General features: G+C 41.9%; 108 protein-coding genes, 5 tRNA genes and 1 riboswitch (2 of these 114 only partly in view). Of the genes, 24 read left to right on the top strand and 89 right to left on the bottom strand.

Annotated elements, in window-relative coordinates; translation table 11 throughout:
• Nucleotides 1-265: the final stretch of a bacillithiol biosynthesis deacetylase BshB2 gene (bshB2, locus tag ACIQXR_RS05975; RefSeq protein ID WP_402870183.1), read on the top strand. The gene continues 401 nt to the left of window position 1, outside the view; 265 of the gene's 666 nt are visible here — the last part of the coding sequence; its start codon lies off the left edge, out of view; its stop codon occupies nt 263-265.
• Nucleotides 266-409: 144 nt separating this feature from the next.
• Here bshB2 and ACIQXR_RS05980 read toward each other — a convergent pair whose 3' ends face one another.
• The 24 genes from ACIQXR_RS05980 to ACIQXR_RS06095 all read right to left on the bottom strand — a co-directional run bounded on the left by ACIQXR_RS05980 (nt 410) and on the right by ACIQXR_RS06095 (nt 22,403).
• Entirely contained in the window at nt 410-1,618 is a 1,209-nt protein-coding gene (locus tag ACIQXR_RS05980) for an MFS transporter (RefSeq protein WP_402870180.1), read from the bottom strand.
• Between the two features lie 15 nt (nt 1,619-1,633).
• Nucleotides 1,634-2,059, bottom strand: a complete 426-nt coding sequence (locus ACIQXR_RS05985) for a MarR family winged helix-turn-helix transcriptional regulator (protein WP_402870177.1) — start codon at nt 2,057-2,059, stop codon at nt 1,634-1,636.
• Nucleotides 2,060-2,219: 160 nt separating this feature from the next.
• Nucleotides 2,220-3,296, bottom strand: coding sequence for a PQQ-dependent sugar dehydrogenase (locus ACIQXR_RS05990; RefSeq protein WP_402870175.1), 1,077 nt, complete (start codon nt 3,294-3,296; stop codon nt 2,220-2,222).
• A 27-nt stretch (nt 3,297-3,323) separates the two neighbouring features.
• Entirely contained in the window at nt 3,324-4,193 is an 870-nt protein-coding gene (locus ACIQXR_RS05995) for a Cof-type HAD-IIB family hydrolase (protein WP_402870173.1), read from the bottom strand.
• A gap of 138 nt (nt 4,194-4,331) precedes the next feature.
• Nucleotides 4,332-5,450, bottom strand: coding sequence for a PRK06851 family protein (locus tag ACIQXR_RS06000; protein ID WP_402870170.1), 1,119 nt, complete (start codon nt 5,448-5,450; stop codon nt 4,332-4,334).
• A 118-nt stretch (nt 5,451-5,568) separates the two neighbouring features.
• Nucleotides 5,569-6,045 carry a Cys-tRNA(Pro) deacylase gene (gene ybaK / locus ACIQXR_RS06005; protein ID WP_402870167.1) on the bottom strand — a complete coding sequence of 159 codons (477 nt, stop codon included), beginning with the start codon at nt 6,043-6,045 and terminating at the stop codon, nt 5,569-5,571.
• A gap of 95 nt (nt 6,046-6,140) precedes the next feature.
• On the bottom strand, nt 6,141-7,685 hold the full coding sequence (gene gntK / locus ACIQXR_RS06010; RefSeq protein WP_402870165.1) for a gluconokinase: 1,545 nt from the start codon (nt 7,683-7,685) through the stop codon (nt 6,141-6,143).
• Between the two features lie 487 nt (nt 7,686-8,172).
• Complete coding sequence (locus ACIQXR_RS06015) at nt 8,173-8,865, bottom strand: AIR synthase related protein (RefSeq protein ID WP_403079736.1); 693 nt, start codon at nt 8,863-8,865, stop codon at nt 8,173-8,175.
• Nucleotides 8,862-9,356 (bottom strand): ECF transporter S component, encoded by a 495-nt coding sequence (locus tag ACIQXR_RS06020; RefSeq protein ID WP_402870162.1) that lies wholly within the window; start codon nt 9,354-9,356, stop codon nt 8,862-8,864. Before ACIQXR_RS06020 ends, ACIQXR_RS06015 begins: the two co-directional genes overlap by 4 nt.
• A 2-nt stretch (nt 9,357-9,358) precedes the next feature.
• Nucleotides 9,359-9,943, bottom strand: a complete 585-nt coding sequence (locus ACIQXR_RS06025; protein ID WP_402870160.1) for a cob(I)yrinic acid a,c-diamide adenosyltransferase — start codon at nt 9,941-9,943, stop codon at nt 9,359-9,361.
• Nucleotides 9,944-9,956: 13 nt separating this feature from the next.
• Complete coding sequence (locus tag ACIQXR_RS06030) at nt 9,957-10,385, bottom strand: bifunctional adenosylcobinamide kinase/adenosylcobinamide-phosphate guanylyltransferase (protein ID WP_402870157.1); 429 nt, start codon at nt 10,383-10,385, stop codon at nt 9,957-9,959.
• The gene (locus ACIQXR_RS06035) at nt 10,319-10,957 is read right to left on the bottom strand and encodes a histidine phosphatase family protein (RefSeq protein WP_402870154.1); all 639 of its coding nucleotides are present in this window, start codon (nt 10,955-10,957) and stop codon (nt 10,319-10,321) included. The genes ACIQXR_RS06030 and ACIQXR_RS06035 overlap by 67 nt, the downstream gene beginning before the upstream one ends.
• A complete protein-coding gene (gene cobS, locus ACIQXR_RS06040) occupies nt 10,915-11,706 on the bottom strand; it encodes an adenosylcobinamide-GDP ribazoletransferase (RefSeq protein ID WP_402870151.1) in 792 nt (263 codons plus the stop codon). The genes ACIQXR_RS06035 and cobS overlap by 43 nt, the downstream gene beginning before the upstream one ends.
• Nucleotides 11,703-12,278 (bottom strand): bifunctional adenosylcobinamide kinase/adenosylcobinamide-phosphate guanylyltransferase, encoded by a 576-nt coding sequence (locus tag ACIQXR_RS06045; RefSeq protein ID WP_402870148.1) that lies wholly within the window; start codon nt 12,276-12,278, stop codon nt 11,703-11,705. Before ACIQXR_RS06045 ends, cobS begins: the two co-directional genes overlap by 4 nt.
• A complete protein-coding gene (gene cobD, locus ACIQXR_RS06050; protein ID WP_402870145.1) occupies nt 12,251-13,324 on the bottom strand; it encodes a threonine-phosphate decarboxylase CobD in 1,074 nt (357 codons plus the stop codon). The genes ACIQXR_RS06045 and cobD overlap by 28 nt, the downstream gene beginning before the upstream one ends.
• Entirely contained in the window at nt 13,299-14,264 is a 966-nt protein-coding gene (gene cbiB / locus ACIQXR_RS06055; protein WP_402870140.1) for an adenosylcobinamide-phosphate synthase CbiB, read from the bottom strand. Before cbiB ends, cobD begins: the two co-directional genes overlap by 26 nt.
• A complete protein-coding gene (locus ACIQXR_RS06060) occupies nt 14,261-15,733 on the bottom strand; it encodes a heme ABC transporter ATP-binding protein (RefSeq protein ID WP_402870137.1) in 1,473 nt (490 codons plus the stop codon). The genes cbiB and ACIQXR_RS06060 overlap by 4 nt, the downstream gene beginning before the upstream one ends.
• 6 nt (nt 15,734-15,739) lie before the next feature.
• Nucleotides 15,740-16,795, bottom strand: coding sequence for a FecCD family ABC transporter permease (locus tag ACIQXR_RS06065; RefSeq protein WP_402870134.1), 1,056 nt, complete (start codon nt 16,793-16,795; stop codon nt 15,740-15,742).
• Nucleotides 16,758-17,723, bottom strand: coding sequence for a helical backbone metal receptor (locus ACIQXR_RS06070; protein WP_402870132.1), 966 nt, complete (start codon nt 17,721-17,723; stop codon nt 16,758-16,760). Before ACIQXR_RS06070 ends, ACIQXR_RS06065 begins: the two co-directional genes overlap by 38 nt.
• A gap of 166 nt (nt 17,724-17,889) precedes the next feature.
• Nucleotides 17,890-18,067, bottom strand: a riboswitch (cobalamin riboswitch).
• Nucleotides 18,068-18,188: 121 nt separating this feature from the next.
• A complete protein-coding gene (locus ACIQXR_RS06075) occupies nt 18,189-19,037 on the bottom strand; it encodes an ABC transporter ATP-binding protein (RefSeq protein ID WP_402870129.1) in 849 nt (282 codons plus the stop codon).
• Complete coding sequence (locus ACIQXR_RS06080) at nt 19,034-20,032, bottom strand: FecCD family ABC transporter permease (RefSeq protein WP_402870125.1); 999 nt, start codon at nt 20,030-20,032, stop codon at nt 19,034-19,036. The genes ACIQXR_RS06075 and ACIQXR_RS06080 overlap by 4 nt, the downstream gene beginning before the upstream one ends.
• A gap of 14 nt (nt 20,033-20,046) precedes the next feature.
• Entirely contained in the window at nt 20,047-21,177 is a 1,131-nt protein-coding gene (locus tag ACIQXR_RS06085; protein WP_402870123.1) for an ABC transporter substrate-binding protein, read from the bottom strand.
• Between the two features lie 12 nt (nt 21,178-21,189).
• Complete coding sequence (locus ACIQXR_RS06090) at nt 21,190-21,786, bottom strand: hypothetical protein (RefSeq protein WP_402870120.1); 597 nt, start codon at nt 21,784-21,786, stop codon at nt 21,190-21,192.
• The gene (locus ACIQXR_RS06095; RefSeq protein ID WP_402870117.1) at nt 21,783-22,403 is read right to left on the bottom strand and encodes a hypothetical protein; all 621 of its coding nucleotides are present in this window, start codon (nt 22,401-22,403) and stop codon (nt 21,783-21,785) included. The genes ACIQXR_RS06090 and ACIQXR_RS06095 overlap by 4 nt, the downstream gene beginning before the upstream one ends.
• A 406-nt stretch (nt 22,404-22,809) precedes the next feature.
• Between ACIQXR_RS06095 and ACIQXR_RS06100 the strand changes: the two genes are divergently transcribed.
• Nucleotides 22,810-22,883, top strand: a tRNA-Arg gene (locus ACIQXR_RS06100).
• Between the two features lie 144 nt (nt 22,884-23,027).
• Here ACIQXR_RS06100 and ACIQXR_RS06105 read toward each other — a convergent pair.
• Complete coding sequence (locus tag ACIQXR_RS06105; protein ID WP_403079755.1) at nt 23,028-23,717, bottom strand: YetF domain-containing protein; 690 nt, start codon at nt 23,715-23,717, stop codon at nt 23,028-23,030.
• Between the two features lie 497 nt (nt 23,718-24,214).
• Between ACIQXR_RS06105 and ACIQXR_RS06110 the strand changes: the two genes are divergently transcribed.
• Complete coding sequence (locus ACIQXR_RS06110) at nt 24,215-24,376, top strand: hypothetical protein (protein ID WP_402870111.1); 162 nt, start codon at nt 24,215-24,217, stop codon at nt 24,374-24,376.
• A gap of 60 nt (nt 24,377-24,436) precedes the next feature.
• On the opposite strand, the gene ACIQXR_RS06115 is transcribed toward ACIQXR_RS06110, so the two are convergent.
• The gene (locus tag ACIQXR_RS06115) at nt 24,437-24,721 is read right to left on the bottom strand and encodes a nitroreductase family protein (protein WP_402871297.1); all 285 of its coding nucleotides are present in this window, start codon (nt 24,719-24,721) and stop codon (nt 24,437-24,439) included.
• Nucleotides 24,714-26,906 (bottom strand): DNA topoisomerase III, encoded by a 2,193-nt coding sequence (locus ACIQXR_RS06120; RefSeq protein WP_402870108.1) that lies wholly within the window; start codon nt 26,904-26,906, stop codon nt 24,714-24,716. Before ACIQXR_RS06120 ends, ACIQXR_RS06115 begins: the two co-directional genes overlap by 8 nt.
• 256 nt (nt 26,907-27,162) lie before the next feature.
• Here ACIQXR_RS06120 and abc-f point away from each other — a divergent pair, with 256 nt between their 5' ends.
• Entirely contained in the window at nt 27,163-28,713 is a 1,551-nt protein-coding gene (abc-f, locus tag ACIQXR_RS06125) for a ribosomal protection-like ABC-F family protein (RefSeq protein ID WP_402870105.1), read from the top strand.
• A 79-nt stretch (nt 28,714-28,792) separates the two neighbouring features.
• On the opposite strand, the gene ACIQXR_RS06130 is transcribed toward abc-f, so the two are convergent.
• From ACIQXR_RS06130 to ACIQXR_RS06140, 3 genes are read right to left on the bottom strand one after another with little or no spacing between them, the layout of a single operon-like run.
• Nucleotides 28,793-29,992, bottom strand: a complete 1,200-nt coding sequence (locus ACIQXR_RS06130) for a class I SAM-dependent methyltransferase (RefSeq protein WP_403079738.1) — start codon at nt 29,990-29,992, stop codon at nt 28,793-28,795.
• A gap of 33 nt (nt 29,993-30,025) precedes the next feature.
• A complete protein-coding gene (locus tag ACIQXR_RS06135) occupies nt 30,026-30,934 on the bottom strand; it encodes a phosphotransferase (protein ID WP_403079739.1) in 909 nt (302 codons plus the stop codon).
• A gap of 14 nt (nt 30,935-30,948) precedes the next feature.
• Nucleotides 30,949-32,460: a DEAD/DEAH box helicase gene (locus ACIQXR_RS06140; RefSeq protein ID WP_403079741.1), complete on the bottom strand. Its 1,512-nt coding sequence runs from the start codon at nt 32,458-32,460 to the stop codon at nt 30,949-30,951.
• A 306-nt stretch (nt 32,461-32,766) separates the two neighbouring features.
• Between ACIQXR_RS06140 and ACIQXR_RS06145 the strand changes: the two genes are divergently transcribed.
• A complete protein-coding gene (locus ACIQXR_RS06145) occupies nt 32,767-34,059 on the top strand; it encodes an NCS2 family permease (RefSeq protein WP_402870094.1) in 1,293 nt (430 codons plus the stop codon).
• A 117-nt stretch (nt 34,060-34,176) separates the two neighbouring features.
• On the opposite strand, the gene ACIQXR_RS06150 is transcribed toward ACIQXR_RS06145, so the two are convergent.
• Together ACIQXR_RS06150 and ACIQXR_RS06155 are read right to left on the bottom strand one after the other, a co-directional pair.
• Nucleotides 34,177-34,725, bottom strand: a complete 549-nt coding sequence (locus tag ACIQXR_RS06150; RefSeq protein ID WP_402870092.1) for a hypothetical protein — start codon at nt 34,723-34,725, stop codon at nt 34,177-34,179.
• A gap of 8 nt (nt 34,726-34,733) precedes the next feature.
• Nucleotides 34,734-35,927: an Alp7A family actin-like protein gene (locus ACIQXR_RS06155; RefSeq protein WP_402870090.1), complete on the bottom strand. Its 1,194-nt coding sequence runs from the start codon at nt 35,925-35,927 to the stop codon at nt 34,734-34,736.
• A 360-nt stretch (nt 35,928-36,287) separates the two neighbouring features.
• On the opposite strand from ACIQXR_RS06155, the gene ACIQXR_RS06160 reads away from it, so the two are divergent.
• The 3 genes from ACIQXR_RS06160 (at nt 36,288) to ACIQXR_RS06170 (ending at nt 38,907) form a co-directional block, all read left to right on the top strand.
• The gene (locus ACIQXR_RS06160) at nt 36,288-37,808 is read left to right on the top strand and encodes an FAD-dependent oxidoreductase (RefSeq protein WP_402870087.1); all 1,521 of its coding nucleotides are present in this window, start codon (nt 36,288-36,290) and stop codon (nt 37,806-37,808) included.
• A 112-nt stretch (nt 37,809-37,920) separates the two neighbouring features.
• Entirely contained in the window at nt 37,921-38,115 is a 195-nt protein-coding gene (locus tag ACIQXR_RS06165) for a YwbE family protein (protein ID WP_057914066.1), read from the top strand.
• A gap of 135 nt (nt 38,116-38,250) precedes the next feature.
• On the top strand, nt 38,251-38,907 hold the full coding sequence (locus ACIQXR_RS06170; RefSeq protein WP_402870085.1) for an SIMPL domain-containing protein: 657 nt from the start codon (nt 38,251-38,253) through the stop codon (nt 38,905-38,907).
• 65 nt (nt 38,908-38,972) lie between these two features.
• On the opposite strand, the gene purU is transcribed toward ACIQXR_RS06170, so the two are convergent.
• Nucleotides 38,973-39,875 carry a formyltetrahydrofolate deformylase gene (purU, locus tag ACIQXR_RS06175; protein WP_402870082.1) on the bottom strand — a complete coding sequence of 301 codons (903 nt, stop codon included), beginning with the start codon at nt 39,873-39,875 and terminating at the stop codon, nt 38,973-38,975.
• A 492-nt stretch (nt 39,876-40,367) separates the two neighbouring features.
• On the opposite strand from purU, the gene ACIQXR_RS06180 reads away from it, so the two are divergent.
• The 4 genes from ACIQXR_RS06180 to ACIQXR_RS06195 all read left to right on the top strand — a co-directional run bounded on the left by ACIQXR_RS06180 (nt 40,368) and on the right by ACIQXR_RS06195 (nt 44,504).
• The gene (locus tag ACIQXR_RS06180) at nt 40,368-41,147 is read left to right on the top strand and encodes a transporter substrate-binding domain-containing protein (protein ID WP_402870080.1); all 780 of its coding nucleotides are present in this window, start codon (nt 40,368-40,370) and stop codon (nt 41,145-41,147) included.
• Between the two features lie 26 nt (nt 41,148-41,173).
• Nucleotides 41,174-41,839 (top strand): amino acid ABC transporter permease, encoded by a 666-nt coding sequence (locus ACIQXR_RS06185; protein WP_402870078.1) that lies wholly within the window; start codon nt 41,174-41,176, stop codon nt 41,837-41,839.
• Nucleotides 41,840-41,851: 12 nt separating this feature from the next.
• Nucleotides 41,852-42,592 carry an amino acid ABC transporter ATP-binding protein gene (locus ACIQXR_RS06190; RefSeq protein WP_402870075.1) on the top strand — a complete coding sequence of 247 codons (741 nt, stop codon included), beginning with the start codon at nt 41,852-41,854 and terminating at the stop codon, nt 42,590-42,592.
• A 259-nt stretch (nt 42,593-42,851) separates the two neighbouring features.
• Entirely contained in the window at nt 42,852-44,504 is a 1,653-nt protein-coding gene (locus tag ACIQXR_RS06195; RefSeq protein WP_402870072.1) for a glutamine--tRNA ligase/YqeY domain fusion protein, read from the top strand.
• Between the two features lie 78 nt (nt 44,505-44,582).
• On the opposite strand, the gene msrB is transcribed toward ACIQXR_RS06195, so the two are convergent.
• The 4 genes from msrB to ACIQXR_RS06215 all read right to left on the bottom strand — a co-directional run bounded on the left by msrB (nt 44,583) and on the right by ACIQXR_RS06215 (nt 49,117).
• Nucleotides 44,583-45,542, bottom strand: a complete 960-nt coding sequence (gene msrB / locus ACIQXR_RS06200; RefSeq protein WP_402870070.1) for a peptide-methionine (R)-S-oxide reductase MsrB — start codon at nt 45,540-45,542, stop codon at nt 44,583-44,585.
• A 156-nt stretch (nt 45,543-45,698) separates the two neighbouring features.
• A complete protein-coding gene (locus ACIQXR_RS06205) occupies nt 45,699-46,877 on the bottom strand; it encodes a NupC/NupG family nucleoside CNT transporter (protein ID WP_402870067.1) in 1,179 nt (392 codons plus the stop codon).
• Between the two features lie 330 nt (nt 46,878-47,207).
• Nucleotides 47,208-48,434 carry a sensor histidine kinase gene (locus ACIQXR_RS06210; RefSeq protein ID WP_402870064.1) on the bottom strand — a complete coding sequence of 409 codons (1,227 nt, stop codon included), beginning with the start codon at nt 48,432-48,434 and terminating at the stop codon, nt 47,208-47,210.
• Nucleotides 48,435-48,445: 11 nt separating this feature from the next.
• The gene (locus ACIQXR_RS06215) at nt 48,446-49,117 is read right to left on the bottom strand and encodes a response regulator transcription factor (RefSeq protein WP_402870061.1); all 672 of its coding nucleotides are present in this window, start codon (nt 49,115-49,117) and stop codon (nt 48,446-48,448) included.
• Between the two features lie 356 nt (nt 49,118-49,473).
• Between ACIQXR_RS06215 and ACIQXR_RS06220 the strand changes: the two genes are divergently transcribed.
• Entirely contained in the window at nt 49,474-49,800 is a 327-nt protein-coding gene (locus tag ACIQXR_RS06220) for a DUF485 domain-containing protein (protein WP_402871295.1), read from the top strand.
• A gap of 7 nt (nt 49,801-49,807) precedes the next feature.
• Nucleotides 49,808-51,343, top strand: a complete 1,536-nt coding sequence (locus ACIQXR_RS06225) for a solute symporter family protein (protein WP_402870058.1) — start codon at nt 49,808-49,810, stop codon at nt 51,341-51,343.
• A 66-nt stretch (nt 51,344-51,409) separates the two neighbouring features.
• Here ACIQXR_RS06225 and ACIQXR_RS06230 read toward each other — a convergent pair whose 3' ends face one another.
• Together ACIQXR_RS06230 and ACIQXR_RS06235 are read right to left on the bottom strand one after the other, a co-directional pair.
• Complete coding sequence (locus ACIQXR_RS06230) at nt 51,410-51,862, bottom strand: threonine/serine exporter family protein (protein WP_402870056.1); 453 nt, start codon at nt 51,860-51,862, stop codon at nt 51,410-51,412.
• Between the two features lie 18 nt (nt 51,863-51,880).
• Complete coding sequence (locus tag ACIQXR_RS06235) at nt 51,881-52,636, bottom strand: threonine/serine exporter family protein (protein ID WP_402870054.1); 756 nt, start codon at nt 52,634-52,636, stop codon at nt 51,881-51,883.
• 617 nt (nt 52,637-53,253) lie between these two features.
• Between ACIQXR_RS06235 and ACIQXR_RS06240 the strand changes: the two genes are divergently transcribed.
• Both ACIQXR_RS06240 and ACIQXR_RS06245 read left to right on the top strand, forming a co-directional pair.
• Complete coding sequence (locus tag ACIQXR_RS06240) at nt 53,254-54,522, top strand: dicarboxylate/amino acid:cation symporter (protein WP_402870052.1); 1,269 nt, start codon at nt 53,254-53,256, stop codon at nt 54,520-54,522.
• A 140-nt stretch (nt 54,523-54,662) separates the two neighbouring features.
• On the top strand, nt 54,663-55,340 hold the full coding sequence (locus tag ACIQXR_RS06245) for a lysoplasmalogenase (protein WP_402870050.1): 678 nt from the start codon (nt 54,663-54,665) through the stop codon (nt 55,338-55,340).
• Nucleotides 55,341-55,414: 74 nt separating this feature from the next.
• On the opposite strand, the gene ACIQXR_RS06250 is transcribed toward ACIQXR_RS06245, so the two are convergent.
• From ACIQXR_RS06250 to gltC, 3 genes are all read right to left on the bottom strand, one after another.
• On the bottom strand, nt 55,415-56,614 hold the full coding sequence (locus tag ACIQXR_RS06250) for a class I SAM-dependent rRNA methyltransferase (RefSeq protein ID WP_402955030.1): 1,200 nt from the start codon (nt 56,612-56,614) through the stop codon (nt 55,415-55,417).
• A 111-nt stretch (nt 56,615-56,725) separates the two neighbouring features.
• Complete coding sequence (locus ACIQXR_RS06255) at nt 56,726-57,718, bottom strand: PTS sugar transporter subunit IIC (RefSeq protein WP_402871292.1); 993 nt, start codon at nt 57,716-57,718, stop codon at nt 56,726-56,728.
• 482 nt (nt 57,719-58,200) lie between these two features.
• Nucleotides 58,201-59,103, bottom strand: a complete 903-nt coding sequence (gltC, locus tag ACIQXR_RS06260; RefSeq protein WP_402870044.1) for a glutamate biosynthesis transcriptional regulator GltC — start codon at nt 59,101-59,103, stop codon at nt 58,201-58,203.
• Nucleotides 59,104-59,266: 163 nt separating this feature from the next.
• Here gltC and gdhA point away from each other — a divergent pair, with 163 nt between their 5' ends.
• The gene (gene gdhA, locus ACIQXR_RS06265) at nt 59,267-60,649 is read left to right on the top strand and encodes an NADP-specific glutamate dehydrogenase (RefSeq protein WP_402870042.1); all 1,383 of its coding nucleotides are present in this window, start codon (nt 59,267-59,269) and stop codon (nt 60,647-60,649) included.
• 111 nt (nt 60,650-60,760) lie between these two features.
• On the opposite strand, the gene rbsB is transcribed toward gdhA, so the two are convergent.
• From rbsB to ACIQXR_RS06295, 6 genes are read right to left on the bottom strand one after another with little or no spacing between them, the layout of a single operon-like run.
• The gene (rbsB, locus tag ACIQXR_RS06270) at nt 60,761-61,681 is read right to left on the bottom strand and encodes a ribose ABC transporter substrate-binding protein RbsB (protein WP_402870039.1); all 921 of its coding nucleotides are present in this window, start codon (nt 61,679-61,681) and stop codon (nt 60,761-60,763) included.
• Nucleotides 61,682-61,697: 16 nt separating this feature from the next.
• On the bottom strand, nt 61,698-62,642 hold the full coding sequence (locus tag ACIQXR_RS06275; RefSeq protein WP_402870036.1) for an ABC transporter permease: 945 nt from the start codon (nt 62,640-62,642) through the stop codon (nt 61,698-61,700).
• A 1-nt stretch (nt 62,643) separates the two neighbouring features.
• Complete coding sequence (locus tag ACIQXR_RS06280) at nt 62,644-64,125, bottom strand: sugar ABC transporter ATP-binding protein (RefSeq protein WP_402870033.1); 1,482 nt, start codon at nt 64,123-64,125, stop codon at nt 62,644-62,646.
• An 18-nt stretch (nt 64,126-64,143) separates the two neighbouring features.
• Nucleotides 64,144-64,536 (bottom strand): D-ribose pyranase, encoded by a 393-nt coding sequence (gene rbsD, locus ACIQXR_RS06285; RefSeq protein ID WP_402870030.1) that lies wholly within the window; start codon nt 64,534-64,536, stop codon nt 64,144-64,146.
• On the bottom strand, nt 64,533-65,417 hold the full coding sequence (rbsK, locus tag ACIQXR_RS06290) for a ribokinase (protein WP_402870027.1): 885 nt from the start codon (nt 65,415-65,417) through the stop codon (nt 64,533-64,535). Before rbsK ends, rbsD begins: the two co-directional genes overlap by 4 nt.
• Entirely contained in the window at nt 65,414-66,397 is a 984-nt protein-coding gene (locus ACIQXR_RS06295; RefSeq protein WP_402870025.1) for a LacI family DNA-binding transcriptional regulator, read from the bottom strand. Before ACIQXR_RS06295 ends, rbsK begins: the two co-directional genes overlap by 4 nt.
• Before the next feature lie 299 nt (nt 66,398-66,696).
• On the opposite strand from ACIQXR_RS06295, the gene ACIQXR_RS06300 reads away from it, so the two are divergent.
• The 3 genes from ACIQXR_RS06300 (at nt 66,697) to pepT (ending at nt 70,050) form a co-directional block, all read left to right on the top strand.
• Entirely contained in the window at nt 66,697-66,882 is a 186-nt protein-coding gene (locus ACIQXR_RS06300; RefSeq protein WP_403079744.1) for a hypothetical protein, read from the top strand.
• A 306-nt stretch (nt 66,883-67,188) separates the two neighbouring features.
• On the top strand, nt 67,189-68,646 hold the full coding sequence (locus tag ACIQXR_RS06305) for an alpha-amylase (protein ID WP_402870020.1): 1,458 nt from the start codon (nt 67,189-67,191) through the stop codon (nt 68,644-68,646).
• Nucleotides 68,647-68,814: 168 nt separating this feature from the next.
• Nucleotides 68,815-70,050: a peptidase T gene (gene pepT, locus ACIQXR_RS06310; RefSeq protein WP_402870017.1), complete on the top strand. Its 1,236-nt coding sequence runs from the start codon at nt 68,815-68,817 to the stop codon at nt 70,048-70,050.
• Between the two features lie 65 nt (nt 70,051-70,115).
• On the opposite strand, the gene ACIQXR_RS06315 is transcribed toward pepT, so the two are convergent.
• From ACIQXR_RS06315 to ACIQXR_RS06340, 6 genes are all read right to left on the bottom strand, one after another.
• Nucleotides 70,116-72,179: a catalase gene (locus ACIQXR_RS06315; protein ID WP_402870014.1), complete on the bottom strand. Its 2,064-nt coding sequence runs from the start codon at nt 72,177-72,179 to the stop codon at nt 70,116-70,118.
• Between the two features lie 272 nt (nt 72,180-72,451).
• Entirely contained in the window at nt 72,452-73,060 is a 609-nt protein-coding gene (locus ACIQXR_RS06320; protein ID WP_402870012.1) for a hypothetical protein, read from the bottom strand.
• Complete coding sequence (locus ACIQXR_RS06325) at nt 73,057-73,698, bottom strand: phosphate starvation-inducible protein PhoH (RefSeq protein WP_402870009.1); 642 nt, start codon at nt 73,696-73,698, stop codon at nt 73,057-73,059. The genes ACIQXR_RS06320 and ACIQXR_RS06325 overlap by 4 nt, the downstream gene beginning before the upstream one ends.
• 434 nt (nt 73,699-74,132) lie before the next feature.
• A complete protein-coding gene (locus ACIQXR_RS06330) occupies nt 74,133-75,269 on the bottom strand; it encodes a TcaA second domain-containing protein (RefSeq protein ID WP_402870006.1) in 1,137 nt (378 codons plus the stop codon).
• 14 nt (nt 75,270-75,283) lie between these two features.
• Nucleotides 75,284-76,354: a DUF5105 domain-containing protein gene (locus ACIQXR_RS06335; protein WP_402870003.1), complete on the bottom strand. Its 1,071-nt coding sequence runs from the start codon at nt 76,352-76,354 to the stop codon at nt 75,284-75,286.
• A 606-nt stretch (nt 76,355-76,960) separates the two neighbouring features.
• On the bottom strand, nt 76,961-78,406 hold the full coding sequence (locus tag ACIQXR_RS06340) for a DEAD/DEAH box helicase (RefSeq protein WP_402870001.1): 1,446 nt from the start codon (nt 78,404-78,406) through the stop codon (nt 76,961-76,963).
• A gap of 333 nt (nt 78,407-78,739) precedes the next feature.
• Between ACIQXR_RS06340 and ACIQXR_RS06345 the strand changes: the two genes are divergently transcribed.
• Nucleotides 78,740-79,072 (top strand): heme oxygenase, encoded by a 333-nt coding sequence (locus ACIQXR_RS06345; protein WP_402869999.1) that lies wholly within the window; start codon nt 78,740-78,742, stop codon nt 79,070-79,072.
• A 138-nt stretch (nt 79,073-79,210) separates the two neighbouring features.
• On the opposite strand, the gene rlmN is transcribed toward ACIQXR_RS06345, so the two are convergent.
• The 25 genes from rlmN to ACIQXR_RS06470 form a co-directional block, all read right to left on the bottom strand.
• A complete protein-coding gene (rlmN, locus tag ACIQXR_RS06350; RefSeq protein WP_402869997.1) occupies nt 79,211-80,278 on the bottom strand; it encodes a dual-specificity RNA methyltransferase RlmN in 1,068 nt (355 codons plus the stop codon).
• A 77-nt stretch (nt 80,279-80,355) separates the two neighbouring features.
• Complete coding sequence (rlmH, locus tag ACIQXR_RS06355) at nt 80,356-80,835, bottom strand: 23S rRNA (pseudouridine(1915)-N(3))-methyltransferase RlmH (RefSeq protein WP_402869994.1); 480 nt, start codon at nt 80,833-80,835, stop codon at nt 80,356-80,358.
• A 322-nt stretch (nt 80,836-81,157) separates the two neighbouring features.
• Entirely contained in the window at nt 81,158-81,319 is a 162-nt protein-coding gene (locus ACIQXR_RS06360; protein WP_402869992.1) for a CxxH/CxxC protein, read from the bottom strand.
• Nucleotides 81,320-81,488: 169 nt separating this feature from the next.
• Nucleotides 81,489-82,697 (bottom strand): S1C family serine protease, encoded by a 1,209-nt coding sequence (locus tag ACIQXR_RS06365; protein WP_402869987.1) that lies wholly within the window; start codon nt 82,695-82,697, stop codon nt 81,489-81,491.
• 255 nt (nt 82,698-82,952) lie between these two features.
• Nucleotides 82,953-83,747 (bottom strand): MBL fold metallo-hydrolase, encoded by a 795-nt coding sequence (locus tag ACIQXR_RS06370; protein WP_402869984.1) that lies wholly within the window; start codon nt 83,745-83,747, stop codon nt 82,953-82,955.
• Between the two features lie 6 nt (nt 83,748-83,753).
• Entirely contained in the window at nt 83,754-84,548 is a 795-nt protein-coding gene (locus ACIQXR_RS06375) for a two-component system regulatory protein YycI (protein WP_402869982.1), read from the bottom strand.
• Nucleotides 84,535-85,860, bottom strand: a complete 1,326-nt coding sequence (locus ACIQXR_RS06380) for a YycH family regulatory protein (protein WP_402869980.1) — start codon at nt 85,858-85,860, stop codon at nt 84,535-84,537. The genes ACIQXR_RS06375 and ACIQXR_RS06380 overlap by 14 nt, the downstream gene beginning before the upstream one ends.
• On the bottom strand, nt 85,857-87,689 hold the full coding sequence (gene walK, locus ACIQXR_RS06385) for a cell wall metabolism sensor histidine kinase WalK (protein WP_402869978.1): 1,833 nt from the start codon (nt 87,687-87,689) through the stop codon (nt 85,857-85,859). Before walK ends, ACIQXR_RS06380 begins: the two co-directional genes overlap by 4 nt.
• Before the next feature lie 5 nt (nt 87,690-87,694).
• A complete protein-coding gene (gene yycF, locus ACIQXR_RS06390) occupies nt 87,695-88,402 on the bottom strand; it encodes a response regulator YycF (RefSeq protein ID WP_402869975.1) in 708 nt (235 codons plus the stop codon).
• A 274-nt stretch (nt 88,403-88,676) separates the two neighbouring features.
• Nucleotides 88,677-90,098 (bottom strand): peptidoglycan DD-metalloendopeptidase family protein, encoded by a 1,422-nt coding sequence (locus ACIQXR_RS06395; RefSeq protein WP_402869973.1) that lies wholly within the window; start codon nt 90,096-90,098, stop codon nt 88,677-88,679.
• Nucleotides 90,099-90,519: 421 nt separating this feature from the next.
• A tRNA-Phe gene (locus tag ACIQXR_RS06400) sits at nt 90,520-90,592 on the bottom strand.
• A 45-nt stretch (nt 90,593-90,637) separates the two neighbouring features.
• Nucleotides 90,638-90,713, bottom strand: a tRNA-Asp gene (locus ACIQXR_RS06405).
• Nucleotides 90,714-90,739: 26 nt separating this feature from the next.
• Nucleotides 90,740-90,811 (bottom strand) — tRNA-Glu (locus ACIQXR_RS06410).
• A gap of 8 nt (nt 90,812-90,819) precedes the next feature.
• Nucleotides 90,820-90,895, bottom strand: a tRNA-Lys gene (locus ACIQXR_RS06415).
• Nucleotides 90,896-91,126: 231 nt separating this feature from the next.
• Complete coding sequence (locus tag ACIQXR_RS06420; RefSeq protein ID WP_402869971.1) at nt 91,127-92,419, bottom strand: adenylosuccinate synthase; 1,293 nt, start codon at nt 92,417-92,419, stop codon at nt 91,127-91,129.
• Between the two features lie 335 nt (nt 92,420-92,754).
• Nucleotides 92,755-94,119 carry a replicative DNA helicase gene (gene dnaB, locus ACIQXR_RS06425; RefSeq protein WP_402869969.1) on the bottom strand — a complete coding sequence of 455 codons (1,365 nt, stop codon included), beginning with the start codon at nt 94,117-94,119 and terminating at the stop codon, nt 92,755-92,757.
• A gap of 156 nt (nt 94,120-94,275) precedes the next feature.
• Nucleotides 94,276-94,725 (bottom strand): 50S ribosomal protein L9, encoded by a 450-nt coding sequence (rplI, locus tag ACIQXR_RS06430; RefSeq protein ID WP_402869967.1) that lies wholly within the window; start codon nt 94,723-94,725, stop codon nt 94,276-94,278.
• Nucleotides 94,722-96,692: a DHH family phosphoesterase gene (locus ACIQXR_RS06435; RefSeq protein ID WP_402869965.1), complete on the bottom strand. Its 1,971-nt coding sequence runs from the start codon at nt 96,690-96,692 to the stop codon at nt 94,722-94,724. Before ACIQXR_RS06435 ends, rplI begins: the two co-directional genes overlap by 4 nt.
• Before the next feature lie 33 nt (nt 96,693-96,725).
• Complete coding sequence (locus ACIQXR_RS06440) at nt 96,726-97,667, bottom strand: YybS family protein (RefSeq protein WP_402869963.1); 942 nt, start codon at nt 97,665-97,667, stop codon at nt 96,726-96,728.
• A gap of 335 nt (nt 97,668-98,002) precedes the next feature.
• On the bottom strand, nt 98,003-98,242 hold the full coding sequence (rpsR, locus tag ACIQXR_RS06445; RefSeq protein ID WP_053348323.1) for a 30S ribosomal protein S18: 240 nt from the start codon (nt 98,240-98,242) through the stop codon (nt 98,003-98,005).
• Nucleotides 98,243-98,287: 45 nt separating this feature from the next.
• Nucleotides 98,288-98,818 (bottom strand): single-stranded DNA-binding protein, encoded by a 531-nt coding sequence (gene ssb, locus ACIQXR_RS06450; RefSeq protein WP_402869961.1) that lies wholly within the window; start codon nt 98,816-98,818, stop codon nt 98,288-98,290.
• A gap of 68 nt (nt 98,819-98,886) precedes the next feature.
• Nucleotides 98,887-99,171, bottom strand: a complete 285-nt coding sequence (rpsF, locus tag ACIQXR_RS06455; RefSeq protein ID WP_402869958.1) for a 30S ribosomal protein S6 — start codon at nt 99,169-99,171, stop codon at nt 98,887-98,889.
• 172 nt (nt 99,172-99,343) lie between these two features.
• Nucleotides 99,344-100,444 (bottom strand): redox-regulated ATPase YchF, encoded by a 1,101-nt coding sequence (gene ychF / locus ACIQXR_RS06460; RefSeq protein ID WP_402869955.1) that lies wholly within the window; start codon nt 100,442-100,444, stop codon nt 99,344-99,346.
• Nucleotides 100,445-100,610: 166 nt separating this feature from the next.
• The gene (locus tag ACIQXR_RS06465; protein WP_402869952.1) at nt 100,611-100,808 is read right to left on the bottom strand and encodes a DUF951 domain-containing protein; all 198 of its coding nucleotides are present in this window, start codon (nt 100,806-100,808) and stop codon (nt 100,611-100,613) included.
• Between the two features lie 22 nt (nt 100,809-100,830).
• The gene (locus ACIQXR_RS06470; RefSeq protein ID WP_402869949.1) at nt 100,831-101,670 is read right to left on the bottom strand and encodes a mechanosensitive ion channel family protein; all 840 of its coding nucleotides are present in this window, start codon (nt 101,668-101,670) and stop codon (nt 100,831-100,833) included.
• Nucleotides 101,671-102,062: 392 nt separating this feature from the next.
• On the opposite strand from ACIQXR_RS06470, the gene yyaC reads away from it, so the two are divergent.
• Nucleotides 102,063-102,695, top strand: a complete 633-nt coding sequence (gene yyaC / locus ACIQXR_RS06475; protein ID WP_402869946.1) for a spore protease YyaC — start codon at nt 102,063-102,065, stop codon at nt 102,693-102,695.
• Nucleotides 102,696-102,788: 93 nt separating this feature from the next.
• Here the strand turns inward: yyaC and ACIQXR_RS06480 are convergent, their stop codons facing one another.
• From ACIQXR_RS06480 to rpmH, 10 genes are all read right to left on the bottom strand, one after another.
• Nucleotides 102,789-103,649 (bottom strand): ParB/RepB/Spo0J family partition protein, encoded by an 861-nt coding sequence (locus tag ACIQXR_RS06480; protein WP_402869943.1) that lies wholly within the window; start codon nt 103,647-103,649, stop codon nt 102,789-102,791.
• Nucleotides 103,642-104,403, bottom strand: a complete 762-nt coding sequence (locus ACIQXR_RS06485; RefSeq protein ID WP_402871289.1) for a ParA family protein — start codon at nt 104,401-104,403, stop codon at nt 103,642-103,644. Before ACIQXR_RS06485 ends, ACIQXR_RS06480 begins: the two co-directional genes overlap by 8 nt.
• A gap of 232 nt (nt 104,404-104,635) precedes the next feature.
• Nucleotides 104,636-105,502 (bottom strand): nucleoid occlusion protein, encoded by an 867-nt coding sequence (noc, locus tag ACIQXR_RS06490; RefSeq protein WP_402869940.1) that lies wholly within the window; start codon nt 105,500-105,502, stop codon nt 104,636-104,638.
• A gap of 351 nt (nt 105,503-105,853) precedes the next feature.
• Complete coding sequence (rsmG, locus tag ACIQXR_RS06495) at nt 105,854-106,570, bottom strand: 16S rRNA (guanine(527)-N(7))-methyltransferase RsmG (RefSeq protein WP_402869937.1); 717 nt, start codon at nt 106,568-106,570, stop codon at nt 105,854-105,856.
• Nucleotides 106,571-106,601: 31 nt separating this feature from the next.
• On the bottom strand, nt 106,602-108,488 hold the full coding sequence (mnmG, locus tag ACIQXR_RS06500) for a tRNA uridine-5-carboxymethylaminomethyl(34) synthesis enzyme MnmG (RefSeq protein ID WP_402869934.1): 1,887 nt from the start codon (nt 108,486-108,488) through the stop codon (nt 106,602-106,604).
• Between the two features lie 21 nt (nt 108,489-108,509).
• A complete protein-coding gene (gene mnmE / locus ACIQXR_RS06505; RefSeq protein ID WP_402869932.1) occupies nt 108,510-109,895 on the bottom strand; it encodes a tRNA uridine-5-carboxymethylaminomethyl(34) synthesis GTPase MnmE in 1,386 nt (461 codons plus the stop codon).
• A gap of 375 nt (nt 109,896-110,270) precedes the next feature.
• Nucleotides 110,271-110,891 carry an RNA-binding cell elongation regulator Jag/EloR gene (gene jag, locus ACIQXR_RS06510; RefSeq protein WP_402869928.1) on the bottom strand — a complete coding sequence of 207 codons (621 nt, stop codon included), beginning with the start codon at nt 110,889-110,891 and terminating at the stop codon, nt 110,271-110,273.
• The gene (spoIIIJ, locus tag ACIQXR_RS06515) at nt 110,888-111,676 is read right to left on the bottom strand and encodes a YidC family membrane integrase SpoIIIJ (protein ID WP_402869925.1); all 789 of its coding nucleotides are present in this window, start codon (nt 111,674-111,676) and stop codon (nt 110,888-110,890) included. The genes jag and spoIIIJ overlap by 4 nt, the downstream gene beginning before the upstream one ends.
• 161 nt (nt 111,677-111,837) lie before the next feature.
• Nucleotides 111,838-112,191 carry a ribonuclease P protein component gene (gene rnpA / locus ACIQXR_RS06520; RefSeq protein ID WP_402869922.1) on the bottom strand — a complete coding sequence of 118 codons (354 nt, stop codon included), beginning with the start codon at nt 112,189-112,191 and terminating at the stop codon, nt 111,838-111,840.
• A gap of 81 nt (nt 112,192-112,272) precedes the next feature.
• Nucleotides 112,273-112,407 carry a 50S ribosomal protein L34 gene (gene rpmH / locus ACIQXR_RS06525; protein WP_402869919.1) on the bottom strand — a complete coding sequence of 45 codons (135 nt, stop codon included), beginning with the start codon at nt 112,405-112,407 and terminating at the stop codon, nt 112,273-112,275.
• Nucleotides 112,408-113,370: 963 nt separating this feature from the next.
• On the opposite strand from rpmH, the gene dnaA reads away from it, so the two are divergent.
• Both dnaA and dnaN read left to right on the top strand, forming a co-directional pair.
• On the top strand, nt 113,371-114,720 hold the full coding sequence (gene dnaA, locus ACIQXR_RS06530; RefSeq protein WP_402869917.1) for a chromosomal replication initiator protein DnaA: 1,350 nt from the start codon (nt 113,371-113,373) through the stop codon (nt 114,718-114,720).
• Between the two features lie 191 nt (nt 114,721-114,911).
• Nucleotides 114,912-115,343: the beginning of a DNA polymerase III subunit beta gene (gene dnaN, locus ACIQXR_RS06535; protein WP_402869915.1), read on the top strand. The gene runs 705 nt beyond the window's last position; only the first 432 of its 1,137 coding nucleotides appear in the window; it begins with the start codon at nt 114,912-114,914; the stop codon falls past the right edge of the window.

Consider the following 115,343-nt stretch of genomic DNA (forward strand, 5'->3'; position numbering starts at 1 on the left):
CGTTCGCGCTGTAGAAAGAATCGAAGAAAAAGACCGTCCAAAGCTCCATTGTGTCGCCTTTTCCAATAATTGCATCGATGAATTGGGACAACCCGATATCATCCATGACATCACCGCAGCTGAAGATAAAAAGGTAGCGGCCATAACCGCGCACCGATCGCAAACACAAGCAATGGTGGTTGATTGGAAGGAAAAATTCGAAAACCAAGATGCTGATTTCCTCGACTGGATTCGAAAAGAGCGATTATGGACCTACAAATTTTAAAAACCGCCATTTGGCGGTTTTTTTATTTATTTCCATAAAAAAACGCCTGTTTGTAACAGACGTAGAAAAAGGGGGATTACTTAGAAAAGTAAATCATACAATAAGTATCCCCATTTTCCATATTTTTAAACAAATAAGGGATAATCAAGAAATCATTTGATCGCCCGTATTCTGCCTGGATGCCCTTGCTGATGCCTTTTTACCATGAACAAAATAGTAAATGACTATCAACAAGACTGACAGAACAGCCATGCAGATAAACAACCCTTTAAAACCAGTATAAGGAACGAGGAACCCTAGCATAAACGGTCCTAAACCAATTCCAAAGTCATAAAAGGTAAAGAATGTGGAGGTTGCCAATCCCATACGATTTGATGGAGATTCCTTGATGGATATAGCCTGTGCGCTTGACTGAAACGTACCATATCCTACACCGATGAAAGCACCTGCAATCAAGAGCGTCAAGGCATGTTGCGATTGACTTAGTACGACCATCCCAATTACAAATAAGACAAGGGAAGGGTAAATTACAGCATTTTCACCTTTCACATCGAACATACGCCCTGTAAATGGACGGGTAACTAAAAGGAATATAGCGAACACGACAAAGAAAAAGCTCGCGGCATCCAGTAGGTTTATTTCCTTTGCAAAAGAAGTTAAATAGGACAAGATGCTCGAATAGGCTAAACCAGCAAACATCACAAGTATGGATATCGGTAAAGCACGTTTTTCAAAGTAGTCTTTGATGTTGAACCCCCGTGGTCGAGGCGCTTGATCTTTTGTTGCCTCAGGTACAAATAAAAATAAAGAAGCCGCTAAAGAGAATGCAGCGAATAGTGACGCGGCATAGAAAATAAAGGAGTAGCTAAAATGCTGGGTAATGAACAATCCGATAAATGGACCAAATGCCATGGCCAGGTTTGTACTCATGGCAAAGTATCCCGTACCTTCACCACGTCTTTCATTCGGTATGATATCAGCAACAATTGTTCCAGTGGCCGTTGTAGCGAGACCAAATGAGATACCATGAACCAACCGATCAATAAATAAAAGCGGCAAACTATCCACTTGCAGATAGAAAACGGAGGCTATAAAAAATAATACCAACGAACCAATAAGCATTTTCTTCCGACCTAATTGATCAATCTTTTTTCCGGCGATTGGTCGTACAAGTACTGCTCCCAAGACAAAAATACTCGACGCCAGTCCGGCTTGAGCTTGAGAAGAATGGAAATTATCCATCGTATAAAGGGTCAAAGTGACCATCAAGACATAAAACGTTAAAAAGAGAAAAAAGTTTGCGGACGAAACAATAATAAAGTCTTTCGTCCACAATTTTGTTTTTTGATTCATTTCAATCCTTCTTCCTTACGATTGTTGTAACTTTTCCTTTAAGAATTTTAAGGTCCGCAATGTTGCTTCCCAGTCCTCTTCAGACAAACCATCTATTAATTGAAGTTCGAATTCATCTACTGCCTTTCTAGCTTTTAGGTATGTTTTTTCACCTAAATCAGTTAACTGAATTCTCCGTTCCCGTTTATCTTTTCCCGGTATTTGTTCGATTAATTTTCGTTCTTCCAATCGATTCACCGTCCGGGTTACTGTCGGTTTCTCGACATCTAAGTAATTGCTGATTTCAACCAACGTGGTACTACCATATTCCTTCAGATAATAGATAATCATCCATTGAGAATGAAAAAGATCGACCTTTGCCAGCTGCTCATTTAACTTCTTGGTGAACGTTCTTGAGAATTGCAGGTTATGGTGAAAAAATAAACCATCACGTAAAAACAAAGGTATTCCCCCTGAAAATTAGTTACCTAGGTAACTATACTACGATTCATCTGAATTGTCCAGCCAATCCCTATTGATTTATCCAGATACTACTCACACATTATCAGTATTCCCACTCCTCCCTGGAAGCATAAAAAAAATGCCCTTTACAGGACATCTCTTAATGGGACTTAGCTAAGGGCAAACGATAAAGTTTATCATCATTACGATCGGCCTTTCCACGCCCATCTGTATTATTGCTAATAAAATATAGGAATCCCCCGTCTACTAACACATCTCGTATCCGGCCAGAATCGGTAACTAAATCCGTCATTTCCCCACTTTTTATATCATACCTCTTAAGTGCTTCTCCCCTTAAGGCAGCAACAAAAAGCTTGCCATCTGAATACGCAATCCCAGAAGGTGCCCATGTATCATTTCCGGAATGAATCATAGGAGCTTCCATATTTGATTGTGCCTCACTTCCCTCTATTTCCGGCCAGCCATAATTCTTTCCAGGGAGAATCGCGTTTAATTCATCATGTGCAGATTCACCATGTTCACTTTCGAACAGTTGTCCCGTTTCATCCCAAGCGAGGCCTTGCGGATTGCGATGTCCGTAAGAAAAAATATAGGAATTCTCGAAAGGATTATCGTCGGGGATGGTTCCGTCAAGATTCAAACGCAAAAGCTTGCCACCTAAAGAATCAAGATCCTGGGCAATCATTGGTTCCCTTGCATCTCCTGTTGTGGCAAATAGTTTTCCATCGGGGCCAATCTTTAAGCGTCCTCCATGATGATAGTCACCACTTGGAATCTTGTCGATTAGAATTTCCTTCTCTCTCCATGTATCATCCACCTGTTGGAGCGTGATGATCCGATTGGATGGTTTTCCGTTTTCCTCGTAGGTGTAATAGGCAAAAGCTTGATGGTTCTTCGAAAAGTCAGGGTCGAGCACAAATCCAAGCAATCCAGCTTCTGCCTTTGAGGACAACTTCTTTTCCAGCTGAACCTTCTGCCTCTCCATATGCTCATTCTTCCATTGCACGATGGTGCCTGACCGTTCTGAAACATACAAAGTCTCTCCATCTTTCTGAATCGACCATGGAGAAGCCAGGTTCGTTACCAGTACCTCAGGGCCATCTATCGCCGTTTCTGTTGAGTCTTCCTCAGGCTGTGCTCCGTTATTTCCCTCTCCCCCTGAACATCCCGTCAAGGCCAACGTAATCATGAGGATCAATGAACACCATCTTTTCAAATAAATTCCCTCCCTCGGTTTGCCGAGTTATTCGATTGTCTTCTTAAGAACCTTTAAAATGGCCTTCGCTACTCCATGTTCTTCATTTGTCCCTGTCACTTCATCACAAAGGTTTTGAATGTCGGTCGGGGCATTTCCCATTGCGACGGATAAACCCACTCTTTCAAACATGGATATATCATTATAATTATCTCCAATGGCCATCGTCTCCTGCATAGAGCCTTCTTTTTCGTTCACATACTTTTCGAGTACGATTCCTTTTTGGGCATGTTTGCTCGTGATTTCCACATTCTCACGACCCGAAGAGGTGACAGCAGTCCCTTCATCCATTTTGAACCGCGAGGCAGCTTGGTCCAATACCTGCAAATCCGTGGAGAAACCAAGGATTTTATATAGTTCCAACTCAGCTTGGTCGAAAAGCTCAGTATAATCCGCAATGGATGTAACATGTCCCAATTGTAGACGAGCCTCTGCATACTTTCTAATTTGGGACGGGTCAATATCCTGATTTGCCGTGACCATTACATCCACAAGGGCATCGATTGCGGTCTCGTAGTTTTTAGAGAAAATTCCTTTGCTCGTATAAATCTCGAAATAGATTCCCCGTTCTTCAAGCCACTCCGCTGCATTCTTTACGGAAGCTATCGGCATTGGATGGGAAGCCGCTACCTTCCCTTCTTGCGTGAAGAGGGCAGCGCCATTCACGCAGATGATCGGACATTCAAGGCCCACTTTATCTAAAGCATATCTGGCTTCCTCAAACGATCTTCCAGTAGCAATGATGACTTCGATCCCTTCTTCTTGAGCCTTATGAATCGCTGATTTATTTTCTTCACTCACCGTTTGCATTTTATTCAGTAATGTTCCGTCCATATCAATCGCAATCGTTTTAATCATTTAACCACTCCCTTTTCTTTTTACCCTTATTTTACCCTAATAAGAAATGATTAACATCCTTGTGCATATAAGATGATCTAAATGATTGTCCCTTCTATGTAAAACTGCACCTCATTTTAAAAAAGGTGCAGTCTCTTTTCAATGTAATATTGTTGGGTTATCCATTGCCTTTACCCGCTCACCAATCTGTTCCTGAATATCTTTCATCATGTCATCGACAGCCGTAAAATCCATGGCCTTCACATAGATTGCTTCAAGTTCGTCATGTTGCTCTTTCGCCTTCGCCAGAGACGCTGTCGCTTCATTCATTTTCTCCCGGTACCTCAAAGAGACAGCCTTGATTTGATCAGCGTATATCTCATCGGTTCCCGGAAGGATGGCCGTCTTATAGATATCGATGATTTCATCCCCTTCAAGGCTTGGGAAGTATTCATGAGGGGCGGTGCTATCAAAAATGGCGATGCCCACTTCACGCACGATCACCATATCCAAGCTATCAGGGTCAAATCCACAATGATACATTTCCACATCAAAGCCACGTTGCTCTGCAGATTTGGCAATTTTCTTCAGCATCGTCGATTTACCTGAACCCGGACGTCCTTTCAAAAAGTACCGTTTATGCACACCTTTTGTAATATTCGGAACATAGTCAACAGCACCTTTTGGAGTGGCTGCACCTAAAAACCTGTGGCGAACATCCGCTTTTTTGTTCAAGAATATATCTCTATAAAAACCCTGAATCAGTTTATTCGTCAATCCATTTAATTTGGCGAAATCTATGTTTGCTTTATAGATTTCTTCCCATTCGTCATGTATCTCCAACGCTTTGGCAAAGTGGCCATAAGCCGCCTCATAGCTCTTGCTTCTGGCATTCGTCAATCGAATGATGTTTGCCCTTTCAGCCGCCAGCTGCTGGGAATACCAGGCAGCCCCAAGATTAACGTATTCCTCTATAGCCCCTGGCGCTTTCGGTTCAATCACATGCGGTGCCGTCCCATCCACAAGACCTACTTTCAATGCAGGGATGATCACCCCATCAATGGAATCATTATCGGAGGAACAGTGCAAAAACTCTATGTCGTAGCCTTTATCCAGCCATTCCTGGCCAATCTTTTTCATGATCGTTGATTTCCCTGACCCAGGTCCTCCCTTTAGGATGAATAATTTCTCCAATCCCGTAAGGTTTGAATCATATAAGCTATAAAAACCTTTGGCCGTATTACCTCCGGCAAAATAATGCATCGCATTTCCTGACACTTCCACACTCTCCTTTACCATACAGATGTATCTTCAAGACAGCGTATGCCATGAAGCACAGGTAGGTGAATGCCTAAAAGTTCAAAGTGACTAAAACCTTATAGGGAGCTTTTTAGCTTCACTTTAAAAGGGCCACAGCTTCAGCCTCTGCCCCCACCAAGAATCCCGATGGTTCCAGGACAATTTGTGTACCGATCTTCCCACCGCTCACGATGATTTCGGACAGGTCTAATGCGCTTTCATCAATAAAGGTCGGATACTGCTTTTTCATTCCTATAGGTGAACAGCCTCCGCGTATATACCCGGTGTACTTTTGCAAATCTTTAACGGCAAGCATTTCGATTTTTTTCACACCTGCTGCTTTGGCCGCTTTTTTCAAATCCAGCTCAGCAGCCACAGGGATGACAAACACATAAAGCTGTTGAGGACCATTATGGGTAACAAGCGTTTTAAAGACCGTTTCCGGTGATTTGCCGATTTTATAAGCGACCGTAATACCATCAATTTTCCCATCATTCGCATCGTAACTCATCATCTCATACTTTATTTTCATTTTATCGAGAATACGCATCGCATTTGTTTTACTAGCTCCCATCTCTTAAATCCCCTTACCTTTTTCCTCTATCTTACCATTTTTGAAAATAAGCCAAAAGAAAAGCACAAGCTTTTAACAGCTGTGCTTTTGTCGCATCACTCTAAATGTCGACGTTGGAAGTCGGCAATTCGCCTGTAATCTCCTTCTAATTTTCGGGAAACGGACAGGTAAATCGACATGAGTTCTTGGTATATTTCCACATTTGCCTCAATGGGCTCGAGCTCATGGGTGTTACCGACCATATCCTCCACCGCATCCAAACTTTCGATTTCCCCTAAAGCGTAGAGACCAAGAATGGCAGCCCCTAGACTCGAACTTTCAAAGCTTTCAGGAATCTTCACATGCTGGTTAAATATATCAGCCATAATTTGACGCCAAAGCTTGGAACGGACAAAGCCGCCACTCGCATGGATTTTTTTCGGGGCCCCGGTCAATTCCCCTACAGTGAGCAGCACACTATATAAGTTATACATCACGCCTTCAAGTACAGATCGGACCATATGATCACGGGTATGGTGAAGAGCCAATCCAAAGAAGGAGCCTCTCGCATCAGCGCTCCATAACGGCGCCCTTTCCCCAGCCATATATGGATGGAAAATCAACCCGTCAGAACCAGGGGCGATATGCGTTGCCATTTCGGTCAGGATTTCGTAAGGGTCCTGGCCCAATACTTTCGCCCTCGCAATTTCCTCCCGACCAAGTTGGTCCTTGGCCCATCGGAAGGTAATCCCGCCATTATTGACCGGTCCGCCAATGACCCAATGCTTTTCAGTAAGGGCATAACAAAACGTTCTCCCTTTTGGATCCGTAAGCGGATGGTCACTGACGGTACGGACCGCTCCACTTGTGCCAATCGTTACCGCAAATATACCCGGTTTGATGGCATTTTGCCCCAAGTTAGCTAGTACCCCGTCACTGGCACCAATGACCATTGGTGTATCAGGGGAAATATTCATGTTCGCAGCCAATCCCTCACTCAAGTTGGAAAGGATATGGGTCGTCGGCACAAGCCTTGGTAGTTTGTCCGAACCGATTCCGGCAATCACCAATGCTTCCTCATCCCACTCCATCGTTTTCAAGTTGAACAGGCCTGTTGCTGAAGCCATAGAATAGTCCATCACATATTCATTGAAAAATTTATAAATGATATATTCTTTAATGCCTAGAAATTTATCCGTTTTGTTAAAAATTACAGGGTGTTCATTTCTAAGCCACATGATTTTCGTGATGGGTGACATCGGATGAATCGGTGTCCCCGTCCTATGGTATAATGCCTCTCCCTGACTTGATGCCTTCAGTTCCTCGGCATAGGCTGCACTTCGATTATCAGCCCATGTAATGCTGTTGGTTAGTGGGTTTCCGCCTGTATCCATGGCAATCAAACTATGCATGGCCGAGCTAAACGAAATAAACCCCAATTCTTCTTTTTCAATCCCACTTGCAATCATGACCTCACCGACTGTCAGCAAGACCGCCTTATAGATTTCTTCAGGGTCCTGTTCTGCAACGGACGGTGTGGGACTGTTCAATGGATATCCCTTAGAACATGTTTGCACTACCTTACCGTCTTTCGTAAAAAGAACCACTTTTGTACTTGTTGTCCCAATATCGATTCCCATCATATAATTAGAATGTTTCATGCTATTACATCGTGCTCCTTTCTCTTAAACAATTGTATCCAATAGTAAGATTAGGATAAGCGAAACGACTGAAATGCCGTCCCCATTTTCGATTCATACATGTATCATCAATTACTAGATACAGGTCGGGCCAAATAGAATACGCTGCTATGTTCTTCTTTATTAAAACCCTTTGCGTAGACCCATGTAAAGGAAGAAACAAAGCCTAATCCGGTAAAAAGCGGGTTTCGTAAAATCAGGTCCCCCAATAGAGTCATAGGGTGCAGGGATGTAAAATGGCCTTAGAATTAGAATCACTCAACCATTCCAGTAGCTTAGCCATATGAACGGATCTTTAACAAACAGCTCCGTAATATTATGAGTGTTTCCCTAATTACTCCAACTCATAAGATGAATTATAGGATCATCAAGGGCGCTTACTAGACGAAAAAGGGAGGGACCCTACTCGGCGCAAATCAGGTCTCTCCCTTTATATACATATGTACCATCACACGAGAATAAGCGGACCGCAACGTTGGAAAATGTCCGCTTCTAGGCTTTCAGGATAGGTGATCAAAAAACTGGTAGATGGACCCGATGATTTCTCGATATCTACACGACTCTTTATCCGTTCGGGTATTCCCCCACCTTGTGGATCCAGCTGCTCCCATTCATAGGCAATGCCTTTCGAACCTACAGGAAGGAGGCGGACCCCTTCAAGTTCGGAGCACCATTTAAAGAGGGATAAAGGTGCAACCCACTGCTGTTGTTCCATAACCTCGTCGCCAACCAACGGCCTGCCGACAATGGCCATTTTCCGATTGGAAGTTTCCTTCGAACCCAACCCTTTTTCCTGTTTTCCAATGACCATCAACCCTAATGCGGATTGTTGGAGGGGCATGTTACTCTCTGTACTGCCAGTAATGGACAGGTCTAACCCTATTTCATCCATTCCCTTCCTCACACCCTTCGTCAAACTTCCCCAGGCCTCATCGCCACAGAAGTTTTGAAGGACGACAGCGATTGGGCTCCCACCGGAGGCCAAACATTCCATGACCGCTACCCGAAAAGAGTAATAGCCGACCACCTCATATGGGACATGAACAAGATCTTTTTCCTTCAGCCCGATTCCACCACTATTATCTGTTGAGATAACCAAGGACTGGGAATCATTGAACGGCAAGATCAGTGAATCCATCATCCAATCATTCCTTCTCGTATGAACACCTTTTTCAAGACTGGCACGAGACGAGGAATCAAAAGAATGCTCAAGAATACATTCAATGCTGTAGCCGCCGTTAAGGAAGGTACCAACATCATGTAAAACTCAGTGCTAACCAAGAATGCGAAAGGTAATCCTAAGATGAAGGCATTACCTAAAAAGAAAAAGGAAAAAGCGCTTATTTTCTTATCGTGGTCATATAGGACACCAAACATCCAAGCAAGGACTGCCATTTCCAACATGATTAAGAAATGAAAAGGACCAAGTGGCGTGCCGCCAATCAAGGCAGATAAGATATGGCCTAAACCAGCCACGATTCCTCCCGTAATCGGGCCTAATGCAACAGCCGCCAATAGTGCCGGAAAGCTATCGAAAGCTATACTTCCAATTGGGGAAGGAATCTTGATCATCGCCCCGACCAACGATAAGGCGATGAACATGGAACTCATGGTGATTTTTCTTGCGTTCATGTTTATTCCTTTTCCTTTCTTTTTCCTCCGCGGAATACGTTAGCACTACGGGCATATTCGACATCCTTCACACCAAGGCGGAAGTTGATCACTCGTGCGACCGCAAAGAAATAATCCGATAACCGATTTAAATATTGCAGGGAAAGAGGAGACACCGCTGCACCCGATTTGATCAAGGAAACCACCAATCGTTCAGCCCTTCTTGTAACGGTACGTGCTATATGGATTGTTGCAGCCGCTTTTGTACCACCTGGCAATATGAACTTTTCCAATTCAGGGGCTTCGACGATGAAGGCATCGATTCGTTCTTCTAAGTATGTAATCGCCTCATCCGTCAACTTTTGAGGGGCTTTATCAGAAACGGTCGCCAAATCACCACCGCAGTCAAATAGCTCATGTTGGATCTTTTCCAAATCTACTAGTACATCTTCAAAAAGCGCCGAATCCAATTCAGTTACGGCAAGCCCAATATAGCTATTCACTTCATCCACAGTCCCGTAAGATTCAACACGGATATCATCCTTATCCAAACGGCCCCCGATTACGCTTGTTTGCCCTTTATCACCTGTACGTGTATATATTTTCATCTCTATTCCTCCTCTATTTAATTCGTTGATTGATTCCATACCAAATGATATCCACGCGTGTAGAAATGGTTGCCACATCTTGAAAGATCCATCCGCATGCATCACGCCATTGACGGTTCTTTTTTTCGATTGGAACGATGCCTTTTGATAGATCCGAACCGATGATAACACATGTGCGACCGCTTTCTTCTTTCTCCCATATTCGCCAGCCGTCCAGGATTTCCTTCCACTTCTTTCGGATTGACTCCACATCCATCATATTCACATCCTGCCCAATCCACGCATCGATTCCCTGTAGCACGACGATATCCTTTTGAAAATCTCTGAAATCCGGTTGGTCGTTTTGATAGCCTGATAGCCATAGACCCTCAGTATTCAACCCGTAAAATTGCTTGACCCATTTAGTTTTCCCATTATAGGCACCTCCTGTAACAAAGTGCAACGTTCACCCCTCCTCAACCTTTCTTTGTTTTCCCAAATCAGCTCATACCCCTTCGCATGGGGTATCGACCAATCCCAAAAGGGCTTTTCCACCGGTGCATAACGGGCAAGGAGCTCACGTATCACACCTCCATGAGTCATCACCGCATACGTGGAGCTATCCTCATCCGCGATCAACCGGGCCCAGCCATTATGAACCCGCCTGGAAAACTCAGGATAACTCTCCCCTTTAGGAACAGCTGCCACCATGGGATCCTCCAGCCATTTTTGATAATCAGCATTCGTCTTCAGTTCTTCATAAGTTCGGCCTTCCCACCTGCCGAAATTCATTTCACGGAAAGCAGGCCATCCCACTGGATCAACCTCCGGGAACAGATGCCTTGATGTTTCCATGCACCTAAGTAAGTCGCTTGAATGAATCCTTTCATATCTTGGATAGTATTGCTTCCATTCCTCGATATCCCTTTTTCCTTTTATGCTTAAGGGAGAATCCGTCCACCCTAAATAGGCTTTTCGCTCATTGGCTTCCGTCAACCCATGGCGAAGTAGTGTAATAGCCACAGAATCAGCCATAACCACACCTCCACTCCTTCAACTGACGCGCCCAGCACATCACCCGTTATTCCACCGAACCAACGGATGATTTTCCGTTTTATATAAAGGAGAAAGAGTAGTGCGGCGATCCCCATGATCGCGAATAAAGCCATGAGGTTGATATCGATTAAATAAGCTATCGCAAAACTTAAAAGCAGGTAAATCCAATATATGTGCAAGCTGTTTTTCCTGACTGCACTTTGGAAAAAGGCGCCCAGTCCCTCTTTTTTAGCCAACTGCATCCGGCTAAGTAAATAGCCCATCACGCATTTACTTAGAAAGGGAACCATGATAATCAAAAAATAAGTCCATTCATTGATCCGTTCGATGATTTCATACATCCATATAAAGCGGGCAGCTAACAGCACAATGACAGAAATGACACCAAATGCACCGGTCCTGGAGTCCTTCATGATCTCCAGTCGTCGTTCTTTATCTTGGTACGAAAAGAAGGCGTCACTTGCATCAATCCAACCATCAAGGTGCAACCCACCTGTTAGGGCAATCGTTAATACCCATAGCACAAACGCAATGGCTAGGGGGGAAAATGGTGTCCATTCCACAAGCCCGTATAGCACTCCTCCTAATATCAGACCTAGAAACAATCCGACCAAAGGAAACGTTTGGATCGCCCGGTGAATATACTTCTTATCCATTGGAAGTTGTTTCTTTATGGGAAACACCGTAAAAAATTGCAAGTTAATTAAGAATCCAATCCAGCTATTCATTCAGGGATACCCGCTTTCATCCTTAGAGGGACACCTGATTCGACAAGATAGGCCTCATCTGCCCTTTCAACGATCGCTTGATGAAGCAATCCGAGCACTTTTCCGTATGTATGTAGAAATTCATCTTGAAAAATGGGCTCCTGTACCACTTCATTGCTTACGATAATCAGGCTTTGAGCTTCCTTCCTGATTTCACCGATGCCCTTGATTATTTTGTTGAATACTTTATGTAAAAAATCCTCTGTAAGGGGCACATTAGGCAGGAATAATTCATTATCGAGCAACGTCGTCAGGCAATCAAGCAAGACGATTGATTTTGCATCCAAGTCCTTCCCTATTCGGGTAACATCCGTTGCATATTCCGATGTCCTCCATGCAAGCGGACTTCTATGCCTGTCCTGACGGTGCCTATTAATCCGCTCTTCCATTTCGGCATCAGAACTCCGGCCACAAGCAAGATAATGTAGGTTGCCGCCCGATTGAATGGCAAGCTCCACCGCCTTTTTTTCTGCAAAGCTGCTTTTACCACTTCGAACGCCCCCCGTTATAAAATAGAGCCTAGAGTTTTCCACTGTTTTACCGCCTCCATCAATGCCTTATTATCCTGCTCACTTTTCACTGCAAACCGGAGCCACCTGCCATCCAAACCAGGAAAATTATAAGTATGGCGCGGCACGATGCCCCTTTTCAGTAAAAAGGGAAACAGGGAAAGAGACTCGTCCCTCACTAAGTAAAAATTCACCGTACTTTCAGAGACCTCGATATCCAGTTCCTTATAAAAGCGGAATAAATCCCTTTTTTGCCTTTGAATATATGCTCTTGTTCTACTCATATATGCTTCTTCTGCCAAACAGAGTTTGCCTACCTCCAGGGCGATATGGTTGACGCTCCAATGTGGTTTGAAGGTCTTGGCCCGTGTAATAATGGTCGGGTCTGCCAATAGGTAACCCAGCCTTAATCCAGGTATCGCGAAAATTTTCGTCATTGATCGTAAAATGAGCAAATGAGGAAACTCCCGAATAAGAGGTGCATAGGAAAAGGCATTATCCGTAAAATCATAAAAGGCCTCATCCAGCACCATCATGCATTGGGCTTTTTGGCATGCTTCGATTAGTTCCCGTACTGTCTCCTCCTTATAAGAAATGCCAGTCGGATTATTGGGCGTACATAAAAAGATGGCAGCATACTCAGGCAAAAGCGGACGTAATCGATCCAAGTCCAGTTCCCACCTGGGCGCTTCCAGTTGAAAAAAGTCGACCTCGCAACCTGCTGCCAAACAAGATTCGGCATATTCGGCAAAGGCTGGTTGTATGATTAACACTCGTTTATTCGCCAGTTCTTTCGCCACAAGCGTTATGATTTCCGCTCCTCCGTTTCCAACAAGTACAGAATCTTCAGGAAGTGCTTCTTTTTTTGCTATCATATGTGTCAGCTCTACGGCATGTGGATCTGGGTAGTCGAGGATACCCTCAAAAAACCCCGACCATCTCTGTTTTATACTAGAGGGTGGACCCAATGGGTTGATATTGGCACTGAAGTCCACATACGATTGTGGCATTTCGATTCCCAGTGCTTTGTAAAGATAATGCGGATTAGAGCCATGAGTTGGTAATTGCAAATAAAAGTCCTCCTAACCAAAGCATCAACAGGAATAAAAAAGAAGTCCGATGCATGATGGTAATCGTTTTTTTTATATGAATCGCTTCTAGCGGAACAATTGGAAGGCCCATTCTAGCTCGATTGGACACCACACCTTTGTACATATTCCTTCCGCCCAGTTGAACGCCCAGGATGGCTGCAACACCCGCTTCGCACCACCCACTGTTCGGACTTGGGTGCTTATGGGCATCCTTGAATAATATAGCCCACCGCCCCTTCCAGCCGTTATGGACTGACTTTGATCCAATCAGCATCAAAAAACCGGTTAAACGGCTCGGAATCCAGTTCACTAGATCGTCAAGCTTGGCAGAAGCCCATCCGAAGTCAGCATATTTATCATTTTGGTATCCGACTATGGAGTCGCATGTATTGATTGCCCTATACATCATGGCAAGTGGCGCGCCTCCGATGGCAGCCCAAAACAGGGGAGCCGTAATACCGTCACTCGTGTTTTCCGCTACCGTTTCAACGGTACCCCGAACAATTTCCGGTTCATCTAGATCTGCCGTATCACGGCCCACAATATAAGAAAGCTTCCGCCTCGCCTTGGCCATATCCCGTGTATTCAATGGTCGATAAACATCCATTCCCGCCCGTCTTAAACTCTTTTGAGCGATCGTGGTGGAAATGAGTAGCGCTTCCCAGATGATACCGGCAGCAGGATGGATTCTATACGCTAAATAGACGGTGATGCCTGTGGCCGCCAACACGAGCAGCAAGATGAGCAGTAGCATGAACAGTCCATTCCGCTTCTTTCTTGTCCCTTTGTTGAGAGCTTCATCAAGTTTATTGATAAGCGAACCTATCCATTTAACCGGGTGTGGCCAATCAGGAGGGTCGCCAATGACCAAATCTAGGATAAATGCCAATGTGATTGCATAAAGATGGTGAAAAATCATAAGCTTTCAATCCGTTTCCTACTATTTTCAATCGCTTCCACTGTACAGTCATAAACGCCACGGCTAATTAACTTCCCGAGAGGCGTGATGGTACCCGCATAACGGAGGGTGGTTCCTCTTTGTGTGGCTGCAATCAAGATGCTATCCGTCGATGTTCCAGTCGCCCATGTGTTTGTCACCTGATCTAAGACATGTAGGTCATGAAGCGCTTTAACCTTCGCCTCGGTAGCTGTCACGATACAGTGAATGAACGCTTCTTCCGCCAAATGGCCATTCACGAAAACCCAGGTATTGATCGTACCCGGCGATGAAGTCCATGAATGCCTGTCTGCCAAAGAGGCATCGATGGCATTCCCTACCCCCGCTGTTACCATGATGAATATCGAAAAATCCTCATCTCTTAGAAGTCGATATGACACTGTATCCAAAAACACGGCCGTCATCATTCCGACGGTTTCCTGCGGTTCAAATCCGTATGTCTTCAAATAGTCAGCCATTTCAGCAATATGGTCATCACAATTGTAATCGTAGTGGACATGTCGATTAACAAAGTGCTGATGCCACCCCGTTCCCGAACCAGTTACGCCGGATGACATGGTTCTAAGCGGAATGGGTGAACTTAAATGAAGGAATTCCGGAGCCTGGTTCAGATAACTTTCATTGATCTCCAAAGGGTCCAGCTCTCCTGTATGCTTCTCGGGTACAATGAACATTTGCGGCTTAGGTAAGGCAGGATGAGGATGTTTTTCGATCTTTGTCCTATATACCTCCTGAATCCGCTCCTGCTGAAGCACTTCATTCGGCACGTCAATCACTTGGACTCGCCCTTTTTCAAGCAACATCAGGCGATCGCAATATAAGCCAGCCAAGTTCAAGTCGTGAAAAATTGAAATGACCGTCAATTGTTGTTCCTTAGCCATTTTCCTCATCAAATCAAGAAGTTCTTTTTGATAAGACAGATCCAGGTGGTTCGTCGGTTCGTCGAGAAAAAGGATTTCCGGTTCTTGTGCAAGAGCTTGTGCCAACAAAACACGTTGTCTTTCCCCGCCTGACAAACATTCAAAATGCATTTCCTGAAAGACTGCCACTCCCGTTTGTATCATCACGCGTTGAACGATTTCTTCGTCTTCAGACGTCCAACTATGAAACCACCCTGTTTGATGCGCATATCGCCCAAGGGAAACGGTCTCTTTTACTGTATAGGAAAAAGCCAATGAGGAATGCTGCGGCAAAACGGCGATGACCTGTGCCAGTTGTTTGGACGAATATCCCTTCAGGTCTTTCCCCTTAATATCGATGGTTCCCACCTGATACGGCAGGATACCGCTAAGCATCCCCAATAGCGTCGTTTTCCCACTTCCATTCGGACCAAGAATACCGAATAATTCTCCTTTTTTCACATCAAATGAGACGGAGTCCAAAACCGTTTTATTATCATATCCTCCTGTTAACCCTTTAACTTCAAGCATACACTTCTACCCTTCTCTCCGTCTCTTTAATAAAATAAATGCGAATGCCGGCGCACCGATAAGCGAAGTAATAACACCTATCGGCAATTCTGTCGGTGCGATGATCGTTCGTGCCACCAGATCAGCCAATATTAAAAATCCGCTTCCCACAATCAATGATAATGGCAACAGATGCGTATGGTCTGGCCCCCAAATCCTGCGGACCAAATGGGGGATGACCAGCCCTACAAAGCCAATCGTCCCTGATACGGCTACGGCAGCCCCTGTCAGTATCGAGCCGGCGATCAGAATCAGCATCTTCCTCCGCTGAACATTCACGCCTAGGTGCCTCGCACGGTCTTCCCCAAATGTCATGGCATTCAATTCGTGGGTGTTCATCATCAAAACGAGAGAACCAAGGAGGAAAAATGGCAAAATGATCGTGACATGACTCCAACCACGCATCGAGACACTTCCCATCAGCCAGCTGATGATTTGCCTTAACTCCTCACCCGTCAATGCAATCATCAATGAGATGAAAGCACTTAAAAACGAGCTGAAAATGATACCGGTTAAAATAATCGTTTCTACCTTCATGGAACGATCCATTTTTCTTGCAAAGGTCAATACGCAAAAAATCGTCAACAATGAAAAAAGAACGCTTAATGTAGGCAGTGTATATAGGCCAAAAAACGGCAGTGACAAATTCAAAAACAACGTTAATACTGCGCCAAGCGAAGCCCCTGAGGATATTCCCAGGGTATAGGGGTCAGCTAGGGGATTCCTGAGCAATCCCTGAAATGCTGCCCCTGCTATTGCAAGGGATGCCCCAACCAAACCTGCAAGCACGACCCTCGGCAGGCGGATGTTCATCACGATATTCGTCAGTGTCCCATCCGGTTCCATGGCCAGGGGCAAATGAAGGACTTCCCTGCCAATGATTTGCAAAAGCACTGGTATAGGAACGGAAACCGATCCTAAGGAAATACCGATCAATATCGAAATAACCAAAAATGATAGGGCAAATACATAGGCCAATGCCCGTTTAGTTTTTAAATACGTTCGGATAGACTGATTTGGCAAGTTCCTCTACTCCCTCTATAAGCCTAGGACCGGAACGAGTGACAATATCTGAATGGACATCGAAAACCTCACCATTCTTAACTGCCTGAATGTCGGCCCATCCATTTCTTCCCGTTACCTCTTTGACTGGATCTCCTGTGTAATAACCATAGGTTGTAATGATGACATCCGGGTTGGCCGCTATCATCGACTCTTCATCGAGTTTTACCCAGCCATCCAATTCACCTGCGACATTATCCGCTGAAATGATGTCCAGCATTTCATCCATGAAAGTATTTTTTCCCGTTGTATAGATTTCAGGTGACGGTGAAACCTCTACAAAAACACTTTTTCTATCCTCACTCTTGATTGCCTTAGCCTTTTCTTTGATCTTTTCCAGCTTGGTCTGCATCGTCTTGACGATTTCCTTTGCCTTATCCAGTTCCCCTATTGCCGTTCCAATCATCTCGATAGACGTATACACTTCTTTAAAGCTTTTAGCATCATTCACGATTATAACTGGAATACCCGCATCCTTAAGCTGTTGGATTCCTTCTTTGGAATTATGGGCACTCTCATGAGCAAGAACGATATCAGGCTGCAAGGCTAAAATCATCTCTGTATCTATTTCCATTCCACCTATCTTCTGAATATCTTTCGTTTCTTCCGGGTAATTGTCATTTTCAGACACTCCAATCACTTTCTCACCCGAACCTAGCGCAAAGACCGCTTCTGTATTACTTGGGATTAATGAAACAATTTTTTCTGGTTTCTGCTCGATGGTGACTTTGTTACCCACTGCATCTTTTAACGAAAGCGGGAAGCCCTGGTTAACAGCTTGTTTTGTCGACTGGTTTTCTCCTGTTCTATCCTGGGAGGCATCGTTACAGCCAACCAGTATACCGACCATCAATCCCATCACAAGCATGAAACTATATATCTTCCTCATCTTAAAACCTCCATCATTTTTGAGTTCATTTCTGGACCTTCACACATGTGTTGCGAATATCAAAAGACATACAAAAAAGCATCCCCCATCAAAACGGAGGATGCATGTATGGCAACGGAACAAAAAAGGGACATAGCTCTGCCACACACCTCCCCATCCGCGTGGTTACCGGTGTACAATTTTGGCAGGTCTCCTGGCTCATGGTCATTGCTAACGGCACCTTCCCATATTATTCATACAGTGGTATACATCCGTTAACTCCCATTTACAGTGGCGCGACCGCGTTGGCATTTCACCAACTTCCCTTTCAAGTCCTTACAGACACCAAATTGTTCATATGTATATAATTTCACTGCCTTTCATTATACACCATTTAGGAAATCGTATTATATGATATTTCAGATTACTTTAAATTAAGATTTGGAACGCAAAAAGGCAACCATCACATGGCTGCCTTCTATAGCTTTAGATGTCACTATTAAAACGGCATGTACTTTGATCACGTAAAAGACCTAGATCTTTCGGCACCATCGTTTCAATCAAAAAGTCATCCTCTTCCTCATAAATGATTTTCTTCATTTCGATTCCAAAGTACTCTTTCATCCGGGCTTCCGTCATCACTTCGCGGACTTCGCCATACACCACACGCTTTTCCTTGGCAGTCATTAAAACATGGTCAGCCAAGTAGAATGCGTGGTTCGGATAATGCGTGTTTATGATACAAGAAATGTTCTTCTCTTTCGATAACCGCTTTAGTGTCTGTAAAATCACGATTTGCTTTTGAATATCAAGATGCGATTCTGGCTCATCAAGAATCAATACATCCGGGTCCGATACAAGCGTCCGGGCAATCAAGGCCAGCTGCAATTCCCCACCACTGACGGAATTACAGGACTTTTTGGCAAGGTGAGCAATGCCAACCATTTCAAGAGCAGCGATGGCAGCCTCCCGGTCCTTTGCAGAAGGCTGGGACAGCGTACTGATATAAGGCGCCCTTCCCATAATGACAAGCTCTTCCAAAGTAAATCCGAAAACCATTTTATGTGCCTGAGGAACATAACCGATTCGTTTCCAGATCGTTTTGCGTGATAGCGCAGTAAGCGGCTTTCCGTCGATGAGCGTTTGACCCTTTTTCCAATCAAGAAGGCCGGTGATACACTTCAGCATCGTGGTTTTACCGGCACCGTTCGGGCCAAGGATCGCCATGATTTCTCCGTCATTCAACGAAAAGTCAATGTCGCTCTGGTAAAGAAAAGGAGCTTTCTCTCTTTTTTTAGCATAGAAAAAATTCCCTCCCTGCACCTCGATTTTCATGACCACCCACCTCCTGTCTTTCTAAGTAGAATCGCAAAGAATGGTGCGCCGATAATGGCTGTCAATATCGATAGCGGAATTTCCGTAGCCGTTACAGAACGTGCCAGGTTATCGATCAGGAGTAAATAGGCACCACCAATCGATAGGGATACCGGTAAGACAAGTTGATTGTTGTTCCCGACGAGCATTCTTGCCACATGAGGGATAATCAATCCAACCCAGCCAATGATACCGGCTATCGCTACAGAAGAAGCCGTAATTAACGTCGCACCAAGAATGACCGTCCACTTCAATCTAGTGACCGGGATACCTAGCGATTTTGCTTCATCCTCAGGTAAGGTCAGTAAATTGATTCTCCAGCGTAGTGAATACAAAATCACGATGCCGACAAGGATGATTGGTCCACCCACATATAAATCCTTGTATGTGGCCGTTCCAAGGCTTCCCATTAACCAGTATGTGATGGCTGGCAGCTTTTCCTCAGGGTCGGCGACAAACTTAATTAACGAGATCAACGCTTGGAAAAGGGCGGAGGTGACAACCCCAGCCAAAACAAGCATGAAGACCGGTGAATCTTTTTTGCCGCTGATTATGAACGTGAAAACGATGGCGGCTAAACCACAGCCAAGTGCCAAGACTTGAGATGCAAAACCATGTCCCAATAATAAAATCCCAAGGGAAGCACCGAACCCAGCACCTGCAGACACTCCTAGGATATCGGGACTGACCAAGGGGTTGCCGAACATCCCTTGGAAAGAGGCGCCTGCAATCGATAGGCCCGCACCGATTAACAAGGCCAGTAAAATTCGTGGCAGACGTATTTGAAGGACCACTGTTTCTTCCATCTGTGTCCATGTTGGCTCGATTGGAAACACGGTTGAAAGCAATATTTTAATTTGAGTCCCTAAGTCCATTCCAAAGCGTCCGATGCTCAATGATAGGAGAACCATCGCAATGGGCAATATCCAGAAGAGGACCGTTTTCCATTTTTTCATTTTCATTCCCTACTTTACTGTTTTGCGGCTTCGGAAGATGGGTGAAGAATGTTCTCTACTTGTTCTTCCGTTACATCATAATCATAGAACTCTGAGTAGTAATCCGTGATTTCATCCTTCATATCATAATCAAATAGCTCGGGATGATTTTTCTGAGCCATCCATTTTAACATAAGAGGTGCATCACCGCTTGGTGGGAACCATCTATAGATGCCCAGCGGAATTTTATATACATTTCCTTCTTGTACAGCACTGACCTGACTCCAATCTTGTCCGTTCACTGTATTGTTCGTTAGGTCTTCAGGCTGAGTTGTCGAAAAGTTCGTAATGTAGATGATATCCGGGTTCCATTTGTAGATTTGTTCCATATTGACTTCTTTTGTTCCTGTAACTTCTTCTGCTGCTATATCATAGGCCCCTGTAGCATTTAACCATTGGTTACTAAAGAAGTTCTTCCCACCGACCATGATGCTTTTATCACTGTGCTGATAGAGGATCAATGCTCTAGGCTTGTCTTTATCTTTAATGCCATCTAATTTCTTATCCAATTCGGCTTGCACGGCTTGGCCTTTTTCCAAGAACTTGTCCGTTCTTTCGGTAGTGCCCGTAATTTCCCCAGTCAGTTCCAACCAACTGTTGAAGGTAGCCAATGGCTCCGCAGCTGCTGCATCCATAGGGTTGAGTGCCACAACCGAAACACCTGCATCTTCTAATTTGTTTATGGACTTTTGGTCCTGTGCTTTTTCAAAGTAAAGTTGCGGATTGACTTTCATCAATTCTTCCACGTTCACTTCGCCATTTTTAATGAATGATGTATCTGCCTTTAAAATATCGGGTGATATTTCAGAAAGAATCGAGTTTTTCGCGGCATTATACGCATTAGGATGCAAGCCGACAACTTCCTTCGTCGAATTCGTCGCTACATACCAAGTCGAGAAGTACGGAAGAATGCCACCGACCGCAATACGTTCCACTTTACCTGGTACCGTTACATCACGGCCAAGTTGATCTTGAATCACTTTTTCCTCTGCAGTCGTCTGTTTTTCTGAAGTATTGCCTTTCGAATCATCCCCAGAGTTTCCACAGCCCGTAATCAAAGCGGCCATCGCAGTGGTTGCCGCTAACATTGTCCATTTCTTCTTCATAAAACTTCCTCCTTATCCTTCTCTAAGCCACTTAGCCATCCCATGTAAGAATGGTTTAGATTGGTCGATGAATCCAAGTCCAATGTGGAATATTGGATCAAGGGTGGTAATGATCAATTCGCCTTTATAAGACACATCATCGGTGTAGATGATCGAGCGACCGTCGGGAGTATTCACAAGTGATTTTGCCCCTTCCGGAACTTTGAACGTCCCGTGGTAATGCCACTTCATATCTGATAGGGATACATGTTGATATAAAGGATGATCTGTATTTTCAGCCATTAAAGGTAAATCTCCATGCTCCTTCACCCACCAACTGAAATTCACTTCAGATTCCTCCCAGTCTATACCAGGAAGCCAATTATCCAGCACTTCACCGAAAACGACTAGACGTTTTCCCTCTTGAAGGAACTTCACGAAAAGCGATTGGTACCGTTTTAAAAGCATTAGGGACATCCGATCATTAACAATTAGCGTGTCATATTGACTTAAATCATATGTATGGAGCTGACGAAGTTGAAGCACATCATCATACATATAAGCAAACTCATCCATTTGAAAGAAACGATGATGGAAACTATAACCGTTATCTAAGATTGCCACTTTCATTGCTTTGTTTCCCCCTTGTTTGCTTCATACTCTTCGCGTATCCAGTCCAAAATTTGTTGACGTAGCACACGCGAACTATTTTCTTGGATTCCAAAGCGGTACAGATCCGTTCCTGCACCCGCGACAATCGTGCCACCGGTCGTTTTTCGGTCAATGTAAATGATTGCTTTTCCTTCTTGGTCTTCAACGATTACTTCTGAATGTTCTGGAGCCTCAAGATATCCTCTTGAGAAAAAGCCACGAACCCCTTTTTTATAATTCAAATCATAAGGGTCAATTCCTGCGAACATAGGATGTACAGGCTCAGTCAAGCGGATTTCACGGTCCTTCAAAGAAATCGGAGAACGCATCCAATTTCCGCAACCAGGTAACCAAGGTAGGAAATTTTCGGTTTGGGAAAGAATGACGCCGCCATCATTCAAATAATTTTCGATGATTTCTTTATGTTCAAGTAAAAAGGCCTCTTCCACGAAATTAGTCACGATGACCCCAGCATATGCCGAGAAATCAGCAAATGGAATATCATACAATTGCAAAGAAACCAAACCATTTTCATGATCGATGTCTTTAAGTCTTGTGAATTGAATATCAGTACTTATATAGGCTATAGGTTTCATAATCAACCATCTTTCTTATATTGATATAATATTTTTTCGATTGTAAATATTGTCAAATGTTGATTTAACGGGATATAATCACTTTTATTTATTACTTCAAGATAGAATATTTATGTTTATCAGTATAAGTGATAATGATTATCATCGTCAACAAAAACTTTTATCCAGTTGGTTTTATCAAAAAACTAGTGGGGTAACTGATGGACTCCACCGTAGTTAGCCTTTCTCTGTCGAACGAAAAAGCATGGCGCGAAAGGTATTTATCGCCTTCTTCACACTGCCATTCAGACACTACAAGGCAGTCAATATAGATAATTTCCCATGAATATTTTCGCAACAAGAGGCTATAACCTTGAAATGTTTACTAATAACAAATATAATAAGAAAGTCGTCGTTACCTTTATATGTCCCAGTAGCTCAGTAGGATAGAGCGACAGCCTCCTAAGCTGTAGGTCGTAGGTTCGATTCCTATCTGGGACGCTAAATTGAAAACAGCCAAAACCTTGTAATATGGAGGTTTTGGCTGTTTTTTTTATTGGAACAATGATAAAAGTAGAAATATTGATGTATGTTGTTTATTAAAAGAGGGATATGACATCCAGCCTGTCCAATTATTCATACCATTTAATGAAGGCTGCCTTCCTTTATGTCCATATAAAGTGTTCGGTCTGATTGAACTTCAGCATAAAAGACATCAGAGATTGATGTAATACCAGCTTTAGCTAATTGACCATTCAACCACTTCATATCAAGGTTTAACTGATCCAGGTTATCCATGTTGACTACCCCATCCGAAATAACGCCTGTTATGATGGGCGAAGGGTTCTTTTGAAGATTTCCAATATTCATGTCGCCTCTTACGATAGGCTGCTTATGTTCTTTCTTCATAACCGAAAGCTTACCCGTAATTTCAAAAATGGCATATTCCACTTCAGTGATTGAGAATATACTTTTTTGCCTAAGCAATGCCATTAACGTATCTGCATCCAAGTTAACCTTGCGAAGTGGTTTTTCCATCATTTTACCGTTTTTGATAATGATAAGGGGTTCCCCATCAATTACTCTTCGTGCTTTTTTAGACTTAATGACAATTCGTCCAGATAAGATCGTAAGTAAACTCCATATCATTAAGGCGACCATACCATTTTGAATGCTTAAACGATGGTTGAAAGAAAGATTTCCCGCTATTGAACCGATGGAAATGGCAGAAGCAAAGTTGAAGAATGTCATCTCTGAGATTTCTTTTCTTTCCATCACCCTTGTTAGAGTCAAAAGAATAACAAAGGACAATGATGATCTAATGATTATTTCGATAACCCCAAATCAATTCCCCCTTTTCTACAATATTATTTCCACAATTGATATAAATATCGTAAAAAGGTTATTTTTCTCGAAGGCGAAATAATACAAGACTCTAAATAATAATTACTCGTATATTTTTTTACTTTTTTTAAAAAAATTGTTTAAACTTGTCCCAATCGGGTAGATAAATAGTGTAAGACATTCTCACCAAAGGAGATGATGTGCAAGATGAGTACTATCAGAAGCCAATGGAACAAAGAGAATGACGCAGCGGTGTTTAGTCCCGGTGATCAGCGTTAGAAGCTAGTGAAGCTTTCATGAAAACCACGAGGAAAATACAAATCTTCTCATCCAAAGGAGGATACCAACATGAGTATTTACAGCCAATGGAATCCAGAGAATGACGAAGCAATTTTCAGTCCAGGTGATCAGTGTTAGAAACTAGTAAAGCATTCGATGAAAACCATGAAGGAAAATGACAAATCTTCTCACCAAAGGAGGATACCAACATGAGTATTCACAGCCAATGGAATCCAGAGAATGATGAAGCAATTTTCAGTCCAGGTGATCAGTTGCCCTTCAGTGCGCTCACACCATTAGAAACGGTCAAACAGACGACCGATAAAACACCTGAATTTGATTTACAAGGTACCGTACTGAATAAAATCTAATTGATATTGATGAATGATAGAAAAAGGATGGAGCAAATCTGCTCCATCCTTTTTTCATATTCAGATGAACTTCGCTACTTCATCTAACGACAATCTTGTAGTTTGGAAAGAAGGTGAAGCTGCCTTCCCTTTTGCAATTAAGACAATCGGAACATAACGTTCAGGCACATCGAATCTTTCAATGAATTGTTGTTTATTATACCCACCCATTGTAAGTGTGTCGTATCCCTTAGATTTCGCTATTAGCATAAGCTGCATCGAAACAAGTCCAGCATCAAAATTAGCCATACTCTCCCTGGTTTCTCTTGAAGCATCATTCCGATACTGGACTTTCCTATTATTTATCGAATTTCAGTTTCGCCAATGCATCCGCTAATGCTGTATTGATTGGCTCCTCTTTGTTTTGCTTTTTCATATAATTCGAGACTTCATTTTTAGACACTTTCTTATTCTTGTTTTGACCTTTTCGTTTGTTATATGAAGAAAGCTTTTCATGAAAGCCACATTTACATGTGAACGTCTGTGCTTCTCCTTGCCCTCTCATTTCCATTTTCTTATGGCATTGTGGGCATCTTGCATTTGTTACACGTGAAACACCTTTTTTATGCCCGCATTCTCGGTCTTGGCAAACGAGCATTTTCCCTTTTTTACTGTTTACTTCAAGCATCAACTTGCCGCAATCCGGGCATTTTGTGCCGGAAATGTTATCATGCTTGAATTTTTGATCACTCGTCTTGATTTCGTGAACGATATTTTTCGCATAGGTGCGCATATCCCCAATGAATGTACGCTTATCAAGCGTTCCGTTAGCAATGGCGGTTAGCTTCTGTTCCCATTGTGCGGTCAACGCTGGCGAACGTAGATCTTCGGGAGCCAACTCGAGGAGCTGTTTACCTTTTGAGGTAACATGAAGACCTTTTCCACGTTTTTCAATCAGGAAACTATTGAACAATTTTTCAATAACATCGGCCCGGGTCGCAACGGTGCCGATTCCCCCGGTTTCCCCCAACGTCTTAATGAGTTCCTTGCTTTCCCCAGCCATGAAACGAGCGGGATTTTCCATTGCAGATAACAAGGTGCCCTCATTGAATGGCTCCGGTGGTCTTGTTTCTCCCTCTGTTTGTTTCACTGCCGTGATGTCTAAGATGTCACCATTCTCGAGTGTCGGAAGCAATTGCTCTGTAAGGCCATCACTTGCCTCTTCTTCCTCGAACTGATGATCATAGACTTCCTTCCAACCTGATTTCAAGATGACTTTTCCTTTAGCGACGAATGTTTCACTGCCCACTTTTGCGGTAACGGTCGTTTGCTCATATTCAAATGGTGGCATCAGAACCGCAAGGAACCGTTTGACGACAAGGTCGTAAATTTTCGATTCCTTGTCACTCAATTTACCCGGTAGAGGCGTTTGCTCAGTAGGTATGATGGCATGATGATCACTCACCTTGCTGTCATCCACGAATGATTTATTAGCCTTGATCGGGCTACGCAAGATTCTCGATGCATATTGGGCATATGGCTTGATGCTGACTGCCTGTAATCTTTCTCTCAGCGTCTCGACCAAATCCGAGGTTAAGAAACGCGAGTCCGTTCTTGGATAGGTCAGGACTTTGTGTCCTTCATATAAACGTTGCATGATGGAAAGTGTCTCTTTCGCCGAATAACCGAATTTCTTATTGGCATCCCTTTGTAGCTCAGTTAGGTCATATAACTGGGGCGCAAAATTCTTCTTATGGGCTTTTTTCACTTCCACCACTTCAGCCTTTTTGTTTTTCACATCAGCAAGGACTTTGTCTGCCTTTGCCTTTTCGAATGTGCGTATATCTTTCGAATGGACGTCTTGCCAGACAAGGCGTAGTTGAGATTCTGCCGTTACCGTAACGCCATAAAATTTCCTCGGCTGAAATTGTTTGATTTCCTTTTCCTTGGCAGCTATCATCGCTAGTGTAGGCGTTTGAACCCTTCCGCACGATAACTGGGCATTATGCTTCGTTGTCAGTGCCCTTGTAGCATTCATACCGACAAACCAATCCGCCTCGGCCCGAGCAACTGCAGAGGCAAATAGATTCTCGTACTCTTTCCCATCCTTCAGCTTGTTAAATCCATCCTTAATCGCCTTATCAGTTACCGATGATATCCAGAGCCGCTTGATTGGTTTTTTAACATTCGCTTTTTCCAGAATCCAACGTGCAACGAGCTCCCCTTCCCGTCCTGCATCGGTTGCGATGATGACGTCCTTGACATCACTGCGGTTCAATTGTGTTTTTACCGCTTGAAACTGCTTTCCGGATTGCTTGATTACGACCAATTTCAAGGATGGAGGCAACATAGGGAGGTCTTCGAGCCGCCATGTTTTGTATTTTTCGTCATACGTTTCCGGATCTGCATGGGTAACTAAATGACCAAGCGCCCAGGTGACGATATACTGACTTCCTTCCAAATAACCGTTGCCTTTTTTTTCGCAATTCAGCACTTTTGCTATATCTCTTCCGACCGATGGTTTCTCGGCCAGTACGACTGTTTTACTCATCAAATACATCCTTTCCCTTTTAAACTGATTCTCTCATTATCTCATATATTTTTAGTCAGGGCGATAAAGGACTAGGGACTAACAACTAATGTCGAAGTGACTTAGGCAGACCGTCTAGTTGGTGAACCATTTATCGGTGGACCCCACCTAATTCATGCGCAATATGTAAATTACTAGATTAGATAGCAATCTAGTACAGATTTTAGTATGATGAAACGTAGAGATTTTTTCAAAATAATTGGGAGGTTCAACATAAATGAGCTTACTTTCTATAGATAATTTGGCACACAGCTTTGGTGATCGGACATTATTCAGAGATGTTACGTTCCGATTGATGGCTGGGGAACATGTAGGCCTCGTCGGCGCTAACGGCGTAGGTAAATCAACAATGATGAACATTATTACCGGGCAACTGATTCACGATGAAGGCCGAGTTGATTGGACACCTGGTGTTGAATATGGCTACCTTGACCAGCACACCGTCCTGACTAAAGGCAAAACGATACGCGATGTGTTAAGAGATGCCTACTTACCTTTATTCGAGCAGGAAAAAGCTTTGAATGAAGTGACCGAGAAAATGGGTTCAGCGACACCAGAGGAACTTGAAGAACTTTTGGAACAAATGGGGGAAATCCAAGATAAACTCGAAGCTGGGGATTTTTATAATTTAGATATGAAAATCGAAGATGCGGCACGTGGGTTGGGCTTGGATGCGATTGGCCTTGAGCGTGACGTTTCTGCTCTGAGTGGTGGACAGCGGACAAAAGTATTGCTGGCGAAACTACTATTGGAACAACCCCAAGTACTACTGTTGGATGAGCCGACAAACTACTTGGATGTGGAGCATATCCGTTGGTTGAGCAGCTACTTAAAGGAATATCCAAACGCATTCCTATTGATTTCACATGATACCGAGTTCATGAACGGCGTAGTTGATGTCATCTTCCATCTAGAATTCTCGAAATTGACCCGTTATACGGCGACATACGAAAAATTCCTTGAACTTGCTGAACTGAATAAGAACCAACATATTAATGCATACGAAAAACAGCGGGATTTCATTAAAAAGCAGGAAGACTTCATCGCAAAAAATAAAGCCCGTTATTCAACTTCTGGCCGGGCAAAAAGTCGGGAGAAGCAATTGAATCGCATAGAACGTATCGACCGTCCGGAAACGGCGATGAAACCGACTTTCGATTTCAAAGAGTCACGTGCGAGCAGCCGATATGTATTTGAAGGGGAAGATATTGAAATCGGCTATGACCGTCCATTACTTCCAAAACTTTCAATGAACATAGAGCGCGGGGAGAAAATTGCCATTGTGGGATGTAACGGAGTGGGGAAATCCACACTGTTAAAAACGATTCTTGGTAAAATCGAGCCACTAAGCGGGAAAAGATCACTTGGTGATTTCCTCTTCCCTTCTTATTTTGAACAAGAGGTACAAGCAGGCAACACGACACCGATCGATGAAGTGTGGAACGCATTCCCTCATCTCGATCAACCTCAAGTACGGGCTATCCTCGCGCGGGTTGGCTTAAAAAATGAACATATCACTCGCCCGATGGCCCATTTAAGTGGTGGGGAACAGTCCAAGGTCCGCTTATGTAAGTTGATGCTTACAGAAAGCAACTGGCTTCTGTTCGATGAACCAACAAACCATTTAGACGTGGTGGCCAAGGAAGAATTGAAACGTGCATTGAAAGAATATAAAGGAACGGTTCTGATTGTCTGCCATGAACCCGATTTCTACGAAGATTGGGTCACGAAAGTATGGGACGTCGAAGAATGGTCGAACAACAACTAAATGAACGATCAAAGAGGGTGCCGCATACATTGCGGGCACCCTCTTTATTTTATTGAACGGGACTGGTCATGCTCAATGATTAATGCATGTCCCCACTACGTTCAGCTACTAACGTATACGTTTTAGGTATCCCAATGTCATGGATTTTGTGGTTTGGTTCTTCTTCAAGGACTTTGATGATCAAACCGGATTCTCCGACTGCCGTTATGAGTTCACCCATGGTCCATTTGCGTTGGACCACTTTCGAAAGGCTTTGCTTATCTTCATCAGGCATATGTTTGGAGAAAGCCACCTCGTTATTTTCAATGGCAGGAGCAAAATAATTGCCTGTCACCTTATGTTTTTTGCCAGAAGAGGTTATGAGTTTCGTCGAAATTGGATGGAACTCATGCAGCACGAATCTTCCCCCCGGCTTCAACATCCTTTTTACCGTTTCGAATAATGGCTGCAGATCTATGAGGTAGTGAAGGACACCCAGTTCCATCAAGACCAAGTCCTGATCTCCTAATGCATGTTCGGGCGGCAAGGACATCACATCCGAGACAATATATTCAATGCTGACGTCGGATGATTCAGCCAGTTCGTTCGCGAAAGTAGCATTTTCCCGAGAGAAATCCACGACCTTAACGTCAGCTCCCAACATCGCCATGGCGACTGCCTTGACCCCATTCGATCCCATTAAATGTGTGACTTTCCGACCCACTATGTCTCCCATATATTTATAAAATGGATGCAATCTCCATCGCGGGTTGTGCTTGATTTTCCCTGCCAATTCATCCGGTTTTCCGTAACGGTTCACAAGGGCTAGATAATTATTTTGATTCCAGGCCTGTTCATTTTCAGCTGTAAAGCCCTTTTGTGCCGATAATAGATACGCATGGATTTCATCACGATTACTCTGCATTTCAGCATTGTAAAGGTAGCTGTATAGGGATTGGCACCAAAGCTCGGTTTCCCCTACTGGTATGAGTAATCGGTAAGGGTCCGTTTTAATTGTCCTATTGAATAAACAGCGGACCGTAATCAGTATTCCATCCTTTTCAACCTGGAAAAAGGCTGTTTCAGGATTCTTTTCGGGCTGTGAAGGAGCATGATCTATGAAAAGGGAAAATGTTTCATCAAAAACATCCCACTGCACGTCGACCGAGACATTTATAGTATCCTTTATTTCAACCCCTTGTATAAATAAAGCGGAGGGTCCCGTAAATTGATAGGGAATGTTTCCATCCTCAAGCAATTCCCCTATCCATGTAATTGTATGTAAATAGTTTCCGTTCATGCGAACCTCCTAGATCAGTAAAAATCAGTAGAATCAATCTTCCATAGCCAACGACAAACCTGTGCGCGTGAGGGAGATCAGTTCTTTGTCACCTCGATCGATTCCATACACAAGCAGCCTGACGAGCATGTAAATCGCCCTAAATCTTGCCAGGTTTTTGACTTCGGTTTCAATTTCACCATAGATTTCAAAAAAGGACCGTCTCGCCTCTTTTGGAAAGTAGCTGTATAAAAAAGAAAAATCGATAGCTGGATGCCCGATATGAACGTCCCCCCAGTCAATGATGCCCATTAGTACACCCTGGGCATCGAGCAAGACGTTCCGGACATGAATATCACCATGGACAAGGGTATCGCATGTCCCTTCATACGATGCATCCAGGTCTTTCAAATACATCGAAACGGCATGGGCCTGTTCAGAATAGCCTAGTGCCACTAATGCTAAGAGTTGCTCATCAAGGCTGTCCTGCCGGAAAGAAACATCAAGTCTCCGCATTCCATCAGGCTGTACACCCAATTGTTTCGCCGTTGGCACAGGAAACCCGTGAAGCACTTTCAGGAAGTGGGCAAACTTTATTGCCGAGGAAATCTTACTTTCCATGGTTTCCTTCACAGGTAAGTGTCCCTTCACCATTTTGTAGCCAGTAAAGGGATATGGATAACTACTGCTCGGCTCTCCAAAAAAGACCGGTTCAGGAATGGCTAGCGGAAGATTTCCGGCCAATGAAGGCAAAAGCTTGTTTTCCACTTGAATTAAGGTAACAGCAATGGGTCTTCGGGGAAATCTGAATACATACTCCTCATTCAACTGAATGACCGTATTGTCAAACCCTTCCCCGATTTGCCTCACCTTTTCCAAGCCCACATCGGGAAACTGCTTCTTTATCAAATTCTTTGCAAGTTCTAAGGAAACTGGATATTCTGCCAACCATGGTTTGTCCAATTCTCCTTCCCCCTTTATCGGTTTCTGCCCCTGCTAGGTGAACCTCCTGAATCATTGCGACGGTTCCCATTCGGACTATGGGTATTCCCCCTTCTGCCTTGACTCCCTCCTTGTCGTTCTCCTCGGACATTGTCGCGACTACGTCCCCGACTTTCATCCCTTTGATCTCCTCGTGTGTTCTCGCGTTTAGGACCTCGGTTTGCAAAGCCCTCACGTGTATTCTCTAGACTCAACTCACGATTGTCGGCCTGATTAGCGGAGCGGTGACTTCCTCGGTTCGGACCTCGCGTATCGATTCTTTCTCTATGACGGCGTCCACCACCCGAACGTGGACGACGCGCTTCCCCTTCAGATGAGTCGCGGTCATGACGCTTCCGTTTATTCTCGACTTCGCCCGGCTGGAACATCTTAACCCCTTCGATCTTTCTCCGTTCAATTTTCATGGAAATACCTTTTTCAATATCACTCAAAAGCTGAAGATCCTTCGTAGCAATAAAGGTTACGGCTAATCCATGCTCACCGGCCCTTCCTGTACGTCCTATCCTATGGATATAGCTTTCGGCATCTTCAGGAACATCGTAGTTAAAAACATGTGTCACGCCTTCAACATCCAGCCCACGCGCAGCAACATCCGTGGCCACTAAATATTGAAGCTTCGCATCCCGGAAGTTTTTCATGACGCGCTCTCGTTTTGCCTGCGACAAATCCCCATGAAGTTCATCCGAGTTGAAACCAGCCGCCTTTAAAGCATCGTTCAAAACAGAAACACGGCGCTTTGTCCGGCAAAAAACAATCGCCAGATATGGCTGTTCTTCCTTTATGATGCTGATCAGTGAGGACTGTTTGGCCCTATCCGTCGTTTCAATGACAAGTTGACGGATCTGCTCGACCGTCACTTGCTCAGCTTTAACAGCAGCTGTCAATGGTCTATCCATATAACGCTTCGCCAACTGATGGACTTGTTCTGGCATCGTCGCGGAAAAGAGCAACGTTTGTCTTGTCTCTGGCAATTGTCCCATGATTTCTTCCACTTCCGGTAAAAATCCAATATGGAGCATTTGGTCCGCTTCATCCAAAACAAGCGTTTCGGTTTGGGATAAATCAATGGTTCCCCTTCGTAAATGGTCTAATAATCGGCCCGGTGTAGCTACCACGACAGAAATATTCCGTGTCAGCTTTTTCATTTGCTGCTCCACATCTTGTCCACCATACACGGCTAGCACTTGCAATTCCTCGATCTCATTGGCGAACTTTTTCAGCTCAGCCGTTATCTGTAACGCTAACTCCCTAGTCGGTGTGACGATTAATGATTGAACGTGGGAAGCTTTTGGGTCGACTTTTTCTAATATTGGAAGCAAAAATGCCAATGTCTTCCCTGTTCCTGTCTGTGCTTTCGCGATGACATCCCGTCCCGCCATTATGTCAGGTATCGATTTTTCCTGTATCGGGGTTGGGCTGGTTATGCCGGTTTGCTTCAATATCGTGTTAATTTCTGGGCTTATGCCAAGCTCGATGAAATTTGTCATGTATCGGCCTACTCTCTATATTTGTGATATCTTATTTAAATCATCATTACATCCATTGTCTATTATTGATTCTACACTAAGGCAATTTCCTTTACTCCAAGTTCTTTGTTAGTATATCATTATCTATTTTTGAGAGAAAATTTTTCATGGTATTGTGCTTTAGATGTTTTTCTAATATAATTTATAAGATTTTAAATTTCTGACTAACTATACTATTTGAGCTACTTGCCTGGAAAAAGGTGGGCGTCTCCTCCTTGTAAATGTCCGTACAAGGAGTTTTTGTATATAAAAAGAAGGAGTGGCCGCATGTTTAAATTAAAAGAACGGAAAACGAATATTAAGACAGAAGTCCTTGCAGGGCTTACAACCTTTTTAACATTAGCTTATATCATCGTTGTAAACCCCAAAATTCTTTCTGATGCTGGTGTTCCTTTTGAACAGGCTTTTACAGCAACCATCATCGCTACCTTAGTCGGTACTCTTTTCATGGCTTTTCTAGCCAATTATCCGATTGTCATTGCTCCTGCGATGGGATTGAATGCCTATTTCGCGTACTCTGTCCTAGGCACGCATGATATCTCGTACACGGTTGCCTTTTCGGCAGTCTTTGTTACAGGGATTATCTTCGTCATATTATCGCTTACTTCTTTCCGGTCTAAACTGATTGAAGCGATCCCCAATAATCTGAAACATGCTATCAGCGCCGGGATTGGTCTATTCATCACCTTTATCGGGCTTCGTTTATCTGGGGTCGTAACGAGTCATGAATCGAACCTGGTGACCCTAGGGAGCTTCAGAGACCCAGGAGTGGCACTTACCTTAATCGGTTTGGTAATAACCATCATTTTAATGGTCCGTAAGATTCAGGGTTCCATTTTCATCGGGATGATCATTACAGCGATCATTGCCCTATTTACTGGACAACTTAAAATTGAACATTTTGTTTCGGTGCCATCGTTACCCGAGGGCATCATTGTCGCTAATCCAATCACTTCTTTTGCGGATGTTGTAAACTACGGCCTATATGGTGTAGTGTTTTCCATCCTTCTCGTTATGCTTTTCGACACCACCGGAGCCCTAATCGGGATTGTGCGCCAAGCTGGGTTATTGAAAGACGGAAAGTTGGAGAAAGCAGGAAGTGCTTTCTTCGCGGATTCCGTTGGGACAACAATCGGAGCCATGTTCGGTACAAGCCCTACTGCCGCCTCCGTGGAGTCCTCGGCCGGTGTAGGTTCAGGTGGTAAAACAGGGTTAACCGCTCTTGTCGTAGCCATTCTTTTCTTGGTCACTGCTTTCTTCAGCCCACTTATCGGGGCAGTATCAGATATTGCGGCCATCACTGCACCTAGCTTGATCATAGTTGGTAGCATGATGATCAAAAGCATCAATGAGATTGAATGGACCCATTTCGACGAATCTTTCCCAGCCTTTTTGGTCATTGTTACGATGCCTCTTACTTCAAGTATCGCCAATGGTATAGCACTTGGATTCATCTCATATCCAATACTAAAAATCGCAAGAGGGAAATTCAAAGAAGTCCATCCGTTAGTATACATCTTTGCCGTTCTTTTTCTTTACCAACTCATTTTCTTAGCATAAAAGAGAGGAACCGTGACATCACGGTTCCTCTTTTCATGTCCTATCCTCGCCTTTAACCCCCTTCGAATCCTATCAAAAAAAAGGATATCCAACATTTTGTCAGATACCCTTCCTCTTTTACTGATTCATTTGATCAAGAAAGTCGCCAAGAAGATCATCCAGATTTTCCTCTTCTGGTTCCGGTTGCTCTGACTGTTCTGAAGTCTCATCGAAACTCCAATCAAAATCATCCAGATCCATTTCGGGTAATTCCTTCGGTTCTTCTTCCAAACTCCTCTCCACCAATTCTTCCTCTTCCTTTACATAGACATCCTCATTGATTCCATTGCTGTTTAGTGAGGCCAACAAGGCCGTAGCCCGTAAAGGATCGGATAAAAGATGGTACAAAATCGTTCCAAGCATTGCTTCTGAGTGGGAATGCTTTAGCCAGTCACGCTGAGATTTACTAAGCTTATTCGGCATGGGCAAGGCAACCATCTCCCGTTCCTGATGAGAGGATTGCCCAACGCCATCAAGAACATACTCAGCAATTTTACTGGAAAAATTTCTTCTTTCCGTTTCCTTTAATTTCTGCAGCTGCCTTAACGTATAATCGGATACATCTGAAGGGATACGAAAAGTGATGGCCTGTCCTCTTTTGATTTCAGAAGAAGCTGTTTTTTTCATTTTCTCACCTATTTAACTGAACCTGTACGTTGTTCTTTCTTCTTATGTTGAGATTGTTGCTCTTCCTTTGAATTCCGGCGTTTAAAGTCGGAAATCAGCTTGTAATAGGCGTTGGCCATCATCCAAACGCTTTCTCTTTCATCTTCAAAAAAGTCGATATTGTACCCATCAAAGTTTTGATTGAGTGTTTTCAAGTAATCCTTCAGTACAATTGAACCCCCACCTACGAAGTAGCAAATCTCCGTCTGTGAATTCTTTTTCCAAACGTTGCGAAGATGACGATATTGTTTTTTTGCAAGCTCCCCTAAAATGCGGTCGACAATATCATGCACACTTGTCCGACTTCCACGGACCATTATATGGTTCCGGTCGTTTTTTTTCGTGATAATCTCCACCACGTCACGTCTGCTGTCCAATTCGACACCATGTTTCTTCCTGATTTCCTCACGAATTGATTCGAGTGCTTCAGCCACACCAAGGTTAAACCCTTGTGCTTTATCATCATCCACTTTACGGTTCTTAATGACCGCGATATCTGTCGAAAGTCCGCCGATATCTTGAATAAGAATTCTTTTGTCGATCAGCTCACGGTTAATGATGTTCAAATCATTGTCCATTACTAGATTGATATAAGCTGCAAACCCTTCAGGATAGACCTTCACTTCATCAAATTTAATATTCACTTTCAATCCCTGATATTTAGGCGTGATTAAAAATTCCACTTGGTGAACCGAACCCACTAATTTCGAGCGATATCCGACATCTTTCCCTTCCTTCACTTCACGGAGCGGAAGGCCCGTACCCAACGTATAGTTCGCTTCGACGACATTATTAACCTTTTTGAAGCGATCATTGTTCCCCTGTTTAGCCGCATCCAATGCCAGTGCCGCAAAAAGCATGATCAACGTTTGGTCTTCTTCCGATTTACTGCTGCCTAAATCCAATTCTGTAGGGTTATCACTTTTTGTCGCTAAATTCCCAACACGGTAAATAGCATTATTATCTTGAAGTGCTGGTGAGTGAACTCTTATATGAATTCCATCCAATGGGTTATTCTCATCCAGTTCCTCTATCCCGATGACCGGCCGGTCCTCAATATCTTTTGCAATGACATTCGGTATATATAGTTCAGACTCTAGTTTTCCAAAAATAGCTTTGATAGCATCATTACCTACATCTACTGCTGCGATTCTAGAACTCATCTTAAAACATCCCCTTTTTTTAAAAAAATGCCAGACAGTGTACTTTAATAAGAATAGAAAAAAATACCATAATAGTCAATGATTCGATAGATATACCTTTTCCTAAAATATGTATTCATTTTGTATACATTAGTAACAAGTGTGTACACACCTTGTATATAGCCATGTATACGTGTTTGTAAACATGTTTACTATATTGTTTACAAACTATCTTATTTTGTTTACATGTATACATTTTTGTATACAATGCAAACCATTTCCTTTTTATAACATCCATCTACCAAAAAGAGGATAAAAAGCTAGGTGAAAGGGAATGGTAATAAACGGAAACCATTCCTAAACGTCTGGAGGAATTTAAAAATGACTGAAAAAAATACAGAACTCCCACAGTATCCTGAACCCTTCTGGAGAAGTACATTGACTTTTCCTTCATTCCCCAAGGTAGAAGAAGATATTAAAACAGATGTCTTGATTGTTGGGGGCGGGATCACAGGCATAACTTCCGCTTATCTATTAGCCAAGCAAGGAGTTCAAGTCACACTCATTGAGGCGAGCGAGATCCTAAACGGAACCACAGGACATACAACAGCCAAGATTACCGCCCAGCATGGACTGGTTTATGACAAGCTAATTGCAGCGCATGGCGAGGAAAAGGCAAAACTATACTATGAAGCAAATACTGAAGCAATGAATTTAATCAAGGAATTGGTCGAGGAACATTCTATAGAATGTAATTTATCTAAACAAGATGCTTATGTGTATGCAAATACTGAAGAATATGTTAGTAAGATTCAAAAAGAATTGAGGGCCTATCGTAAACTCGGTATTCCCGGTGATTATACCGACACTATACCCTTCTCCATTCCATGCAAAGCCGCGGTAATCATGAAGGACCAGGCACAGTTCCATCCATTGAAATATTTACTGGGACTTACCTCCCCCATTCTGGATGGTGGCGGGAAAATCTTTGAACATACGACAGCCATGAAGATTGAAGATGGAGAGAATCCGACCGTTCTGACTGAGGATGGTCATAAAATTAAATGCAACCATGTCATCGTCGCTTCTCATTTTCCTTTTAATGATGAGATGGGTTTATACTTTGCACGGGTCCATGTAAAAAGATCCTATGTCCTTGGCATTAGGATGAAACAGGAATATCCGGGAGGCATGTTTTACAGCGCGGATAGCCCTTCGCGTTCCCTTCGCTATACGGAAAACGACAATGGGGAAAAGCTGATTCTTGTAAGCGGAGAAGGGCATAAAACCGGGCAAGGTATATCCACAATAAACCATTATGAGGCTTTACAGGATTTTAGCTCCCACTATTTCAAAGTGGAGGACATCCCTTACCGTTGGTCGGCTCAGGATATCGTGACGCCTGATGACCTGCCATTCGTTGGTCCGGCAACCCCCAATCATCCCCGGGTGCTCATTGCAACCGGTTATGCAAAATGGGGCATGACAAATGGAACCATTGCCGCAAAAATCTTGACTGACCGCATTTTACAAAAGGATAACCGATATGCGGACTTGTATGATCCCGCCAGATTAGATGGAATGAAAAACATGGTGAAAGATAATGCGGATGTCGCGAAGCATATGATTCAGGGCAAGCTTTCCATCCTTCATAAAAAGCCAGACGACCTAGGATTGGATGAAGGGGCCATTGTCAAAGTGAATGGGGAAAAGGCTGGGTGTTACCGAGATAAAGAAGGTCAACTATTCATCGTGGACTCGACATGTACCCATATGGGATGTGAAGTCGCGTGGAACAGTGGGGATAGGACTTGGGATTGTCCGTGCCATGGCTCACGTTACTCTATTACTGGAGAAGTTATGGAAGGTCCTGCAGTCGAGCCCCTCAAGAAAATTCGGTAATAACGGATACCTAGCGTACATTGCCCTATTATTCTCGACTATAACAACTGTTTTCCTTATACTGAAGGGACTGCAGTAACTTGCAAATACCTCTAAAAGGGATTGAAGTAAAATGAACGGTAAAAACCGAAAAGATATCACTCCAGGAACCTCTGTAGACATTGTACTGAAAGCAGATCAACGAAGCGGAAAACTAACAAGTGGTACAGTAAAGGACATCTTAACAAACTCTAGCAGTCACCCACATGGAATAAAAGTACGGTTGACAGACGGCCAAGTTGGCAGGGTCCAGGTCATTCATAAATAACATGCACTCGGTTTGAAACCGAGTGTTTTTTTATATCCTTATTCTTTCGATCAATCCTTCAACAAAAGGGAGCATGTTTTCCCTTACGGTCCCGTACAATAGGATAAACTCACTTTTATAAAAGGTTGGTGTCTTATGAATCAGGAATTTAGCAGTCCCAATCGAAATTATCTTGATAACCCTCACGCTTTAAAGGTATCCGGCTCTGAGACGCTTCAGGCTGCCCCTGATCAGGCGACCATTACCCTGGGGGTCATAACAGAGGATGAGGACCCCCAGAAGGCTCAACAAGCCAATTCACAAAGCATTGCACGAGTCATTGCTGGACTGAAGTCCATTGGCATTTCCGAAGATCAATTGAAAACGAGTGAATACAGGATTGACCCGCAATATGATTATGTTGGTGGAAAAGAACTGTTTAAAAATTATAAGGTCCATTATATAATCCAAGTCCAAACAACTGAGATTGAGGCCATTGGCATCATAATTGACACGGCTGTCAGCAATGGGGCCAATTCCATCTCCAGTATCCGTTTTTCCTTGTCCACTCCAGAGGTCTATTACAATCAAGCCCTTTCACTAGCTTTAAAGAATGCTTATGAAAAAGCACTCTCCATGGCGAGAACGATAGGAGTTACCTTGAACCCCATTCCCACTCTCGTTGAAGAAATGTCGGAAACAACTCCTCCTGTTCTTTTCCAAACCAGTTCCTACACCAAAGCAGCCACTACCCCCATCCAACCTGGTGAATTGAACATTACCGCTACAGTAAGAGTGGAATATACTTACTAAGTTGCCGGTTTCCAAAGTAAAACCCTCTATTGGCAAGGCTACTTGCCAATAGAGGGTTTTTGTTTTTAAAAGACGACCGTTTTGTTTTCATGAACAAGAACGCGGTCTTCCAAATGCCACTTCACAGCATGAGCAAGTACCCTGCGTTCTGCAGAACGACCAATTTTCTTCATCTCTTCTGCAGAGTCACGGTGATCGACACGTTCTATGTCCTGCTCGATGATGGGACCTTCATCTAAATCATTTGTCACATAGTGGGATGTTGCCCCTATCAACTTAACACCGCGGGTATATGCGCGTTCATAAGGTCGAGCCCCTATGAATGCAGGTAGGAATGAATGATGGATGTTGATGATTTTATTCGGATGGGCTGCCACGAAATCGGGTGTCAAAATCTGCATATATCGAGCCAATACGATTAAATCAATTTTAAAGTCCTCCAGCAATTTAAGCTGCTGCGCTTCCACTTCTTTACGAATCTCTTTATTTGCCGGAATATAATAAAAAGGAATATTCATGGATTCGACAATTTCCCTAGTATCTTCATGATTACTGATGACCATCGCTATATCTGCTAGTAGATTGCCGCTTTGCCACTCCCATAACAACTCAAGTAGACAATGTGGTTCTTTCGAAACGAAAATCGCCGTCCTCTTTAAATCACTAACGTAATTGAACGTCCATTGCATGGAAAACTTTTCTGAAATTTCTTGAAAATCTTTTTCCATGTCTCCTGATTTCGCTTTTAAGTTGGGGCAATCAAATTCAATTCTAGTAAAAAAAGTCCCGCCATTTGGATTCATGGAATACTGACTCAATTCAACAATATTCGCTTCATATTCTTTTAAAAAAGCCGTTACCGTTGCGACTATGCCTGGTTGATCCGGACATTTTATTATCAAACGTCCTCTATCTTCATTTTTTTCACGGTATGCCTGTAATTGCTCTTGCACAAAGTTGTTCACCATTATCCCAACTGCCCTTCGTCTTTTTGGCTCTATTATACTTTATTTCGTCAGCAATGTTAAAGTCAGTCCATTACTCCCCGATTAATAAGCACGATAATCCTTGTCTGAAACCTGTACTGCTTTCAACACCCACTCCGGATTGGAAGGTAATACATCCCCGTATACCGGCTTTTTTATTATTTCTTCGGTGGTTTCCACTTGCGTACCGTTTTAATAAGGGGGATTTTTTTCGATTGGATTTTCAATGACTTGATAGACACCCAGCTATCCAGTGGCTTGAACATAACGGGAGAAGAAGTAAATGCAAAGTCCTAGAACCTCTAAGAATTGCATAGTAAAAGAGATTAAAAGACAAGAATCGGCTGATTAAGGACGATTTTTTTTGATATTTGGACATTTTGGGACGTTCTTCCCAAAATTGGAGGTTATGACAGAAGACATGTTGGGTATAAAACACTTTATCAGTACCTAAAAGGGGGATTAGAAATAATCATGAAATTATCAGTAAAATTCATTCTTGCATTATTGGTCATTCTTGGTCTCATGTCCGGCTGTGCTGAGAAGGATCAGCTTGAAGATGGTAGTAAGCTGATTAATGAGGATCAGTTCATCTTCGCTTCCTCAGGTGAATTCAAACCATTCAGCTATGTCAATGATGACATGACTGTAACTGGATTTGATGTCGAGGTGGGAACGGCCATTGCCAAAGAATTAGGACTTGAAGCAGTTCCTAAGCGAATAAAATTCAAAGGAATTGTTGAAGGGGTCAAGACTGGTCGGGCAGATGCAGCTGTTGCCAGTCATACCATCAATGAACAGCGTAGTAAACACGTTTCCTTCTCTACTCCCTATTACTACTCTGGTCCTCAAATCTTTGTGCGCCCTGATAGTGATATCGAGACAATCGAGGATTTAAAAGGAAAAGAAGTAGCCGCGTCTAAAGGTTCTACATACGCAAACACCGCTGAAGAATATACAACCAATGTAAAAACCTATGATAGCGACATCACGGCCCTTAAAGCATTGAGCGGAGGGCGTCATGATGCTGTCATAACGGATTTTGTCACCGGAAAAGAAGCCGTGAAAGAAGGCTTTGAAATTGAAGGACGACAATTGATTGAACGGAGTGAGCAGGCGATTGTACTGCCACAAGATAACCCTGAGTTGCTCGCACGTGTCAATGCAGCACTCGACAATCTCCGTGAAGACGGAACGCTTGCTGAAATCAGCAAAAAGTACTTTGGTGAAGATATCACGACCAAACCTGAATAAAGATAGATAGAAAGGGAGTTGTTCCATTGCCAAGTTTTTCACATTTCTTTGATACATTATTTAGCTCTTCGGATGTGTTCATCCGAGCCATGCTCCTCACCTTGGAGCTTACTGTCGTATCCATTTTAGTGGGGACCGTCATCGGATTACTTTTTGCACTCTTAAAAATTTCTAATATTAAGATCCTCGCATGGATTTCAGATGCTTATGTATTCCTAGTCCGGGGTACACCATTGATCGTACAAATATTCATCCTTTACTTTGGTATTAGTAACATCTTCCTGCTTCCTGATTTTTGGGCAGCATCTCTTGCACTCGCCTTCCATAACGGTGCTTATATTTCGGAAATACTTCGTGGAACGATTCAATCCATCGACAAAGGACAGGTGGAAGCTGGTCGCTCGCTAGGAATGAGCAAGTCTCTCACACTAAGAAGAATCATCCTGCCACAGGCTTTCCGCCGTGCACTGCCACCACTAGGCAATCAATTCATCATCGGCCTTAAGGATTCCTCATTAGCCGCATTCATCTCAATGAATGAGCTCTTTAACGTTGCCACTACGTTAGGATCTAATAACTTTGATGAAATGACTTACCTTCTGATTGTAGCCGTCTATTACTTGATACTTGTAGCAATCTTAACCATAGCCGTCAATGCATTCGAAAAGAAACTGTCCATTAGCGATCGATAGGGGGAAATGAACATGGAACAAAAAGAAATGATTCGCATAAGAAACTTGAATAAATCATATGGAGATCTTCATGTGCTTAAGGATATCGATATGAAGGTGCTGGATAGCGATGTAGTCTGCCTGATAGGCCCTAGTGGCTCTGGTAAAAGTACATTGCTCCGTTGCTTGAACTATTTAGAGAAAAAGGACAGTGGACAGATCCTGATCGAGGGAACAGAGATTCAGCCTGGAAAACATGATATTAATAAGATTCGGGAAAAAGTGGGCATGGTTTTTCAGCATTTTTACCTTTTCCCACATATGACAGTGCTTGAGAATATTATAGAAGCACCTACTCACGTCAAGAAGGTCCCTAAGGCCCAAGCCATTAAGGAAGCAAAAGAGTTATTGGTTAAAGTGGGACTCTCGGATAAAGCGGATGTCTACCCAAGCAAACTATCGGGTGGGCAAAAGCAACGGGTTGCCATAGCTCGGGCCCTAGCCATGAAACCGGATATCCTACTCTTTGACGAACCCACTTCCGCTCTCGACCCGGAACTTGTCGGTGAAGTGTTAGCGACAATGAAGGAACTGGCCATTGAAGGCATGACAATGGTCGTCGTGACCCATGAGATGAGCTTTGCCCGTGAAGTAGGAGACTGGATTGTCTTCATGCACAACGGACGTGTGATAGAAAGCGGCCCACCTACGGAATTTTTCTCCAATCCAAAAGAAGAACGGACGAAGGAATTTTTACAAACGACTGTATTTTAAATGACACCATCCGAAGCAATGCAGAGAAACTCTGCATTGCTTCTTTTCTGAACAATACTAGTTATATAGATTTATCAGTTGCCACCAAAGTTTCAGGGATATATTCTTCCCAAATGTGCAAACTAAATACTAGATGAATTGTTTCAGAATATATCCTCACTCCCCCCATTCCGGCTCGAACATGGAAAAATGTCTGTATTTATGGTATATATACAGGTAAAATTAAAAGAAGTATATAAATGAAAGAGGTCGAATTCTGTTGGAACATAACTCTTCAAATTTTATTAAAAATATTATAAACGATGATCTAGAGTCCGGAAAACATAATCATATCGTCACCCGTTTCCCTCCTGAGCCAAATGGTTACTTACACATCGGGCACGCAAAATCCATCATACTGAATTTTGGTGTGGCTGATGAATTCAATGGGAAAACGAACCTGCGTTTCGATGACACGAATCCATTGAAGGAAGATATTGAGTATGTCAATTCCATCAAGGAAGATGTTAAATGGCTTGGTTATGACTGGGATAACCTTTTCTTTGCTTCCGATTACTTTGATAAGATGTATCAAAAGGCTGTATTGCTTATCACTAAAGGTCTAGCCTATGTGGATGACCTAAACGCAGACCAAATCCGTGAATATCGTGGAACATTAACGGAACCTGGAAAAGATAGCCCTTACCGCAATAGAACGGTTGAGGAAAACCTTGAGCTATTTGAAAAGATGCGTAACGGCGAATTTGAGAATGGCCAAAAGGTATTGCGTGCAAAAATCGATATGAGCTCGCCAAATATTAACCTGCGGGATCCTGTTATTTACCGTATTTCCCATACGGAACACCACAATACAGGAGATAAATGGTGCATCTATCCGATGTATGCATTTGCTCACCCAATTGAGGATGCCATTGAAGGCGTCACTCATTCCATCTGTACGTTGGAGTTTGAAGATCAACGTCCGCTTTATGACTGGATCGTTGATAATTGTGAAATGGAAAGCAAACCACAACAATATGAATTTGGCCGTTTAAACCTGACGAATACGGTGATGAGCAAGCGTAAATTGAAACAGCTTGTCGATGAGAAATTTGTCGACGGCTGGGATGATCCACGTATGCCTACCATCTCCGGTTTACGGAGACGGGGATATACACCGGAAGCGATTCGTGCTTTCTGCCAGGAAATAGGTGTTGCTAAAACAAGTGGTGTCGTCGATTCCCAAATGCTTGATCACTTTGTCCGTGAGGATTTGAAGCTGAAGGCTCCACGTACCATGGGTGTTTTAAAGCCACTTAAAGTCGTCATCACCAACTATCCAGAAGGTGAAGTTGAAATGCTTGAAGCTGAAATCAATCCCGAAGTACCTGAGATGGGTACTCGACAAATTCCATTTTCACGTGAAATATACATCGAGCAAGATGATTTCATGGAGAATCCACCGAAAAAGTACTTCCGTCTTTTCCCGGGTAATGAAGTCCGTTTGAAACACGCTTATTTCATTAAATGCGAAGACGTGATAAAAGATGAGGCTGGAAATGTCATTGAGCTTCATTGCACATATGATGTTGAAACAAAGAGCGGATCTGGTTTCACCGGCCGTAAGGTGAAAGGGACACTTCACTGGGTCGAAGCTACACAAGCTATTTCAGCAGAATTCCGTAACTTCCAACCTTTAATCTTGGATAATGAGCAAAATGAAGAAGAAGAAAAATCATTTTTAGAGCGGGTTAACCCTGATTCCATAGAAGTCTTACAAGGATTTGTTGAGCCTAATATGAAAGACGTCAAGCCACAGGATAAATTCCAGTTTTTCAGACATGGCTATTACAATGTCGATCCTAAACTTACGTCATCCGATCAGCTCGTCTTCAATCAAATCGTTAGCTTGAAGAGTTCATTTAAATTATAAAAACTAATGAAAAGGACCAAATTCCATAATGGAGTTTGGTCCTTTTCATATGCTATGTGCCTTTTGATTCATCTTGCATCACTTCATCTGAAATAGCAATAATAGGTCTCCGTAACCTTCCTCTTCCATTTCATTTCTAGGGATGAACCGAAGTGCAGCCGAATTGATGCAATAACGAGTTCCCTTGGGGGCAGGACCATCTGAAAACACATGTCCTAGATGGGAATCGCCTTCCCTGCTCCGCACCTCAGTACGGGTAGATCGATAGCTTACGTCAATCTTTTCATGAACACTGGCAGACATGATCGGCTTTGTAAAGCTTGGCCATCCACATCCACTATCATACTTATTCCTGGAGCTGAATAGGGGCTCTCCAGAAACGACATCCACATAGATGCCTTCTTTAAAATGATCCCAGTACTCATTGTCAAAAGGTGGCTCTGTCCCATTTTCCTGTGTAACGAAAAATTGCCTCTCAGTCAAGATTTCCTTAAGGTGGGATTGATCCTTAGGCCAGTTTTCTTTTAAGAAAGCATCGCGGCCTGAACCCTTACGATACAAGGCGTACCTAAATTGATTCTTTTTATGGAAATCCTGGTGATATTCCTCGGCAGGATGAAACTCCATGGCCGGTAAAATATCCGTTACGATGGGGTCATCGAACAGATTATTCTCCATTAATTCTTTCTTGGACTCCTCGGCTTCTAATCGTTGACGATCATTATGATAAAATATCGCAGATTTATATTGATTACCCCTATCAGAAAATTGTCCACCAACATCGGTAGGGTCAATCTGCTGCCAGAATATCCGAAGTAAATCTTTATAAGAAATGAGGCGAGGATCAAACACAAGCTGAACCGCTTCTACATGATCGGTCTGACCTGAAATCACCTGCTTGTAACGGGGGTTGGGAACCTTCCCGCCCGTATAACCCGAAGTCACTTCAATCATTCCATCCATTTCATCAAAGGGAGCTACCATACACCAAAAGCATCCCCCTGCAAAGGTCGCGATCTCTCTATCATTCACTGTCACACATGGCACCCTTTCCTACTATTTACTTTGTTATATTATTACATACCCAAACAACAAACTAACTCTTTCATTTCATGCCATTCTATAAAAAGAGGCACTTAGGAATCAACCTAAGTGCCTTACATGATCATTAATTAATTATTGCCATGGAATCCATTAAAGGATGACACTTACAATGATGGCTGATAGAATGCTGACAAGCGTCGCACCATAAAGTAACTTCAAGCCAAATCGTGCCACAACGTTCCCTTGCTTTTCATTTAGTCCTTTAACTGCACCAGCGATAATCCCGATTGATGAGAAGTTTGCAAAAGATACCAAGAACACCGATACAATACCTAAAGTTCTCTCACTGAATCCAGCATCCGCTAAGCTCAACATGGCAACGAATTCATTCGTCACTAATTTAGTGGCCATGATTCCACCAGCAGATACAATTTCAGATGCCGGAACACCCATGATGAAGGCAAATGGAGCAAAGATATATCCTAGGATTTCTTGGAAGCTAATACCTAGAATCAAGTCGAATAAGCTGTTTATACCAGCGATTAATGCGACAAAACCAATTAACATGGCAGCAACAGTTATCGCCACTTTGAATCCATCCATGATATATTCTCCGAGCATCTCGAAGAAGGATTGCTTTTCTGCCCCTTCTTCAACAGCGAGAATATCTTCTTCCTCGGAAACTGTATATGGATTGATGATAGAAGCGATAATAAATCCACCAAACATGTTAATAACAATGGCTGTCACCACATACCTTGGCTCAACCATAGTCATGTAAGCTCCTACAATCGACATGGATACAGTGGACATGGCCGATGCACAAAGCGTGTACATACGTGAAGGCGGTATGGCACCCAGCTGTTTCTTCAAAGTAATGAATACTTCTGATTGACCAACGATAGCCGAAGCAACCGCATTATAGGATTCAAGCTTACCCATCCCATTTATTTTACTGATTAGTAAACCAATCCACTTCATAATGAATGGAAGGATTCTTAAATACTGTAAAATACCAATTAAGGCGGATATAAAGACAATCGGAAGAAGAACATTTAAAAAGAACGGTGATGCGCCTTCATTGACGATTCCGCCGAAGACGAATGTTACCCCTTCATTGGCCCATTTCAAAAGCATTCCAAATGCGTCAGCAATAGCATTGATGATGACAAGACCAAACTTCGTATTTAATAATATATACGTCAAGATAAGCTGAATCAGGATCATTATGATGATTGGTTTAACTTTGATTTTCTTACGGTCACTGCTCACTAATACAGCAAGTCCAAAAACGACGATCAGCCCTAAAATTGCTATCAGAAATTTCATTATGCGGCCTCCACTTAGGTGAATTTAATTTATTTTAACTGGTACCTTAAAAGAATTATGCAAGCGTTTTCTCTTTTAGCCAAAATACCTTGTCCGTACCTCTTCAATTTTATATACTATACTAATATTTTTTGTAGTGCAATTAATTTTTTTCTATAAGCACAATACAATATTTGGTAACTGACAAACCCATTTTATTAAAAGTTTCCCCAACTGGTTTCTCTATATCCACATCTAACGAAACAGCAACGATCAAAAAAAACTTAGGGTTAAAAAAGACCCTTAACTTTCCCTTAAGATAAAAGGGGAAATTAGAGCCTATCTTTTTATTTATATCTTTGGTTTTTTGGGAAAGGTAATTTCGAAACGCGTGCGTTTTCTCTCTTCACTCGTCACTTTAATAATCCCTTGATGCATTTGGACAATCCACTTGGCAATAGAGAGACCAAGCCCTGACCCTTCGTTTAAGGAACGGGATTGTTCCACTTGATAAAATCGATCAAAGATTTTCGATAGTTCCTCTTGAGGAATCCCCTTCCCATCATCTTCTACAGATAGAATGATGGACGAAGCGCTCTTGACGCAGGTTATCGAAATCTTCCCGCCTTTTTCCGTAAACTTCAATGCATTATCCACTAATATCACCAATAATTGATGAATTCTTTCTTTGTCACCAAAAAACTCAACCTGCTCCGGTACTAAGCTAACCATTGTTTTATTCTGAAAAGAAGCTATATCAATATACTGTTCAACAACTTCGCTAATGACTTCATCTAAGAAAAACTTTCCTTTTGTAACCTCCACTTGATTGGAATCCGTTCGAGTCAAGGTTAAAAGGTTTGTAACTAACTTTTTCAAACGTCGCACTTCTTTGGAAATGATCGATATATCAACCGCTTTTTCCTCGATTGTCGCGGAAGGTGATTGAAACAACAAATCAGCTTTCGATTGAATGACAGCAAGAGGTGTCCTGATTTCATGGGAAGCATCGGAAACGAACTGCTGCTGTTGCTCCCATGATTTTTTTATCGGGATGAGGGCCCTCCCTGCTAAAAGGTACCCAGCTCCAATGGCCAAAAGGCTTCCGATCCCTCCACCCATGAGCAATATGAGCAATAAGCGATTGAGCATAGCTTTTTCCGAATCTACATTCCGAATGAATTGCCACGTCATTTTTCCGTATTCTGTTTCTACCTGTGTGGAAACCGCCCGGTATGTAGCACCATCGACAGAAATTTCTTCAATCTCATCAAACGTTTTCGGGAAAAACTCTGGTTCATTGACCTTGAAGAAACTGTTTTCGTTCAACCTTGGCTCAATGATTGTTTCATTCGGACCCCAAACGATCACACTCGGACCTGGGCCTAACTGAAATTCACCTGGGGGACGAATTCCCCCCGGCATTCCCCCAATCCTTTGCTCACGTAAGGAGTCATTCACTTCTTTATAAATCTGATTTTCCGTATAGAAATAAATTGTTCTGCTTAATATCGCAATAAGAACTATGAAGACGATTGAATTCAATAATGTCAACTGAAGCCTCGTTTTTTGAAACATGCTAACCCCCCTTAAGGTTGTTTTAACATATAGCCAATTCCTCGGATAGTCTGTATGTCCTTATGGTATTGAAAGGGTTCCAATTTCTTTCTTAAATGGTGCACAAACACTTCAACAATTGCGATCGTCGTATCGGAGTCAAACCCCCAGATGCGGTCAAAAATCTGTTCACGGGTAAGGATTTTTCCCTTGTTTTGAATGAGGTATTCGAGCAATTCATATTGCTTCAGCGTTAGTCTTACCGCCTCACCCTCTACCAAAATACCCTTTTCCTTCTCCAACAATTGAATTCCTCGGTACTTCCAACCTTGCTCAAGCGAAAGAATTCCACTCCTACGCAGAAGAGCCCGTATTCTTGCCTTAAGCTCGGCTGCCTGAAATGGCTTGACCAAGTAATCATCCCCTCCAAGTTCCAGGCCCTTTACCCGATCCTCCAGGGAATCTTTTGCGGTTAAAAATAAAACACTCGTATCAATTTTGGCGTTCCTCATTTGGCGGATGATCTCGAATCCATCCATACCCGGAAGCATTACATCCAAAAGAATGATATCGTATATACGTTGCTGGGCCAAAAAAAGCCCATCTTCCCCGTTATCAGCTGTATCCACTTCATATTCATCCTCTAAAATTTGCCTCATTGACTCTAATAACGAAGCATTATCCTCTACCACTAATACCTTCATCAAAAGGCTCCCTCCTGACAAAATTCTCCTGTAAATATATTGTAATCCTACCCCTTTATATATATAAAAGAAAACCAGACAACATCAGCCTGCTTTTTTTAAAGATGTATGATGAAATCAGTATTACGAAAGAAGCTTAACTTTTCCTTAATGATGGCTGCCTTTATATGTAACAAATGAACGAAGATTTCTTTTCTTCGCTTTACTAAATTCTATGTCGAACAAAAAAAGGGGATTTTTTTAAAATTAAATTTACAAAATATTCTAATAAATATATACTGAGAGTGTTATCGGGCTCCACTAGGTAAATTATCTTGATTTATAAAGGGGGAACCACATTGCCATCAAATGAATCAATGGCTGAAGATCAAAAAGTAAGCGCTTCCAAAAATTACACCGAAATTGTCCAATCACCATCATTTCAAGATCTCCTTAGAAAAAAACGTAAGTTCATCGTTCCACTTTCCATCTTTTTCATGGTCTTTTATTTCTCCTTACCCATTCTCACTTCCTATTCTACAGTCCTGAATTCAAATGCTTTCGGCGCTATCAGTTGGGCCTGGGTGCTTGCCTTCGCACAATTCATCATGACATGGACCCTATGTGTGCTTTACTCCAAAAAAGCTGCAACTTTCGACAAGCTTGTCGAACATATTATAAAAGAAGCGAAAGGAAGGGGGTGAAGAGGGCATGAATGTACTAGCTTTTGTCTTATTTCTTCTCATAGTCGGTCTAACCTTGGTCATAACCTTCTTTGCCTCACGCCGTACCAAAACGACAGCTGACTTCTATACGGCGGATAGCAGTCTAACCGGTTGGCAAAATGGCTGGGCAATAGCCGGGGACTATATGTCCGCCGCTTCATTTCTGGGAATTGCGGGGATGGTCGCACTCTCTGGATTCGATGGGTTCTTCTATAGCATCGGTTTTCTAGTCGCTTACCTCGTCGTACTCTATATTGTAGCCGAGCCCCTTCGTAATCTTGGGAAATACACTCTTGCCGACATGATTGCTGCACGCTTCAACGAAAAGAAGGTACGCGGCGTGGCTGCTTTAAATACGATTTCCATTTCTACCTTTTATATGATTGCCCAACTTGTCGGTGCAGGCGCCCTCATAAAATTATTACTTGGAATCGATTACTTATACTCCGTTATCATTGTTGGGGTTTTAATGACCGTATACGTCGTATTTGGTGGGATGACCGCAACTAGCTGGGTGCAAATCGTCAAAGCCGTTTTATTGATGGCCGGGACATTCATCATCTCCATTATCGTACTGGCAAAATTCGACTTCAGTGTGTTGGAGATGTTCCGGCAGATGAAAACAGCCACTCCTCTCGGAGGTGATTTCCTGAACCCAGGAAACAAGTTTAAAGATCCATTGGACACTTTATCACTCAATCTGGCCCTCGTGCTAGGAACGGCTGGACTTCCGCATATACTCATTCGATTCTTTACAGTGAAAGATGCCATCACTGCGCGAAAGTCCGTGGTCTATGCTACATGGATCATTGGAATTTTCTATATCATGACCATATTCCTTGGATTCGGGGCAGCAGCCTTCGTAGGGTATGACAAAATCGTTGGAGCGAATTCTGCTGGCAATATGGCTGCTCCCTTGCTTGCTGAAGCCCTAGGCGGAGATTTCCTTTTCGCCTTTGTATCAGCCGTTGCTTTTGCTACCATCTTAGCGGTTGTGGCCGGTCTTGTTCTATCTGCCGCCTCCGCCTTTGCCCATGATTTTTATGGTCATATCATTCGTAAAGGTGAAGCCACTGATAAAGAACAAGTCGTGGCCGCTCGTTGGGCATCCATCGGTGTGTCCATCCTTTCCATCATCCTTGCTCTATTTGCCCAAAATATGAATGTTGCCTTCCTTGTATCCCTTGCCTTTGCCGTTGCCGCTAGCGCCAATCTTCCCATCATTCTCTTTACGGTATTCTGGAAACGCTTCAACACAGCCGGAGCAGTCACAGGCATGCTTGTCGGCCTAATCAGCTCCCTGTTGCTCGTGTTCTTAAGCCCGAATGTCTGGTCTCCGGATGGGAATGCCATCTTTGTAGGGAATCCGCTCTTTCCTCTTGAAAATCCAGGAATCATCTCCATCCCGATTGGCTTTATCGCTGCAATCGTAGGAACCTTGTTGTCCAGTAAAAAAGCGGATGCCAAGAAATATGATGAAATATTAGTCAAGGCTAATACGGGGATGAAGGATTCAATTTAACCCAAATAGGAAAAGAGGGGGATCATTTTTCCCCTCTTTTCCTATTTGGTAACATTCCAGCTATTTCTATATCTTATTTAGCCTCTTTAATTTTCTTTTATTGTATTTATTCACTAACTGATTCATAACCTCAGCAAAAATCAAACCCATGGCAATCGCCCCTGCTAGCATAAATGCTTTTGCTGCCAGCTGGACGGCCATATTGAAATCATTTTCCACAAAATGCTTCATCGCATCATAGGATAGTCCCCCAGGCACGAGTGGGATAATCCCTGACACATTAAATATTGTAATCGGTGTTTTATACCTCTTCGCAAAATATTGGCTGATAACTGCTACGAGGAATGCCGCTGCCAATGTAGCAGCAATGCTATTTATCTCATTTTCGACCAGATAATAATAGAGAAACCAACCTACCATTCCAACCGTACCACATTGAATCAACGATTTTTTTGGCACATTGAAAATGACTCCAAATGCAGCAGAGGCAATAAAACTTGTAATTAACTGTGCAATCATTTTTCTACCTCCCCAACATCATAGGAAAACAAAGGCAACCGCAATCCCAGTACCAATGGCCAAGGCGGTCAAACCTGCATCTGCTCCTTTGGACAGCCCTGAAACTAAATGCCCTGCAATTAAATCCCTTGCTGCATTCGTAATTAATAATCCCGGCACAAGTGGCATCACGGCTCCAATAATGATCTTATCCAACTGACTACCCAAACCGAATTGCACAAATAACATAGCGGCCATGCCCACAACTAACGAAGCGATAAACTCGGCAAAAAAACGGACCTCCAATAACCAATGCAAATACAGCAGGCAAGAAAACCCTAACCCTCCGGCGATACACGACCAGATAAAATCACTCCACTGTCCTTGGAACATAATTAAAAAACAACCACTTGATATGAAGGCTGCAAAAATCTGTACCCACACGGAATACCCCATGCCTTCCTTTTCTATTTCCTTCAGACGGGAATAAGCTTGCTGTGGCGTCATTTCCCGACTTGATATGCTACGGGAAATGCTGTTCACTAACGTCACCTTGTGTAAATCAGTGGACCTTTGGGAAACCCTGATTAGCTTAGAGGCGGGGTGTTCCCCATCCAAGGAGAAGATAATTCCTGTCGGCGTTGAAAAGCTATGCGATTCATCACAACCAAAAGCGGCCGCTATCCTAACCATCGTATCTTCCACCCTGGAGGTTTCCGCGCCGTTTTGGAGCATGATTTTCCCTGCAAGCAAACAAACATCTATAATTTCATTCGTCTGAAACTGACTTTCCATCGTATCCTCTCCATTACTTCCTATATAGGAAATGCTTGCTTTATAAGTAAAAACTAACCCTTCCAAATTCATTCCATGATAGCCTAATTTTCGAAAAAAGGATATAGCTAACCCTTCCTAAATAAGCCGATTATTCTAACTTATCGCTCCCTATTATTTATATTCCTCATTACGCTAATCGACGGGTACCCCCTTTTCCACCTAGTAACCTCATCAAGCCTTCTACATCCTGCAAGGGCTGGTTCTTAAAGACTGGAATCCCACTAAACTTTCAACTGCCCCAACATCCACGGTACTTGGTAACAGGCATATCCACCTCGTTGGCCAATTGAACATGTCTCTTATTTCAGTAATTTTATCGAATTCACCTTTTCTAATCCGTCATGGTCAACCAAATTGCCCCTAGTCCTACCAATTTTTTCAAAGATTCTGATATTTATTGTTGCATAACACATGAGAGATTTCTCAAATGCCAACTGCTAACTCACCGCACTATTTTTATCTGATTATTCTTTTAACTAAACTTCCTTTAATTAATTATTGTCAAACTACGCTCTAAAGTTGATAATTGAGCGTGTAATTATTGTTAGCCACATCCTGAAAGGAAGGAATATTTCATGAAAAGCTTCTTTAAAAACTATCGATCCTCTTTAATATTGCTGACGGCAATTATTATTGGCGGTATAGCTGGTCTGATATTTGGAGAGAAGACCTCCATCATCCAGCCGCTGGGGGACTTATTTCTAAATTTAATGTTCACAATAATTGTGCCACTGGTATTTTTCAGTATCTCTTCGGCCATCGCCAATATGAATGGGATGAATCGTCTAGGGAAAATCATGGGCAGCATCGTCTTCGTTTTCTTAGCAACAGCTGCGCTGGCTGCCGTAATTGGCTTCGTTGGGACAACTATCATCAATCCATTGGAAGGCACAGATACCACTGCGATTAAAGAACTAATGGAAAATGGTGGTTCACAGGAGCCTGTTGAAGAGGTTTCATTACTTAGCCAGCTCGTTCAAACGGTTACGGTCTCCGACTTTCCCGAACTGTTCTCAAGAAGCAATATGCTACAGTTAATTGTCTTCTCTGTTTTAATTGGACTTTCCACCGCATTAGTCGGCGAAAAAGCCAAACCGATTACTGTGTTTTTATCAGCTGGTACGGCTGTGATGATGAAAGTCGTTAAAATTGTCATGTATTATGCACCGATTGGTCTAGGCGCTTACTTCGCTTCCATCATCGGTCAGCTTGGACCACAAATTTTAGAAGGTTATGCACGCACATTCGTTCTTTATCTCATTTTGACCGTGATCTATTATTTTGGGTTCTTCACTCTATATGCCTTTCTTGCTGGTGGCAAAGAGGGTATTAAATTGTTCTGGAAAAACGCATTCACGCCTTCCATTACAGCCATCGCTACCTGCTCGAGTGCGGCTTCGATTCCAGTCAACTTGGAATACGTCCGAAAAATGGGTGTACCAAAGGATATTGCCGAAACAATCATCCCACTTGGAGCCAACACACATAAAGATGGTTCTGTATTTGGTGGTGTCTTGAAGATTGTTTTCCTTTTCACCCTATTCGGCAAAGATATGACGAGTATTTCCAGCATTCTAAGCATCCTTGCCGTGGCCTTTTTAGTCGGTGCGGTCATGGGCGCCATTCCTGGAGGTGGCATGATTGGGGAAATGTTGATTCTAAGCGTGTTTGGCTTCCCTATCGAAGTCTTACCAATTATTGCTGTCATCTCTACCATTATCGATGCACCCGCTACACTTCTAAACTCAACAGGGAATACCGTGTGCGCTATGCTTGTCACACGGCTTGTCGAGGGTAAGAACTGGGTAAAACAGGCCTTTGTAAAAGAGGATCCTACTATATAAGCTTCGTATGAAATAGACTCCAAGAGATTTGGAGTCTATTTTTTATTCCTTAATTGTCTTGAAACAAGTTTTCAGCAGAAAAGGATTTTCCCTTCCTTAAATCGAATTAAAGGAGAAAGAACGCGAGGAGGGGTAGAATATTGAATAAGTGGCTGCCTGCTGGAATTCTTATCATGGGCTTACTCTATATATTTTTCATACCTGAAGAACCGTTAGCTATAAAGATTCTATTCAAGATTATCCCCATGATATTGATCCTGTTTTATGCCTACACCAAAAATATGGATCGTATGACCCGCTATCAACAACTTGTATTACTTGGTCTATTCTTTTGCATGCTAGGTGACGGCTTATTAATCTGGTTTGTTATTGGCCTAACGGCTTTCTTGATTGGACACATCTTCTATATTGCCGCATTCTTGAACCAGTGGAATTTTTCATGGCTGCGCATGGCAAGCATTCTTCCCATTGGGGTCTATTCCACTTGGATTGGCCGGGAAATAGTTCTTTCTTTGACTGAGAAGGGGGAGAGCAGTTTGATCATTCCCGTCATTTGCTATATAACCGTGATTTCCATCATGGGCTGGACCGCATTCATGACTGGGAAGGCTGCTGCCATTATCGGTGGTTTGCTGTTTGTCATTTCAGACTCCATTTTATCCTGGAATAAATTCGTCGAAGATATTACCTTTGCCGGTCCCCTGATCATGCTTACCTACTATACAGCTCAATTCTTCATCGCTTCTAGCATTCGGCCAAAATATGCTTATCCTTCATTGATAAACCGAAAGTATGATGAACCGACTATATACGACTAATTTCATTCCTATTCGATACATAAAAAAGGTATGCACAGTCTTATTCCAGACCGTTGCATACCTACATAGGGATTTCATCCTTTGATTTTCTTGATAAATGCCACTTTTAAATAATTGCCCTCTTTGAAGTTCGAATTTGTTCTAAAATCGGTGGGGAGCGTGAACTCTTCCATCAATTCATATTTTCCATTCATTTCTCTAAATGCCGCGTCAATGAAGCTTTTGAATTTTTTCATATCAAAGGTGCTACAGTTCGTAGATGCAATAATCACTCCATTGTCCTCTGTAATGGCAATAGCATCTTTCAATAAGTTCGTATAGTCTTTACCAGCACTAAAGGTAAACTTCTTTGATTTGGCAAAACTCGGCGGATCCAGGATGACTATATCAAATTTCAGAGCTTTCTTCATCGCATACTTAAAGTAATTAAATACATCCATTACGACGATGTTCTGCGCTTCTGGATCAATTCCATTCACGTTAAATTGTTCAGTCGTTTTAGGCAAACTGCGGTTAGCCAAGTCCACACTTGTCGTTTTAATGGCACCGCCTAAAGCTGCAAATACAGAGAAGGCACCGGTGTAAGAGAACATATTCAAGACAGTTTTCCCTTTTGCATACTTATCCCTGATGGTCCTTCTAACATCACGTTGATCGAGGAAAACGCCTACCATTGCTCCATCGTTCAGGTAAACCGCAAATTGAACACCATTTTCCTTGACGATAAGTGGAAATTCCGGCTGCACACCCATGACAAAGTCATCTTCCTCTACATATTGTCCCTTTGTATCAAAGCGTTTCTTCTGATAGATGGATTTGACATTGACCGTATTCTGCAAGGCTTTAATAATATAGTCTTTAAATGAATAGATTCCCTTGCTATACCAGTTGATGACATAGTTGCCCTCGTAGTGATCAATGATTATCCCACCAACTCCATCTCCCTCACCATTGAAGAAGCGGAATGCCGTCGTTTCGTTATCTTTGAAGAAAGGCTTTCGATAGTCATAAGCAGCCTGGATTTTTTGATTGAAAAACTCCTGGTCAATGTTTTCGCCCTCTTTGTGCGTCAACACCCATCCATAGCCTTTATTCTGTCTTCCATAATAGCCCTTGGCAAGAAAGCGATTGTTTTCGTCGACCAATCGCAACAAGCATCCTTCTTCCTGAAGGTCATTGAGGTTGCCAATCGCCTCCTTGGCAATCAGAGGATAGCCTTTTGCGATTTTACTTACGAATTTAGTTTTAACTTTTACATCTATTTCTTTTATCAAATATATCATCCTATCTTTGGTATTGCTTTCCTCCCCATTTTACCCTAATCCCCACATAAATAAAAACCAGCTTGGTTCCCTGACCAAGCTGGTTTCTAAAACTCTATCGATTCATGAGATTTTCAAGTGAAGGTCCCCGGCATGGGCTTTCCCCATCACTTTCAAGGCCCGGTGTAAAACGATGGTAATTAAGGCGGGCAGCACCATCCCTACTGCCACATAGATAAGAAACGTATACAACCCTTGACCCGTCAGTACGGCAATCGGAGCGATTAAGGAGCTTAGCCCCATTCCTCCAAGCTCATAAGACACTTGAAAATCAAAGACCATCGTGGCAATTGGAGCACAGACAATAGCTGCCACGAATGGCGGAATGACGTATAACGGATTCTTTATTAAGTTGGGAAATTGAACCTTTGGAGTCACGACCATCTGGGCTAGAAAACCGCCCATATCATTATCTTTATAAGACATAACAGTAAAGCCAACAAACTGAACAGTGCACCCAATTAACGCTGCCGCACTAGAAACGGGATCCAACTGGAGCGCAATTGCTAAAGCAGCGGAAGAAGCCGGTGTCATCAATAAAATGCTAAAGACTAACGCAATGACCATGGAACCAATTAAAGGAGAACCGGAAACAGCGGCGGTAATTTGACCGCTTAACCAAGTCAGTAACGGTGTCGTAACAAGCGCAAGTCCATAACCTGACACCCCTCCGACAAGGACAGCAGCCAACGGGATGGCCATGATATCCAACTTGGTTTTCCCTATCAAACGTTTACCGACATACGTGGCAATCAATGCAGCCAGAACAGCACTGATCGGCTGACCGGTGACAATCGTAAAAGCCCCCTCTGCCGTTCGGTTAATTGCAGCTCCACCGACCGCACTTGAAGCCATCGCACTAAAGATGACCAACGAATTACCCCCGAGTTGGTATGCTATTCCAGCTCCTAAAGCTGGTGCCAACAAGACCTTAGTAGCCCCGCCGATTGCAAGGAAGACTTCCCAGTCTAAATACCCTCCTATTGATTCAAACAATAAACCGATCCCTAATGTTACCAATACAGCATTAGCGATTCCCGTTGAAGCCTTATACATTCGTTCTGTGATGTATTCTTTTCTGCTCACTGGATTCCACTCCTATTTTTTAAATATTCTAATATTAAATATCAAATAAAAAACTGACTACGCTAAGCCTATATAAAAGGTAGAATATACCCCAAACTATCCATCGTAAGATAGAGGTTAGACAATTGATTTTCTCCTTCATTAATTGAGCTTGTTCGTATAGTAACACGAATATTCTGACAATGTAAACAGGATTTATATTCTAATAAAATAAAAACGCTTACAAAAAGGAATGATTTCTTCATTTAGCGCTAACCATTTCGCTTCCACTTATTATCTTCATGACTATTTGGCACAAGGTTTATGGTTAAATTATCCATATAATCAATCCCTTCACTCCTCCGATTTCTTAGTTATTTCACTATAATAGACGATTTTTTCTTTCCTAACAAAAAAGAGAACCACTTTACAGCGGATTCTCCTTTTTTAGGTTTATGTCCTTACCTTTCCTACTATTGAAAGCCTTCAAGGGTAGCAAAGGTTTCTCTAAGAAATTTATAAAATAACTTTTCCGTTGGCATTAATTCTCTTTCAGTAGGAATGATAACACCAACTGCACGTGTTACGGAAGGTTCCTCTAAAGGCAATCTCACCGTGAAGCGAGGCAGGCTATCAATCAAAGAAATTTCAGGTATCAGCGTGACGCCAAGCCCGGCTGCCACCAACCCTTTAATAGCATCGGTGTCTTTCCCTTCGAAGGCAACCTCCGGCTCAAAGCCGTTAAGCTTACACGCCTTCATGACCAGTTCCCGCAGAACATATCCCTTAGGGTAGACAATGAATGGGTTTCCCTGTAATTCATTTAACTTGATGGACTTCCTCTTTGCCAATGGATGATTTTCCGATAGAAGGGCAACTAGCTGTTCAATAAATAACGTTTCTCCATGAATTTTCTTTTCATTCGGTGGTAACGGACCTATCAAGGCCATATTGATATTTCCTTTTATTACAGAATCTATTAAGTAGCGATAGGATCCTTGTTTTAATGTGAATTTAGCTTGCGGGTATATTTCCCTGAAGTCAGAAATGACCTTTGGCAATATATAGGAAGCTAAACTACTCGGAAAACCGATCCGAATCGTTCCCTTTTCCGGATCCAAGCTTTCAGCCATCTCCCGTTTTGCCCGTTCAATCATGTCGACTGCCTTCTGCATATGTATGAGAAAGGTATTTCCTATGGGGGTCAGCTTGATTTTCCGTCCTTCACGGATAAATAACTGCACACCCAGTTCTTCTTCTAAATTATATATTTGACGACTAACCGCAGATTGGGCCACATGCAACGCCACGGCTGCTTCAGTCATATGTTCTCGTTTTGCCACTTCAATGAAGTACTCGATTTGTCTTAATTCCAATGTTGGTTCCTTCTTTCATATCAAAACAGCATGTAATTTATCTAATATTCAGATTGTTCTTTTAGAATTTAAATTATATCATGAAACTATCACATAAGAACCCATCGATAATACTACTTATAATTATTTTACTAAATAACAAAAAAAAGGGAGCTAAATGAAGATGATAACATCCCAAGAAATCCAGCAAGATGAATTGCAAGTTGCAAAAGAATACGTAAGCGACGTATATGCAAAAGTGAAAGAACGCAATCCCCACGAAAGTGAATTCCAACAAGCTGTAAAGGAAATCTTCCTTTCGTTGGTACCGGTATTTGCACAACATCCGGATTATATGAAAAACGGGATACTAGAGCGGATCGTTGAACCAGAGAGAATGATCACCTTCCGTGTCCCTTGGGTCGATGACCTAGGTAATGTACACGTGAATCGAGGTTTCCGCGTACAATTCAATAACGCAATCGGACCCTATAAAGGCGGCCTACGTTTCCATCCTACGGTAAATGCAAGCATCATCAAGTTTCTAGGATTTGAACAAATCTTTAAAAACTCTTTAACAGGTCAACCGATCGGCGGAGGTAAAGGTGGCGCCGACTTTGATCCAAAAGGAAAATCAGATGGTGAAATCATGCGTTTCTGCCAAAGCTTCATGTCAGAACTTGGATTACATATAGGACCAGACACCGACGTACCGGCTGGGGATATCGGAGTGGGAGCCAGAGAGATCGGGTATCTGTTCGGTCAGTATAAGAAAATGCAGGGAAGCTACCATGCCGGCGTTTTAACCGGTAAAGGCATTAGTTACGGAGGCAGTCTAGCACGTACAGAAGCAACCGGCTATGGAACGGTTTACTTCGTTGAAGAAATGCTAAAAGATAAAGGACTACAATTCAACGGCAGTACTGTTGTCATCTCGGGATCTGGTAATGTTTCCATCTATGCGATTGAAAAAGCAACACAATTAGGTGCCAGAGTAGTCGCTTGCAGTGATTCCAATGGATACATTTATGATAAAAACGGTCTAAACCTAGATACGATTAAGCGACTAAAAGAAGTAGAACGGAAACGCCTATGTGATTATGTTAGTGTTCATCCTGAAGCGGAATACACTGAAGGCAGTTACGGAATTTGGTCTATCCCATGCGACATCGCCCTTCCTTGTGCAACACAGAATGAAATTGATGAAGATGCAGCAAAACTGCTGATCAAAAACAATGTAAAAGCGGTCGGCGAAGGTGCTAACATGCCTTCTACCCTTGAAGCGATTGACGTATTCCTTAACAATGGTGTCCTCTTTGGTCCAGCTAAAGCTGCCAATGCAGGTGGCGTAGCTGTTTCAGCCCTTGAAATGGCACAAAATAGTGCCAGAATGCCTTGGACGTTTGAAGAAGTCGACGAAAAACTGCATGGCATCATGAAAAATATTTACAAAAATAGTATAGAAGCAGCTGAAGCATATGGTGTTCCAGGCAACTTAGTTGTCGGTGCCAACATTGCAGGATTCCTTAAAGTAGCAGACGCTATGATGACTCAGGGAATACTCTAAGAGCTAGTGAAGGAGGCGGTCCAAATGGACCGCCTCCTCTTCATTGTAACATCCCACAACAAAGGAGAGTGCCGGACAAAATACCGGCACTCTCCTTTATTACATACACTTTTATTCCTTAGTCACTAGCTTCAATGGAACAGAAATCGTACTATCCACTTTTTCGCCTTTCAGGACTTTTTCAGCCGCATGAACTGCTTCTTCACCGATAAGGACCGGTTGTTGAGCAACGGTTGCTTGTAATTCACCGTTTTCAACCGCTTTTAGAGCATCCTCGTTTCCATCAAAACCAACGACAATGACGTCTTTTCCGGCCGCTTTGATTGCCTCTACTGCTCCTAATGCCATTTCATCATTATGAGCAAAGACCGCTTGGATGTCTTTTTTCCCTTGCAGGATGTTTTCCATAACGTTAAGCCCTTTTGTACGGTCAAATTCAGCCGTTTGGCTTGTCAGAACATCTAATTGCTCATCTGCGATGTTATGGAACCCTTTCCCCCGCTCACGCGTTGCAGATGCTCCAGAAACCCCTTCTAATTCCACAACTTTTGCCTGTTCTCCAAGTTGTTTAACAAGATATTCAGCCGCTGTCTCTCCGCCGGCTACATTATCTGAAGCAATGAACGTTTCAATGTCGCCTTCCTCGGAAGAACGGTCAATTGTTATGACGGGAATGCCCGCTTCATTAGCCGATTGAACCGCTGATGAAATCGCAGCCGAATCCGTAGGGTTGACGAGTAGTATATCGACATTTTGAAGAATCAAATCTTCAATCCCGCTTATTTGTTTCGCTGTATCATCTTGTGCATCGACCACTGACACTTTCATGCCTTTTGCCTTCGCTTCTTTTTCAATCCCATCTTTCAACGCAACGAAGAAAGGATTATTTAATGTAGATATGCTGACTCCAACCTTCACGTCTTTCATGGACTCTTTTACTTCTTTTTTATTATCATTGAATCCCGATTCCATTGAACATGCTGCTAATACCACTAAAGACAGAACCATGAATAACGAAAGAACCTTTTTCATTTTGATACACCTCTACTTATGATTTTTTACGATCAAGTAAAACAGCAACCAATATAACTGCGCCCTTTACGACTTGCTGGTAGAAAGAGGACACACCAAGTAAATTCATTCCGTTGTTCAATGTACCGATAATCAAGACACCGACTAGCGTACCGAACATCCGGCCCTTTCCTCCTGATAGGCTTGTCCCGCCTAATACAACGGCAGCAATGGCATCCATTTCGTAGGATTGACCGGCAGTCGGCTGTGCTGAATTCAAACGAGATGTTAGAATGGCACCGGCAAGCGCTGCCATTGTGCCTGCAAGCCCATAAATAGCTACCTTGACCCGGTCCACTTTAATTCCAGAGATACGTGAAGCCTTCTCATTTCCACCTATTGCATACGTCTTACGTCCAAATGATGTTTTATGGAGCAAGAACCAGAGAATGATGAAAGCGATGATCATCACAACCGCTGGAACAGGAATTCCAAAGAAATATCCCCTACCAAACAATTGGAACATCAAAGAGTCACCAATACCCGTAATCGGCTTACCATCTGTATACACAAGCGTTAATCCACGGAAAATGGTCATCGTTGCCAATGTGACAATGAAAGGCGCCATTTTTCCTTTCGAGATAAGAATCCCATTAATCACACCCATTATGGTACCTAATAAAACGCCTACTAATATAGCTAAAATAGGGTCCAATCCTGAAACCATCATGCCAGCCATAAGTGCACTGGATAGTGCTAGAATGGAGCCGACCGACAGATCAATTCCGCCAGTCAAAATAATGAAGGTCATCCCAAACGCAATCAATGCATTAATGGAGGTTTGACGCAATAGATTCAAGATGTTACTCGGTTCCATGAATGATGGGTTTAAAACGGTTATTACGATAAATAAAAGAATCAAAGCAAGTAATGGACCAAATTTCTGCCAGATTCCAGTTTTCCCTGCAGCCTCAAGTTTCATCCTAGTTTCCTCCTGTTGCCAATGCCATAATTTTTTCTTGTGTTGCTTCCTTCTTCATCAATTCCCCGGCAATTTTACCTTCGTGTACAACAAGAACTCTGTCACTCATTCCCACAATTTCAGGAAGTTCTGACGAAACCATAATGATGGCGATGCCTCGTTCTGTTAATTCATTCATCAATTCATATATTTCACGTTTCGCTCCGACATCGATTCCCCTTGTCGGCTCATCCATGATCAACACTTTAGGAGAAGTTCCAATCCATTTGGCAATGACCACTTTTTGTTGATTTCCTCCAGATAAGTTGCCAATAATCGCTTCTGTAGACGATGTTTTCACGTGAAGACGCTTGACCATCATCTCCGCAAATTTTTTCTCATCAGCTGTCTTTACAATTCCGTTAGGGGCAAAGCTCTTTAGGTTTGGAAGGCCGATATTTTCGCGGATAGAAAAGTCCAGGATCAACCCTTCTTCTTTACGATTTTCCGTGATGAAGGCTAAACCATGCCGTACTGCATCTGTAGGTTTACGTATGGCTACCTTTTTACCCTCTATCTTTAACTCTCCACTACCTATTTGATCAATTCCGAAAATGGCACGCATGATTTCCGTTCTTCCTGCTCCCATTAACCCGGCTACACCCACAATTTCACCTTGACGGACAGCAAAATGAATATCTTCAAAGAGTCCTTTTTTAGTGAGTGCATTCACTTCAAGTACCACTTCTCCAGGGGATGCCTCACGATGAGGGAAACGGTCCTCTAGCTCACGACCGACCATCTTCTGGACCACTTCATCAAAATTGGTATCTATGATTCTTTTGGTATCCACTGTTTTACCGTCACGCATGACTGTGATCCGGTCACAAATGGCAAAAATCTCTTCCATCCGATGAGAAATATAAACAAGTGATACTCCTTTTTTTATTAGGCCTTTCATCACTTCAAACAACTTCTCAATTTCCCGATCGGTCAAGGCGGCGGTTGGTTCATCCATGATGATGACCTCAGCATCCGTCATCAGCGCTTTAGCAATCTCTATCATCTGCTGTTCGCCAACTGAGCAAAGACCGGCTTCTTTATCAAAAGGAAGCGAAATATTAAGCGTCTTAAAAATCTCATTGGCTTTAGCCATCATTTGTTTGTTTTTCAACACACCGAAAGCATTGACCATTTCCTTACCGATGAATAGGTTTTCTAATACCGTCATTTCTGGCCAGATATTCAACTCTTGTCGGATAAAGGCCAATCCTGCTTTTTCCGCTTCCTTCGAGTCCTTGAAGGAAACCTCTTTGCCATTGATCATGATTGTTCCCTGGTCATGTTTATGAAGTCCGGTCAAAATATTCATCAAGGTTGACTTTCCGGCTCCGTTTTCCCCCATAAGTGCGTGGACTTCTCCTGCCTCTAAAGAAAACTGTACGCCCTCTAATACCTTGTTCTGGCCAAATGCCTTATAGATATTACTCATTTCAATTTGCATACTTTTCACCTCATTTCGTTAAAAGAATACGCCAGACTGCAAAATGCAATTGGAATACGGCGTCGTTTCTCCTGTACGGATGACTGCCTTTGCTTTACGCGTCAATACTTTGAATTCCTCGTGGGAAATATAATCAATCGATTCTCCGAATTCTTGTTTCATGAAAAGATGCTGTTCTGGATTTTTTTCTATGATTTCATTAGCCGCAATTACCTTTTCAATAACCATATCGTCGTGAACGGCACGAACGACATCTTGAAAAGAAGGTGTTCCCGGTGTTAATGCTACATCTATTTTGAGCACTCCCTCAGGAACTGGCAGGCCTGCATCTCCAATGACGATATAATCTGTATGTCCAAGATCGACTAGTACCTTGGCGATTGAACTATTGATGATTCCATGACGCTTCATGAATTAAAGCTCCCTTCGACTTCTTCCCTTGTCGGCATACCGCCCTGTGCGCCAAACTTCGTTACTGAAATAGAAGCTGCTCGGTTAGCAAAGAGCAAACACTCTTCGAAACCTTTCCCTTCTGCAACAGCCACAGCAAAGGCGGCATTAAACGTATCCCCGGCCCCTGTTGTATCGACTGCCTCGACCACGAAACTTGGAACCACTCTCTCTTGTTCCCCATCGAAATAGCGTACTCCGTCTTTCCCTTCTGTGATAAACAATTTATTAGGATATTCGGCCAAAACTTCACTCCGATCCCTTCCCTTGAAAAGAATGTCGAATTCGTGCTCATTCGGGGTGATGAAGGATGAGCGCTGAATAACAAGCTCACTAATCTCACGTGCAGGTGCAGGGTTCAACAGTAATTTTTTCTGGAGCTTTTCACATAATTCAGCAAGAAACTCCACAGTTTCCTCCGGTATTTCTTGTTGAACCAGGACGATATCGCTCCCTTCTATAATTTTCATTGCCTTTTTGACATAATCGGGGGTGATGGAATCATTAGCACCTTTAACAACTATAATGCTATTATCTCCCTCTGAAAGCGTTATATGGGCAGTTCCGGAAGCTTCACCTGCAACCGGTTCCACAAAATTGGTAAAAACGCCGTTATTTTTTAAATTTTCGAGGATAATTTCTCCGTAAAAATCATCTCCTACACAACCGACCATCGTTACTTCAGCACCCAAACGGGCTGCTGCAACGGCTTGATTGGCTCCTTTTCCACCTGGAACTGTTACAAAAGAATCCCCAAGGACCGTTTCGCCTGCGATTGGACGCTTAGGCGATGTAACGACTAAGTCCATCGAGGAACTTCCGACTACTGCTATTTTTATCATGACTCCGCCTTCTTTCTCGTAGTTAGTCTTTCAACAAATGTAACTGGAAGCTTTCTATGTGTCTCTTCTATTACTTCCTGATTGATTCTTTTAATCAATAACTCTGCTGCCTGTTTTCCCATCTCATAAGCTGGCTGCCGAATAGTCGACAGAGGCGGGTGTAATAATGCTGTGAAGGCAATATCATCGTACCCAATCAATTGGATGTCATCAGGGATGCGTTTTTCTCTTTTTAAGATCTCCTGTAAAATCGCTGCTGCCACTATATCATTACAAGCAATGACTCCATCTACATGTGGATATTTTTCAAATAATTCTTGCGCACAGACCTGACCACCTTGAATGGTAAGCGGCGAGTCCACAACATGGAACTTCACCTTTGCAAGCCTTAACTCTTCCATTGCCGCTACATACCGGTCATACACAGGTTTTATTTCAACAGGACCCCTGATTAAAACGATGTCCTTACTTCCTCTATCTATCAATATTCGGGCCGCCAGTTGGCCACCCGCCCTTTGGTCGGAATAAACCGCGGGCAGTCCCTCTACCGTCCGGTCCAGCAAGACGACGGGGATTTCCAGGTTGCTAAAACTTTCATTTCCTATCTCACTTGTAGAAGCAATCATTCCCACTACATTGTTTTGCAAAAAAGTATCTATATATTCCATTTCCTTATTTCTCTTCTCATCACTATTGCCAAAGATTAACCGATATCCATATTGTTGGAGATAATCTTCTACCCCCCTTGCCATCTCAGGAAAGAAGGGGTTCGTAATGTCAGGTAAAATAAGGCCTATCAATTTAGATTTACGTTTATAGAGGGATCTAGCCACTTCATTCGGCTTGTAATTCAATTTTCCCACAGCTAACATGACGGCTTTTCTTGTATCTTCATGTGCGTACCCGCTGTCATTTATCACTCTAGAAACCGTCGCTACGGAAAATCCCGCTTCCTTTGCAACATCCCGAATAGTCGCCAATACATTCACCTCAATGTGTTATCTGTAACCGTTTCCACATTAGCTTATCATCATTTTATATGAACGGCAAGTCCTATTATCTTAGCAATTAGTAGGTACAAATAACTAAAAAGTGTAACACAATCCACCATTCTTTAAAATTTACACTGAGTAAAATGTGATTACCTTTCTAAATCCTGTCCTTGGATGCATATCGATGATCTTTTTCTTTCGCTGTTTTCATAACAAACTCGTCGGTTTCTCACTCGATTGGGTGGGATATATGAATCATTTATGAACTGTGCGGTACCGCTCCTAACATGGGAAATGATGAAAATCGTATGGCCATGCAGCCTCGTGGTATGAATCGAGATTTGGATTCACGTGGTGGAATTAACAGCAGCTATTCCAAGGAAACCATCATTCTATCATCTGCCCTCCTTTTATTACTATTCGGTGCGATAGCCTTTGCTCTCTCCTTTAGACGCAGAGGAAGAAAGGGTTAATCGTTTAAAAATTCATCACAATCAGGTATCCCGAGTTTGGGACGCCTTTTTCCATGTTGCTTTCATCAAACACACGACTATAAGGAGACATCCAATCTTTATAACTTCGCCTTATTTTTTTACAAACCGAAACGCTATATCCATTTTTATTACAAGGTAGTAAAATAATAGGAGGGTGAATTTTATTTTCATCTAAACATTTTCAGTTGTTTATTATTTTTCTATAAAGGGTAAAGATTTCCATTATCACTTTTCCGATCGTTCTATATGTATCTTGTCAAACGTGTCGGTGTCAGGGGGGAAAGAATGAAAAGAAATCATACGATGATGCAATTTTTCGAGTGGCATTTAGAAGCGGATGGAAAGCACTGGGAAAGATTGAAATACGCGGCCCTGAAATTGAAGGATACAGGAATTGACTGTATATGGCTTCCACCTGTTACAAAGGGCCAATCCCTAGAGGATAATGGGTATGGTATTTATGACGGGTACGATTTGGGTGAATTCGACCAAAAAGGAACCGTGCGTACAAAATACGGGACAAAGGAAGAATTGCATCAGGCGATTGCCGCCTGTCATAACTACGGGCTATGCGTATATATCGACCTGGTCATGAACCATAAAGCTGGGGCTGATGGCACTGAAAAGTTCGAAGTCATCGAAGTCAATCCAGAGAACAGGATGGAAGACATATCGGAACCATTTGAAATAGAGGGATGGACAACATTCGATTTTCCCGGACGTAATAATCAGTACTCCTCTTTTAAATGGGACCATACTCATTTTAATGGAACAGACTATGACGCCAAACATGACAAAATGGGCGTTTACCGGATAACAGGCGAAAATAAACATTGGAGTAAGCATGTCATTAATGAATTTGGGAACTACGATTACCTGATGTTTGCCAACATTGACTACAGTCTTCCAGAAGTTCGGCAGGAGATGATCACCTGGGGAAAATGGATGGTCGACACATTGAAATGCGATGGTTTTCGTTTAGATGCTGTAAAGCACATTGATTATGAATTCATCAATGAATTTTTACAAGAACTCATCCCTTACACAAAGGAACATTTCTTTATGGTGGGTGAATTCTGGAAGGCAGACGTAAATGCCTGTCAAACTTTTTTAGACCAAACGAATCATGACCTCAATCTATTCGATGTTTCCTTGCATTATAAATTTCACGAAGCCTCAAAAGCAGGATCTGACTTCGATCTCTCAACCATCTTTGATCATACCCTCGTTCAAACTAATCCGGCACAGGCCGTCACTTTTGTCGATAATCATGACTCTCAGCCCCATGAATCACTTGAATCATGGGTTAAGGATTGGTTCAAACCCTCGGCATATGCCCTAATCCTGCTTAGACTTTGTGGTTACCCTTGTGTCTTTTATGGAGATTACTATGGAATTGGCGGTCCTTCCCCGGTTCCCGGTAAAAAAGACATTATCGACCGGCTCCTGCATGCAAGGTATGAAAAAGCCTATGGTGAGCAAAAGGATTATTTCGATGATCCCCATACAATCGGTTGGGTTCGCCTAGGCGTAGAAGAGCTAGAAGGATCGGGATGTGCAGTCGTCGTCTCCAACAGCGATCAAAACAGTGAGAAAAGGATGTTTGTTGGCGAGCACCGCGCCGGTGAAATCTGGACCGACCTAACCTTCCATAGAGATGATCACATTACGATAGAGGAAGATGGGTATGCAACGTTTCCCGTTCATGGAAAAAGCGTATCCGTTTGGGCACTCAATCAATAAGTGATTTGCCTCCTACAGCAAAAACAGTAAGGTTCATCATCATCCTACTGTTTTTGCTGTTGTTTCTCATGGAAAAAGAAACCCCCATTACACCATTTCAAGCATGCACGAAGATTTCTCCATCCACAGCAACCATGGTAAGATAAGGGAAAAGGAGTTGGATGAATCATGAAAGATAAAATCATTGAGAGGTTTACATCTTATGTGAAGGTGGATACACAATCAAACGAGGATGTTTCCAGTTGTCCTTCCACAGCTGGGCAACTGCATTTAGCCCAACAGTTGGTGGAGGAGTTACAAGCTATCGGAATGTCCGATGTCACCATTGATGAAAATGGTTATGTCATGGCAACTTTGCCTGCCAATTCAGAAAAGCAGGTTCCGACAATCGGCTTCCTGGCCCATGTGGATACGGCAACGGATTTCACAGGGAAAGATGTGAAACCTCAGATCATTGAAGCCTATGATGGTAGTGACCTCCTATTACATAGAACATTGAATGTCATTCTATCACCTGATGACTTTCCCTCCCTTCATGACTACAAAGGACACACATTGATCACCACGGATGGAACAACCCTTCTTGGGGCGGATAATAAAGCAGGCATCGCTGAGATCATGACGGCTATGGACTATTTACTTCAACATCCAGAAATCAAGCATGGAAAAATCCGCGTGGCCTTCACTCCCGATGAGGAAATTGGAAGAGGCCCCCATAAATTTGACGTGGAAGCCTTCAATGCCCAATTTGCTTACACAGTGGACGGTGGCCCGCTTGGTGAACTCGAATATGAAAGCTTTAATGCTGCGTCTGCCAAGATTACCATAAAGGGCACGAACATCCACCCGGGCACAGCCAAGGGAAAAATGGTCAACTCCGCTAAAATAGCCATGGAGCTACATAGCAAACTGCCTGTTAACGAAGCACCGGAATACACAGAAGGATATGAAGGCTTTTATCATCTTAGCTCATTCCATGGAGACGTAGAAGAAACTAAACTATCCTATATCATCCGGGATTTCGATAAGCAAAAATTTAATGATCGTAAAAACTTCATCAAGCAAATTGTCGCCGAGTTAAGTGATAAGTATGGACATGAACAAGTCAAACTGGAATTGACTGACCAATACTACAATATGAAAGAAAAAATAGAACCGGTCAAAGAAATCGTCGATATCGCATACGAAGCCATGGAAAGGCTCGGGATTGAACCAAAAATCTCTCCAATCCGTGGAGGGACAGATGGGTCTCAGCTCTCTTATATGGGACTGCCTACCCCTAATATCTTTACAGGCGGCGAAAACTTCCATGGAAAATATGAATTCATCTCCGTCGATAATATGGTGAAAGCAACAAATGTCATTATTGGAATTGCTTCAATCTTTGAGGAAAAGGCGGTTTAATCGCTTTAACCACACGCGAAAAGCCCAGACTCTATACAGTCTGGGCTTTTGCATGTGGAGTATTCTTATAGTGCACGTGACCAATGTCGATGTTGGGCAATCGCCTCAATGAAACTAGCAGTGGATTTACCCTCTGCATCTGCAGTAATCGTGACAACTCCTGTAATAGGATCACCTGCTGGTATTCCTGCCTGGATCAGAATATCGGCTGCTTCTGTCCCTGCCCCAATCGCTTTGAAATGGTTATAAGCTTCGTCAATAAAATAGATGGCATCTTTTACAGCTTTCAATTGCTCAATGCTTTTCTTGCCACCCGCCACATAAACGGCATCATATAAAACCGAGTCTGCAGTCAGGAAGCTTTGACTCACCTCTAGTTGTTGCCCTTCTTCACTCGTAATCATTCCGCGATTCGTACTGATGATTTCAGCCATGATTCCAGCTGTTTTAAATGCGTCCATGACTTGGTCCATTTCAGAGCCCTTAAATCCATCGGCAGCCAATACAGCCACTTTACGCGTTGCAGGCGTAATGATCTTATTTTGCTCCTGGCTTAAAGCCGGTGAAGCCAATTCTACTTCCGATTCATTTTTATTGGTAGGAGGGTTTACACCGACTCCTTCCGCAATTTTTTCAGCCAATTTCAAGTCCACATTGCTGAACATCTCAACAATTTGTTGTTGGAGATCTTTACTTTTCACTTTACCCACTTCAAAATGGAAAGCTTCGATTATATGTTCTTTTTCCACGTCCGTCATACTATTCCAGAATAGTTTCGCTTGGCTGTAATGATCTTTAAAGCTTTCACTACGCTGACGCACTTTTCGGCCATCTACCTTCTCTTGGTAGTGAGCATATCCACCTTCCGCTTCCGATGCAGGTTCGGGAGAGTTATTGGCTAGCCCATTTTTATGGTAGCTGACTTGTCCTTGGTTGATCGTCATGCGATGCATACCATCACGTTGATTATTGTTAACCGGTGCTACTGAGCGGTTAATCGGAATCTCATGGAAATTCGGTCCACCCAAACGTGAAAGCTGGGTATCTGTATACGAGAATAGTCGTCCTTGAAGCAACGGATCATTGGAGAAATCAATGCCCGGTACGACATGCCCAGGGTGAAAAGCGATTTGTTCCGTCTCGGCGAAGAAATTATCCGTATTTTGGTTCAATACCATTTTCCCGATAATTTTCACTGGAATCTGTTCTTCCGGCCATAGTTTCGTAGGATCTAGGATGTCGAAGTCGAAGTTGAATTCATCTTCCTCCTTAATCATTTGCACACCAAATTCGAACTCGGGGTAATTTCCTGCTTCAATCGCTTCCCACAAGTCTTGACGGTGGAAATCAGAATTTTTCCCGGCAATCTTCTGAGCCTCGTCCCATACAAGGGATTTCACACCAAGAACAGGCTTCCAATGGAACTTGACGAAATGGGAGACGCCTTCTGCATTCACAAAACGGAAAGTATGGACACCGAATCCTTCCATCATGCGAAAGCTTCTAGGAATGGCTCTATCCGACAAATGCCACATTACCATGTGGGCTGTTTCTTCATTGTTCGCAACAAAATCCCAAAATGTATCATGGGCGCTTGCAGCTTGAGGTATTTCATTATGGGGTTCTGGTTTAACAGCATGGATCAAATCGGGGAATTTAATCGCATCCTGTATGAAAAATACCGGGATATTATTCCCAACCAGGTCATAGTTCCCCTCTTCTGTGTAAAACTTCGTTGAAAATCCACGGACATCCCGGACGGAATCTGCTGAGCCGCGTGAACCCGCTACTGTCGAGTAACGGACAAATACCGGGGTCTTAACAGAAGGGTCTTGGAGAAATTTTGCCTTTGTAAATTCGCCCATTGGCTCATACACCTGGAAATAACCATGTGCGCCTGATCCACGTGCATGTACGATACGCTCAGGAATGCGCTCATGGTCAAAATGGGTCATTTTCTCACGGAAATGAAAGTCCTCCATCAAAGTTGGTCCACGATCCCCCGCCTTCAAGGAATGTTCATCTTCGGAAACTCGCAAACCTTGATTGGTTGTCATCTTTTTCCCGCTATCATCCACTCTATATTGTTCCAACTGTTGGTTCTTGCTTTGTTCATTATCTTTTTTCATCCTTGTCTTCCCTCCAGTACCTTGTCGATAAAAGTCGATGTATAGTCCATTTCATGATGTATGTATGCTAAATAAGTATCTTATTCTTTAATACCACCCTAATTTCATCGATAAACAGGAATCACAAAAGTTATAGGACAAGAGTTCTTTAAAAGCTTAAGACAAATGACGACCTAGAGATGTATCCGCTACTCCCTCCATATCTTTTTATAAAAAAATGGCTACGGAGATGCTGTTCTCCATAGCCATTACTCATGATAACTTTTTGCTTCTTACACTTCGCCTTCCGCAAGCCAAGGGAAAAATCCATCTAGGAATTTCTCGGTCGCAGGCATGAAGTATGAGCCGTAATGATAGTCGGGGTCTAGTGTCATGATTACCCAAGTACCTTTCGTACTAACCTTGTCGATGTATAGGACAGCTCCGCCATCTTCCGTTGAAACCAGGATATCTGTCCCTGCCGGAGGCCAATACACCCCGTGTTGGTGCCATGTCGCATCGGCAAGTGTAAGATAGCGACTGAATAAATCATGATCGGGACGTTGCAACACTAAACCACTTTTGGCATCCTTATCAAGCCACCACCAAAAGTTCGTTTCTCTGAATTCCCAATTATGGCCTGGTAGCCATTCATTTAACTGTGGTCCAAAGGAAACGATGATCCCTCCCTCATCAGCAAAATCCATAATTTTTTTCATGGATTTCATGAGTAGGCCCATATGCAACTGGGAAGGAAGAAGGATTACATCAAATTCATCTATAGACGTTTTTTCTAAATCGGGAAGATAAATAAGTTTCTCAATGTATTTGCTGTATTTCGGTTCGGTATATGTCCGATTATGTTGCGAACTGCCTCCATCGATGACTGCAATTTTTCTCATCCCATTTCACCTCTCTCCTGAAGCGTTGAATACTCATCCCGTACCCATTGTATGAGTTGTGGACCAATGCGCTTTTTCGTTCCACTCGCATTCATCGCACCAAAAAGGTCACTACCTGCATGAACTAAAATAGTGCCCTTTGTACTATTCCTGTCAATATACGTGATAGGTTCTCCGCCAGGTAAGGTCAACAGAACTTCCGCTCCTTCGGGAATTGGATGGTGCCCCCTTGCGAAAAATCCCGAAACTCCTTTATTATAAGTCATATCATCTTCCTCTACCCCGTCAAAGATTGGATGGTGATGATCGATTGAAACCTCATAATCCTTGTAACTATGAATGGTTTTAGGGATGAAGGAAGAACCTCCAGGTAACCAGTCCAAAAACAAATTCCCACTAAAAACGACAATCTTCTTATCATCCAAAAACTCACGAATGACTTCTTTATGTCTAAATAAGAATTTCTGATCAATTAACCCTTGAACGACCAAGCATTTATAAGGTTTTAAGTCTATATTGGGCAGTTCATATGTATCAACAAAGGTAAAGTCATCCTGATATTGCGGGTCATTCACCCTTGCCTTTCCAAAGTAACTTCCTGTGTCAAGCATCAGAAAGTCCGTTCTATTCTTATTCACTTTTTTTCCTCCTTCGTGTTGCTCTAACTCTAACAATGCTGTTGTGAGACTTTGTGTGAATAGATCCTTAAGGGGTACAAGATTGGGATGCTCCCCTGTACTTTACTGGAAAACCCTATCCGCCAAAGAAGTGACTAAAAGGACTTCCCTATAAGCATAATACGGACTATACAGTAATCGTACTTTAAATTTATCATCATTGATAATCATTATCAATGGAAGTATTTTTTCCTTTTATAAAAAACCTCCAATTATAAAGGTTTCATGTCGATTATTATATTCTAGAATCGATTTATTTATTTTTTGAATAATAAAATTTGTGACTTTAGCAAGAAAAAATCTTAATTCTATAAAGCCATTTCCTTTGGAACCAAAGAAAAAGGATTTCTCCCCATGGAAGAAACCCTTTTTCTTTATTCCCGCTTTGCACACTCTTACAAGCCCTTGCTACTGTCTTTGCGATTCCATTTGAGCAGTTTTGGATCTTTAATTTTCATTTCCTTTTTATTCTCCCAATCCTCTTCCGTTCCGTCAGCCTCATACTCCTTAATTTCTTCAATAATCCATTTCTTCTTATCGGCATTATAAATCATGGAAAAGTCACGCACCGCTTTATAAGAAAGGTCATCCATTTTCTTTTTGTTTTTGAGTTTCATTTTGCTGTGATAGGACACTACAGCTACTGCTTCCGCTCTCCACTGATTATCAAAGTAACTGATATCCAAATCATCCAGATTAATGACGGCCCCTAAATATTGTGAATGTACTTCATCGACATAATTTTTGACCTGTTCAAAGTTTTCCGCAACAATGGAGGTATCATCTTTAATGTCATCCGAAACATTGGTAAGCTTCTTGGTATCAAAACTGCTGGTTTCAAATACGGCCCAGTCATGATTGAAAACATCGACAGCGGACATGACCGATTTTTGTACATCTTTATCATTTCTAGCCAAGGAATCAGGATCCACTACAAGCGTGACTTCCTTAGATCCACCCCAGACATCTATCTTATCCTTTTTCATGAAAGTACCCAGTTTGTTCTTTACTGTAGTGACCGTGTTATACGTCCCAGGCAAAAATGGACCATACGTGCCCTTCTTACTCTCTTTTACGGATTCCTTCAAGTCATCTACAGAAAGGGATAGTTGATCTTCATCATTTTGTCCCGTCACTTTAATGAATCCGGTTTTGACTCTCATTTTGTATTCCTTGAAAATGCCCCATTTTTTCCCCGACTCCACCAAGCTGACTTGCTGGTTGGTTGCCGAAAAATCCTTATCTTCTACTTGTTCATCCAATCCGTCCTTGATGGCATCAAAACTCGAGTCATTTTTGTTTAAGTACGTAGCAAATGCCTTAATGGATGCATTATTTACCACCGTTCCCTTTTTATCAGGATCGAGTAACTCCTTAAGTTGGTCCGTATCTTTCTTTTCAACTGCTTCTGTAAAGGATGCCACTACTTTTTTGGGTTTATTGTTTTGTTGAACGAAAAGCATGGTGACCAAGACCACGGCAATTAAGGCAACAGCGGAGACCCCACTTATAATCCAAGCTTTTTTCGACATATCTCACTGCTCCTTTAATATTTTGATCCTGCAGCAAAAATATTCGTTAATCTTTCTTGACCATCTTGTGATGAATTAACGTTCCACTTTCCATCCTCTTCTATCATATGAATCTTTAAATCTTCGCCTTCTTCTACTTCTTGGTTATTTATGATTTTATCGAATTTAGATATTAAATACTTTTTGGTACCTTTTTCATCGTATTTTTTCGTTTTTTCTCTATATTCATATTGGTATTCTGAAAGGTCTTCATATATGTTTCGCAATGAAACCGTTGAGAATTCAATTAGCACCACGGCTTTTCCATTTGCCTTGGCAGATGTGACCGTTTTAAACTCGGCCTTTTGTGACTGAGCCGATTTATAAGCAGCATAAAGTTTATCTACTTCTTCATCAGTCAATTTCCCTACAAAGTACCTTTTTATTTTCTCTTTGAATACCTTTTTCGCTTCTTCCTGTATAACCGCTTTGTCAGCAGATACTAATTTTTCATAATCACTATTGTCCTTATCCAGGTATATCGAATCAATATAAGCAGCTAACGCTTTCGCCGGGTCTTGAAGGGCGTCAAAACTTTCAGCATAATCTGCCGTATTCACCTTAACGATCACTTCTTCAATTTTCTTTTCATAGTCTTCTGAAGCCGCTTTTATCCCTATTTCATACTCTTTATCTTTTTCTACTTCAAAAAAGCCTGTGGTCGTTTTCGTTTTGCCGGCACCCAAATCGCCACTAGACTCAAACTCAATCCCTACGTTGGTGTTATATGCATCTGAAATGGCATTTGTCTCTTCATCGCCATCGTATAACTTAAATCCATCTCTTGTTGAGAGTCGAATGCCATCCTTTGATTTATTACTCAACTTAAATTTAACCGCCAGGACTCCTTTTTCTGTACCTTCTTCAGCCACACCATCATCTTTTCCAAGTAGCACAAAAGATGCATCCTCAATGGATACCTCTAAATCCTTATTCTTACTCTTGCTATCGCTCTTTTTTTCCGAAGATCCACTAGAACTGCTGCATGCAGATAACAACAGCATACAAATAAACAATAGCGAAATACCCTTTAACTTAGACACCATCAAAATTCCCCCCTATAAATAAGTAAAAGACCGCACACTTTCCAGCGAGATCTTTGGATAGGGAAAAAGAATACCGAGAACCATTAGTTAATGCAGATCAATGATTTAGACTAGTATGTATTGGATTCTTTTTCCACTTATCTTTATTTACCTCTAATCGACCTACCACAAACCCAAAAACAACCTATTTTATGAATATTTTGGTATAATTTTTATAGTTGAACAGGCATAAAGTATATAGGTCATATCCACTTCTTTACTTTCATGAGCCATTTTAACCATTCCCCTATTAAACCAAAAAGCCCGTTACGATTTTTACCCATAAATTAAAACTGCACACAAAAAAAGATCATCCCTTAGGACGACCTTTATATCAATTGCTAACACTATGTAACTCACGGTAATAAAGCTCTTTCTATCTTCGCACATGTTTTTCGCCGGGAAAACCAAGGATAGGATGTCCAGTGAAGTCTCCGGGTAGCCTCTGATGTGGCACTCCTTAGAAAGGTGAATGTTTCCGTTGTTTCACTAGTATTAGAGCGAACCCGGCCTTACAAGAATCGGAAAAGATATATGTACGTCTTTTCCGGTTCTTCCTGCCATTTATCATTTATTTGCCTCGGAAACCTTCAAAACCTTGCCTTTGACTTTCGTATTCTTCATCACTTTCAAGACCAGCGGACCTTTTCCATTCAATATCTCTACATAGGAAACATTATCCTGAATGGTTATAATGCCGATGTCCTCTGCCTTTACTCCATCTATTTTTGCAATGGTACCCACGAAATCGACGGCCCTGATTTTCTTTTTCTTGCCGCCATTAAAATACAGCTTCATAATTTGTCTGTTAAGCTGTTCACTTTTACTTTTTTTAATTTTTGGCCGTGTCTTTAGCTTCGCTTCAAAATCATTCTTCATGTCCAAGACATATTCTTTTGATGGAGCCGGCATGGTAGGGATCGTAAATCCGATATAGCTTTGAATCTCGGTGAGGAACTTACCTTCGAATGGAGTCACAAATGTGATTGCCTTCCCCTGTTTACCCGCACGTCCTGTTCTACCTGTACGATGGACATAGCTTTCCTTTTCAAGTGGAAGGTCATAATTGATGACATGGGTGATATTATCAATATCAATTCCACGTGCCGCTACATCCGTCGCGACTAGATAGCGGAATTCACCTCTTCTGAACTCGTCCATCACTGCCAGGCGGTCCTCCTGAAGCATCCCTCCATGGATCATATCGCATGGATACTCTAATTCCACTAACTGCTCACATACTTGGTCGACCTTGTCTTTTGTGCGACAGAAAATGATGCAGCTATCTGGATTTTCGACAATCGTAACATCTCTAAGCAGGGTAAACTTTTCATCTTCCTTGACTTCAATAACAGCATGTTCGATTTTTTCAGTCGTTAAGCCGGTTGACTTTATTTCAATATCCAAAGGTTCCTTCATATATTTATGGCACAGTTTTTTAATGCTCTCTGGTAACGTAGCAGAAAACAGCATCGTCACACGATCCTGCGGAAGTACTTTAATGATGGCTTCCACTTGCTCGATGAATCCCATATTTAACATTTCATCGGCTTCATCGATTACCAAATGGGTTAATCGGTCTAAAGCGAATGTACCTCTTTCAATATGATCAAGGACACGTCCAGGCGTTCCCACAACCACGTGGCTCTTTTGCTTCAACTCCGCTTTTTGCTGGGCAAAAGGAGATTTTCCATATACCGCAGTTGCCTTAATTCGTTTAAATCTACCAATATTTGTAATATCTTCTTTAATCTGTACGGCAAGCTCTCGCGTTGGTGTTAAAATGAGTGCCTGTGGCTTATTCTCCTGCCAATCGACCATATCACAGAGCGGTATGCCGAATGCAGCCGTTTTTCCGCTTCCCGTTTGCGACTTCACGACCAGGTCCCTTTTTTGCAAAGCAACAGGAATCACTTCACGTTGCACTTCCGTTGGATGCTGATAGCCTAGGCTTTCCAACGCCCGAACGATTTCATCACTTAATTTATAATCAATAAACTTAATTTCCGTCATATAACAGCCTCTTTTATTGTTTAGTATCTTGCTTTATTGTTTCCGTAATTGTTATTTCCTTATACTAAATTCTATTATACGCGATATGCATCAATAAACCTTATAATTCCTAAACCAATTCCCGCTTCAAAGACTTCCTTTCATGCCATCCGGGTATAATACTTTTTGAAAGACAAATAATAAGATGGTTCGATATATACTCAAAACAGCAAATCCAGTATAGAATTCATTATCAACAGTTATTGATTAATCAAAATGGATTATAAGCTTAATAATGTGCTAAAATATGTATGTAATGAATCAGTTAAATAACCTTAAAAGGAGAGATTAATGATGATAATCGTAGCGAATAAAATCAAAGTAAAAAAAGGAATGGGAGCAGTAATGGCACCAGGCTTTACGGCACCAGGCCCTCTAGATACGACAGAAGGCTTCGTTAAAGTTGAAGTATTGTTAACACAAAACTTAACGGACTACGACGAACTAAACGTGAATATGTACTGGGAAAACATGGACAGCTTTACTGCATGGAGAAACAGTGACGCGTTTAAAGCTGCACATAAACGTCCAGAACCTTCTTCAGATGAAGCTAAAAAAGAATCACCAATTATCGGTAGCGAAATTGTCACATATGAAATCGCTTCTGTAAAAGAAATCGCTAAATAATCAACTTCTCATTTAAATGAGGCTGTATCCTTACAGCCCCATTTTTCTTGTTTTTAGAAGCATGGCCGTTCATCTTTCAGCATAAAAAAACAGTATGTGTGCAAAAACATACTGTTTTTTCTATACATGGGGCCTTTCTCAGTTGGCCTCTGCTTTTTTGATTTGTTTACTTCTTAACTGACCACAGGCAGCATCTATATCCGTACCATGTTCCTGACGGATTTTACAATTCACGCCTCGTTTTTTCAGCGTATCATAAAATGCTAGCACTGACTCCTTCTCGCTTCTTTGATATTGACTGTGTTCATCTACAGGGTTATATGGAATCAAGTTTACATATAAACGATGTTTCTTGTCATCAAGCAATTCGGCAAGTTGTTCGGCTTCTTCTCGATGATCGTTGACGTCCCTCAATAGGATATACTCAATCGTAATTCTACGATTCGTTTTTTCCAAGTAATAATCCAATGACTTCATTAATTTTTCGATTGGAATGCCACGATTTATTTTCATGATTCTCGTTCTTAGTTCATTATTCGGGGCATGTAAAGAAATGGCCAAATTAACCTGTAATTGAGTATCGGTGAATTCATAGATTTTATTAGCCAGCCCACTCGTGGAAACAGTAATGCGTCTTGCTGCAATAGCCAACCCTTTATGGTCCATGATGACCTTCAAAAAGTCGATCATATTATCGAAATTATCAAAAGGCTCGCCAATCCCCATTACGACTACATGACTGACGATATCCCCTTGTCCCAACTGATCAAGATGGAGTTGAACATTCATGATCTGTTCCACTATTTCTCCAGCAGTTAAGTCACGGCTCTTCGCTAATAAACCGCTTGCGCAAAAACTACAGCCTATATTACAGCCTACTTGGGTAGTGACACAAACGGATATCCCATACTTATGGCGCATCATGACCGTTTCAATCAGGTTACCATCCAGTAATTTGAATAGAAACTTGATTGTCCCATCCGCCGACTCCTGTTTAACATGTTCAGTCAAAGTCTGGATGACAAAGTTTTCTTCCAGCAGTTGAATGCACTCTTTATTAACATCTGTCATATCAGAGAAATCCGTAACGCGCGTCCGATAAAGCCATTCCCAGACTTGGGTTGCCCGGAATTTTTTATGGCCATGCTCCAAAAGCCAAGCTGTCAATTGTTCAAATGTTAATCCATAAATGGACTCTTTATTCATATGGTTACCCTCTTTTCATAACGTTAAGATTAAATTCTTTACCTAGCTAACGCTACCACCCATCATCGATTGGGTGATTATTTATGGTATGGCTCATTTCTATTTATCCGAAACGCCCGATAGATCTGTTCCAACAAAACTAACTTCATGAGTTGATGCGGAAAGGTCATTTTAGAAAAAGAAAGGGCATAATCGCTTCTAGAAATCACATCGGCACTAAGCCCCAGTGAACCACCAATAATAAAGGCAAGTTTGCTTTTTCCATAAGTGGCAAGTTGGTCAATATGGGTCGCAAGTTGCTCAGAAGTGAGCTGTTTCCCATTGATTTCAAGCATAATCACATAAGTATCCTGGCTAATTTTCGCCAAGATCCGTTCACCTTCTCTTTGCTTGACGATATCCATATCCGCTGCACTCAAGTTTTCTGGTGCCTTTTCATCAGGCACTTCTATAAAATCTATATTAGCATAGGCTCCTAGCCGTTTTGTATATTCGGCCATTCCTTGCTTTAAGTATTTTTCTTTGAGCTTGCCAACCGTAATGATCGTTATCTTCATATATATCCTCTGACTTTCCATATGTTTTTAGTTCAATTGTTGGAAGTACCTCCTATTATCATACCTTAGAGAGACCCATAAACAAAACAAGCAAATCCTTTCCAAATCCAAAAGTTAAGATTTAAGAGACTTACCTATAAAGAATATTGGACTATATTTGCTTCCTAAATAACAAAAAACCAGCCCTTCTAAAAGAAAGTGCCGGTGGTTTTTTGTTATGACTTTTTCCAGTATTTTAGTCTTTCAAAATAGGTTACGAACAGGTTATCCACAAAACTTATCCACATATCCACAATTTCTATCCACATCTTGTATGGGAATATTAGTTCCCTACTAGATATATTGCCACGTTTCGACAATATTCACAGGTTGTTGATAACTTATTTTCTTCTGAAACCAGCGTTAATAACGGATACGTTTCACACTCATATACAACTTCATCGAGCGCCATATCAACGTGTTCCTGACAACAATATAGGTTCATTCCTCATTCTCCTTTTCATTTTTTATTGGCCAATCTTTTGATGCCACTTATCCACAATTCGTTTAGTATTCATCATATTCGGCAAAATATCCACAAGTAATGGTATCAAACGATAATAAAAACACAAGCAAAAAAACAGGGAAAGCAAAACTCCCCTGCTTTATTGCTTTTAGATTTCTCCACTTGAAAGCTTAATTTCTGCGGTTTCCTTTTTCCCATCTCGGTAATAAGTGATTTTTACAGTGTCGCCAATTTTCTTTTCATTGTACAGGTACTTCCTCAATTCAACGATATCATGAATTTTTTCATTATCCATACCAACAATTACATCAAATTCCTCTAGGCCTGCTTTTGCCGCTGGTGAGTTACTTTGAACGCCAGTCACAGCCACACCAGATGTTACTTTGTTTGGCAATTTTAATGTATTCTGCTGATGATACTGTGAAATTTCCTCCACTGATGCCAGGTTGACGCCTAAGTAGGCACGTTTCACTTCACCATATTTCTCAATATCACTGATAATAGGAATCGCTGAATCAATCGGGATGGATAGACCAATGCCTTCTACAGCATTTTCCGCAATCTTCATGGAATTGATCCCAATGACCTGACCGGACATGTTCACGAGGGCCCCGCCACTATTTCCTGGGTTAATTGCCGCATCGGTTTGGATAACTTCTGCATTCCAGTCTACCTGCCCGTCCTCATCGATATCCACTTCAATGGTACGCTCTACTCCTGAGATGATTCCTTGTGTAACGGATCCAGAGAATTGAAGTCCTAATGGGTTACCGATCGCTATGACTGGTTCACCTGGCTTTAATTTTTCGGTTGTGCCAAACTCTGCTACCGTCTTAACTTTATCCGCTTCCACTACCACGACAGCTAAATCCGTCCAAGGGTCACTTCCTTGTAGCTCGGCAGGTAGCTTGGTTCCATCACTTAACGTGACCTCTAACTCATTAGCATTCTCGATAACATGATTGTTCGTGACAATATAGGCTTTGCCACCATCCTTTTTATATACGACTCCAGATCCAGTACCCGCTTCGGCTGAACTGCTTTCGTTGCCTTTTCCGCCCCAGAAGGAAGTTTCCTGAATATTGGAGATGCCAACAACTGCATCGCTTGCCTTATCAACCGCACCCGTGACAGCACTTGTGACCTCTACGGAAACTTTCTGCTGAATTGGCTTGGCCTCTTCACCATCCGTTGAATTTTCCGTCTGGTTTGGGTTTGTTTCATCATTTAATACCCCACCGCCCGGGAATGCTAATAAAATCAGCAGAGCCCCAATGATGGCGCCTCCTAAGCCTGATAGAAAATAACCTGTACGGCTTCCTTTTTTCTGTTTATTTTGGTTCTCTTCGTTCTCCAAGACCGCTCCATCCTCTCTTTTTAGGAATGAATTATAGCAATTACTAGTGTTTGATATCCACCCTTAATTATACTCAATTAACAAGAAATATCTAAAAAAATGTATGCCATATTTAGCTTTCTGCCTCTTTTTTTATCATCATTTTTCTATTCATTCAGTACTAACCAACCAATACCCTTTTTAATCCCCTTACTAACTAACCCATTAAAAATAAAAAAGGAATGAAGCAGGTTTCCCCACTCATTCCTTTACTCATTATAGTGTAACAAGCTCTGTTGGTCTTTTGGGATCCGTATCGTAGAGCGAAAACTGCTCGCCAACAATAATCCCTTTCGTTTTTAAGGTTTGCTCCACTGACATTCTTGCAAGGTCTTTCATATTATTATCCATACTTAAATGGGCTAAGTATATCCGTTTCGTCTTGTCCCCTGCCACTTCACTCATGGCAAGAGCAGCATCTTCATTGCATACATGTCCAACATCGCTTAAAATCCGGCGTTTGATGCTCCATGGATATCGACCCATCCGAAGCATGGACACATCATGGTTGCTCTCAAACACATAGGCATCGGCATTCGTGATGATGCCTTTCATCCGATCGCTGACATAACCTGTGTCGGTTATGACCACAAGTTTTTTTCCTCCCTGATGGAACACATAAAACATCGGCTCGGCGGCATCATGAGATACACCAAAGGATTCAATATCAAGGCTTCCAAAGGTTTTGACTTGTTCCATTTCAAAGGCGAATTTCTGTTCAGGAGAAATCTCCCCGATGGAACGCTCCATTGCTTGCCATGTCTTTGTATTCGCATAAATGGGGAGCTTATGTTTTCTAGCGACGACTCCCAGACCTTTAATGTGGTCGCTATGTTCATGCGTAACCAGGATTCCAGAAAGCTTGGACATATCTCGGCCGATATCCTGAAATAATCCTTCCAAGGCTTTCCCACTCAATCCCGCATCGACAAGGAAAGATTGGTCCTCCGTCTCCACGAACAAGGCATTTCCCGTACTCCCACTTGCGAGTACACTAAAATGCATAGTCATCTATACTCACTCCAGTATTTTTTCTTCTGTATTTAACTCAATCACTTCGCCATCGAACGCATTTACGAATAAATCCGTTTCATCGTTCACGACTACCCACCATGTCGGTACAAGAAGATGTGAGAACGATGTGGTTTGCAACGAATTATAAAACCCAAGCTTTACGTCCGTAACTTCGTCTTTTGATACGATATCACCATGACTATATAAGGCATAAACAGCATCCAGGTCGGAATACAGCTCCTTCGGTTTATTGAACTTTTCAATTCCCACTAAATATGTCTGCTCATAGGAGGTCACTTCGGCTTCCTTATTCAGATACAAAGTGACCTTTCCTTTACTGTTGTTAAAAAACATCTTATTGTCGGAAACCTGATAGCAAATGATGGTTTGATTATCCTTATCATAGCTCCAAAACCCATATTCACTTCCGTATAAAATGTGATCCTTCAGGAATATGGTAACATCCGCGGGATGAATTTCTTTGCCTAAACTGATGGGCGTTTTTAATGAACCGACCAGCTTATTCCCATCTATAATATTTACTTTCTGGTTGTTTAGATTCTTTAGTTCTTTCTTATCAAATGTTTTACTTTTTGCAATTAAGAATTGATCCTTTACCTTTTGCTTCGAGAGCGGAATGGTTTTGATCTCGTCTTCTTTTAGAACTTCCTCATAGGAAGACTCTGCAATGAATTCATATTGGTTATCATTGATTTTCTCAAGAAACTGATACAGTAAAAATATATTCAATATGAAAAATACCATTATGAATATGGATTTTGTATTATTCCAATCCATCGTTATCGCCTCCTGCATTTTCGTCAACAGGCGCAATCAACCACTTTTCACCGGAACGGTAATACCAAGTTGGTTCCAGTGTAACGAGAGTAACGAGTTTAGAGTCCAACGATTTGTTTAACTTATAACCTATTGAAATATCTTGCACACTATCGAGATCGATGTTCCCGTTCTCTTCCAGCTGGTTCAACACTTCATTTCCTGTAGGCAATGTCACTACAGATCCTTCTGATGGCAAGACGGAAGCCAATGAGAAGTAGGGACGTTGATAACTATAAATATCTTCCTTCCCCCAAATCTGCTCGATTTCAGTCATTCCATATTCGTTGAAAGCTGGATAACCATCTATAAATAAACGGAATACCACACGCTGCTCATTTTCCGACATATAATCAAATCGGTAATTACTACCTTCCCACCCGGCATGATCATTGATGAAATCAATGCTTTTTTCCAACAGCTCACTAGAACTGCTGAACACTTTACTCTTTTGGGCAGGGTTTATATACGAGAGAATATAATTTTCATTGTTGACTGACAACAGTCTTGTTCCGTCGGAGTATTCCTCGCCTCGGGTTACCGTTTCTTGACGAACATATTTAGGATTACTGAATAAGGCATCTTTCAGATTCTTAACGTCCAGATAATCTATATAATATTGATATCGGTTGACTTCCACGGGCTTTTCCGGAACAAAAATCGTCCTTTTATCATGTAACGTATGAGCTGTATAGGTAGGATAACTTTTATTATAGAACTTCTCACTGAACTTTCTAAGGTCCTTAGTAGGGACCATTCCTTGATGGATTTGTTCATGATCATAAGATACGAAATAAACGGCTGATTGGTCACCGCTGATATCCTTCTGCTTGATCACGATCCGGTCAAAGGTAAAGCTCGACATATCTTCGTCCTTTACATCCAGTACCGTTTTATATAAAGACATCGGAACATCATCGGAAAAGTTGATCTCGATTGATCTATCCTCATGGACGAAATCATCGAAGTCCCTTTGAATCATCTTCAATGACATCTGCTTTATATCACTAAACGTCCATTGTGAAAACTCTTTCTCCATTCTTTCGATTTTTTCGGGATCGATTGTCTGGAAATGCTGGCCGTTGCGATGAAAAAGAACACTGACGGGTTTTATGACATCACTGACAATTTGTTCATCACTCTTGATTTTAATCAGATCGGATTCATCGATTTTTTTATATTCAGGCTCGTACGTCCAAATACTCCATGTCAAGAAAACGCTTGTCCCAACTAAAATAATCAGTATGATACTTTTCGCACGTTCAAAATTCATGCCCAATCATCCTCTTCTTCCTGTTCGTAAGGAAGTGTAAAGAACACCGTAGTTCCTTTTCCATCCACACTTTCCGCCCAAATTTTGCCTCCATGGGCAACGACCATTTCCTTTGCAATCGCCAGCCCAAGTCCAGTCCCTCCAAGATTCCTTGCCCGCGCTTTATCCACTCGGTAAAACCGGTCAAAAATCTTATCGATCACTTTTTTAGGGATACCGACACCTTGATCGGTTACGCTAATTACGATAAAGTTTTCCTTTGGCCTGATACGGAATGTCACTTGACCTCCTTCAGGAGAATACTTCAAGGAATTCGAGATGATATTATAAAGAACCTGGGTGATCTTGTCTTCATCAATGTCGACAAAATACGCGTCCTTTGGTATGTCTCTTTTAAAAGTAATATCGTCATTTTTCGTCATTTCAAAACGATCGATAATATGGTCATAGAACTTATTCAGATTCACCCATCCGGTTTTAAGCCGGTAATCTTTACTGTCCATTTTTGAAAGCTGTAACAGGTCATTTACAAGCCTGATCATCCGCTCCGTTTCATTTTGTGTGACACTTAAAAAGGCAGGGGCAATCTCTTCATCTTTCCAGGCACCTTCAGCCAATGCCTCGAGATAGCTTCTCATCGTCGTGAGCGGCGTACGCAACTCATGGGATACATTAGCGACAAACTCTCTTCGCTCCCCTTCTATCTTTTCCTGCTCAGTAATATCATGGAGCACTGTAATCAAACCATTAACGAAGCCCGTTTCCTTTTGGATGACGGAAAAATTCCCTCTTAAAATAAACGGTTGACCCTTTTTGCTGTAATCAAGGATGATGGACTCCCTTTCTTCCAGTAAATCTTCGAATTTATATTCTTCCTCAAGTCCCAACAATTCGATGATTGGTTGGTTCATGACGGCTTCACGTGAGACATTCAAAAGCTGTGCGGCAGGTTCATTTATCAAATTCACCCGGCCACGCCTATCCGTCGATATAACGCCATCCGTCATGTTGGTGAGAACAGATGAAAGCTTCCGTCTCTCCCCTTCCGTACTCGATTGCGACTCTTGAAGTTTCTTAGTCAAGTTATTGAAGGTAACGGCTAGCTGCCCTATTTCGTCATCGCCATATACTTTTACCTTTCGTGAGAAATTCCCTTTGGCCATCACCAACGCCTGTTTTCTCATATCAGACATTGGCCGTGTGATGGTCCGCGCAAGCAGAATCCCCAAAATGGCTGTTATGGCCAGAGCGATGGCCGTGCCAGTCATGAAAATGGCGTTGATTTCATCCATTTGTTCGAAGACATTCTCCATCTCCGCAATGACATAGACCGCTCCTATCACCGTACCATTCGCTTCAATGGGTGTTGAAAGGACCCATACACGCCTGCCAGTATTCGGATCTCTATATATTTCATGATCCTCGCCACCATAAGTCAACGTGTTCTTGATGATCGGCAGTGTCGTTTTCTTTCCTACAATCTCTTGGTTACCGGGATCGGACGTCCCAATCACCCGCCTGCTGCGGGTATCGATAACGCGCACTTCCGAAATATCATTCGTTGAGTTGTCGCGATCTTTCAATACCGTATTAATGGCTTCTTCGAGTGTAGGGTCTTCCTCCCCCCTCGATTTCTCCATTTCTTCCCCAATGCTATAGGTAAGCAGGTTAACATGGCCCTTGATCGACTTTGTGAAATTCCCGACGAGATTTTCTTCCAATTCCCCGACAAAATACACCCCAATTATTTGCATGGCTACGAAAATAAGCAACACATAAATCAGGACGAATTTAAAATGAATTGAACGAAAAAAACCAACCTTTTTCATAGATATTACTCCTGTTCAGGGTTACGCAGGTAATAACCGACCCCTCGTCTAGTTACGATCCAACCTGGGTGACTTGGGTTATCCTCAATCTTTTCACGGAGGCGTCTAACGGTTACATCGACTGTTCGGACATCGCCAAAGTAATCATATCCCCACACAGTTTGCAATAAGTGCTCCCTTGTCATGACCTGGCCAATATGTTTAGCTAAATAATGAAGCAGCTCGAATTCTCGGTGCGTTAACTCAATCGTCTCTCCACGCTTAGACACGACATATGCATCAGGATGGATGGTAAGATTGCCTATTGTAATTTCTTTTGGCTCATTTTCTTGATCTGGCACCGGAACGGCTTGTTGACGTCTTAAGTTTGCCTTTACCCGAGCAATTATTTCCCGGGTACTAAACGGCTTCGTCACATAATCGTCCGCACCAAGCTCTAATCCTAAGACTTTATCGATTTCCGAATCTTTTGCTGTTAACATGATGATTGGCGTTTCATATTTCTTTCTTACTTCTCTGCAAACTTCCATCCCATCACGCTGTGGAAGCATGATATCAAGTAAAATCAAATCAGGTTGAAGCTCTTCCACCATTTTTAGAGCTTCATTGCCATCATATGCACAGGAAACATCGTACCCTTCCTTTTTTAAATTGAATTGTAAAATATCTGCAATCGGCTTTTCATCGTCCACTACTAGAATTTTCTTATCCATCTACCTATCTCCTTTTAAAGCATAACTTTACTCTATAAAAAACATGTCCTTATCCGGGACGTTTATTCGTATTGTCCTGATGTTCATACTGACCTTCGTACTAGTAATGCAAATCCTCACACTATATATTCCCTAAAAAACGGTCAAAACACCTAAATCGAGCACATTGTACCTCTTCTACTTTATCATTTTACAGGCATTAAATCATCTTTTACCTATTATTCTCATCTATGAAGATAGCAGAAGAAGTCTTCGAAAAATGTCTCGAAGACTTCTATTGGCTTATATAATCTAACGGGTTTGCGAGAACACCATTTTTATAGATTTCAAAATGAAGGTGAACGCCAGTGGAGTTGCCTGTCGAGCCCATTCTACCAATAGGCATTCCTTTTTCAATCTTCTGTCCTGCTTCGATGTCTATTGATTCTAAGTGAGCATAATCCGTCTTGTACCCATTGTTATGGTTGATGGTCACCTTATTACCATAACCCCCGGCGTTACCGGCAAACTCAACAGTGCCATGATCAGCCGCCGTAATAGTTCTGGTGGTTGGCCTAGCAATATCTATTCCCTTATGAAGCTTGCCCCAACGATGTCCTTGTTTGCTTGAAATATAGCCCCCATCAGCAGGCCATGCAAAGGTTCCGCTCCCTTCTGAAGGAATGATTTTCGTGCCTTTTCTAGTTATCTCATTTTGTGTTGCCGCGGTAATTTCCTTTTTCACGATCGTTTCACTTAAGAGCTCACCGTTTGTTTCAGTGAGTTTATACGTGAATGCCTGAACGCCTTCCTGTCCTTCTTGCTCAACGACAGATTCTTCCTTCAATAGGTTCTTATCCTTTATTACTTTTCTCTCGAAAGGAATTTCAGTTTCTTTCAATACTTCTCTTTCTACCAGCACATTCACAAAAGGAGCTACCTCCGTCACACGGACCTTTTGCCCTTTATGAAGCCTCTTGCCCTCTTCTAGTTCTGAATTAAGCTGTAAAAGCTGTCCTAGGGACATATCATACTGATCGGCAATTGCCTCAAGTTCTTCATCTCCAGTTGCCTCATAGATGACTTTTTCCTTCTTTCCTTTTTCTATCAAGGAAATGGCATCCTTCACAGTCATGAGCTTATCCGGTTCCATAATCGTTTCCTTCCAGGAGATCGGCTTTGAGTATTCAATGGACAGTATCCTGCTTCCTTGCTCTTTTAGAGCCATGGGCTGATTTAAAACTCCAGCTTCCTGACTCTCTTCATATTCGGCCAATTCACCCTCATCTATATATAATAGGTGAATCTCTTTTAAAACCTCCTGTGCATCCTCCTTGGAGGGAACGTAAGCAACTACTTGATTATCAATGGTGATTTCATAAGCCTCCGCTTTTACAGCAAACTCTTCCTCGAGTACCTTTAAGGTTTCTTCATCATCTATTTCTGCATTAAATACATTCTCTTGCACATATGTCATCTGTGCTTCCTTATCGAATGTGTATTCGGGATAATCCGCCTCTGCTTCGACTATTTTAGCTAGTACCATTTTTTCTATTTCGGATTCATCACTCACGCTGCCAATGAACTCGTCATCAACATATACATGCTGAATGGAGGAGATTTTTTGAATTTCCGCAGCCGTAGCACGATTCCCTGCAAGCAATAAGATGATGGAAACCATCAACAGGAAACTTCCTTTGCCTTTTGAGCTGAACATTTATTGTCCCCCTTAACGGCCCGTGGGCCCCTTAAGAAACTAATCAAAAAATTAAGATAAATTACCTTGTTTTCAAAATTCATATACACATGATTAATTTCTTTTTTTTCACTCATAACTTTACCATAATGAAAAAAAAATCAAGAAATAGACTTCGTATTGTAATATAAATGTATAAATAGTGACAACAAGTGCCAAATCGCTCTTTTTGCAAAAGAGCAGCGAAGGTATGGTTTCCACGAGGAAAGTAGGTCCTGGTTGGGGTGACGAGTCGATGGTTACTAAGGGTGGCATTAACATTGTTACAATCTGATAACAAACACTTAACAGAAGTGCCATCAAAGAGATTTCCTTTAAAGGGCTAAGACAGTTTACTTTTAAAGCAAACAAAAAAAGCGCCCTAGGGCACTTTACAAAAGAATGGCTCAGGACGGAATCGAACCGCCGACACAAGGATTTTCAGTCCTTTGCTCTACCGACTGAGCTACTGAGCCAAATATTCCATTTTTCATTATGAAAGAATCATGTAAAAAATAAAATGGCGGTCCCGACGGGAATCGAACCCGCGATCTCCTGCGTGACAGGCAGGCATGTTAACCGCTACACCACGGGACCATCAAACATATAATTAAGAAGAAAAGTGACCCATACGGGATTCGAACCCGTGTTACCGCCGTGAAAGGGCGGTGTCTTAACCGCTTGACCAATGGGCCGAAAAAAATGGTGAGCCATGAAGGATTCGAACCTTCGACCCTCTGATTAAAAGTCAGATGCTCTACCAACTGAGCTAATGGCTCGTACTAATGAATGTAATCCGTATGTCTTGCAATGTCGCTTAACGTTGTTCTACTGTGACGACGCTTTTTATATTATCATAGTATTTATGGTTTGTGCAATAGTATTTTAAAATAAATTTAAATTAATATATTTTTTTATATATCTACCATGACTCTACTCCAATTAAACAGGTCTTTTTTTACCAACTAAGTAAAAAAAGAAGCCGCACTTAGTCGACTTCTTTATACCTCTTATGCTAAACGCCAAGGGCTTCTTACGATGTTTGTTTGATTGCGGTCAGGACCGACGGAGAATGTAGTCAACGGAATGCCTACTAATTGAGATACGCGCTCCACATAGTGACGGGCGTTAGCAGGTAATTCATCCAATGATTTGCATCCTGTGATGTCTTCTGACCAACCTGGTAGCTCTTCATAAACGGGCTTACATTCTCCGATTGCTTTCAAAGTAGCCGGCACTTCATGAATGATTTCACCTTTATAATCATAAGCTACACAAATTTTCACCGTTTCAAGTCCTGAAAGCACGTCAATGGAATTTAACGATAAATCAGTGATTCCACTTACACGACGGGCATGGCGAACGACTACGGCATCAAACCAACCGACACGACGTGGTCTACCCGTAGTTGTTCCGTACTCACGTCCAACTTCACGGATTTGATTGCCAATTTCGTCTTGTAGTTCTGTCGGGAAAGGACCATCGCCAACACGGCTTGTATAAGCTTTACACACACCGACAACATGGTTGATTTTCGTTGGTCCAACACCTGAACCAATTGTTACTCCACCTGCGACTGGATTCGAGGAAGTAACGAAAGGATATGTTCCTTGATCGATATCAAGCATGACTCCTTGAGCCCCTTCAAACAAGACGCGTTTCCCTTCATCAAGTGCATCATTCAATACAACGGAAGTATCACAAACATACTTTTGCACTTGTTGTCCGTACTCATAATATTCTTCAAGAATATCCTCGATTTTAAAACCTTCCGTTTCGTAAAAACGTTCAAACATGCGGTTTTTCTCCACAAGATTTTGATTCAGTTTTTCCTCGAAAATTTCACGGTCCAAAAGATCTGCCATACGGATACCATTACGAGCGGCTTTATCCATGTAAGCAGGGCCGATTCCTTTTTTCGTCGTTCCAATTTTATTTGCACCCTTGCGATCTTCTTCCACTTCATCCAATTTAATATGGTAAGGAAGGATGACATGAGCACGGTTCGAGATGCGAAGATTATCCGTGCTTACACCATGACTATGTAAATAAGCAAGCTCTTCTACAAGCGCTTTCGGATCGACTACCATTCCGTTCCCGATGACACAAATCTTATCACTATAAAAAATTCCAGAAGGAATTAAATGCAGTTTATATGTTACTCCGTTAAATTTAATCGTATGTCCTGCATTATTACCACCTTGGTAACGAGCTATGGCTTCTGCATTCTGGGATAAAAAGTCCGTTATCTTACCTTTACCTTCGTCTCCCCATTGTGTACCAACTACTACAACTGATGACATCTGAAAAAAGCACCTCCAAAGGTTCACGTAATACCGATTCTTAACCGGTTCTTATCAAACAAACCTATTTTATCAATAATCCCAAAGGGAAGTCAACATAAAATACGAACATTACATAAATTAATAATAAATTTGTTCGTTATTAAGTGACTTTCATACTTTACTTATACACTTTTTCATCCCCAAATAAGGAATCCGTGCAACTTTAGCAAGGATTCACTTTCTCCCCTGGCGGTTCTCCTTATTCTTTGCCCAAACTCCTTTAAACTTTCACCTTATTGTAAAAAAAAAGCCCACCAGAGATAGTGGGCTTTGTTCCAAATATAGAAAGTCAATTAAGCTCCTGGAGACATCGAATCATCATCGAATCGCCGTTCGAGGTTCACGAATTTATTGTATTCTTTGACGAATGCCAGTGAAACCGTGCCAACTGGGCCATTCCTTTGTTTTGCAATGATAATCTCAATGATATTTTTATTCTCGGACTCTTTATCATAATAATCATCACGGTACAGGAATGCTACGATGTCGGCATCCTGCTCTATACTTCCTGATTCCCTAATATCCGACATCATCGGACGTTTATCCTGCCGTTGTTCCACTCCACGGGATAATTGGGAAAGGGCAATGACAGGCACTTGAAGTTCACGGGCCAGGGCCTTCAGTGAACGGGAAATTTCCGATACTTCCTGCTGTCGGTTATCGCCTGAACGACCATCTCCTTGAATCAATTGTAGGTAGTCGATCAATATCATCCCAAGACCATGTTCCTGCTTCAAACGACGGCTTTTAGAGCGGATTTCGCCAATACGGACTCCTGGGGTGTCATCTATATAGATACCGGCATTCGACAAACTTCCCATTGCCATTGTCAGCTTGCGCCAGTCTTCATCTGTTAAGGCACCAGTCCTTAAGTTTTGAGCATTGATATTTCCTTCGGCACAAAGCATACGCATGACGAGCTGTTCGGAACCCATCTCCAGACTGAAAATCGCGACGTTTTCATCCGTTTTGGTTGCGACATTTTGGGCAATGTTCAAAGCGAAAGCCGTTTTACCAACAGAAGGACGGGCTCCAACAATGATGAGGTCATTCCGTTGGAATCCCGCCGTCATTCTGTCCAGTTCAGCAAAACCCGTCGGGATTCCAGTTACATCACCTTTGCGGTTGGTCAGGATCTCGATGTTATCATAGGTTCGAACCAAAACGTCCTTAATATTTTGAAATGAACCGGCGTTTTTACGCTGTGCCACTTCCATGATCGTCTTTTCCGCTTCCCCTAGCAGCTCCTCGACTTCATCCTCACGGCTATAGCCTTCCTGGGCGATGTTCGTTGCTGTCCTGATCAAACGACGGAGCAATGACTTTTCTTCCACGATTCGGGCATAATATTCGATATTGGCTGCAGTAGGGACCGATCCAGCCAGTTCGCTTAAATAAGACACTCCGCCCACTTCTTCAAGATTCTTCGTGGCGGAAAGTTCTTCCGTTACCGTAATCAAGTCAACGGCTTTACCTTCGTCATTCAACTTGATCATGACGTTAAAGATTTTTTGATGCGAACTTCTATAAAAATCCTCTGGAATCAACAATTCCGAAGTAACGGTCAGCGAAGATGGCTCCAAGAAGATGGCCCCTAGCACCGCTTGTTCCGCTTCTATATTTTGAGGGGGAATTCTATCCTGAAATTGCTCTATCATATCTTAAAACCTCCCAATCTAAGAGGATATATTTTCATTAATTAATTCGTAGATTTAGTTGAAAAAGAAAAAAAGTGACAGGACAACATAGCCCAATCACATTTTTTTCGTCTCTCTCTATTCTATCAATTTTTTTCAGATATGAAACCACTAAAATTAGTTAATTTCTTTCACTTGCACAGTTAAAGTCGCTGTAACCTCTGGATGTAGCTTCACAGGAACCTTCGTATGCCCCAATGAGCGAATTCCTTCGGCAAGCTCCATTTTACGTTTATCGATTTTAATACCATGCTTTTTCTGAAGTTCTGAAGCTATTTGCTTCGTCGTGATAGAACCGAATAAACGTCCGCCTTCACCGGCTTTAGCGGATAATTCGACAGTCAATTTTTCAATTTCCACCTGCAAGTCTTTTGCATGCTGAAGTTCTTCGGCAGCCAGGGAATCTTCTTTGTTTTTCTGAGCTTCCAAAGTTTTTACATTGGAGTTATTCGCCTCGATTGCCAATCCTTGCTTGATCAGGAAGTTATGGGCATACCCATCCGCAACGTTTTTGACTTCCCCTTTTTTCCCTTTACCTTTAACGTCTTTTAAAAATATAACTTTCATTCTTTTCGTCCTCCTTCTAAATATTCATCAATTGCTGCTTTCAACTGGCTCTCCGCTTCTTCAATGGAGCAGACCATCTGTGTGGCGGCATTCGTTAAATGACCGCCGCCATTCAATGTTTCCATGATAACCTGTACGTTGACATCACCTAGGGAACGGGCACTTATGCCAACTGTATCCTCAGACCGTTTAGCCACAACGAAGGAAGCGGTAACACCATCCATCATCAGAAGCGTATCAGCGGCCTGGGCGATCAGGACCTGATTATGGGTCTGTTCGGATTTTGCGGAAGCAATCGCAAGACCCTTTTTATAAAACGCAACTTCTTTAATTAAATTGGATCGCTTGATATACGTGTCCACATCTTCCCTTAGGAATTTCTGTACCAGTACCGTGTCCGCTCCATGGGCCCGTAAATAAGAAGCTGCATCGAAGGTACGTGAACCGGTTCTTAAAGTGAAACTTTTCGTATCGACAATGATCCCAGCAAGTAGCGCCGTCGACTCCAGCATATCAATTTTACTGCGTTTTGGCTGATATTCAAGTAGCTCCGTCACCAGCTCAGCTGTCGAAGATGCATAGGGCTCCATATAGACAAGCAGGGAGTTTTTGATGAATTCCTCGCCACGACGATGGTGATCAATGACGACCACCTTATCAATCCGATTCAATAATCTTTCTTCTATCACCATTGTAGGCTTGTGGGTATCGACGACGACGAGTAGCGTCTCGTCCGTGACCATCTCGAGTGCATCGTCAGGGCTTATAAATCGTCCATATAAATCCTCTTTATTTTTGATTTCTTCCATCAAACGCAAGACGCTACTGTCTAGCTCGTTTGTATTGATTACTATATACCCTTCACGTTCATTCATCTGTGCCACTTTCAAAATGCCTATAGCAGAACCTATGGCATCCATATCGGGATTTTTATGGCCCATGACAATGACTTTATCGCTATCTAGGACGATATCCTTTAAGGCATGAGAAATGACGCGTGCACGCACCCTCGTACGCTTTTCCATAGGGTTGGTTTTACCGCCATAGAATTTCACTTTCCCGCTTGCCTGTTTAATCGCTACTTGGTCCCCACCGCGGCCCAGGGCCAGATCGAGGCTAGATTGAGCAAGCGTCCCCAGCTCTGGAAGGGAGGAAACAGCAGATCCCACTCCAATGCTAAGCGTCAAAGGGACATTCTGTTTAGCGGTCGTTTCCCTGATTTCATCCAGGATTGAAAATTTATCATTTTCCAGCTGCTGCAGGATATGTTCATTAAAGACCGCAATAAACCGTTCAGAAGAAACCCTCTTGAAAAATACCCCATTATCCCTTGCCCACTTATCCAGCAACGAGGTAACCAAGCTATTTATACTACTTTTACGTTGGTCTTCCATTCCCTGCGTCAAATCATCGTAATTATCCAGCAGAATAATCGCAATGGCCGTTCTCTCTTCTTCATATTGTTTTTCGATTTCCACTTGCTCCGTTACATCGAAAAAGTAAAGAAGGCGTTCCTCGCGTTTATGGACCACTTTGAATTTCCGGTCATAAAGCGTAATGGTCTCTGTTTCAATCTCCTGCTTAATGAGCGGGACAAGTGAATCCGCCATATCATAAAGAGACCTTCCTGCCAGTGAGTCTTCACTAAAGCATGAGGCGAGGAATGGATTGGTCCACTCAATATAAAAATCATCATTAAAGAGCATGATCCCGATCGGCATTTCCAATAAGGCTTCCTCTCCCACCTTTTTTAACCGGTAGGATAACGTCGTGATGTACTCTTCGGTCTTAATTTGTTTTCTTTTTTCCATTTTCAATATTAAATAAAACAAACCGGCTTGAACCAACAATCCAATTAGTGCAATAACCCAATTATAGTAAGCCAGTACGCCCAAAAATATCAATCCTGCAACGAGCAACCCGTATAGCAGGGCCTTAACCGAATAATCCTTTAAATAAGATGGCATATTTTCAGCTCCTAAAAGCATCTGTTTAACAGACTATTCCTTTTTCTTGATCGTCTCCCGAAAAGGGAATCCTAAATCTATTATACCTAAAAAACGGATGAGGATTGCGAATATCGGCAGCAACAATGAGGCAACCACTATCAAAACGGGTATAGCCTTAGCCCAGCCCTTGACATCGCTGAAATAAAATATGAGTGAGTAGCCTTGAATCATGATGAAAAATTGAAGAATGAAAAATAGGTTCGTTATGGCCATATATACAAAATCTTTGTTGTCCATATTCACAAAAAGAGCCAAAAGCATTGTAATTAAATAATACCATAAAAGGCTTTTTGGAAGGCGAAGATCTTGGAAACGAGGCCAATTCAGGGATTTATCAATGAACCTTTTAAGTATGGGGTGGGCCGCTAAGAATATCAATAATACCATGATGATAGATGTAATCACGAGCAAGCTCGGAATCAGCGTAGTCAAGGTACTTATCGAGTCGTGCATGCCTTGGATTATCTTTTCAGTTGGGGCCTGACCAAATGATTCCATGATTTTCGCAGAAGAATCAATGGATTCCTCCATTACCGTCATGGTTTCTTCTATGTAATTCACTCCAAATAACACTACTGTGGCAGCATAGGTCACTAATATCCCACCTAGGAACGTAAGGACAGCACTGATGAACATAGGGGTCATCGGTTTATCCCTTTTCAGGAAGGAACCAATCACAATGCCCGTCGCCCCCATTAGCAAGGTCATTGGCAAGGATAAGACGCTACCGATTAAAATGGTTAATAACGATCCAACAAACAAGAATCCAACTGACCACGAAAGCTTTTGCTTACTGGTCACCAGAATGAAAGGAATCGGCAAAAAGAAAAAAGTTATAAATCCCAACAAAGGAATATATATTGTAATGAGTAATAATATACAATATAACGCTAAAAGAGCACCGCCCTCAGCGATTTTTCTACCACTATTCAACCGAATCCCCCCTATCATAAAATCATGAAGTATCTTTCTCTACATATTGTATCCGTTAAGCCCAGGATATTTCAAACTTCCCATTCTTTTTTCCAGATAAATCAGCTTTAAAAATAGGAGTTCTCTTCATTGTTAGTTAAATTTTTTTTGCAAAACAGGCCGATCACGAATTTTAAATACAATAACTAGCTAAAATGAAGCAAATCACGTAGAAACTGTAGAACGAAGATGAAGGAAGTTGGGGCTCGCATCGTTTTTTCAAATGAAAAAGGACCATTTGGGCAAATATACAAAAAAGCACATCAAGGATTTCTCCTCAATGCGCTCCGTTGTTATTATTCACCTGATACGTATGGAAGTAATGCCATAGTACGTGAGCGTTTAATAGCAATCGTTAATTTACGTTGATATTTAGCGCTAGTGCCAGTCACACGACGTGGTAAGATTTTACCGCGTTCTGAGACGAATTTTTTAAGAAGGTCTGTATCTTTGTAATCAATTTTAGTGATACCGTTTGATGTGAAATAACAAACCTTTTTACGCTTACCGCGTCCTTTACGTCCACCCATTGCCATAATAATTTCCCTCCCTGCTTTAGGATTTTCATTTTAAACAGCTGTTTAAAACGGAAGATCGTCATCTGAAATGTCGATGGTTTTACCGTCATTTGCAAATGGATCATCGTCTACACGAGTGTAGTTGTTGTTACTCCGTTGATTCTGATTAGGATTTTGTCCATACGAATTTTGATCATTGCCGCCATTATTGTTGTTATAGCTTTTTTGACCGCCACCGTAAGAACCGCCATCATTTCTTTCACCCGCTGAACTGCTTCGTGGTTCAAGGAACTGAACACTCTCAGCCAGAATCTCCGTCACATACACGCGTTTGCCGTCTTGTCCTTCATAATTACGCGTTTGGACACGTCCATCCACGCCAGCTAAACTACCTTTTTTCAAGAAGTTAGCCACATTTTCTGCCGGTTTACGCCAAACTACACAATTAATGAAGTCCGCTTCACGTTCACCTTGTGCATTCGTAAAAGTACGATTCACTGCTAAAGTAAAGGTAGCCACTGCAACTCCATTAGGTGTATATCGTAATTCAGGATCTTTAGTTAAGCGTCCTACCAAAACTACGCGATTCATCATCAGAATCAACCCCTAGTTTTCAACCTTGCTTACAAGAAGCTAGATTAGAATTTATATTAAATATTGAATTAAACGTCTTCTCTAGTAGCCATATGACGGATAATGTCTTCACTGATTTTAGCAAGACGATCGAATTCTTGGATCGCAGCACTTTCAGCGTTAACTTTAAGAAGCATGTAGTAACCATCACGGAAATCATTGATTTCGTATGCAAGACGGCGTTTACCCCATTCTTTTGCTTCTACTTCCGCACCATTATCAGTAAGGATTGTGTTGAAACGTTCAACTAAAGCTTTTTTAGCTTCTTCCTCAATGTTTGGACGGATGATATACATAATTTCGTATTTTCTCATCACTGTCACCTCCTTTTGGTCTAAGCGGCCCATTTGGGCAAGGAGCAATTTTTTATAATTACTCACAAGAATAAATTATAGCATAGTTAAACTAGGTTTGCAACGAATGTCGAATGTATCTTCCTATAGTATAAAGAGACTCCGCAGAATGAATCTGCGGAGTCCTTTTATATTATACGTTAAAGCGGAAGTGGACAACGTCTCCGTCGTTCACTATATATTCTTTACCTTCTAGTCGTACTTTTCCTGCTTCTTTTGCTGCACTATGGCTACCTGCTTCTAGCAAATCATCATAAGCGACGACTTCGGCACGAATGAAGCCACGTTCGAAGTCTGTATGGATGACACCCGCACATTGAGGAGCCTTCATACCTTTACGGAACGTCCAGGCACGCACTTCCTGCACTCCAGCCGTAAAGTAAGTGGCCAGCCCTAATAGATTGTATGAAGCACGGATCAATTTATCAAGACCTGACTCTTCGATGCCTAGCTCAGATAAGAACATTTCCTTTTCTTCACCTTCAAGCTCGGCTATTTCCTCTTCGATTTTGGCGCAAATTACGATAACTTCTGCATTTTCCGTCGCGGCGTATTCCCGGACTTGTTGCACGAACTCATTATCAGTCGCATTTGCCACTTCATCCTCACTTACATTTGCCACGTAAAGCATTGGTTTCGCTGTTAGGAGGTGCATGCCTTTCACGATTTTCAACTGTTCCTCAGTGAATTCGACTGAGCGGGCAGGCTTTTCAGCTTCTAAAGCTTCTTTCAATGCAACAAGAATCTCATGTTCGGCCACGGCACCCTTATCTTTTTGTTTAGCCATCTTTCCAACACGATCGATGCGCTTGTCCACAGATTCAAGGTCAGCAAGAATCAATTCAAGATTGATGACTTCGATATCATCAATCGGATTTACTTTTCCTGAAACGTGAGTGATGTTATCATCAGCGAAGCAACGAACAACCTGACAAATCGCATCTACTTGGCGGATATGGGATAGGAATTTATTGCCTAGACCTTCCCCTTTACTCGCTCCCTTTACAATCCCAGCAATATCTGTAAACTCAAATGCTGTTGGCACGGTTTTTTTCGGTTGGACCAGTTCAGTCAATTTTTGCAGACGATAATCGGGTACTTCTACAATTCCGACGTTTGGGTCGATTGTACAGAAAGGGTAATTCGCCGATTCAGCACCTGCCTGAGTAATTGCATTAAACAAAGTGGATTTACCTACGTTAGGCAAACCGACTATACCAGCTGTTAAAGCCATTTATATTTCACTCCTTCAAGATAATTCGTTCATAGTGTTACTAGATAAATCATTACTAAAGATACATCCAATACCTAAACCTTTCCCAATTATAGATTTCACTTCCTGAAAAGACAAGTAAATCATTGAGAGACAGAAATGCCATCTATACATGGAAAAAGCATGATCACTCCTCATGCTTTAGTAAAACTTTTTTCATTTTCTTGGAAAACTCACGCCGGGGCAACATTACGCTGTGTCCACAACCTTCACATTTAATCCGGATATCCATGCCCAATCGGATGATTTTCCACTTATTGATTCCACATGGGTGTGGCTTTTTCATTTCGACAACATCATTCAATGCAAATTCTTTTTCTTCCATAAACATGTGGCCCCCCCAGCTTTTATGACTCACTGCCTTTGTAAGTAGATTGGATTCCACTTTCTTCAAGGGCAGTACTGATTTCTTTCCTCAATATCCTACTCATTTCAGAATGGCGCATTGGCTTTGTTTCAGCCGTCACACGCAATACGATTTCTTCTGGAGTAATTGTCTCGATTCCCAGTAACTCAGGGTTTCTGACTAAATCATCATATTTTTTCGCTAAACCACCTAAGTGTCGGATTAATACCTTTTCAGCAAGTTCAACGGATCCGTCATGAGGGATCGTCACATCCACCACAGCCTTACTGTTCAATATGGAGTAGTTTGTTACTTGCGTGATGCTCCCATTCGGTATGAGATGCAATTCCCCTTTACTACTCTTAATCTTGGTAGTGCGTAGCCCAATTTCAAGGACTTCACCCTCAAAAGTATTGATTTTAATATAATCACCGACAGAGAAATGATCCTCGAAAATGACGAAGAATCCTGTAATAATATCCTTGACCAAACTTTGGGCTCCAAACCCTACTGCGAGTCCAATAATTCCAGCCCCAGCAAGTAAAGCCTTCACATCGAGTCCGCAAATTTCAAGGATCATAATCAAGGATATGAAATTCACAACATATGTAATGACGTTCTCGAGTAACTTAATGAGCGTCGTTTCTCTCCGCTCCGAGACACGGAGGGGGGTTCTGGTTCGGACCAGAAAAAATTTATTTAGCACCGTCTTTCCTATTCTTATAATAATACGCGATAAGAGGAGAACAAGGAAGATTTTAATAATCCCCTCACCTAACATCAGCCATACTTTTTCATCCAAAATTTCTTCTGTAATTTTACTATATGTAGCGTTTTCCATGCTTTCCTCCTACTCTATCTTTTGCAAATTACTAAAGGGCCCACCGTTTTTCCTGTTGAACTTATTCTCTCTACCCTACGGCCGAGGATGTAATCCAGTATAGGAGAAGTTTTGTTTGTAATATCATTAAATTAAAGGTTTCTGTATAAAAATAACATGGGTATATAGTAAAGAAATTAGAAATTTTTTTCCATTTCAAAACATGATCTTTTTACTATAAATCGCTATGCAACTAGCAACGAGGTAGAGGAAAGGACAGAATCACATTTGCCCTTCAGCCAATTAGCTGTTCTTAATAATTAATTCCCCCCTCAATTTAACCTATATCCCGTATATTTTTTCCTTTTCAACCGTATACTGTTAACACAAAACAAAGTAAAGGAGTGGAGCCGATGAATCTTAATTCTAATCTATTTAATAACAAAACTAGATTAAGTCGTATCCTGCATGAAGATGCGGACGCAACCAATCAAATTTCCCAGGAATTACTCAATCTCTTGCCTTCAGGAAAGCTTCAGCCTATCGTTTTTGTCTGCATTGGCACAGATCGTTCTACTGGTGATTCCCTCGGTCCACTTGTCGGTACCCTACTTCAAGAAAAATCCGAACTAGGTGCTTCTTCATTCCATGTGTATGGGACACTCGATAACCCTATACATGCGATGAACCTGCAGGAAAAGTTAGATGAAATCAAAAAAGTCCATGTGAATGCATTTATCGTTGGCATAGATGCCTGCTTAGGTAAACTAAAGAGCGTGGGGATTGTCCAACTCGGTAAAGGACCAGTGAAACCTGGTGCGGGTGTCAATAAAGACCTACCAGCCGTTGGGCATGCCCATATTACAGGCATCGTGAATGTCAGTGGGTTCATGGAATTCATGGTCCTACAGAACACACGGCTTAACCTGGTTTTAAAAATGGCCAAAACTATAGCCGAGGGCATTCATGAAGCACAACGACATTATCCTGCCAAGCCATCCATCACCCCATTTACCTGGTCATTCAAAAAGGAAAAAACACTTTAATAATGATACTTATAAAAAATAAAGGAAGGGACATCCCTTCCTTTATTTTTTATGCATACATAGTGGGACAAGAAACATTAGAGTCCATGGTTCCTATGAGGAGATGTTTTCTTGGTCGATTAAGTCTAGTATTCTATCTAAATCTTCTTTTGAAAAGAATTCTATTTCTATCTTCCCTTTTTTCTTGCTTTGTTTTATGGTCACGCTGGTCCCAAGTTTCTCCCGTAGTATGGACTCTCTTTGTTTGATGAATATATCTTTTTTTGGTTGTTTGGCATTCTTCGTTTCACGTGAAACAGTATCATTCAACTGATGGATATAATTCTCCAGCTGCCGAACGTTCATCGTTTCTTTGAGGATTTTATCTATGACAGACTTAAGCAGCTCTTTTTTCTTTAATCCTAGCAATGCACGCCCATGCCCCATGGAGATCGTGCCCTCTGATATATAGTTCCTGATCTCTTCAGGCAAAGAGAGCAAGCGGACATAGTTAGCTATGTGAGGCCGGCTTTTTCCGAGACGGTGTGCTAATTGCTCTTGAGTGAAATTTAACTTTTCGAGCAACGTTTGATAAGCTGCCGCTTCCTCAATCGGATTCAAATCTTCCCTCTGTAGGTTTTCCAATATCGCCAGTTCCATCATCTGCTGTTCATTTAACTCCCTGACAACGACAGGAACCGTTTTTAAACCGGCTTCCTTAGCCGCACGGCATCGTCTTTCTCCAGCTACAATTTCAAATCCTCTAATACTTTTCCGGGCAATAATCGGTTGAAGGATCCCATGCTCCAAAATTGACTGCTTAAGTTCTTCAATCGCTTCGGGGCGGAAGTTTTTTCGCGGCTGATGGGGATTGGGCCTTAATTCCCTCAATTTTATTTCCTGAACAGTTTCATCCTTGCTGACTTCCACATTAGGAAAGAGTGCGTCGAGTCCCTTTCCAAGTCCTTTAGCCATTTGAGACCACTTCCTTTGCCAATTGTAGATAGACCTCCGCACCGCGTGATTTCGGATCGTAAATGATAATCGGTTCCCCATGACTCGGTGCTTCACTCAGACGAACATTTCGGGGAATGATAGTTTGATATACCTTATCCTGAAAGTATTTTTTCACTTCCTCAATCACTTGAAGACCTAGATTCGTTCTGGCGTCCAACATCGTCAGCAAAACACCTTCGATCTTTAAATCATGATTTAAATGCTTCTGCACGAGACGGACCGTATTCAACAGCTGGCTCAATCCCTCCAATGCGTAATATTCACATTGTACGGGAATCAAAACGGCATCGGCTGCCGTCAAGGCATTCAGTGTGAGCAAGCCCAGTGAAGGTGGACAATCGATGACGATATAATCGAACTGACTTTGCACCTCTTCTAATGCACGCTTCAATCGAATTTCCCTGGAGATGGTAGGTACCAACTCAATTTCCGCACCCGCTAATTGGATTGTGGCAGGTATGGCATATAAGTTTTCAACCTTTGTTTCCAAGATTACGGTACTGGCTTCGACATCATCTACCAATACATCATAAATACACTGTTCCACATCTGCTTTATCAATACCAGTGCCGCTAGTCGCATTACCCTGAGGGTCTATATCGACCAACAAGACTTTCTTTCCTATATATGCAAGGCAAGCACTGAGGCTGACCGAAGTTGTCGTTTTTCCAACACCGCCCTTTTGATTGGCAATGGCAAGAATCTTCCCCACGAATTCACCTGCTTTCAACAATCTCATCTATCTTAAACGTACTATATTTCTTCTATTTTATCATGAATAATGATGAAGGAACTCGAATTCTTAAATTCGACGAAAAATTCGGTATTCTTTTAAATTAGTCAAAAAATGCAGTTCTTGGAGATGAATATTTCGTTTTTTTCACTGCGAATCACAAGAAAAAAGCTTGGTAATCGATGACTACCAAGCGGGGGATGATACCAGATTAAGACTTTTTCTTTGGAATTTTTATCGTAAACTGATAATATTCCTCGAATTCCTCTTCTTCTGCATCCAGGTTTATGCCATTATCCGTTACCATGGTCAGCGATTGGCGAATCGTGTTAACCGCAATCCTCATGTCCCTACTAAATGCCTTGCGTTTCGGCTTTGGCTTTGAATGATCCTTTGTACCAGTAAGAAGCTTGACAACCAGCTCTTCCGTCTGCTTGACGTTTAAACCTCTTTCAATGACTTCTTGAAGCAGCTTGACTTGATTTTCCGGGTTTTTCAACGGAATCAGCGAACGGGCATGACGTTCCGTAATCTGTTTTTGAAGCAGTGCTTCTTGGACTTCCTGTGGCAATTTTAACAACCGAAGTTTATTGGCAACCGTCGATTGGCCAATTCCCAATCTTTGAGCGAGTGCTTCCTGCGTTAAATTATGGAGCTCAATTAATTTCCCATATGCTAATGCTTCTTCAATCGGTGTCAATTCTTCACGCTGAAGGTTCTCTATCAACGCTACTGAAGCCGTTTCTGTATCCGTGAAATCTTTAATTATGGCTGGTGCCAACTCCCAACCAAGCTTTTGCATAGCACGAAAACGACGCTCACCTGCAATGATTTCATACTTTCCTTGACCATATGCCCTAACTACAATCGGTTGAATGATACCATGTGTATGAATCGTCTGAGCTAGTTCCGAGATTTTATCGTCGTTAAATACAGTCCTTGGTTGAAATCGATTTGGCACAATATCAGAAATGGAAATTTTCCTTATTTCTTCATTATTATTGCTTGGTGCCTCCATCTCAAGTTGCTGTTCTTCTTTTTCGCCAAACCTTAAGAAACGCGAAAAAGGATGCTTCATCTTCCTACACCACCTTTTAAAACTCCCAAATAACATATTCTCTATGGAAAGAACAAGTCCTCCATACATTTCCCGACATGAAAATACATATCGACCATTGCTGTATAACCATGTCGACTGGCGTCACCAATGCATTTCCATAGCCTAAATGTCTTGCTATTATTAATAGTAGACGCCTGTCTAAGATTATTTCCCCGCCGATTTAAGAGTCCCAAACTTTTTCCCACCAAACTGGTTCACTGGGACAGCTTACATTAAATAAAATGGAAATTATATTATTTATAGTAAAGGAAAGGATCGTAAAGTGCTAGTCGTGTATGAATCGTGATAAACAGACTATTCACGTACCGGTCATTCTATAGGTTGTTTATTCGGTGTACCTGGTTTTCTTGGATATTTTTTTGGAGTCTTCTTCACTTTTTTCACCGTAATGATATTTCGCTCACTATTCTCTTCTGGCAATATGAACGGGTGTATTTCCTCAATTTTCCCACCTAATGTGAAGATTGCCTTTTTTCCTGTATCCATCTCATCATGGGCACTGGCCGCTTTCATCGCAATGAATGTCCCATCCGTTTTAACAAGGGGTAAACATAGCTCGCTCAAAACAGACATTCTTGCCACCGCTCTTGCCATAACAACATCATAGGTTTCACGATGTTCCGGTTTCTGAGCAAATGTTTCGGCACGGTCATGATAAAACGATACGCCTGACAATTGTAAAGAGTCAGCAAGATGGTTTAAAAAAGAGATGCGCTTATTCAAAGAATCAACGATTGATACATGAATATCCGGGAAACAGATCTTCAAAGGGATACTCGGGAAACCAGCTCCGGCACCCACATCGCAAATACGATGAGGCTTGTTGAAATCGAAGTAAAAAGCTGCGCTGATCGAATCATAAAAATGCTTTAAATAGACTTCTTCTTTATCGGTTATGGCCGTTAGGTTCATCTTTTCGTTCCATTCCACCAATAAATGATAGTACATATCAAATTGCTCAAGCTGGCGTGGAGAAAGTTCAATGCCTTTCTCCTGCAGCGCTTGTTGGAATTGCTCAATATTCATGATTACTTCAATCCTTTTCGGGTATTTCCGTTTACTTAGAAATTCTAGCGATCTTTCCTTGTTCTAAATAAACTAGCAAAATAGAGACATCAGCAGGGTTCACACCTGAAATCCGTGAAGCTTGGGCAACGGATAGAGGGTGTACCTGTTTTAATTTTTGGCGAGCTTCCGTAGCCAATCCATTGATTGCATCGTAATCGATGTTTTCTGGGATTTTTTTATTCTCCATTTTCTTGAGGCGGTCAACCTGCTGTAAGGATTTTTCAATATATCCTTCATACTTGACCTGGATTTCGACTTGTTCCTTCACTTCATCACTTAGGTCGACATCACTTGGAGCAAGCTTTTGAATGTGGGAATAATCCATTTCTGTCCGCTTCAATAAATCCGAAGCGCGAATCCCATCTTTTAGTTCGCTCCCACCACTTGCGATGATAATCTCCTGCACCTCTTGAGTAGGTTTAATGAAGGTGGATTTCAACCGTTCTCGTTCTGTCTCCACGGCCTCTCTCTTTATAAGGAAACGATTATATCGCTCTTCTTTGATCATTCCAATTTTAAAACCGATTTCGGTCAGGCGTAAGTCTGCATTATCATGACGTAACAGTAAGCGGTATTCTGCACGAGAAGTCAGCAGGCGATAAGGCTCATTCGTACCTTTTGTCACAAGATCATCGATTAAAACGCCAATATATGCATCTGACCGGCTTAGAATCAGTTCTTCTTTTCCCAATGCTTTCAAGCCCGCGTTAATACCAGCCATTAATCCTTGGCCCGCCGCTTCTTCATAACCTGATGTCCCATTGATTTGACCTGCTGTATACAGGTTTTTCACTTTTTTCGTTTCCAATGTTGGCCAAAGTTGTGTCGGCACGATCGCATCATATTCAATCGCATATCCTGCACGCATCATCTCAGCCTTTTCAAGACCTGGTATGGTCTGAAGGATCCTAATTTGGACATCCTCGGGAAGGCTCGTAGACAATCCTTGTACATATACTTCTTTGGTATTGCGTCCTTCCGGTTCCAAGAATATCTGATGGCGTGGCTTGTCATTAAAGCGTACAACTTTGTCTTCTATCGATGGACAGTAACGAGGGCCAGTCCCTTTAATCATCCCAGAATACATTGGGGAACGGTGTAGATTCGCATCAATGAGCTGGTGGGTTCCTTCATTTGTATACGTTAACCAACATGGCAATTGGTCGGTGATGTATTTTGTCGTTTCAAAGGAAAAAGCACGTGGAACTTCATCACCCGGCTGTATTTCCGTTTTACTGTAATCAATAGAAGAACTATTGACGCGCGGAGGCGTTCCCGTTTTGAACCGAACCAAATCAAAGCCCAACTCTTCCAAATGCTCGGAAAGCCTGATGGATGGTTGCTGATTATTAGGACCACTTGAATATTTTAGTTCCCCTAAAATGATTTCGCCCCGTAAATAGGTCCCAGTCGTAATAACGACAGTTTTCGCACGGTAAATGGCACCCGTTTTTGTGATGACACCTTTACAAACGCCATCTTCAACAATCAATTCCTCAACCATTCCTTGAATTAACGTTAAATTCGGCTCATCTTCTATCGTCTTTTTCATTTCTTGCTGATAAAGAAACTTATCTGCTTGTGCACGTAAAGCACGAACGGCCGGACCTTTCGCTGTATTTAACATTCTCATCTGAATGTGCGTTTTATCGATATTTTTACCCATTTCGCCGCCTAAGGCATCAATTTCCCGGACCACAATCCCTTTTGCCGGTCCTCCAACAGAAGGGTTGCATGGCATAAAGGCAACCATATCTAAGTTGATGGTGATCATCAATGTTTTGGCACCGACTCTAGCAGATGCAAGACCCGCTTCACTACCTGCATGGCCTGCCCCAACTACGATGGCATCATAGTTTCCTGCTTCATATTGCATATCATTTTCCTCCCTCTACTCTTACTTTCCTAGACAAAATTGTGAAAACAATTGATTGATTAAATTATCCTGGACACTTTCACCAATAACTTCCCCAAGTAATTCCCATGCCTTTGTGAAATCGATCTGAACTAAGTCAATCGGCGTTCCCATCTCGATTGCTTCCATGGAATCCTCGATCGATTGCAAGGCCTGTCCGAGCAGCGCAATATGACGGGCGTTGGAAACATAGGTAATGTCCCCCGCTTCCAAAGAGCCCTCAAAGAATAAAGAAGCAATCGCTTCTTCCAATTCATCGACACCTTCATCTTCCAGTAAAGATGTAGTGACTATTTTGTGTGCGGCTGCCTTTTCCTTAACCTGCTCCATATTGATTTTCTGTGGCAGGTCCGTTTTATTGATAATGACGATGACATCCATTCCTTCGACTGCTTGGAACAGCTTTTCATCTTCCGGCGTAAAGTCATCGGAGTAATTTAAAACGAGTAAAATCAGGTCCGCATCTTTTAATACCGCCCGGGAGCGTTCCACACCAATCCGCTCAACGATATCTTCCGTTTCACGAATACCAGCTGTGTCGACAAGTTTTAGCGGCACCCCACGCACATTGACATACTCCTCAATAACGTCTCGAGTTGTCCCTGGGACATCGGTAACGATTGCCTTATTTTCATGCACTAAGCTGTTTAGCAAAGACGATTTTCCGACATTCGGACGCCCGATGATAACCGTCGCCAAGCCATCCCGCAAAATTTTTCCTTGCTGGGCCGTCCTGAGAAGTTTTTCAATCTCTGCCTTGACATAACTGCCCTTTTCCAAAAACAATCGATGTGTCATTTCTTCAACATCATCATATTCTGGGTAATCTATATTCACCTCGACCTGTGCGAGAGTCTGTAATATTTCGTGTCGCAGCTTTTGAATTAATTTCGAAAGCCGCCCTTCCATTTGACCCAACGCAACATTCATCGCTTTATCCGTTTTAGCTCGGATTAAATCCATGACAGCTTCTGCTTGAGAGAGATCGATTCTCCCATTCAAAAAAGCTCGTTTCGTGAATTCACCAGGCTCTGCCAAGCGTGCCCCCTGTGAGAGGATAAGCTGTAAAACCCGATTAACCGAAACGATTCCACCATGACAATTTATTTCAACAACATCTTCTCTCGTAAACGTTTTAGGACCTTTCATGACAGAAACCATAACCTCTTCTATGACTTCTCCAGTTTTAGGTACAACCAAGTGCCCGTAATGAATGGTATGTGAATCCACTTTCCGTAAACTTTTACCGCTTGGTCCTTTAAATATTCTATCGGCTATTTCTATGGCCTCATCACCGCTGATTCTTACGATGGCAATTGCCCCTTCCCCTAAAGGAGTTGAAATGGCGGTGATTGTATCGAATTCCATGCTTTCACCTCTTGTATATTAATGTTTCTCTAATTTATTTGATAAACAAAAATCTTGAATCCCTAAATTACAACAATAACACAGTATAATCATGAAAAAAAGTAGATACTCCTTCCTTTCAAGAGTTATCCACATGCCTTAAACCTTATATTTCTGTACCCTTCATTTTAACTTATCCACATGTGAATAACAAATAAAGCCTGACTTTCTTTCCATGTCCCTTTTTTAAGAGTCAGCCTTAGAAATTGAAGGGGAGGAATGAAAGGATAATATGTGATCAGGATTTAGTTAAAGGAGCATTTGATAATGTCGACATTCCTTTCGGTTCGCCTCTATATAAAGCAAAAAAAAACCTCCGCTTAATTAGCAGAAGGTTTATTTAACCGGAGTGATGACCAAATGGCGATATGGTTCTGTACCATTGGAAGTCGTCTTGATTTTCGGATAATGAAGCAGAGCCTTATGTATTACCTTCCGTTCATATGACGGCATCGGCTCCAATGCAACAATTTTACCAGTTTTCAGGGATTTATTGGCCATTCTTTCAGCTAATTGGATTAAAGTATCCGTTCGACGGTTGCGATAATCCTCTGCATCTACAATCACATTCAAAAACTGCTTCGAATAGCGATTGGCTACCAATTGTGTTAAATACTGAAGGGAATTTAACGTTTGACCCCGTTTACCAATTAATAAAGCAATTTTTTCACCTGACAAATGGAACGTTACGTTCTTCCCCTGGCGTTGAACCCTGATTTCCGACTTAACTCCCATTTTTTGAGTGATATCCTGCAGGAACTTTAGGGATTCTTCAACGGGATCAGCAGGCAATGTCACGTGGACGATTGCTTGCCTGGCCCCAAACAAACCCAAAAATCCTTTTTTTCCTTCATCCTCAATTTCAATTTCCACGCGATCTCTTGTGCTGTTAAGTTGAGCTAAAGCTGAATTGACTGCTTCTTCGACAGATTGTCCTGTAGCAGTTATCTTTTTCACTTTTTCTTTGCTCCCTCCGCGTTTTCCGCAGCTGCTTTTCTAAGATCTGGACCTTTGATGAAATATGTTTGAACGATGCCGAAAAGGTTACCCACTACCCAGTAAAGTGAAAGAGCAGCTGGAAAATTAATTGCAAAAATAACAATCATGACTGGCATGATGTAAAGCATCATTGTCATTTGTGCCGCCATTTGCGGATTTGAGTTCATTCCCGCCATTGACAACTTTTGCTGAATGAAAGTTGTAATACCCGCTATGATCGGCAAGATATAATAAGGATCCGGAGAACCTAAATCGAACCAGAGAAAACTATGCAGGGAAATCTCATGCGTACGGCTGATTGCATGATAAAAACCAATCAAAATTGGCATTTGAACCACTATCGGTAAACATCCTGCCAATGGATTCACATTATATTTTGAAAATAACGCCATTGTTTCTTTTTGTAGTTTTTGTTGTGTGGCAGCGTCTTTTGAGCTGTATTTTGCTTGAAGTTCTTTCATTTCTGGTTGAATGGCTTGCATTGCTTTTGAACTTTTCACCTGTTTAATCATAAGTGGAAGTAATATCAAGCGTATGATTAAGGTAACCGCAATGATTCCCAAACCGTAGCTTCCGCCAAATAATTCAGAAATATAAATAATGAGGGATGATAACGGATAGACAATATATGAATTCCAGAACCCTTCACTATCTGCCGTTATCGGTTCTTTGATCTCCGTACATCCTGATAGCAACATCATTATCGAAGCTAATCCAATGATGAGTAATATTCGTTTCTTCAACCGTTTTTTCCTCCTAACTTCAATCAATCTTTTTGAATAAATGTAACCCGTTCACAAGTGAACTACAAGGAAAAGTCACCCACTTATCAACTTTTAACGATGAAATTCTATTTTTTCAAAGCATAATTAATAACTATGTCGAAAAAGGAGTTTTTAAGGGTTTATTTTATTTTTTTGAAATTTAGCGATTTAGAACGCTTCAGGACATGGATCAAACTGCTTTTCACTTGAGAAAAGTCCATTTCTGCCGCTGGTTTTCTAGCAATCACAATATAGTCTTTTCCCTCTTCTATATCCTCTTTCAATTCTAAAAATGCTTGCCGTATGTATCTTTTGATTTGATTCCGAACAACGGCATTCCCAATCTTCTTACTGACAGAGAGGCCTATGCGGAAAAATTCCTGCTCGGGCTTTTGAAGGACATAGATAACGAATTGTCGATTGGCAGAGGATTCTCCCTTTTTAAAAACGAGTTGGAATTCGTCCTCTTTCTTTATCCTTAACTTTTTTTTCATCTTTACACCTTCATTAGAATGAATTGAGTCTCAGTAAATCCTTTATTTAGCGAAAAAAAACCACTGAGACTTTTCAGTGGTCTATGCAGATAGTACTTTTCTTCCTTTACGGCGACGTGCAGCGATTACGTTACGTCCGTTTTTCGTGCTCATACGTGCACGGAAACCGTGAACTTTACTATGTTTGCGATTATTCGGTTGATAAGTTCTTTTCATTATATGACACCTCCCTGAGGAATAACAGTTAAAGACAGTCCTTACAATTATATAGATGTTGCTTTCTACTTGTCAACTACATCTAGAAAAATATTTACTTTTTGCTTAATGTCCAGTGGGTTTTTTACTACCTAGCCTATTGTAAATGATTTTGCCTATAACTGATATAGAAATTTTTGGTCAGAGGGTACATTTCATGAATTTTAACCTAATTGATCCCTCTTCATACTACTTTACCATGCATATAACGAATCGACAAAAACATTTGTGAACTTCCGCTTTCGTTTTATAGAGGAACTAGGGACACCTGAATGGCATAAATGCAGTGATGGGGAATCAGTATACAACCTGTTTTAAATCCATCCATCAATAAAATAATTTAGAGGAATTCGACGCCATCACTCCATCTGTGGATAAAATTCGACATGTTTTTTTCTATCCACAGCCCATTTCGTATAGTTTTACACAAAAAAGAAGCCTGTGGAAAAGTTTTTCCCACAGGCCCTTTGAGTTGTGGATAAAGTTCACTAAGCCATTGCAAGACGTCCAAATTTCTGATATTATATTTGTGTTTTCACTCTGAATAACTTTATCAACAGATAACGGTTATCCACAGACTGTGCATAACTTGTGGATAGTTTATTCGACCTGTGAATATTAATCTGTCCACAAACAGTGGATATTGTCGAAAAACCTATTATCTTCTTATTATATATTTCAAGACATGCCTGTTGATGAATAAACATACGGACCTGCATCTTATTACAAGATGTTATTTATACAAAGGTTGTACAATGCGCGATATCGTTCCAGGGACCTCACCTTTTAGTGACATCCAACATCCCTTATACAGCTCACCGAACTTTTGCTGTCCAAATTTTTTTAAGACAGCGATCGATGAGTTTATTTGTGCCTAGACCTTTTAATACTTATAGAAAAATATTTTGCAAAGGAGGGATAAGTTTGGATAACATCGATAGCCTCTGGAATCAGGCACTCGGAAAAATTGAGAAAAAGATCAGTAAACCAAGCTTTGAAACTTGGCTTAAATCAACTAAAGCTTATTTACTTCAAGGTGACATCTTAACAGTCACCGCTCCCAATGAATTTGCTAGGGATTGGCTTGAGGAACGTTATTCTCACCTTATTTCTGATGTTTTATTCGAACTGACCGGCGAAGAATTGGAAGCGAAGTTCATTATTCCGCCCAATCAGGAAGATGATGACTTTTCCGCTCCCGTTCAGCCTAAAAAGATAAAAAAACAGGATAAGGAAAACAATCCATTTCCACAGCATATGCTTAACTCGAAAAATACCTTCGATACGTTTGTCATTGGCTCCGGCAATCGTTTTGCCCATGCTGCGTCTCTCGCTGTCGCAGAAGCACCCGCCAAAGCCTATAACCCGTTGTTTATATATGGAGGAGTAGGGCTTGGTAAGACTCATTTAATGCATGCCATTGGTCATTACGTACTTGAGCATAATCCAAAGGCAAAAGTCGTTTATCTATCCTCTGAAAAATTCACGAATGAATTCATCAATTCGATCCGGGATAATAAGGCCGGGGAATTTCGTGATAGATATCGTACGGTAGATGTTTTATTAATTGATGATATTCAATTCCTAGCAGGAAAAGAACAAACTCAAGAAGAGTTTTTCCATACATTCAATGCCTTGCATGAAGAAAGTAAACAGATCGTCATCTCGAGTGATCGTCCACCCAAAGAGATTCCAACACTTGAAGATCGTCTCCGTTCCCGCTTTGAATGGGGCTTGATTACGGATATTACGCCACCTGACTTAGAAACGAGGATTGCCATTTTACGTAAAAAGGCCAAGGCGGAAGGACTCGATATTCCGAATGAAGTAATGCTTTATATAGCCAACCAAATCGATTCGAACATCAGGGAGCTTGAAGGTGCACTTATTCGTGTTGTCGCCTATTCTTCGCTGATCAATAAAGATATTAATGCTGATTTAGCTGCTGAGGCTTTGAAAGACATCATTCCAAGCTCAAAACCTAAAATAATCACGATCTTGGAAATTCAAAAAACGGTCGGTGAGCATTACAGCGTAAAACTTGAGGACTTCAAAGCGAAAAAGAGGACTAAATCCGTAGCTTTTCCAAGACAGATTGCTATGTACCTCTCCCGGGAAATGACCGACTTTTCGCTCCCTAAAATAGGCGATGAATTCGGAGGGCGAGACCATACGACCGTCATCCATGCCCATGAAAAAATCTCGAAACTTATGCAAACGGATACCCAGCTGCAACGTCAGGTCAAGGAAATCCAGGATCAATTGAAGGTATAATAGATTCTGGATAATGTGTATAACTGATGACTACTTACACACAGTCTGTCCACATGTGGATAGACTGTTTTATCTTAGCTTCAACCGGGTTATCCACATATCCACAAGCCCTACTACTATTACTACTATCTTTTTTAAATAAAATTATTAATAAATATGCCATTTAGGCAATTAAAATTGGAGGATGGAACATGAGATTCGTAATTCAAAGAGATCGATTAGTTCATAGTGTCCAAGAAGTAATGAAAGCTATCACATCGAGAACGACGATTCCTATTTTAACGGGGATAAAAATAAGTGTGACAACAGAAGGAGTTACATTAACAGGAAGTGACTCGGATATTTCCATACAGTCATTTATTCCAGCTGAAGTAGATGGTGATGAAATCGTCGAAGTTAAAAGCAGCGGTGGAATTGTCCTTAATGCACGCTTTTTCAGTGAAATCGTCAAAAAACTACCGATGGATACAGTAGAAATCGAGGTCCAAAATAATTTTCAAACGATCATCCGGTCTGGTAAAGCTGAATTTAACTTAAATGGATTAGATCCTGAAGAATATCCTCATTTACCGATCATTGAAGAAGAAAATATCTTCAAACTTCCAACGGATCTTTTAAAAACA

It is taken from the genome of Peribacillus sp. NPDC097224, assembly GCF_044761985.1.
In the GTDB taxonomy this organism is placed as follows: Bacteria; Bacillota; Bacilli; order Bacillales; family DSM-1321; genus Peribacillus.

Coding starts and splice junctions, on each gene's coding strand:
- ACIQXR_RS05980 (WP_402870180.1), bottom strand. CDS start 1,618: ATGAATCAAAAAACAAAATTGTGGACGAAAGACTTTATTATTGTTTCG.
- ACIQXR_RS05995 (WP_402870173.1), bottom strand. CDS start 4,193: ATGATTAAAACGATTGCGATTGATATGGACGGAACATTACTGAATAAA.
- ybaK (WP_402870167.1), bottom strand. CDS start 6,045: ATGGGAGCTAGTAAAACAAATGCGATGCGTATTCTCGATAAAATGAAA.
- gntK (WP_402870165.1), bottom strand. CDS start 7,685: ATGAAACATTCTAATTATATGATGGGAATCGATATTGGGACAACAAGT.
- ACIQXR_RS06015 (WP_403079736.1), bottom strand. CDS start 8,865: ATGATGGATTCACTGATCTTGCCGTTCAATGATTCCCAGTCCTTGGTT.
- ACIQXR_RS06020 (WP_402870162.1), bottom strand. CDS start 9,356: ATGAACGCAAGAAAAATCACCATGAGTTCCATGTTCATCGCCTTATCG.
- ACIQXR_RS06025 (WP_402870160.1), bottom strand. CDS start 9,943: ATGAAAATATATACACGTACAGGTGATAAAGGGCAAACAAGCGTAATC.
- ACIQXR_RS06035 (WP_402870154.1), bottom strand. CDS start 10,957: ATGGCTGATTCTGTGGCTATTACACTACTTCGCCATGGGTTGACGGAA.
- cobS (WP_402870151.1), bottom strand. CDS start 11,706: ATGAATAGCTGGATTGGATTCTTAATTAACTTGCAATTTTTTACGGTG.
- cbiB (WP_402870140.1), bottom strand. CDS start 14,264: ATGATTTTTCACCATCTTTATGCAATCACATTGGCATTTATCCTAGAT.
- ACIQXR_RS06060 (WP_402870137.1), bottom strand. CDS start 15,733: ATGCTTGAAGTTAAAGGGTTAACAGGAGGATATGATAATAAAACGGTT.
- ACIQXR_RS06070 (WP_402870132.1), bottom strand. CDS start 17,723: ATGAGGAAGATATATAGTTTCATGCTTGTGATGGGATTGATGGTCGGT.
- ACIQXR_RS06075 (WP_402870129.1), bottom strand. CDS start 19,037: ATGAAAATCGAGGTGCAGGGAGGGAATTTTTTCTATGCTAAAAAAAGA.
- ACIQXR_RS06080 (WP_402870125.1), bottom strand. CDS start 20,032: ATGAAAAAATGGAAAACGGTCCTCTTCTGGATATTGCCCATTGCGATG.
- ACIQXR_RS06085 (WP_402870123.1), bottom strand. CDS start 21,177: ATGAAGAAGAAATGGACAATGTTAGCGGCAACCACTGCGATGGCCGCT.
- ACIQXR_RS06090 (WP_402870120.1), bottom strand. CDS start 21,786: ATGAAAGTGGCAATCTTAGATAACGGTTATAGTTTCCATCATCGTTTC.
- ACIQXR_RS06095 (WP_402870117.1), bottom strand. CDS start 22,403: ATGAAACCTATAGCCTATATAAGTACTGATATTCAATTCACAAGACTT.
- ACIQXR_RS06110 (WP_402870111.1), top strand. CDS start 24,215: ATGAGTATTCACAGCCAATGGAATCCAGAGAATGATGAAGCAATTTTC.
- ACIQXR_RS06120 (WP_402870108.1), bottom strand. CDS start 26,906: ATGAGTAAAACAGTCGTACTGGCCGAGAAACCATCGGTCGGAAGAGAT.
- abc-f (WP_402870105.1), top strand. CDS start 27,163: ATGAGCTTACTTTCTATAGATAATTTGGCACACAGCTTTGGTGATCGG.
- ACIQXR_RS06130 (WP_403079738.1), bottom strand. CDS start 29,992: ATGAACGGAAACTATTTACATACAATTACATGGATAGGGGAATTGCTT.
- ACIQXR_RS06140 (WP_403079741.1), bottom strand. CDS start 32,460: ATGACAAATTTCATCGAGCTTGGCATAAGCCCAGAAATTAACACGATA.
- ACIQXR_RS06145 (WP_402870094.1), top strand. CDS start 32,767: ATGTTTAAATTAAAAGAACGGAAAACGAATATTAAGACAGAAGTCCTT.
- ACIQXR_RS06150 (WP_402870092.1), bottom strand. CDS start 34,725: ATGAAAAAAACAGCTTCTTCTGAAATCAAAAGAGGACAGGCCATCACT.
- ACIQXR_RS06155 (WP_402870090.1), bottom strand. CDS start 35,927: ATGAGTTCTAGAATCGCAGCAGTAGATGTAGGTAATGATGCTATCAAA.
- ACIQXR_RS06160 (WP_402870087.1), top strand. CDS start 36,288: ATGACTGAAAAAAATACAGAACTCCCACAGTATCCTGAACCCTTCTGG.
- ACIQXR_RS06165 (WP_057914066.1), top strand. CDS start 37,921: ATGAACGGTAAAAACCGAAAAGATATCACTCCAGGAACCTCTGTAGAC.
- ACIQXR_RS06170 (WP_402870085.1), top strand. CDS start 38,251: ATGAATCAGGAATTTAGCAGTCCCAATCGAAATTATCTTGATAACCCT.
- purU (WP_402870082.1), bottom strand. CDS start 39,875: ATGGTGAACAACTTTGTGCAAGAGCAATTACAGGCATACCGTGAAAAA.
- ACIQXR_RS06180 (WP_402870080.1), top strand. CDS start 40,368: ATGAAATTATCAGTAAAATTCATTCTTGCATTATTGGTCATTCTTGGT.
- ACIQXR_RS06190 (WP_402870075.1), top strand. CDS start 41,852: ATGGAACAAAAAGAAATGATTCGCATAAGAAACTTGAATAAATCATAT.
- ACIQXR_RS06205 (WP_402870067.1), bottom strand. CDS start 46,877: ATGAAATTTCTGATAGCAATTTTAGGGCTGATCGTCGTTTTTGGACTT.
- ACIQXR_RS06210 (WP_402870064.1), bottom strand. CDS start 48,434: ATGTTTCAAAAAACGAGGCTTCAGTTGACATTATTGAATTCAATCGTC.
- ACIQXR_RS06215 (WP_402870061.1), bottom strand. CDS start 49,117: ATGAAGGTATTAGTGGTAGAGGATAATGCTTCGTTATTAGAGTCAATG.
- ACIQXR_RS06220 (WP_402871295.1), top strand. CDS start 49,474: ATGGCTGAAGATCAAAAAGTAAGCGCTTCCAAAAATTACACCGAAATT.
- ACIQXR_RS06225 (WP_402870058.1), top strand. CDS start 49,808: ATGAATGTACTAGCTTTTGTCTTATTTCTTCTCATAGTCGGTCTAACC.
- ACIQXR_RS06230 (WP_402870056.1), bottom strand. CDS start 51,862: ATGATTGCACAGTTAATTACAAGTTTTATTGCCTCTGCTGCATTTGGA.
- ACIQXR_RS06235 (WP_402870054.1), bottom strand. CDS start 52,636: ATGGAAAGTCAGTTTCAGACGAATGAAATTATAGATGTTTGTTTGCTT.
- ACIQXR_RS06240 (WP_402870052.1), top strand. CDS start 53,254: ATGAAAAGCTTCTTTAAAAACTATCGATCCTCTTTAATATTGCTGACG.
- ACIQXR_RS06255 (WP_402871292.1), bottom strand. CDS start 57,718: ATGTATAAGGCTTCAACGGGAATCGCTAATGCTGTATTGGTAACATTA.
- gdhA (WP_402870042.1), top strand. CDS start 59,267: ATGATAACATCCCAAGAAATCCAGCAAGATGAATTGCAAGTTGCAAAA.
- rbsB (WP_402870039.1), bottom strand. CDS start 61,681: ATGAAAAAGGTTCTTTCGTTATTCATGGTTCTGTCTTTAGTGGTATTA.
- ACIQXR_RS06275 (WP_402870036.1), bottom strand. CDS start 62,642: ATGAAACTTGAGGCTGCAGGGAAAACTGGAATCTGGCAGAAATTTGGT.
- ACIQXR_RS06280 (WP_402870033.1), bottom strand. CDS start 64,125: ATGCAAATTGAAATGAGTAATATCTATAAGGCATTTGGCCAGAACAAG.
- rbsD (WP_402870030.1), bottom strand. CDS start 64,536: ATGAAGCGTCATGGAATCATCAATAGTTCAATCGCCAAGGTACTAGTC.
- rbsK (WP_402870027.1), bottom strand. CDS start 65,417: ATGATAAAAATAGCAGTAGTCGGAAGTTCCTCGATGGACTTAGTCGTT.
- ACIQXR_RS06300 (WP_403079744.1), top strand. CDS start 66,697: ATGGGAAATGATGAAAATCGTATGGCCATGCAGCCTCGTGGTATGAAT.
- ACIQXR_RS06305 (WP_402870020.1), top strand. CDS start 67,189: ATGAAAAGAAATCATACGATGATGCAATTTTTCGAGTGGCATTTAGAA.
- pepT (WP_402870017.1), top strand. CDS start 68,815: ATGAAAGATAAAATCATTGAGAGGTTTACATCTTATGTGAAGGTGGAT.
- ACIQXR_RS06315 (WP_402870014.1), bottom strand. CDS start 72,179: ATGAAAAAAGATAATGAACAAAGCAAGAACCAACAGTTGGAACAATAT.
- ACIQXR_RS06320 (WP_402870012.1), bottom strand. CDS start 73,060: ATGAGAAAAATTGCAGTCATCGATGGAGGCAGTTCGCAACATAATCGG.
- ACIQXR_RS06330 (WP_402870006.1), bottom strand. CDS start 75,269: ATGTCGAAAAAAGCTTGGATTATAAGTGGGGTCTCCGCTGTTGCCTTA.
- ACIQXR_RS06335 (WP_402870003.1), bottom strand. CDS start 76,354: ATGGTGTCTAAGTTAAAGGGTATTTCGCTATTGTTTATTTGTATGCTG.
- ACIQXR_RS06340 (WP_402870001.1), bottom strand. CDS start 78,406: ATGACGGAAATTAAGTTTATTGATTATAAATTAAGTGATGAAATCGTT.
- ACIQXR_RS06345 (WP_402869999.1), top strand. CDS start 78,740: ATGATAATCGTAGCGAATAAAATCAAAGTAAAAAAAGGAATGGGAGCA.
- rlmN (WP_402869997.1), bottom strand. CDS start 80,278: ATGAATAAAGAGTCCATTTATGGATTAACATTTGAACAATTGACAGCT.
- rlmH (WP_402869994.1), bottom strand. CDS start 80,835: ATGAAGATAACGATCATTACGGTTGGCAAGCTCAAAGAAAAATACTTA.
- ACIQXR_RS06360 (WP_402869992.1), bottom strand. CDS start 81,319: ATGAACCTATATTGTTGTCAGGAACACGTTGATATGGCGCTCGATGAA.
- ACIQXR_RS06370 (WP_402869984.1), bottom strand. CDS start 83,747: ATGACTATGCATTTTAGTGTACTCGCAAGTGGGAGTACGGGAAATGCC.
- ACIQXR_RS06375 (WP_402869982.1), bottom strand. CDS start 84,548: ATGGATTGGAATAATACAAAATCCATATTCATAATGGTATTTTTCATA.
- ACIQXR_RS06380 (WP_402869980.1), bottom strand. CDS start 85,860: ATGAATTTTGAACGTGCGAAAAGTATCATACTGATTATTTTAGTTGGG.
- walK (WP_402869978.1), bottom strand. CDS start 87,689: ATGAAAAAGGTTGGTTTTTTTCGTTCAATTCATTTTAAATTCGTCCTG.
- yycF (WP_402869975.1), bottom strand. CDS start 88,402: ATGGATAAGAAAATTCTAGTAGTGGACGATGAAAAGCCGATTGCAGAT.
- ACIQXR_RS06395 (WP_402869973.1), bottom strand. CDS start 90,098: ATGTTCAGCTCAAAAGGCAAAGGAAGTTTCCTGTTGATGGTTTCCATC.
- ACIQXR_RS06420 (WP_402869971.1), bottom strand. CDS start 92,419: ATGTCATCAGTTGTAGTAGTTGGTACACAATGGGGAGACGAAGGTAAA.
- dnaB (WP_402869969.1), bottom strand. CDS start 94,119: ATGATAGAGCAATTTCAGGATAGAATTCCCCCTCAAAATATAGAAGCG.
- rplI (WP_402869967.1), bottom strand. CDS start 94,725: ATGAAAGTTATATTTTTAAAAGACGTTAAAGGTAAAGGGAAAAAAGGG.
- ACIQXR_RS06435 (WP_402869965.1), bottom strand. CDS start 96,692: ATGCCATCTTATTTAAAGGATTATTCGGTTAAGGCCCTGCTATACGGG.
- rpsR (WP_053348323.1), bottom strand. CDS start 98,242: ATGGCAATGGGTGGACGTAAAGGACGCGGTAAGCGTAAAAAGGTTTGT.
- ssb (WP_402869961.1), bottom strand. CDS start 98,818: ATGATGAATCGCGTAGTTTTGGTAGGACGCTTAACTAAAGATCCTGAA.
- rpsF (WP_402869958.1), bottom strand. CDS start 99,171: ATGAGAAAATACGAAATTATGTATATCATCCGTCCAAACATTGAGGAA.
- ychF (WP_402869955.1), bottom strand. CDS start 100,444: ATGGCTTTAACAGCTGGTATAGTCGGTTTGCCTAACGTAGGTAAATCC.
- ACIQXR_RS06465 (WP_402869952.1), bottom strand. CDS start 100,808: ATGGAAGAAAAAGAATTTGCATTGAATGATGTTGTCGAAATGAAAAAG.
- ACIQXR_RS06470 (WP_402869949.1), bottom strand. CDS start 101,670: ATGGAAAACGCTACATATAGTAAAATTACAGAAGAAATTTTGGATGAA.
- yyaC (WP_402869946.1), top strand. CDS start 102,063: ATGAATCTTAATTCTAATCTATTTAATAACAAAACTAGATTAAGTCGT.
- ACIQXR_RS06480 (WP_402869943.1), bottom strand. CDS start 103,649: ATGGCTAAAGGACTTGGAAAGGGACTCGACGCACTCTTTCCTAATGTG.
- noc (WP_402869940.1), bottom strand. CDS start 105,502: ATGAAGCATCCTTTTTCGCGTTTCTTAAGGTTTGGCGAAAAAGAAGAA.
- rsmG (WP_402869937.1), bottom strand. CDS start 106,570: ATGAATATTGAGCAATTCCAACAAGCGCTGCAGGAGAAAGGCATTGAA.
- mnmG (WP_402869934.1), bottom strand. CDS start 108,488: ATGCAATATGAAGCAGGAAACTATGATGCCATCGTAGTTGGGGCAGGC.
- mnmE (WP_402869932.1), bottom strand. CDS start 109,895: ATGGAATTCGATACAATCACCGCCATTTCAACTCCTTTAGGGGAAGGG.
- rnpA (WP_402869922.1), bottom strand. CDS start 112,191: ATGAAAAAAAAGTTAAGGATAAAGAAAGAGGACGAATTCCAACTCGTT.
- rpmH (WP_402869919.1), bottom strand. CDS start 112,407: ATGAAAAGAACTTATCAACCGAATAATCGCAAACATAGTAAAGTTCAC.